104 protein-coding genes, 1 tRNA gene and 2 pseudogenes (1 of these 107 only partly in view) are annotated in these 113,238 nt (G+C 62.1%); 59 read left to right on the forward strand and 48 right to left on the reverse strand.

Annotation, left to right across the window (positions count from 1 at the left end; genetic code table 11):
* Positions 1 to 552: 552 nt before the first annotated feature.
* A complete protein-coding gene (locus tag Q1A71_RS11490) occupies positions 553 to 1,218 on the forward strand; it encodes an IS3 family transposase (protein WP_299675775.1) in 666 nt (221 codons plus the stop codon).
* 69 nt (positions 1,219 to 1,287) lie between these two features.
* Here the strand turns inward: Q1A71_RS11490 and Q1A71_RS11495 are convergent, their stop codons facing one another.
* Both Q1A71_RS11495 and Q1A71_RS11500 read right to left on the reverse strand, forming a co-directional pair.
* Positions 1,288 to 2,184, reverse strand: coding sequence for a DNA-binding response regulator (locus tag Q1A71_RS11495; RefSeq protein ID WP_299675778.1), 897 nt, complete (start codon positions 2,182 to 2,184; stop codon positions 1,288 to 1,290).
* Positions 2,171 to 5,515: an ATP-binding protein gene (locus Q1A71_RS11500; protein WP_299675781.1), complete on the reverse strand. Its 3,345-nt coding sequence runs from the start codon at positions 5,513 to 5,515 to the stop codon at positions 2,171 to 2,173. Before Q1A71_RS11500 ends, Q1A71_RS11495 begins: the two co-directional genes overlap by 14 nt.
* A gap of 220 nt (positions 5,516 to 5,735) precedes the next feature.
* Here Q1A71_RS11500 and urtA point away from each other — a divergent pair, with 220 nt between their 5' ends.
* From urtA to Q1A71_RS11535, 7 genes are all read left to right on the forward strand, one after another.
* On the forward strand, positions 5,736 to 7,007 hold the full coding sequence (gene urtA / locus Q1A71_RS11505; RefSeq protein ID WP_299675784.1) for an urea ABC transporter substrate-binding protein: 1,272 nt from the start codon (positions 5,736 to 5,738) through the stop codon (positions 7,005 to 7,007).
* A 72-nt stretch (positions 7,008 to 7,079) separates the two neighbouring features.
* Complete coding sequence (gene urtB, locus Q1A71_RS11510; RefSeq protein ID WP_299675787.1) at positions 7,080 to 8,006, forward strand: urea ABC transporter permease subunit UrtB; 927 nt, start codon at positions 7,080 to 7,082, stop codon at positions 8,004 to 8,006.
* 12 nt (positions 8,007 to 8,018) lie between these two features.
* Entirely contained in the window at positions 8,019 to 9,143 is a 1,125-nt protein-coding gene (urtC, locus tag Q1A71_RS11515; protein WP_299675790.1) for an urea ABC transporter permease subunit UrtC, read from the forward strand.
* Between the two features lie 5 nt (positions 9,144 to 9,148).
* Positions 9,149 to 9,889: an urea ABC transporter ATP-binding protein UrtD gene (gene urtD, locus Q1A71_RS11520; RefSeq protein ID WP_299675793.1), complete on the forward strand. Its 741-nt coding sequence runs from the start codon at positions 9,149 to 9,151 to the stop codon at positions 9,887 to 9,889.
* A 14-nt stretch (positions 9,890 to 9,903) separates the two neighbouring features.
* Entirely contained in the window at positions 9,904 to 10,593 is a 690-nt protein-coding gene (urtE, locus tag Q1A71_RS11525) for an urea ABC transporter ATP-binding subunit UrtE (protein WP_299675796.1), read from the forward strand.
* 21 nt (positions 10,594 to 10,614) lie between these two features.
* On the forward strand, positions 10,615 to 11,844 hold the full coding sequence (gene fmdA, locus Q1A71_RS11530) for a formamidase (RefSeq protein ID WP_299675799.1): 1,230 nt from the start codon (positions 10,615 to 10,617) through the stop codon (positions 11,842 to 11,844).
* A 55-nt stretch (positions 11,845 to 11,899) separates the two neighbouring features.
* Positions 11,900 to 12,229, forward strand: coding sequence for a zinc ribbon domain-containing protein (locus Q1A71_RS11535; RefSeq protein ID WP_299675802.1), 330 nt, complete (start codon positions 11,900 to 11,902; stop codon positions 12,227 to 12,229).
* A 331-nt stretch (positions 12,230 to 12,560) separates the two neighbouring features.
* On the opposite strand, the gene Q1A71_RS11540 is transcribed toward Q1A71_RS11535, so the two are convergent.
* Positions 12,561 to 13,604, reverse strand: coding sequence for a substrate-binding domain-containing protein (locus tag Q1A71_RS11540; protein WP_299675805.1), 1,044 nt, complete (start codon positions 13,602 to 13,604; stop codon positions 12,561 to 12,563).
* 105 nt (positions 13,605 to 13,709) lie between these two features.
* On the opposite strand from Q1A71_RS11540, the gene Q1A71_RS11545 reads away from it, so the two are divergent.
* The 5 genes from Q1A71_RS11545 to Q1A71_RS11565 are packed head-to-tail and all read left to right on the forward strand — an operon-like array spanning position 13,710 to position 19,661.
* Positions 13,710 to 15,239: a tripartite tricarboxylate transporter permease gene (locus Q1A71_RS11545; RefSeq protein ID WP_299675808.1), complete on the forward strand. Its 1,530-nt coding sequence runs from the start codon at positions 13,710 to 13,712 to the stop codon at positions 15,237 to 15,239.
* Positions 15,236 to 15,700: a tripartite tricarboxylate transporter TctB family protein gene (locus Q1A71_RS11550; RefSeq protein ID WP_299675811.1), complete on the forward strand. Its 465-nt coding sequence runs from the start codon at positions 15,236 to 15,238 to the stop codon at positions 15,698 to 15,700. The genes Q1A71_RS11545 and Q1A71_RS11550 overlap by 4 nt, the downstream gene beginning before the upstream one ends.
* Positions 15,701 to 15,738: 38 nt before the next feature.
* The gene (locus Q1A71_RS11555) at positions 15,739 to 16,707 is read left to right on the forward strand and encodes a tripartite tricarboxylate transporter substrate binding protein (protein WP_299675814.1); all 969 of its coding nucleotides are present in this window, start codon (positions 15,739 to 15,741) and stop codon (positions 16,705 to 16,707) included.
* A 60-nt stretch (positions 16,708 to 16,767) separates the two neighbouring features.
* Complete coding sequence (locus Q1A71_RS11560; RefSeq protein ID WP_299675817.1) at positions 16,768 to 18,171, forward strand: aldehyde dehydrogenase family protein; 1,404 nt, start codon at positions 16,768 to 16,770, stop codon at positions 18,169 to 18,171.
* On the forward strand, positions 18,168 to 19,661 hold the full coding sequence (locus tag Q1A71_RS11565) for an AMP-binding protein (RefSeq protein WP_299675820.1): 1,494 nt from the start codon (positions 18,168 to 18,170) through the stop codon (positions 19,659 to 19,661). Before Q1A71_RS11560 ends, Q1A71_RS11565 begins: the two co-directional genes overlap by 4 nt.
* Positions 19,662 to 19,712: 51 nt before the next feature.
* On the opposite strand, the gene Q1A71_RS11570 is transcribed toward Q1A71_RS11565, so the two are convergent.
* Together Q1A71_RS11570 and Q1A71_RS11575 are read right to left on the reverse strand one after the other, a co-directional pair.
* The gene (locus tag Q1A71_RS11570) at positions 19,713 to 20,810 is read right to left on the reverse strand and encodes a transporter substrate-binding domain-containing protein (protein ID WP_299675823.1); all 1,098 of its coding nucleotides are present in this window, start codon (positions 20,808 to 20,810) and stop codon (positions 19,713 to 19,715) included.
* 1 nt (position 20,811) lies between these two features.
* Positions 20,812 to 22,383, reverse strand: a complete 1,572-nt coding sequence (locus Q1A71_RS11575) for a hypothetical protein (protein WP_299675826.1) — start codon at positions 22,381 to 22,383, stop codon at positions 20,812 to 20,814.
* A gap of 679 nt (positions 22,384 to 23,062) precedes the next feature.
* On the opposite strand from Q1A71_RS11575, the gene Q1A71_RS11580 reads away from it, so the two are divergent.
* Complete coding sequence (locus Q1A71_RS11580) at positions 23,063 to 23,821, forward strand: phosphoribosylaminoimidazolesuccinocarboxamide synthase (RefSeq protein WP_299675829.1); 759 nt, start codon at positions 23,063 to 23,065, stop codon at positions 23,819 to 23,821.
* Here Q1A71_RS11580 and Q1A71_RS11585 read toward each other — a convergent pair.
* The 5 genes from Q1A71_RS11585 to Q1A71_RS11605 form a co-directional block, all read right to left on the reverse strand.
* A complete protein-coding gene (locus tag Q1A71_RS11585; protein ID WP_299675832.1) occupies positions 23,818 to 24,033 on the reverse strand; it encodes a hypothetical protein in 216 nt (71 codons plus the stop codon). The genes Q1A71_RS11580 and Q1A71_RS11585 overlap by 4 nt on opposite strands.
* 71 nt (positions 24,034 to 24,104) lie before the next feature.
* On the reverse strand, positions 24,105 to 24,728 hold the full coding sequence (locus Q1A71_RS11590) for a hypothetical protein (RefSeq protein ID WP_299675835.1): 624 nt from the start codon (positions 24,726 to 24,728) through the stop codon (positions 24,105 to 24,107).
* Complete coding sequence (locus Q1A71_RS11595) at positions 24,725 to 25,303, reverse strand: hypothetical protein (RefSeq protein ID WP_299675838.1); 579 nt, start codon at positions 25,301 to 25,303, stop codon at positions 24,725 to 24,727. The genes Q1A71_RS11590 and Q1A71_RS11595 overlap by 4 nt, the downstream gene beginning before the upstream one ends.
* 51 nt (positions 25,304 to 25,354) lie before the next feature.
* On the reverse strand, positions 25,355 to 26,260 hold the full coding sequence (locus tag Q1A71_RS11600; protein ID WP_299675841.1) for a hypothetical protein: 906 nt from the start codon (positions 26,258 to 26,260) through the stop codon (positions 25,355 to 25,357).
* A gap of 235 nt (positions 26,261 to 26,495) precedes the next feature.
* Positions 26,496 to 26,582: transfer RNA gene (locus Q1A71_RS11605), tRNA-Lys, on the reverse strand.
* Positions 26,583 to 26,924: 342 nt separating this feature from the next.
* Here Q1A71_RS11605 and Q1A71_RS11610 point away from each other — a divergent pair.
* A complete protein-coding gene (locus tag Q1A71_RS11610; protein ID WP_299675844.1) occupies positions 26,925 to 27,101 on the forward strand; it encodes a hypothetical protein in 177 nt (58 codons plus the stop codon).
* Between the two features lie 615 nt (positions 27,102 to 27,716).
* Here the strand turns inward: Q1A71_RS11610 and Q1A71_RS11615 are convergent.
* The 7 genes from Q1A71_RS11615 to Q1A71_RS11645 form a co-directional block, all read right to left on the reverse strand.
* The gene (locus tag Q1A71_RS11615) at positions 27,717 to 28,508 is read right to left on the reverse strand and encodes a hypothetical protein (RefSeq protein WP_299675847.1); all 792 of its coding nucleotides are present in this window, start codon (positions 28,506 to 28,508) and stop codon (positions 27,717 to 27,719) included.
* Positions 28,508 to 29,890 carry an HlyD family type I secretion periplasmic adaptor subunit gene (locus Q1A71_RS11620; RefSeq protein ID WP_299675850.1) on the reverse strand — a complete coding sequence of 461 codons (1,383 nt, stop codon included), beginning with the start codon at positions 29,888 to 29,890 and terminating at the stop codon, positions 28,508 to 28,510. The genes Q1A71_RS11615 and Q1A71_RS11620 overlap by 1 nt, the downstream gene beginning before the upstream one ends.
* Entirely contained in the window at positions 29,883 to 32,075 is a 2,193-nt protein-coding gene (locus Q1A71_RS11625; protein WP_299675852.1) for a peptidase domain-containing ABC transporter, read from the reverse strand. Before Q1A71_RS11625 ends, Q1A71_RS11620 begins: the two co-directional genes overlap by 8 nt.
* A 187-nt stretch (positions 32,076 to 32,262) precedes the next feature.
* On the reverse strand, positions 32,263 to 33,417 hold the full coding sequence (locus tag Q1A71_RS11630; RefSeq protein WP_299675855.1) for an ABC transporter permease: 1,155 nt from the start codon (positions 33,415 to 33,417) through the stop codon (positions 32,263 to 32,265).
* On the reverse strand, positions 33,414 to 34,442 hold the full coding sequence (locus Q1A71_RS11635; RefSeq protein WP_299675858.1) for an ABC transporter permease: 1,029 nt from the start codon (positions 34,440 to 34,442) through the stop codon (positions 33,414 to 33,416). The genes Q1A71_RS11630 and Q1A71_RS11635 overlap by 4 nt, the downstream gene beginning before the upstream one ends.
* On the reverse strand, positions 34,439 to 36,358 hold the full coding sequence (locus tag Q1A71_RS11640; protein ID WP_299675861.1) for an ABC transporter substrate-binding protein: 1,920 nt from the start codon (positions 36,356 to 36,358) through the stop codon (positions 34,439 to 34,441). Before Q1A71_RS11640 ends, Q1A71_RS11635 begins: the two co-directional genes overlap by 4 nt.
* On the reverse strand, positions 36,351 to 38,123 hold the full coding sequence (locus tag Q1A71_RS11645) for an ABC transporter ATP-binding protein (RefSeq protein WP_299675864.1): 1,773 nt from the start codon (positions 38,121 to 38,123) through the stop codon (positions 36,351 to 36,353). The genes Q1A71_RS11640 and Q1A71_RS11645 overlap by 8 nt, the downstream gene beginning before the upstream one ends.
* A 171-nt stretch (positions 38,124 to 38,294) precedes the next feature.
* Here Q1A71_RS11645 and Q1A71_RS11650 point away from each other — a divergent pair, with 171 nt between their 5' ends.
* Together Q1A71_RS11650 and Q1A71_RS11655 are read left to right on the forward strand one after the other, a co-directional pair.
* Entirely contained in the window at positions 38,295 to 38,780 is a 486-nt protein-coding gene (locus Q1A71_RS11650; RefSeq protein ID WP_299675867.1) for a class I SAM-dependent methyltransferase, read from the forward strand.
* A gap of 66 nt (positions 38,781 to 38,846) precedes the next feature.
* Positions 38,847 to 40,937: a 3-hydroxyacyl-CoA dehydrogenase NAD-binding domain-containing protein gene (locus tag Q1A71_RS11655; protein WP_299675869.1), complete on the forward strand. Its 2,091-nt coding sequence runs from the start codon at positions 38,847 to 38,849 to the stop codon at positions 40,935 to 40,937.
* Here the strand turns inward: Q1A71_RS11655 and rpe are convergent.
* Complete coding sequence (gene rpe / locus Q1A71_RS11660) at positions 40,928 to 41,617, reverse strand: ribulose-phosphate 3-epimerase (protein ID WP_299675872.1); 690 nt, start codon at positions 41,615 to 41,617, stop codon at positions 40,928 to 40,930. The two genes, Q1A71_RS11655 and rpe, sit on opposite strands and share 10 nt — an antisense overlap.
* A gap of 153 nt (positions 41,618 to 41,770) precedes the next feature.
* Between rpe and Q1A71_RS11665 the strand changes: the two genes are divergently transcribed.
* The 4 genes from Q1A71_RS11665 to Q1A71_RS11680 all read left to right on the forward strand — a co-directional run bounded on the left by Q1A71_RS11665 (position 41,771) and on the right by Q1A71_RS11680 (position 44,980).
* Positions 41,771 to 42,790, forward strand: a complete 1,020-nt coding sequence (locus Q1A71_RS11665; RefSeq protein ID WP_299675875.1) for an ABC transporter substrate-binding protein — start codon at positions 41,771 to 41,773, stop codon at positions 42,788 to 42,790.
* A gap of 6 nt (positions 42,791 to 42,796) precedes the next feature.
* Positions 42,797 to 43,564, forward strand: coding sequence for an ABC transporter ATP-binding protein (locus tag Q1A71_RS11670; protein ID WP_299675878.1), 768 nt, complete (start codon positions 42,797 to 42,799; stop codon positions 43,562 to 43,564).
* Positions 43,542 to 44,351 (forward strand): ABC transporter permease, encoded by an 810-nt coding sequence (locus Q1A71_RS11675; protein ID WP_299675880.1) that lies wholly within the window; start codon positions 43,542 to 43,544, stop codon positions 44,349 to 44,351. The genes Q1A71_RS11670 and Q1A71_RS11675 overlap by 23 nt, the downstream gene beginning before the upstream one ends.
* A gap of 92 nt (positions 44,352 to 44,443) precedes the next feature.
* Complete coding sequence (locus Q1A71_RS11680) at positions 44,444 to 44,980, forward strand: peroxiredoxin-like family protein (RefSeq protein WP_299675882.1); 537 nt, start codon at positions 44,444 to 44,446, stop codon at positions 44,978 to 44,980.
* Between the two features lie 78 nt (positions 44,981 to 45,058).
* Here the strand turns inward: Q1A71_RS11680 and Q1A71_RS11685 are convergent, their stop codons facing one another.
* Complete coding sequence (locus Q1A71_RS11685) at positions 45,059 to 46,753, reverse strand: AMP-binding protein (protein WP_299675884.1); 1,695 nt, start codon at positions 46,751 to 46,753, stop codon at positions 45,059 to 45,061.
* An 8-nt stretch (positions 46,754 to 46,761) separates the two neighbouring features.
* Complete coding sequence (locus Q1A71_RS11690) at positions 46,762 to 47,634, reverse strand: MurR/RpiR family transcriptional regulator (protein ID WP_299677002.1); 873 nt, start codon at positions 47,632 to 47,634, stop codon at positions 46,762 to 46,764.
* 135 nt (positions 47,635 to 47,769) lie between these two features.
* Here Q1A71_RS11690 and Q1A71_RS11695 point away from each other — a divergent pair, with 135 nt between their 5' ends.
* Genes Q1A71_RS11695 through Q1A71_RS11725 form a run of 7 tightly spaced genes read left to right on the forward strand, consistent with a single transcriptional unit; the run spans position 47,770 to position 55,435 of the window.
* On the forward strand, positions 47,770 to 48,519 hold the full coding sequence (locus Q1A71_RS11695) for an N-formylglutamate amidohydrolase (protein WP_299675887.1): 750 nt from the start codon (positions 47,770 to 47,772) through the stop codon (positions 48,517 to 48,519).
* Positions 48,516 to 49,094: a TRAP transporter small permease subunit gene (locus Q1A71_RS11700; RefSeq protein WP_299675890.1), complete on the forward strand. Its 579-nt coding sequence runs from the start codon at positions 48,516 to 48,518 to the stop codon at positions 49,092 to 49,094. The genes Q1A71_RS11695 and Q1A71_RS11700 overlap by 4 nt, the downstream gene beginning before the upstream one ends.
* A complete protein-coding gene (locus Q1A71_RS11705; RefSeq protein WP_299675893.1) occupies positions 49,084 to 50,406 on the forward strand; it encodes a TRAP transporter large permease subunit in 1,323 nt (440 codons plus the stop codon). Before Q1A71_RS11700 ends, Q1A71_RS11705 begins: the two co-directional genes overlap by 11 nt.
* Positions 50,407 to 50,452: 46 nt before the next feature.
* Entirely contained in the window at positions 50,453 to 51,487 is a 1,035-nt protein-coding gene (locus tag Q1A71_RS11710; protein WP_299675896.1) for a TRAP transporter substrate-binding protein, read from the forward strand.
* A gap of 55 nt (positions 51,488 to 51,542) precedes the next feature.
* The gene (locus Q1A71_RS11715; protein WP_299675899.1) at positions 51,543 to 52,907 is read left to right on the forward strand and encodes a glutamine synthetase family protein; all 1,365 of its coding nucleotides are present in this window, start codon (positions 51,543 to 51,545) and stop codon (positions 52,905 to 52,907) included.
* A 4-nt stretch (positions 52,908 to 52,911) separates the two neighbouring features.
* Complete coding sequence (locus tag Q1A71_RS11720) at positions 52,912 to 54,285, forward strand: aldehyde dehydrogenase family protein (protein ID WP_299675902.1); 1,374 nt, start codon at positions 52,912 to 52,914, stop codon at positions 54,283 to 54,285.
* A 4-nt stretch (positions 54,286 to 54,289) separates the two neighbouring features.
* Positions 54,290 to 55,435 (forward strand): iron-containing alcohol dehydrogenase, encoded by a 1,146-nt coding sequence (locus Q1A71_RS11725; protein WP_299675905.1) that lies wholly within the window; start codon positions 54,290 to 54,292, stop codon positions 55,433 to 55,435.
* 3 nt (positions 55,436 to 55,438) lie between these two features.
* Here the strand turns inward: Q1A71_RS11725 and Q1A71_RS11730 are convergent, their stop codons facing one another.
* Entirely contained in the window at positions 55,439 to 56,188 is a 750-nt protein-coding gene (locus Q1A71_RS11730; RefSeq protein ID WP_299675908.1) for a sulfite exporter TauE/SafE family protein, read from the reverse strand.
* 558 nt (positions 56,189 to 56,746) lie between these two features.
* Here Q1A71_RS11730 and Q1A71_RS11735 point away from each other — a divergent pair.
* From Q1A71_RS11735 to Q1A71_RS11745, 3 genes are all read left to right on the forward strand, one after another.
* The gene (locus tag Q1A71_RS11735; RefSeq protein WP_299675911.1) at positions 56,747 to 58,135 is read left to right on the forward strand and encodes a cytochrome ubiquinol oxidase subunit I; all 1,389 of its coding nucleotides are present in this window, start codon (positions 56,747 to 56,749) and stop codon (positions 58,133 to 58,135) included.
* Between the two features lie 2 nt (positions 58,136 to 58,137).
* Positions 58,138 to 59,148, forward strand: coding sequence for a cytochrome d ubiquinol oxidase subunit II (locus tag Q1A71_RS11740; protein ID WP_299675913.1), 1,011 nt, complete (start codon positions 58,138 to 58,140; stop codon positions 59,146 to 59,148).
* Between the two features lie 85 nt (positions 59,149 to 59,233).
* On the forward strand, positions 59,234 to 60,265 hold the full coding sequence (locus Q1A71_RS11745) for an aldose epimerase family protein (RefSeq protein WP_299675915.1): 1,032 nt from the start codon (positions 59,234 to 59,236) through the stop codon (positions 60,263 to 60,265).
* Here Q1A71_RS11745 and Q1A71_RS11750 read toward each other — a convergent pair.
* Positions 60,257 to 60,940 (reverse strand): HAD-IA family hydrolase, encoded by a 684-nt coding sequence (locus tag Q1A71_RS11750; protein WP_299675917.1) that lies wholly within the window; start codon positions 60,938 to 60,940, stop codon positions 60,257 to 60,259. The two genes, Q1A71_RS11745 and Q1A71_RS11750, sit on opposite strands and share 9 nt — an antisense overlap.
* A 196-nt stretch (positions 60,941 to 61,136) precedes the next feature.
* Positions 61,137 to 62,213: a DUF2793 domain-containing protein gene (locus Q1A71_RS11755; RefSeq protein ID WP_299675919.1), complete on the reverse strand. Its 1,077-nt coding sequence runs from the start codon at positions 62,211 to 62,213 to the stop codon at positions 61,137 to 61,139.
* Positions 62,214 to 62,466: 253 nt separating this feature from the next.
* Here Q1A71_RS11755 and Q1A71_RS11760 point away from each other — a divergent pair, with 253 nt between their 5' ends.
* The gene (locus Q1A71_RS11760) at positions 62,467 to 62,970 is read left to right on the forward strand and encodes a FecR domain-containing protein (protein WP_299675923.1); all 504 of its coding nucleotides are present in this window, start codon (positions 62,467 to 62,469) and stop codon (positions 62,968 to 62,970) included.
* 38 nt (positions 62,971 to 63,008) lie between these two features.
* Positions 63,009 to 64,796, forward strand: coding sequence for an adenylate/guanylate cyclase domain-containing protein (locus tag Q1A71_RS11765; RefSeq protein WP_299675926.1), 1,788 nt, complete (start codon positions 63,009 to 63,011; stop codon positions 64,794 to 64,796).
* Here the strand turns inward: Q1A71_RS11765 and Q1A71_RS11770 are convergent.
* The 4 genes from Q1A71_RS11770 to Q1A71_RS11785 form a co-directional block, all read right to left on the reverse strand.
* On the reverse strand, positions 64,786 to 65,565 hold the full coding sequence (locus tag Q1A71_RS11770) for an IclR family transcriptional regulator (protein ID WP_299675929.1): 780 nt from the start codon (positions 65,563 to 65,565) through the stop codon (positions 64,786 to 64,788). The genes Q1A71_RS11765 and Q1A71_RS11770 overlap by 11 nt on opposite strands.
* Positions 65,566 to 65,574: 9 nt before the next feature.
* The gene (locus Q1A71_RS11775) at positions 65,575 to 66,933 is read right to left on the reverse strand and encodes a TRAP transporter large permease (RefSeq protein ID WP_299675932.1); all 1,359 of its coding nucleotides are present in this window, start codon (positions 66,931 to 66,933) and stop codon (positions 65,575 to 65,577) included.
* Complete coding sequence (locus Q1A71_RS11780; RefSeq protein ID WP_299677005.1) at positions 66,933 to 67,583, reverse strand: TRAP transporter small permease subunit; 651 nt, start codon at positions 67,581 to 67,583, stop codon at positions 66,933 to 66,935. Before Q1A71_RS11780 ends, Q1A71_RS11775 begins: the two co-directional genes overlap by 1 nt.
* Positions 67,584 to 67,752: 169 nt before the next feature.
* A complete protein-coding gene (locus tag Q1A71_RS11785) occupies positions 67,753 to 68,982 on the reverse strand; it encodes a TRAP transporter substrate-binding protein (protein ID WP_299675935.1) in 1,230 nt (409 codons plus the stop codon).
* Positions 68,983 to 69,036: 54 nt separating this feature from the next.
* Here Q1A71_RS11785 and Q1A71_RS11790 point away from each other — a divergent pair, with 54 nt between their 5' ends.
* Together Q1A71_RS11790 and Q1A71_RS11795 are read left to right on the forward strand one after the other, a co-directional pair.
* Positions 69,037 to 70,683 carry a choline dehydrogenase gene (locus Q1A71_RS11790; protein WP_299677008.1) on the forward strand — a complete coding sequence of 549 codons (1,647 nt, stop codon included), beginning with the start codon at positions 69,037 to 69,039 and terminating at the stop codon, positions 70,681 to 70,683.
* 135 nt (positions 70,684 to 70,818) lie between these two features.
* Positions 70,819 to 72,933 (forward strand): esterase-like activity of phytase family protein, encoded by a 2,115-nt coding sequence (locus Q1A71_RS11795; protein ID WP_299677011.1) that lies wholly within the window; start codon positions 70,819 to 70,821, stop codon positions 72,931 to 72,933.
* 1,304 nt (positions 72,934 to 74,237) lie between these two features.
* Here the strand turns inward: Q1A71_RS11795 and Q1A71_RS23665 are convergent.
* Positions 74,238 to 74,456 carry a hypothetical protein gene (locus Q1A71_RS23665; protein ID WP_366140255.1) on the reverse strand — a complete coding sequence of 73 codons (219 nt, stop codon included), beginning with the start codon at positions 74,454 to 74,456 and terminating at the stop codon, positions 74,238 to 74,240.
* On the opposite strand from Q1A71_RS23665, the gene Q1A71_RS23670 reads away from it, so the two are divergent.
* Both Q1A71_RS23670 and Q1A71_RS23675 read left to right on the forward strand, forming a co-directional pair.
* Complete coding sequence (locus Q1A71_RS23670; RefSeq protein ID WP_366140257.1) at positions 74,404 to 74,745, forward strand: hypothetical protein; 342 nt, start codon at positions 74,404 to 74,406, stop codon at positions 74,743 to 74,745. The genes Q1A71_RS23665 and Q1A71_RS23670 overlap by 53 nt on opposite strands.
* A gap of 28 nt (positions 74,746 to 74,773) precedes the next feature.
* Positions 74,774 to 75,355, forward strand: a complete 582-nt coding sequence (locus Q1A71_RS23675; protein ID WP_366140243.1) for a phosphonate C-P lyase system protein PhnG — start codon at positions 74,774 to 74,776, stop codon at positions 75,353 to 75,355.
* Here the strand turns inward: Q1A71_RS23675 and Q1A71_RS11805 are convergent.
* Positions 75,330 to 75,644 (reverse strand): hypothetical protein, encoded by a 315-nt coding sequence (locus Q1A71_RS11805; protein WP_299675937.1) that lies wholly within the window; start codon positions 75,642 to 75,644, stop codon positions 75,330 to 75,332. The two genes, Q1A71_RS23675 and Q1A71_RS11805, sit on opposite strands and share 26 nt — an antisense overlap.
* On the opposite strand from Q1A71_RS11805, the gene Q1A71_RS11810 reads away from it, so the two are divergent.
* Positions 75,531 to 76,502: an IS110 family transposase gene (locus Q1A71_RS11810; protein WP_299677014.1), complete on the forward strand. Its 972-nt coding sequence runs from the start codon at positions 75,531 to 75,533 to the stop codon at positions 76,500 to 76,502. The two genes, Q1A71_RS11805 and Q1A71_RS11810, sit on opposite strands and share 114 nt — an antisense overlap.
* Before the next feature lie 285 nt (positions 76,503 to 76,787).
* Entirely contained in the window at positions 76,788 to 76,982 is a 195-nt protein-coding gene (locus Q1A71_RS11815; protein ID WP_299675941.1) for a hypothetical protein, read from the forward strand.
* Positions 76,983 to 77,589: 607 nt separating this feature from the next.
* On the opposite strand, the gene Q1A71_RS11820 is transcribed toward Q1A71_RS11815, so the two are convergent.
* On the reverse strand, positions 77,590 to 78,255 hold the full coding sequence (locus tag Q1A71_RS11820; protein ID WP_299675944.1) for a DUF1045 domain-containing protein: 666 nt from the start codon (positions 78,253 to 78,255) through the stop codon (positions 77,590 to 77,592).
* Positions 78,256 to 78,471: 216 nt separating this feature from the next.
* Here Q1A71_RS11820 and Q1A71_RS11825 point away from each other — a divergent pair.
* Positions 78,472 to 78,994 (forward strand): annotated as a pseudogene (locus Q1A71_RS11825) (alpha-D-ribose 1-methylphosphonate 5-triphosphate diphosphatase); the annotation flags it as partial.
* Between the two features lie 200 nt (positions 78,995 to 79,194).
* Positions 79,195 to 80,157 (forward strand): NADPH:quinone oxidoreductase family protein, encoded by a 963-nt coding sequence (locus tag Q1A71_RS11830; protein WP_299675947.1) that lies wholly within the window; start codon positions 79,195 to 79,197, stop codon positions 80,155 to 80,157.
* A gap of 229 nt (positions 80,158 to 80,386) precedes the next feature.
* Here Q1A71_RS11830 and Q1A71_RS11835 read toward each other — a convergent pair whose 3' ends face one another.
* Positions 80,387 to 81,343 carry a LysR family transcriptional regulator gene (locus tag Q1A71_RS11835; RefSeq protein WP_366140245.1) on the reverse strand — a complete coding sequence of 319 codons (957 nt, stop codon included), beginning with the start codon at positions 81,341 to 81,343 and terminating at the stop codon, positions 80,387 to 80,389.
* Between the two features lie 28 nt (positions 81,344 to 81,371).
* Here Q1A71_RS11835 and Q1A71_RS11840 point away from each other — a divergent pair, with 28 nt between their 5' ends.
* Positions 81,372 to 81,605, forward strand: coding sequence for a hypothetical protein (locus tag Q1A71_RS11840; RefSeq protein ID WP_299675953.1), 234 nt, complete (start codon positions 81,372 to 81,374; stop codon positions 81,603 to 81,605).
* Between the two features lie 128 nt (positions 81,606 to 81,733).
* On the opposite strand, the gene Q1A71_RS11845 is transcribed toward Q1A71_RS11840, so the two are convergent.
* Positions 81,734 to 82,711 (reverse strand): DMT family transporter, encoded by a 978-nt coding sequence (locus tag Q1A71_RS11845; protein WP_299675956.1) that lies wholly within the window; start codon positions 82,709 to 82,711, stop codon positions 81,734 to 81,736.
* 218 nt (positions 82,712 to 82,929) lie between these two features.
* On the opposite strand from Q1A71_RS11845, the gene Q1A71_RS11850 reads away from it, so the two are divergent.
* From Q1A71_RS11850 to Q1A71_RS11900, 11 genes are all read left to right on the forward strand, one after another.
* The gene (locus Q1A71_RS11850) at positions 82,930 to 83,868 is read left to right on the forward strand and encodes an ABC transporter ATP-binding protein (protein WP_299675959.1); all 939 of its coding nucleotides are present in this window, start codon (positions 82,930 to 82,932) and stop codon (positions 83,866 to 83,868) included.
* Positions 83,865 to 84,626 carry an ABC transporter permease gene (locus tag Q1A71_RS11855; protein WP_299675962.1) on the forward strand — a complete coding sequence of 254 codons (762 nt, stop codon included), beginning with the start codon at positions 83,865 to 83,867 and terminating at the stop codon, positions 84,624 to 84,626. The genes Q1A71_RS11850 and Q1A71_RS11855 overlap by 4 nt, the downstream gene beginning before the upstream one ends.
* Positions 84,627 to 84,694: 68 nt before the next feature.
* On the forward strand, positions 84,695 to 85,492 hold the full coding sequence (locus tag Q1A71_RS11860; RefSeq protein ID WP_299675965.1) for a S49 family peptidase: 798 nt from the start codon (positions 84,695 to 84,697) through the stop codon (positions 85,490 to 85,492).
* 5 nt (positions 85,493 to 85,497) lie between these two features.
* On the forward strand, positions 85,498 to 85,668 hold the full coding sequence (locus tag Q1A71_RS11865; RefSeq protein WP_299675968.1) for a hypothetical protein: 171 nt from the start codon (positions 85,498 to 85,500) through the stop codon (positions 85,666 to 85,668).
* The gene (locus Q1A71_RS11870; RefSeq protein ID WP_299675971.1) at positions 85,665 to 86,615 is read left to right on the forward strand and encodes a calcium/sodium antiporter; all 951 of its coding nucleotides are present in this window, start codon (positions 85,665 to 85,667) and stop codon (positions 86,613 to 86,615) included. Before Q1A71_RS11865 ends, Q1A71_RS11870 begins: the two co-directional genes overlap by 4 nt.
* Positions 86,616 to 86,636: 21 nt before the next feature.
* A complete protein-coding gene (locus tag Q1A71_RS11875; RefSeq protein WP_299675974.1) occupies positions 86,637 to 87,416 on the forward strand; it encodes an SDR family oxidoreductase in 780 nt (259 codons plus the stop codon).
* Positions 87,417 to 87,705: 289 nt separating this feature from the next.
* On the forward strand, positions 87,706 to 89,583 hold the full coding sequence (uvrC, locus tag Q1A71_RS11880) for an excinuclease ABC subunit UvrC (protein WP_299675977.1): 1,878 nt from the start codon (positions 87,706 to 87,708) through the stop codon (positions 89,581 to 89,583).
* A 125-nt stretch (positions 89,584 to 89,708) separates the two neighbouring features.
* A complete protein-coding gene (pgsA, locus tag Q1A71_RS11885; protein ID WP_299675980.1) occupies positions 89,709 to 90,383 on the forward strand; it encodes a CDP-diacylglycerol--glycerol-3-phosphate 3-phosphatidyltransferase in 675 nt (224 codons plus the stop codon).
* Positions 90,380 to 90,625: a molybdopterin converting factor subunit 1 gene (gene moaD / locus Q1A71_RS11890; protein ID WP_299675982.1), complete on the forward strand. Its 246-nt coding sequence runs from the start codon at positions 90,380 to 90,382 to the stop codon at positions 90,623 to 90,625. The genes pgsA and moaD overlap by 4 nt, the downstream gene beginning before the upstream one ends.
* Positions 90,625 to 91,068 (forward strand): molybdenum cofactor biosynthesis protein MoaE, encoded by a 444-nt coding sequence (locus tag Q1A71_RS11895; RefSeq protein WP_299675985.1) that lies wholly within the window; start codon positions 90,625 to 90,627, stop codon positions 91,066 to 91,068. The genes moaD and Q1A71_RS11895 overlap by 1 nt, the downstream gene beginning before the upstream one ends.
* A gap of 83 nt (positions 91,069 to 91,151) precedes the next feature.
* Positions 91,152 to 91,598: a universal stress protein gene (locus Q1A71_RS11900; protein ID WP_299675988.1), complete on the forward strand. Its 447-nt coding sequence runs from the start codon at positions 91,152 to 91,154 to the stop codon at positions 91,596 to 91,598.
* A gap of 16 nt (positions 91,599 to 91,614) precedes the next feature.
* Here the strand turns inward: Q1A71_RS11900 and Q1A71_RS11905 are convergent, their stop codons facing one another.
* The 3 genes from Q1A71_RS11905 to ubiA are packed head-to-tail and all read right to left on the reverse strand — an operon-like array spanning position 91,615 to position 94,861.
* Positions 91,615 to 91,941 carry a hypothetical protein gene (locus Q1A71_RS11905; protein ID WP_299675991.1) on the reverse strand — a complete coding sequence of 109 codons (327 nt, stop codon included), beginning with the start codon at positions 91,939 to 91,941 and terminating at the stop codon, positions 91,615 to 91,617.
* Positions 91,934 to 93,838: an OmpA family protein gene (locus tag Q1A71_RS11910; RefSeq protein ID WP_299675994.1), complete on the reverse strand. Its 1,905-nt coding sequence runs from the start codon at positions 93,836 to 93,838 to the stop codon at positions 91,934 to 91,936. Before Q1A71_RS11910 ends, Q1A71_RS11905 begins: the two co-directional genes overlap by 8 nt.
* A 60-nt stretch (positions 93,839 to 93,898) precedes the next feature.
* The gene (ubiA, locus tag Q1A71_RS11915; protein WP_299675997.1) at positions 93,899 to 94,861 is read right to left on the reverse strand and encodes a 4-hydroxybenzoate octaprenyltransferase; all 963 of its coding nucleotides are present in this window, start codon (positions 94,859 to 94,861) and stop codon (positions 93,899 to 93,901) included.
* Positions 94,862 to 94,885: 24 nt separating this feature from the next.
* On the opposite strand from ubiA, the gene Q1A71_RS11920 reads away from it, so the two are divergent.
* The 4 genes from Q1A71_RS11920 to Q1A71_RS11935 all read left to right on the forward strand — a co-directional run bounded on the left by Q1A71_RS11920 (position 94,886) and on the right by Q1A71_RS11935 (position 98,421).
* Positions 94,886 to 95,605, forward strand: a complete 720-nt coding sequence (locus Q1A71_RS11920; RefSeq protein ID WP_299676000.1) for a 16S rRNA (uracil(1498)-N(3))-methyltransferase — start codon at positions 94,886 to 94,888, stop codon at positions 95,603 to 95,605.
* Complete coding sequence (locus tag Q1A71_RS11925) at positions 95,602 to 96,459, forward strand: GNAT family N-acetyltransferase (protein ID WP_299676003.1); 858 nt, start codon at positions 95,602 to 95,604, stop codon at positions 96,457 to 96,459. The genes Q1A71_RS11920 and Q1A71_RS11925 overlap by 4 nt, the downstream gene beginning before the upstream one ends.
* Entirely contained in the window at positions 96,456 to 96,983 is a 528-nt protein-coding gene (locus tag Q1A71_RS11930; RefSeq protein ID WP_299676006.1) for a hypothetical protein, read from the forward strand. The genes Q1A71_RS11925 and Q1A71_RS11930 overlap by 4 nt, the downstream gene beginning before the upstream one ends.
* 67 nt (positions 96,984 to 97,050) lie before the next feature.
* Entirely contained in the window at positions 97,051 to 98,421 is a 1,371-nt protein-coding gene (locus Q1A71_RS11935) for a glutamate--cysteine ligase (protein WP_299676009.1), read from the forward strand.
* Positions 98,422 to 98,699: 278 nt separating this feature from the next.
* On the opposite strand, the pseudogene Q1A71_RS11940 reads toward Q1A71_RS11935, so the two are convergent.
* The 9 genes and pseudogenes from Q1A71_RS11940 to Q1A71_RS11980 form a co-directional block, all read right to left on the reverse strand.
* Positions 98,700 to 99,325: pseudogene (locus Q1A71_RS11940) on the reverse strand (DNA-3-methyladenine glycosylase I).
* A gap of 99 nt (positions 99,326 to 99,424) precedes the next feature.
* Positions 99,425 to 100,699 (reverse strand): PQQ-dependent sugar dehydrogenase, encoded by a 1,275-nt coding sequence (locus Q1A71_RS11945; RefSeq protein ID WP_299676012.1) that lies wholly within the window; start codon positions 100,697 to 100,699, stop codon positions 99,425 to 99,427.
* 159 nt (positions 100,700 to 100,858) lie between these two features.
* Complete coding sequence (locus Q1A71_RS11950; RefSeq protein WP_299676015.1) at positions 100,859 to 102,262, reverse strand: hypothetical protein; 1,404 nt, start codon at positions 102,260 to 102,262, stop codon at positions 100,859 to 100,861.
* Positions 102,263 to 102,566: 304 nt separating this feature from the next.
* Positions 102,567 to 103,226, reverse strand: a complete 660-nt coding sequence (locus tag Q1A71_RS11955; protein ID WP_299676018.1) for a DUF2461 domain-containing protein — start codon at positions 103,224 to 103,226, stop codon at positions 102,567 to 102,569.
* A 10-nt stretch (positions 103,227 to 103,236) separates the two neighbouring features.
* Complete coding sequence (locus tag Q1A71_RS11960) at positions 103,237 to 103,581, reverse strand: TfoX/Sxy family protein (protein ID WP_299676021.1); 345 nt, start codon at positions 103,579 to 103,581, stop codon at positions 103,237 to 103,239.
* Entirely contained in the window at positions 103,581 to 103,979 is a 399-nt protein-coding gene (locus tag Q1A71_RS11965; protein WP_299676024.1) for an MAPEG family protein, read from the reverse strand. Before Q1A71_RS11965 ends, Q1A71_RS11960 begins: the two co-directional genes overlap by 1 nt.
* A 22-nt stretch (positions 103,980 to 104,001) precedes the next feature.
* Complete coding sequence (locus Q1A71_RS11970) at positions 104,002 to 104,388, reverse strand: VOC family protein (RefSeq protein ID WP_299676027.1); 387 nt, start codon at positions 104,386 to 104,388, stop codon at positions 104,002 to 104,004.
* A 79-nt stretch (positions 104,389 to 104,467) separates the two neighbouring features.
* A complete protein-coding gene (locus Q1A71_RS11975) occupies positions 104,468 to 105,703 on the reverse strand; it encodes a DUF6596 domain-containing protein (protein WP_299676030.1) in 1,236 nt (411 codons plus the stop codon).
* The gene (locus tag Q1A71_RS11980) at positions 105,700 to 106,074 is read right to left on the reverse strand and encodes a YciI family protein (protein ID WP_299676033.1); all 375 of its coding nucleotides are present in this window, start codon (positions 106,072 to 106,074) and stop codon (positions 105,700 to 105,702) included. Before Q1A71_RS11980 ends, Q1A71_RS11975 begins: the two co-directional genes overlap by 4 nt.
* Before the next feature lie 184 nt (positions 106,075 to 106,258).
* On the opposite strand from Q1A71_RS11980, the gene pqqA reads away from it, so the two are divergent.
* Both pqqA and pqqB read left to right on the forward strand, forming a co-directional pair.
* Positions 106,259 to 106,366 (forward strand): pyrroloquinoline quinone precursor peptide PqqA, encoded by a 108-nt coding sequence (gene pqqA, locus Q1A71_RS11985; protein WP_299676036.1) that lies wholly within the window; start codon positions 106,259 to 106,261, stop codon positions 106,364 to 106,366.
* Positions 106,367 to 106,381: 15 nt separating this feature from the next.
* Positions 106,382 to 107,269 (forward strand): pyrroloquinoline quinone biosynthesis protein PqqB, encoded by an 888-nt coding sequence (gene pqqB, locus Q1A71_RS11990; RefSeq protein ID WP_299676039.1) that lies wholly within the window; start codon positions 106,382 to 106,384, stop codon positions 107,267 to 107,269.
* A gap of 100 nt (positions 107,270 to 107,369) precedes the next feature.
* Here pqqB and Q1A71_RS11995 read toward each other — a convergent pair whose 3' ends face one another.
* From Q1A71_RS11995 to Q1A71_RS12010, 4 genes are all read right to left on the reverse strand, one after another.
* Positions 107,370 to 109,568, reverse strand: coding sequence for a PAS-domain containing protein (locus tag Q1A71_RS11995; protein WP_299676044.1), 2,199 nt, complete (start codon positions 109,566 to 109,568; stop codon positions 107,370 to 107,372).
* 3 nt (positions 109,569 to 109,571) lie between these two features.
* On the reverse strand, positions 109,572 to 110,747 hold the full coding sequence (locus tag Q1A71_RS12000) for an FIST N-terminal domain-containing protein (RefSeq protein ID WP_299676047.1): 1,176 nt from the start codon (positions 110,745 to 110,747) through the stop codon (positions 109,572 to 109,574).
* Between the two features lie 36 nt (positions 110,748 to 110,783).
* Positions 110,784 to 111,479: a response regulator transcription factor gene (locus Q1A71_RS12005; RefSeq protein WP_299676050.1), complete on the reverse strand. Its 696-nt coding sequence runs from the start codon at positions 111,477 to 111,479 to the stop codon at positions 110,784 to 110,786.
* 106 nt (positions 111,480 to 111,585) lie between these two features.
* Positions 111,586 to 113,238, reverse strand: partial view of a PQQ-dependent methanol/ethanol family dehydrogenase gene (locus Q1A71_RS12010; protein WP_299676053.1) — the 3' portion only. It continues 114 nt past the right edge of the window; only the last 1,653 of its 1,767 coding nucleotides appear in the window; its start codon lies beyond the right edge, outside the window; its stop codon occupies positions 111,586 to 111,588.

Raw genomic sequence — 113,238 nt, forward strand, 5'->3', positions numbered from 1 at the left:
CGGACACACGTCTGCTTCTGACCAATGCGCAATCAACTCAGAAATGTCTTGCTATGCAGGGGCTATCCACACAGGACAGCGGGCGATGACGTGGGTTCTGCTTGTCGGAGCGTCGGGATCAGTATTACAACTGGCGGAAGCGCTTCGGCGGAATGGGACGCGCGCAGTTGTCGGAGATGAAGAGCCTGGAGAAAGAGAACGATAAGCCATTGGAACGTCATTGGTCCGAGAGACAATGGCGAATTCTGAAGAAGATTGTCGCAGAGCTCGAACTGGACAAGCTCATCCTCAAGGAAAGTCTGAACCATCTAAAGCCCAGGGCCTGACCACCGAGGAGCTCCGTCAGGCAGTCATTCATACACGCCAGAAGCTCGCAACGTCTGAGCGGCGGACGTGCCGGGTGATTGGCCTGGCGCGGAGCTCCCTGCAATACCGACCGGTGCCAAGAGACGACGGTGAGCTGCGGTTGGCAATCATTCGGCTTGCAAAGCAGTACGGGCGATATGGCTATCGCAAGGGTCGTCCTGGTTGCGCCATTGGTTCCAGCAACCAATGGACGACGAGTTGCTCCACGTCGAAGGCTGGCGAGTCAATCACAAGAAGGTCGAGCGGCTCTGGCGAGAGGAAGGAATGCAGCTTCCGCAGCGTCACAAGAAACGCAAGCGGCTCTATCACAAGGACAGTTCGATCATACGCTTGAGGCCTACGCATCCGAACCATGTCTGGGCCATCGACTTCGTATACGACAAGCTCAGCAACGGGCGGAGCTACAAGATGCTGACCGTTCTGGACGAATATACCCGGCAGGCCTTGGCCGTGAGGGTTCGCACCAAGATGGGCGCAGACGACGTTCTGGAAGCGATCTATCCGCTCCTGCTGAAGCACGGATCACCAGAATACATCCGGTCAGACAACGGGCCTGAGTTCGTCGCCGAAGCTATGCAGGACTGGCTTCGACGCGTCGGCATCAAGCCGATCCGCATCTATCCAGGATCACCCTGGGAGAACGGATACAACGAGCGTTTTAATGGGACGCTACGCCGGGAGGTTCTGAATGCCGAGTGGTTCACGACAACGAAGCAGGCCCAGATCGTCATCAATCACTGGCTCAGACAATACAACCACACCCGACCGCATCAGGCGCTCAACATGCGCCCACCAGTTCCAGAAACCCTACTAGAGAAAGCCCAGATCAGTGGCCCAGCAACAGGGGGCTAGACACGTCTGAGGCCGCGGGATTTGATTGTCGATGCCTGCATCGCAGCCTGTGTTGATGGCCGCCAAAGGCTATGGTGAATTCAAGACCCGGTCGGCCATAACTGCGGCCGAGGTGCGATTGTCGATGCCCATCTTCTGGAAAACTTGTTCAAGATGCTTGTTCACCGTCCGAGCGCTCAATCCCAGAATGGCGCTGATGTCTCTGTTCGTTTTGCCGAGCGTTAGCCAAAACAGGACCTCGGCCTCGCGCGGTGTCAGACTGAACTTGGCGGCCAGAACATCCTCGTTCCGATCTGCTTTTCTGCGCATCAGCTTGACGAGGATTTCGGGCACCGGCGTCATGCCCATGAATTGGAACGTTACATCGCCTGCATCGAACGGCGGAACCGCCGAGACAGGACTGGTGCTGCAGGAGGCGATCCAATTCTTCCACTCCGGACCCCGTGTTTGAAGGTCAAACGTCCCCAGGACATCCGTGGCACCTTTCGAACCCCATGCCAGTCTACCGTCCGGATCGAAGGCCAGAACCGATCGCCCGGAGGTGTCGAGCGCCCGTCGTGCGCTCTGCAACAGACGGGAATTGGCGATATGAGTGCTGAGCCTCGCGATCAACTCCTCGACGATCACCGGCTTGGTAATGTAGTCGACACCCCCGGAATTCAGGCCCTGCAGAATGTGCTCCTTCTCCGTCAGACCCGTCATGAAGATGATCGGCGTCATCACCGCTTTTGGCCCGGACTTAAGTTTGCGGCAGGTTTCGAAGCCGTCGATACCCGGCATCACGGCATCCATCAGGATGACATCGGGCTCCACCCGATAGGTCAGGTCGATGGCCGCTTGACCGTCTGTCGCTATCAGAACGGTGATGCCGCTCTGCTCCAGTGCCATGGAGACCATCCCGAGTGCTTCGGGGTTGTCGTCGACAACGAGTGCGATGCAGTTCGGCCCCAGCTCACTCAACGGCATCGCCCACGGACTCCAGCAGATGGACAATGCCACCCATATCGAAATGCTCCATATGTTTGTCCAGCTTTCTCAACAATTTGGGGTCGCACGCTTTTTCGGCACGCAATTGGTCGAGCTGATCACGGACACCCGCTGCATGTCCAAGGACCGCGCTTTTGATCAAGCGGGTTCGGTCCTCGCTTGAGAGTGTCTGGCAAGGCGCAGGCTCCGTGCCGGGCTCGGTTTTGGGGACTAAGGTGATCTTCAAAAGTTCTGCGACTTGCATCAGAAGCTCATCCAGATTGAACGGCTTGGCGAGAAATCCATCGTGCAATGCGACTTTGGGTCGGCTTACGCCTTCTTCATCCGCATGTCCGGAAATCACTATAATGGGCATATACGGCGCATTGCCCTCACGAATGCCTTCGGCAAATGACCAGCCATCCCGCTCCGGCATGTCGATGTCGAGCAGAAGAATGTCCGGGTGCGCCTCTTCGAGCATTTGCTCGGCGATCGCGACCGATGGCGCCAGAAGCACCACAAACCCTAGCTTTGACAAAAACTGTTCGACAAGTGAGAGGTGATTGGCGTCGTCATCCACGATGAGAATGGTCTTGCGCGGTCCGGTGTAGCCCGAGAAAGCAGGGAGCGGTACACCATCGCCCAGATCCTCGGCCTCGAAAACGCCCGGGGAAATCGACGGTAGCATCAGTTTGACGGAGAACGTACTGCCGACGCCGGGCGTGCTTGTGACATCGATTTCGCCGCCCAAAATCTCAACCAAAAGCTTTGTGATGGTGAGCCCCAGGCCGGATCCCTCCCGCCCGGATTGCCCGGCGCGCTCGAACGGACGCCAGATGCGGGGAATGTTTTCCGGCGCAATGCCGACACCGGTATCGATGACCGTGATCAGGGCCACCTCGTTCCTGTAGGTCAGATTCAGCGTGACCTGGCCTGCCTCGGTGTATCGAAGCGCGTTCGATAGAAGGTTGATGATGATCTGGCGCAAACGCTTTTCATCCGTGCCTACAAGAGTGGGCAACCTTCCGTGGATCGCCCAGTCGAATCTGATGTTCTTGTCTGCAGCTTCGGCTTCGAAGATTGCCGCTACTTGGTGCAACAGGGCGCGCAGATTGACGCGGTCACGCGTGATCTCCAACCGGCCTGCCTCGATCCGTGCAATATCGAGCAGGCCGTCAATCAACCCGGCGAGGTGCTCCGATGACCTTCGGATACTCGTGATCGACGTGCGCCAACCCGCGAGATCGGGATCCTTTTCTAGCAGTTGCGCGAAACCATAGATGGCGTTGAGCGGTGTCCGCAATTCATGACTGAGACCGGACATATATCGTGTCTTGGCGAGGTTGGCGGCCTCCGCCTTTTCCTTGGCTTGCTGCAGCGCCCGGTCCGTACGTTCGTGCGCGCGGATTTCCTTGAGCAGAAGGTCGGTTTGGCGCTCCGCTTCGGCGAAAGCGTTGCGCTGGCTTTCACCCACCAGAATGAACATCCAGACCGAAATGCCGATGACGATCAGGATCATGCAGAAGATGATGGTCAAAACCGCGTCGAATGTCTCGGCGCCCGCAAAGCCTCGAATGAAGAGCAACAGGATGCCAAAGCTCAGGGAAATGATGCTGGTCGTGACCAAAAACCGCGAGAGCCGTGACATGAGAGCCTTGGCTACAGCTGCGGGCAGACGGGCGTGAAGCGCCTCGCTGACCGTTTTGTCGAGGCGCCCGTGTGGCTTGCAATGATCATGGCACGAGGCATCAAGGCTGCAACAGAGCGAGCAGATGCGTCCGAAATGGAAGGGGCAATGGCTCGTGTCCTCTGCATCGAAACGGTACTCGCAGACCGAGCAGGTCTGCAGGCCTTCGACCGGCTGCGTTTCGCTGTCTTCGCGCGCGAGGTAATAGCGCCCGCCGGTCGCCCAAGCGAGGATCGGCGCCAATGTGAAGGCCGTGAGCAGCGCAACGAAAGACGAGAACGCCTGCACCAGAGGGCCAAAAAAACCCGCATAGGCGATCAGCGAGACCGCGCAGGCCACCACCATCGCGCCGATCCCGACAGGGTTCACATCGTAAAGATGCGAGCGGCGGAATTCGATCCCTTTGGGGCTAAGGCCGAGCGGTTTGTTTACCACCAAGTCGGCCACAAGTGCACCAATCCACGCAACGGCGACATGCGAATACAGGCTCAGTACATGTTCGAGACCCGTGAAAACCCCAAGCTCCATCAGCATCAGTGCGATCGCGACGTTGAAGACCAGCCAGACCACGCGCCCGGGATGGCTCTTGGTCAAACGCGAGAAGAAGTTGGACCAGGCAATCGACCCGGCGTAAGCATTGGTCACATTGATTTTCATCTGGGACAGGATGACGAAGACGGCCGTTAAGCCGAGCACAAGGGCGGGCGAGGCCAGCACTTGCTCAAATGCTGTGTGATACATGCGCGTGGGATCGGTGGCTTCACTCGGGCTCACATTTTCCCGGATGGCAAGCGTTACCAGATAGGACCCCGCGAGCATTTTTAGCATGCCAAGCACCGACCAGCCCGGGCCTGCACATATGAGAGCGAGCCACCACTTACGCGCATCTTTCGCTGTGCGCGGTTCGGGCAGGAACCGCAGAAAATCAACCTGCTCGCCGATTTGTGCAACTAGGGAAAATACGACGCCCGACGCCGCACCCAGCATCAGGATCCTCGACGCGTCCGGCACGTCGGGATTACCTTCGAAGCCGATCCACATGTCGATGTCATAGCCCGCGACAGCCAACAGAATGAACGGGAGCGCGTGCAGCAAAACCCACAAAGGCTGGGTCCAGGCTTGGAAGGTTGAAATCTTGGAAAAGCCGTGCAGAACCAGAGGTATAACAACGAGGGAGCTGACGACGTAGCCCAAGAACAATGGGATTCCCAGCGTGAACTTCAGCGCCAATGCAAGAATTGCGGCTTCCAGCGCGAAGAATATGAAAGTGAACGAGGCGTAGATCAGCGATGTGATGGTGGAGCCCAGATAACCGAAGCCTGCGCCGCGGGTCATCAGGTCGATATCGAGGCCATACTTGGCGGCGTAATAGGAGATCGGGAAGCCGGTCAGAAACAGGATGGCGCCCACCAGCATGATTGCGGTGATCGCGGTGTCGAACCCATACGTCAGCGTGATCGTGGCGCCGATGGCCTCGAGCGCGAGGAAGGAGATCGACCCGATGGCAGTGTTGGCAACGCGGCCGTAGCTCCAGCGGCGCGCGCGCCGCGCGGTATAGCGCAGCGCAAAGTCCTCCATCGTCTCGTTGGCGACCCAACGATTGTAGGTGCGCTTTTCGCGCGTGGCCTTAAGGCGTGCCACCATATCACTTCCATGCAGAAAGGAGATGCTCTGCCCCACGTCAGCCATCGCAAAAGGTGGTCAGGCTCCCCCAGCCCCTAGTCTATGAAACAACAGTATGTGCACAAAACGCGCATCCCTATACGTCATTTAACGTATACTGCGCTGCAGCATTGCCCGCGATCATTCCAACAGCGGGTGATCTGGAATCGCCCATTTCTTGAGCATCTGACAAGGGGGCGACATGTCTGACGAGATTTCTGATAACAAAACCAATGGGGTAAGCCGCAGGGCCGTGCTGGCCGGGGGCACGGCGCTGACGGCCTCGCTATTCATGCCGAAGGGGTTGCGCGCAGCAGACTTCCCAACGGCTGAGGTGAACACCACGGGCCTCGCGGTCACCGACGATACGGTCACAATCGGCATCCTGCATTCGATCACCGGTACCATGGCGATTTCTGAGACAGGTTCGGTGCAGGCGGAGAAGCTGGCGATTTCGCAGATCAATGCGCAGGGCGGTATTCTGGGCCGCAAAATCGAGTATATTCAGGAGGATGGTGCCTCCGACTGGCCGACTTTTGCCGAGAAAGCGCGCAAGCTGCTGTTGAACGACAAAGTGGCTTCAGTCATGGGCTGCTGGACCTCGGCTTCCCGGAAGGCGGTTCTGCCGGTCTTCGAGCAGCACAACGGGTTCCTCTACTATCCGACGTTCTATGAAGGCCTCGAAGAGAGCCCGAACGTCATCTACACTGGCCAGGAGGCCACGCAGCAGATCATCGCGGGCCTCGACTGGGTCAACCAGAGCAAGGGCGCGAAAACTTTCTATCTGCTCGGGTCCGACTATATCTGGCCGCGCACCTCGAACAAGATTGCGCGCAAGCACATCGAGAACTTCATGGACGGCTGCAAGGTCGTGGGCGAGGAGTATTACCCGCTCGGCCACACCCAGTTCAATTCAGTCATCAACAAGATCCGCCTGCGCAAGCCGGATGTGATCTATGCCATCGTTGTGGGCGGCTCAAACGTGGCCTTCTACAAGCAACTCAAGGCCGCTGGCATCGACATGACCCAGGAAAAGCCGCTCCTACTGACCATCTCGGTGACCGAGGACGAAATCCGCGGCATCGGTGGTGAGAACATCGACGGCGCCTATGCCTGCATGAAGTACTTCCAGAGTCTGGAGAACGAGAACAACCTCGCCTTCGTGGCCGCGTTCAAAGAGATGTGGGGCGACGACATGGTGATTGGCGACGTCACACAGGCCGCTTATCTAGGGCCATGGCTGTGGAAGGCCGCCGTCGAGAAAGCGGGCAGCTTTGATGTCGACAAGGTGCGCGAGGCGAGCCCCGGTGTCGAGCTGACCACGGCGCCCGAAGGCTATGTGAAGGTGCACGAGAACCACCACCTCTGGTCCAAGACTCGCGTGGGTCGCGCGCAGGCGGATGGCCAGTACGAAGTTGTCTTCGAGACTGCCGACCTGGTGGAGCCTGATCCTTTCCCCGAAGGCTACCAGTAAGGCCGGTTCTGCGGCCCGGGGTGCCAGACCCGGGCCGCCCCTACTTTCCCAAAAGACCTCCGGAGGCATGAGATGTTTGCCGATTATTCAATGGCTGAGCTTGGCGCGATTTTCGCCATGCAGGGTTTTGCAGGGCTGATCCTGTTTTCTGTTTTTGTGCTCATGGCTCTGGGTCTGGCGATCATCTTTGGCCAGATGGGTGTGATTAACATGGCGCATGGGGAGTTCATGATCCTCGGTGCCTATGTGACCTATCTGATGTCGAACCTCTTCGCCGACTTCATGCCCGCGCTGTTCAGCATGTATTTCTTCGTGGCGATGATCCTGGCGTTCATCGCCTCGGGACTGCTGGGCTTGTTTGTCGAATGGGCGATGATCCGGCACCTCTATAAACGCCCGTTGGATACGCTGCTCGCGACCTGGGGGCTGAGCCTCATTCTGCAGCAGACCTATCGCAGCGTCTTTGGGGCGCGTGAGGTGGGGGTAAGCATCCCGGACTGGATGATGGGATCGCTGCCTCTCACGGATCTTATCGAAGTCCCAATCAACGGCATTTTCGTCATGGTGCTCGCAGTAGGCATCTCGCTGGCGGTCTACATCATGATGTTCCGTTCCCGCTGGGGAAAGCAGGTGCGCGCGATCAACCAGAACCGCGTGATGGCGGGTGCTGTCGGCATCAACACCGAATGGACCGACCGGCTGACCTTTGGCATCGGCTGTGGTGTGGCAGGTGTCGCAGGCTCGGCCTTTACGATGATCGGCTCCACCGGGCCGACCGCCGGGCAGCTTTACATCGTGGACACCTTCCTCGTGGTCGTCTTCGGCGGCGCAGGCTCGCTGCTGGGCACCATCGCCAGCGCGTTTTCGATCAGCCAGGCGCAGTCGATCATGGAATTCTTCCTCTCCGGCTCCATGGCCAAGGTGCTGACCCTGCTGGTGGTCGTGGGCATCCTGATGATCCGCCCGCAGGGTCTCTTCTCCCTCAAGCTGCGCAAGTAAGGACCCAGCCAGATGCAATCCTCCGCCTTTCTCAGCCGCAAAGAGATGATCGGCTTTGCCTTGCTCGCAGCGCTTATCTTCATCGTCTTTCCGATGATGCTGGACAGTTTCCGCCTGAACCTCTTTGGCAAGTACCTGACTTACGCATTTGTCGCCGTGGGTCTCGCGCTCTGCTGGGGCGCGGGCGGCATCCTGAGCCTCGGGCAGGGCGTATTCTTTGGCCTGGGCGGCTACTGCATGGCGATGTTCCTGAAACTCGAAGCCTCGACACCCGAGAACACATCGATCCAATCCACCCCCGGCATCCCGGACTTCATGGATTGGAACCAGCTGACCGAACTACCCTGGTGGTGGCAGCCGTTCTACTCACTGCCGCTGGCCTTGTTCGCGGTGGTAGCCGTACCTGTGGTCTTCGCCTTCATCATCGGGGTGGCCATGTTCACCCGGCGCGTCGGCGGCGTCTATTTTGCGATCATCACCCAAGCCTTTGCGGCCATCCTGACGATCCTGATCATCGGCCAGCAAGGTTACACCGGCGGGGTGAACGGCATCACCGATCTGCGCACACTGCTGGGCTGGGATATTCGCACCGATGAGGCCAAGACCACGCTTTACTTCGTGAACGGTGTGTTGCTCTTTGCGGTGCTGTTCGCGGCGCAATATGTGCGCAAATCGAAGCTGGGGCGACTTCTGATCGCGATGCGCGATCAGGAGGACCGGGTGCGGTTCTCAGGCTACAACGTGGCGAACTTCAAGATTTTCATCTTTTGTCTGGGGGCCGCCTTTGCGGGCATCGGCGGGGCCATGTTCACCCTGCAGGTGGGCTTCATGTCACCCACGCTTGTGGGCATCGTGCCCTCGATTGAGATGGTCATCTTCTGCGCCGTGGGCGGGCGGCTGTCGATACTTGGTGCTGTCTATGGCGCGCTGCTGGTCAACTGGGCCAAAACCACCTTCTCCGAAAGCTTCCCCGAGTTGTGGCTGTTTGGCCTGGGCGGCTTGTTCATCGCGGTTGTCATGCTCTTTCCCAACGGCTTGGCTGGCGTCTGGTCTGAAAAGATCGAACCCCGGCTGCTCGCCCTTCTGGGCAAGGCGCCCGCTGACAAATCTGCGCCCGACGGCGCTCCGGCGGAGTAAGCGACATGCAAGAGCGTTTCATCCTGAAAGTGGAAGACCTCACTGTCTCTTTCGACGGGTTCAAGGCGGTCGACGCGCTGAGCTTTTATGTGGAGCCGAACGAATGCCGCGTGATCATCGGACCCAATGGGGCTGGCAAGACCACCGTGCTTGATCTGATCTGCGGTCGCACCAAGGCCACCGCAGGGTCGGTCAGATTCCACGACCAAGAGCTTCTGACCATGCGCGAAGACCAGATCGTGAATGCCGGTGTGGGCCGCAAGTTTCAGACGCCATCCGTCTACGAAGACCTGACTGTCTTTGAAAACCTGGAGCTGAGCTATCCCAAGGGCCACAGCGTTTTTGGCGCGCTGGTCTTCAAACGCGATGCGGATGTGCGTGCCCGGATCAAGGAGATCGCCGAGACCATCTTCCTCGAAGGTCAGCTGGACGAGAAAGCCGCCTTTCTCAGCCACGGGCAGAAGCAGTGGCTGGAGATCGGGATGCTGCTCATTCAGGACCCGGAACTTTTGATGCTGGACGAACCCGTGGCCGGCATGTCGGTCGCCGAGCGCAAGAAAACCGCCGAGCTGCTCAACCGCATCATCCAAGACCGCTCCGTCATCGTGATCGAGCATGACATGGGGTTCGTCGCCGATATCGCGACCCGCGTGACCGTGCTGCACCAGGGCAAAACGCTCTCCGAAGGTTCGATGGAGCGGGTGCAGAACGACCCCAAGGTTGTCGAGGTTTACTTGGGCCATTGATGGAAGGACCAAAAATGCTGAACGTGAAATCCCTCCGCGCGGCTTATGGCCAAAGTGAGGTTCTGCATGGGCTGAACCTCGACGTGGCCCCCGGCGAGATCGTGGCGATCATGGGTCGCAACGGCATGGGTAAGACCACGCTGATGAAGACGCTCATGGGAATCGTGCCTGAACGGGGCGGCGATGTCTCCGTAGGGGATCAACCGATCACTGGGCTGAAATCGCACCAGCGCGTGGCGCGCGGCATCGCCTATGTGCCGCAGGGGCGCATGATCTTCTCCGCCATGACGGTGCAGGAAAACGTGGAAACCGGGTTGACCGTGACCGGCCAGTCCAACGTGCCCGAAGATATCTACGAGTTGTTCCCGGTGCTCCTGGAGATGAAGAACCGCCGGGGCGGCAACCTCTCGGGCGGTCAACAACAGCAGCTGGCCATTGCCCGCGCGCTGGCCTCGAATCCAAAGGTGCTGCTGCTGGACGAGCCGACCGAAGGCATTCAGCCGTCGATCATCCGCGAGATGGCCCGCACGCTGCGCCGCATCCGCGACGAAAAGGGCCTCAGCATCGTCGTCTCCGAACAGGTGCTGAGCTTCGCGCTCGATGTCGCTGACCGGGTGATGGTCATCGAAAACGGGACCTTCGTGCACGACAGCCCGCGCGCCGGCATCGACGAGGCCACGGTTTCGAAATTCCTATCCGTATGAACACCAAAGCAGGAGGTAGACATGGCTGACACATTGATTTCCGTAGAGCTCAGCGAAAGCCCGCACACCAATGAGAATGTGCACAATCGCTGGCACCCGGACATCCCGATCAATGTCTGGGTCGAGCCGGGCGACGATTTCAAGATTGAGACCTATGACTGGACCGGCGGGCAGATCAAGAATGACGACGACGCATCCGACGTGCGCGATGTGGAGCTGGAGCAGGTGCACTATCTCTCCGGCCCAATCGGAGTGAAAGGTGCTGAGCCGGGCGATCTACTGGTGGTCGATATCCTCGACATCGGCGCCAAGGAGGAGATGCTCTGGGGTTTCAACGGCTTCTTTTCAAAGCAGAACGGCGGCGGCTTTCTGACCGAGCATTTCCCGGGGGCGCAGAAGTCGATCTGGGACATCGACGGCATGTTCACCAAATCGCGCCACGTGCCCGGCGTGAAATACGCAGGGCTGATCCATCCCGGGCTGATCGGCTGTCTGCCCGACCGCAAGATGCTGGATATGTGGAACAGCCGCGAGACGGCACTCTTCAACACGGACCCCGACCGCACACCGCCGCTGGCAGCCCTGCCGAATACGCAAAGCGCCCATATGGGTGCGATGAAGGGCGAGGCGCGGGATGCGGCTGCCGCTGAAGCTGCGCGCACCGTGCCGCCGCGCGAGCATGGCGGGAACTGCGATATCAAAGACCTCAGCCGCGGCTCCAAGATCTACTTCCCGGTCTATGTGGATGGTGCCGGGCTTTCGATGGGTGATCTGCATTTCAGCCAGGGCGATGGAGAGATCACTTTCTGCGGGGCCATTGAGATGGCGGGCTGGCTGCACCTGAAGGTCTCGCTGATCAAGGATGGCATGTCGAAATACGGCGTCAAGAACCCGATCTTCAAACCGTCGCCGATCACGCCCGCCTATAACGACTATCTGATCTTCGAAGGTATCTCGGTGGATGAAGAGGGCGAGCAGCACTACCTCGATGTGCATATCGCCTACCGGCAGGCGTGTCTGAACGCCATCGAGTATCTGAAGAAGTTTGGCTACTCCGGCGCACAGGCCTATGCGATCCTCGGCACGGCGCCGGTGCAGGGGCATATCTCGGGCGTGGTGGACATTCCGAACGCCTGTGCCACGCTCTGGCTGCCCAATGACATTTTTGAGTGGGACATGATGCCCAATGCCGACGGGCCGATAAAATACCTCGACGGCAGCGTCGACGTGCCTCTCGCACCTGATCTCTGAGCCTTTCGGTCGGTGCTGTCTGGGCGGTGCCGACACCCTCTAGTGGAAGACCCCCATGCCCATCTATGAATACCAATGCACCGACTGCGGCGTCTTTGAAGACACAGCCCCTATGTCGGCCTTTGCCGATCCCTGCGACTGCCCGGCCTGCGGGCAATCTGCCCCGCGTGTGATGTTTTCCGTGCCGCATATCTCGGGCATGGCCTCGGCCACCCGCCGCGCACATGAAACCAACGAACGCTCTGCTGACAGCCCCAAGCGCAGCGCGCATGCGCCGGGTTGCGGATGCTGTGGCGGCGGTAAAAAGGCGTCCAACAAGACGCTCCATCGCGCTGACGGCTCCAAGAGCTTCCCGACCAAACGGCCCTGGATGATTTCGCACTAGAGCTAACGGCATGGTCGATACGGCCTCAACCCTGACCGCAGGACATCGCCCGATGAACTGAAACTCACCTGTGCCAAACCTTCTGAAGTGCAAGTGGTTTGGTGGCCCCGAGCAGTTGGAGTCGTGCCGCGCCCCCATGCCCGGCGACGCGCCGCGTGCTGGATTGCCGCTGCTTCAGCCAGGCCTTTTCACCAAACGACGTGATATCTGACTTGGTCTAAACAGGCCCGAGCGATGGTCTTTTGCGCGGAGATCGGAGTGGTGGCAAACCGTATTTGGCCAGCACTCTATGGGTTCAAAGGACTTGCGTCTGGCAGACGACGCGATTTCGTCAAGGCGTCCGCATAGAGCTTGCGCGCGGCCGATCGCTGGACTGTCTTTGGATGAGCTCGGGAGCGCAATGTAGGCTGGTTTGCGGAGCGCTGTCTGGCGCGATGATCATCGAAACCAGAGCGCGCGCAGTCTCGGCGCCAATGCGGCGTGCTGGGAGGCGAACGGTGGTGAGTGGAGGCTCGATGTCCGATGATCCCTTGAAGTCTCCAATACCGACAACTGTTATATCAGAAGGCACCCGTATTCCGCATGCGACCGCCCCGTAAAGGGCGCCACTGGCAAGAATATCGTTTCCACAAATGAGCGCGGTCGGCCTATCGCGTTGTGACAGCAGTGCCATCATGTCCCGCTTTGAATCTGAGATGCTATAGACCGTGGTGAACATCCAGGCGGGCGGGACAGCCACGCCGGCGTTTCCCAACGTCCGCAGTACGATCTCGCGCCTCGCGAACGCTCGATCATTTCCTGCAGTCGGGGGAAACATACAGGCCACGTGCCGATGGCCCAGCGACAGCACGTGTTCCGCGATCATACGGCCTGCCAGTTCATTGTCCGCGCCTATGGACGGGTAACAGGTGGTGTCGTCGTAGTTCCACATCAGCACGCAGGGAATCTCTTGGCTGTCGAGGAGCTGGAAAACCGCATCGTCATGTTCGAGGCCCGTTAGGACGACCCCGTCGACGCGATGCTCTAGGAATTTGCGCAGGATCGCGTATTCGCGTTGCAGGTCATAACCGTGCGAAGCCAGCAGGATGGTGAAGCCGTGCTCAGAGACGGCTTCAGAGAACGCTTGCACCACTTCCGCAAAGATCGTGTGGTCGAGCGTGGGCACCAGAACGCCAATGGTGCCCGAGCGAATGCCGTGGATGGTCTGGGCCGCGCGATTGCGAATATATCCGGTGCGCCGAACCGCGGCGTCGATCCTCTTGCGAGTCGCAGGTGTGACCAAATTGGGATGATTGAAGGCGCGTGAAACGGTGGACGCCGAGACTTTGGCCGCTTTTGCAACGGCAACAATGTCCGCTTTTTTACTTTTCTTCACAACCGGTTAATCTCCAAATTCGGGTATTTCATGAAAACATTTGCAAAACTATTTTCATGGCTTAGCGTTTAGGGTCAAGCCTGAGTTTGGGAGGAGGAAGGCGCGGTGGACTTTCTGTTCTACATGGGTGACGTGTTCATGCCCATGAATTTCGCGTTGCTGCTTTTGGGCACTGTCGGGGGGCTGATCCTTGGCGCAACTCCGGGCCTTTCGCCGACCATGGCAGTCGCTCTGTTGATCCCTTTCACCTTCCAGTTGGAGCCGCAGCAGGGGCTGATTCTGTTGGGCGCGGCCTATACCTCTACCGTGGCTGGTGGTGCCGTCAGTGCCATTCTGCTGAAGATACCCGGCGCGCCGGCCAATATTGCGACAACGCTGGACGGGCACACCATGGCGACCAAGGGCGAGGGGGCCAAGGCGTTGCAGTTGTCTTTCCTGGCCTCCGCCGTGGGCGGTCTTTTCGGGGTGTTTCTGCTGATCTTCCTGACACCGGTTCTTGCGCAATGGGCGCTGGCTTTCGGACCCTCCCACCTCTTCTGGCTGGCCATTCTGGGCGTGACCGTCATTGGCACGTTGGACTCAAGTTCGGTGGTCAAGGGGTTGTTGTCGGGTTGTATCGGTTTGTGGCTGGCCACGATTGGGTTCGACGACATCATGGGGGCGCAGCGTTTCATCTTTCATCCGGCGGTCAGCGGCGGGATCAACGTGATCCCCGCCCTCATCGGGCTGTTCGCGATCCCTCAGATCATCACCATGCTGACCAAGGGCCGGAGCCGTTCGGATGCAGAAGTGATCAAGGTCCGGCGCCATCCGATCCGGCTGGCCTTTGTCGAGGTGTTTCGCCGAAAGACTGCATTGGCGATCGGGACGATCACCGGCTCGGTCATTGGACTGATCCCGGGGGTAGGCGGGCAAATCGCCGGGCTGGTGGCCTATGATCAGTCCAAGAAGTTCAGCAAGGAGGGCGAGAAGTTTGGCACGGGTCACAGTGAGGGCGTGATCGCTGCCGAAAGTGCCAACAACGCGATGGTTGGCCCTTCGCTGGTACCGCTGCTCACGCTGTCGATACCGGGTTCGCCGACGGCGGCAGTGCTGTTAGGGGGATTGCTGATTCACGGGATCTTTCCGGGGCCGGACCTGTTCATGAATTACCCAGAGGTCGCCTGGACTTTCATCGACAGTATGTTGATCGGACAGATCTTGATGTGTGTCTTCGGGCTCTACATCGCGGGGTTTGCCGCCAGTGTCGCGCGTGTACCGCACGGGGTGATGGCGGCCGTAGTGCTGGGATTGGCGGTTTTCGGCAGCTATTCGGTGCAGAATTCCATGGGTGACGTCTACGTGATGGCGACGTTGGGTGTCGCCATGTACTTTCTGGAACGCTTTGGTTTTTCGGCGGCGCCTCTCGTGCTGGGGCTCATCCTCGGCCCGATTGCCGAAGCAAACTTCATTCAGGGCGCCATGATCGCCAATGCCACGGTTGGCCTGGGCAGCTATTTCTTCACCGGTTGGCTGAATTGGCTGCTGATCCTCATCGTGGTGGCTTCGGTCAGCTATTCCGTTTGGATGGAGATTGCGCACCGTCGTTATACGACCAAGGAGGATGCGGTCGCAAAGGAGGAGGCACTGTCATGACCGATCTGCCGCGCAGCCAGCATATCATTGCGTCCGGTTTGATCGCCGCTGTCGGCCTGACCGTCGCGGCCATCAGCTTCACACAGGAGCCGGCGGATGCCTTCGTCTTTCCGCGCCTGATCTCCAGCGTCTTTGCCGTGCTGGCGATCTGGACCTTCGGGAAGGCGGTCCTCGGGCGCAGCAAGGTCGGCAACGGGCTCAGCGCCCAGGCCATGCGCAACCTTTTGCCAGGGCTGATGGTGATGGGCATCTATGTCTACTGGGCGGCAAAGGCGCTTGGGTTCTACACCTCAACCACCATCGCCTTTTTTGTACTGTTGTCGCTCTATGACCCGGCACCGCATGGGCGCCTTGGCACATGGCTTAAGCGGGCGGCGATCACGGCCGGCTTCATGGCTGTGATCTACGGGCTCTTTGCGCTTTTGCTGAATGTGTTCACGCCAAAAGAAATCTTATTCTGAACCGCAATGGCGGCAGATGTAACCTTAGGGAGAAGACTATGAAGAACTGGATTGCAGGAGCCGCAGTGGCCATGGCGGCGCTGACCGGCAGTGCCTATGCCGAGGAACTTGGCGACTACCCGGAGCGCCCGCTGATGTTGATGGTCAGCTACGGTGCGGGCGGCGCGACCGATTTTCAGGCGCGCATCGTGACCATGACCGCGGGGAACGAAGACGCGCTGGGTATGCCGATGGCTATCGTCAACAAACCTGGCGCCGGTGGCCGTGTCGGCTGGAACTGGTTTGCCACGCAGGCCGAACCGGACGGCTACACGCTGGGCGCGTATAACATCCCTCACTTCATTGCCCAGTCGATTGAAGGTGGCGTTGAGTATTCCGCAGACAGTTTCGAGCCCATTGCCAACTGGGGTGCTGATCCAGCGGTGTTTGTCGTCGGCGCGGAGAGCCCTTTCAACTCCATGGATGACGTCATCGCTTTCGCGAAGGAAAACCCTGGCGGGCTGACGTTTTCGGGTGCTGGTCTGTTCGTCGGCCACCACATCGCCGCGTTGCAACTGGAGCAGGCTGCCGGTGTGAAAATGGCTTACATCCCCAATAACGCAGGTGGTGCCGGTGCGATGCGGGCTGTGATCGCCGGTGAAGTCATGGGTGGGGTGAACAATCTGTCTGACGCCTTTCGGGCTCAGGAAGCTGGAAATGTGAAGGTTTTGGGTGTCTTTGATCTGGATCGCAATGATTTCTTGCCTGACGTGCCGACGCTGAAAGAGCAGGGGTACAACATCGACAATGCAAGCGTGAACTTCCGCGGTGTCATGGTGCCCAAGGGAACGCCGCAGCCGATCATTGATCATCTGGCAGCAACCGTACCTACGATGTTCGAGAACGGCCGCGTGCAGAGCCGGATGAAGGCCGGTGGCTCCCCGATGCACATCATGACGCGTGACGAGGTTCTTGAGATGTGGGCCGCGCGCCAGGAAACACTCGAGAAACTGTTGGCTGGTCTTTGAGCCACCATCGCCTGCGGCGCCGCATTAGACGGCGCTGCCCTTTGCCAAAGGACGACACTCATGACTGCTGCTGATCCTCTTGCTCAGGTTGATGCCATCGTGGCGCGCGCGCGCGCGGCGCAGATCCACCTGGAGACGACGGGGTCGCAGCAGGTCTATAACCGGGCCGCCCAGGCGGCAGCTTGGGCGATCATGGAGCCCGCACACAACCGGCATTTGGCCGAGTTGGCGGTTGAGACCACCGGCCTCGGCAATGTTGAGGATAAGATCACCAAGAACCATCGCAAGACGCTGGGTTTGATGCGCGACATTCGCTGTGCCAAGACCTACGGTATTGTCCGCGACGATCCAGCTGTGGGCATCACCGAGATTGCGCGCCCAATGGGCGTGATTGGCGCGGTGGTACCGTCGACCAACCCCGGTGCCACGCCTGCGAACAACATCATCAACGCCCTGAAGTGCGGTAACGCCATCGTGGTGTCCCCTTCGCCCAAGGGAGTGCCCACCTGCGCGGCGCTGCTCGGCTATGTGCATGCGGAGTTTGACAAGATTGGTCTCGACCGGAACCTTGTTCAAATGATCCCCGGGCGCGGCTCCAAGGAAACGACGCAGCGTCTTCTCGAGATCAGCGATCTGATCGTCGTGACGGGAAGCCAGAACAACGTCAGACGCGCCTACACCTCTGGTACGCCCGCGCTGGCAGTCGGGGCTGGCAACGTCACGGTGATCGTGGATGAAACTGCGGACCTGGCGGCCGCAGCGGAGAAGATCAAGGCCTCCAAGACGTTCGACAATGCCACCTCCTGTTCGTCCGAAAACGCGGTTGTGGTGGTGGATGCGATCTACGACGCGTTCGTCGCGGAGATGGGTCGAACCGGCGGTGCGCTGATCCGGGATGAAAAGAAGGTGACCAGCAAGCTCTGGATTGATGGGCATCTGAATCCGCAGGCGATTGCCCAGGACGCAGATGCGCTGATTGCAGCGCTGGACCTGACCGGTGAGGTGCCGGCCGGGACCACCTATCTGGCGGTGGAGACTGGCGGTATTGGCCCTGATCACCCGCTTTCGGGTGAAAAGCTGAGCCGCGTGCTCGCGCTCTACCGTGCCCGAGATTTTGACGACGCCGTCGATATCACGCGAAGGATACAGGGCTATCAAGGGGCCGGACACTCGGTGGGTCTGCACTCGGCAGAGCAGGACCGCTCGCTGGTCCTGGCCCGGACCATTCCAACCAGTCGGGTCATTGTAAACCAGGCGCATACCTTCGCCACCGGCGGCTCTTTCACCAATGGGATGCCGTTCTCGCTCTCCATGGGGTGCGGATCCTGGGGCGGCAATTCGATCGACACCAACCTGCATTGGCGGCATTTTTTCCAGACAACCAAGATCGTGCGGGAGATCCCTGCCGATGAGCCCTCTATGGATGACATTTTCGCCGGCTACTGGCGCGAGATCGGAAGATGATCTTCGACCAGAAGACCCCACCCAAGGGAACCATACGCGATTGGTTGGACGCGCGGGCGTCACAAGATGATGTTGCGGTGATGTTCCCCGAGACAGGTGAGGTATTGACCTGGCGCGCACTGCGGGATCAGGCGCGCGAGATGGCGAGCGGATTGGCAGCACTCGGTATCGAAAAGGGCGAGAGCGTGGCCATCGTGCATCCCAACGGGAAGGACGGGGTGTTGGCGGTCTACGCCACGCTGTACGGTGGGTTTCGCGCCACGATGATCAATCTCGCGGCTGGGTCGGATGCCATCGGCTATGCGCTCGAGCATAGCGCCGCAAGATTTGCGTTCGTGCATCAAAGCCAGCTGGGACATGTGGTACAGGTTGCGCCTGCGAGGTTGCAGATCCTCATCCCGGACCATCTGAGGGGTGCCCAGCCCCTGCCCGAAGTGGAGCCCGCAGATCATGCGCTGCTGATGTATACCTCGGGCACGACCGGACGTCCCAAGGGTGTGGTTCACACGCACGCAAGCTTGTTGGCCGGCGGCTGGACGACTGCGATTGCACACCGGCTTTCACCGCAGGACCGCGGATTTTGCGTGTTGCCGATCTATCATATCAATGGTCTCTGTGTGACGATGATGGGCGCCTTGGTGTCGGGTAGCTCGCTGGCGATGACAGAACGGTTTTCGGCCTCGCGCTTCTGGGCGCAGGCAGAGGCAGCCCGGATCACCTGGTTCTCGGTTGTCCCCACAATCATCAGTCACCTCTTGCATAGCGAAGCCGATCCCGCACCGGCCCTGAAGGCCTGTCTCAGGTTTGGTCGATCCGCCTCGTCTGCGCTGGCGGTAGAGACGCAAACGGCCTTCGAGGACCGGTTCGGAGTTCCGATCATCGAAACCATGGGCCTGACGGAAACCGCCGCTCAGATCCTTTCGAACCCGCTGCCACCGGGTGTCCGCAAGATCGGATCTCCGGGGGTCGGATTCGGCAATGAGATCCGCATTCTGACATCCGATCTGCGCCCGGCGCCACCGCTTCAAGAAGGAGAGATCGCAGTGCGCGGCCCGAACGTCATGCTGGAGTACCTGCGCAACCCCGAGGCAACGAGGCAGAGCTTTGCGGGGGACTGGCTTCGCACGGGCGATCTGGGTCATATCGATGCGGACGGCTATGTCTTTGTGACGGGCCGACTGAAGGAACTGATCATCAAAGGCGGCGAGAACATCGCTCCGCGCGAAATAGACGAGGTACTCTATTCCCAACCCGACATTGTTGAGGCTGCAGCCTTCGCACGCCCGTGCGAGACATACGGTGAAACGGTCGAGGCGGCCATCGCTGTGAGACCGGGATCTCGATTGTCAGAAGAAGCACTGATTGCGCTGTGCCGCCAACGACTTGGGGCGTTCAAATCTCCTGAGTGCATCCACTTCATGAAAGAGCTCCCGAAGGGGCCATCGGGTAAGATTCAACGTCTCAAGCTTGCGGAACTCCTGCATGCCTGACGTCGAGTTGTTCCGGCGCGCTTGTCTGGCATGTAGTGGAGAAAGACGGGTTTAATGTGCTCCCGCCACAACGCTCCAAAAAAACAGATCAAGGGAACGAGATATCTTGGTCCGGTCGAAGTTGTCGGCGAAACTGCGCACGAGGATCGAGTTGTGGCCCTTGTTGATCTCGATCGACAACTGGCGCAGGAAGGCCAGTGCCAAGCGATCAGTGTGGTCCATTACATCAGAGATGTGAACGAAGATCCCGTAGCGTTCTTCTGAAAAGACCTGCGGGTTGATCCTGACGTCGCAGTCCGGCATCTCCTCGGCGATCACAGCATCCAATGCACGCGCGACGATTTCGAGATCTCCGACGGAATAGTAGACTTCATTTTGACAAAGCGCCCGTGCCAGCGCCCTGTGGTTTGCATACTCTCGCACAGCCACGGCGCTTGAGATTTCATCCGTGGTTCGACCAGACGCCGTGTATGAGGCGAGCCGCACAGGATCGATTCCAAAGTTCTGTGCTGCACTTGCGCATCGATCCAGACTGTTGGCGTCGTCTTGCGACAGTGTCACTTTCTCTGGGTCGGGGTGAGCCCGTACGACACGGGAGAAGGTCTCGCCAAATCCAAACTCCTCCGCAATAAGCTGCACTGCGCGGCGGGCTGTAGTGCCTTCGACTATTCCCACGACCGGGCCGATACAAGGCCAGTGTCCTGCCCACTGCCGCAGGTTCGACTGCGCGACCCCAACACCAGAGAGAAAGACGGGTGATGATACCATGACAGTCGGTGCACGCAGCCTCGACTGGTCGATTGTGGCCGGATCACAAAGAACGTCGATATCTCCGGACTGCAGAGCCGTGAACCGGTTTTTTGCTTCCAGCTCCTCAAAGCGTACGGTGAAATGCCTCGTTTTCTGCATCTCAGCGATCACCTCGGTGCAGATGTTCACGATGTATCCAGTAAAGACCTTGCCGGGCACATCTGACGGTGCGTCTTCAGTGTCTCTGCCCTCGCTACGCGGCACAGTCAGATAGGAAAACGGCGGCGCGTCGGCCCTGACCCCGATTGTTAGATCTGCCGCGCTGGTTGGGTCAGGCTGAAAACAAAGCAGTCCGGCAAGGGCCAAAGCGTAGACGGCTGAGGGGCGAAATAGGCACATATCAGCCTCCGTTCTGCTGGCCGCGAAATGGTGTGGTAACCGCGGAAAACACCAGTTTCACCGAGTTTTTCTCGGCGATCTCGGCGGCTCCGGCGTAGAGGGTCAGAAAGACGGCGAAGGGCAGGGTGATCATGATCGCCATGTCCCCCAAGGTCACTCCGGATCCCGGGGGCGCCATTCCGAAGAGGCTTGCCGCAAGTGTGGCGACCATCCACAGAAAGATCGACGCAATCAAGGCCGCGCCTGCCGTCACATACCAGCGCATCTGATTGTGCTGATCTGCCAAGAAGAGTATCGCGCAGGCTGCGACGAACGACATGAAGAGGACGCGCGGCAGTTGCCCGATTTCGGCGCTCAAGAACCGACCGCTGGCCTCGATCATCGCGTTGAAGTCACCGCTCATCCCATGGCGCATGACGCCCTCCGCTCCCAGGCACGTTACGATGCCGTAAAGCAGTGTGGCGCACGAAGCTGGAATGATCGCGAGCGTTGCATAGTCCCAAAACGGGATCTGCCCGGGTTCTCTGGGAGGCCAGGCGCCCTGATCGACCTTCAGATGCCGAAACAGAATGGTCAGAAAAGCGAGCAGGATCAGGGCGGGGATCAATGGGATCATCATTTCGGCCGAGATATTGCGCGCAATCTCCGCTCGGTCGACGAGGCCCGGATCGATACTCATCAGGGCCATGCGCTCCACGATCAGATAGCTGAAAACCGCGCCAAAAACACTTGCCAGTGAAATGTCATGCAAAGACTGTGCGGTCTTGTCTTCCGTTATGCGCTCAATAATCGCGGCACTTGGCGTGCCTTCGAGCGCTTCGGGTATTTTGCGTGACCGAATGGCGTAAAGAGCGAACAGGCACTGCATGGAGCTTGTCAGTTCCATCGCTTCTTCGTGCAGTTCGTTGATCGCCTTCTCGTCCATCGAAAGCTCGCGGATTGTAGCTCGAATGCGGTTATAACGACTGCTCATATGCTCGATACGCGCCAGCGGTGTGTCATCAGTGAAGAGCTGACGAAAGGCGCTGCGTTGTGGTCCGATGATCGGTCCTTGTAACAGATCAATGCAGCGCAGAGCGCCCTCAATACTCTGCACCGTGCCATCCATGATCGGATCGTGCTTGTTCTCCCTCTGTTTCTGCAGAAAGGCCTGAAGCAGCGGTGTCTGGCCTGTGGCGCTGTATTTCGTGTAGTTCAGTTCCTCGAGTGATTGCAGCACGCGATAGATGTTGCGCGGCACCCCGGCAAAGAAGTAGGCGATGCCACGCAGCTTGCGTTCGACGACCTGGAATGTCGGGGAAGTGGCGCCAACCGTGATGGCCATAGCGAGCCAGAACGGCAGGCTCTTTGGATCACTCAGGGGCGTCGCGTCGCCAGTCTGGTCTCCCGGATTGACGATCGAGCGCGCGAGATGGCTTGTGCCACCCGAGACCGCATCGGTTTGCGTTCCACTCGCCAGAAAGACGGACACCATCTCTGGAGAGATGAGTATGACCACGTAAAGGAGCGCGAACATCAACATGTATATCGCGCGTCCACGCCAATTCTCCGCATCGGTTGTGAGCGCAGTCATGCGCACGTTTTCCAACTCTTTTCGCGAAGGTTGATTGTTTGATTTCAGGTTGTCGACGGCGTCTGCTGTTGAATACTGGGTATACGCTTCAAACAGCAAAATGATACCGCCCAGGCCAATGGCCCAGATTGCATAACTATCCACGATTATGGGTCTCCGTCTAATCCAACCGCGATACCCGCGGCGCAAACATCAAAAGGCTACTACCAGTCGCAATTCTGATATTTGGGATTGCAGGATGTGTTTGCGGATGCTGTCGCCGCGTTCGTGATCAAGAATAATGCCGCTGCAGCAAAGAGAACAAAGCTGATACTACGCATGGGTTTTGGGCCCCCAATAAAGTCAAAAAGATTTAATCAATGAAAACAAATTAGCATCAAATCACGATTCGCGCAACTTTATGGCGAAGTGTGATCCGTCAATGGTGCTCTGTGGTCCTTTGTTGGGGCGGGAGCGAAGCCAGCAATCTCGCAGCAGCTGCGCCAAACCGGAGGTCATGAGCCTTGCCTCCACCGGAAAATCTGCGGTTTTGCGAAACACTGCAGATGATCGCAAAGCAAATGCGCTGCATCTTGCCGCTGCCGGAGAGTTCAGCCGTGTTGAACTTGCCGTGCTGGTGGCTTGCCCACTAAGGCTGGCCAGGAGTTATCTCGACCATCAGACCCGGGAAGGATCGTTTATGGACGATGAGCAGATGACGCATGAGGACATTCGTGTTTTCAAAATGACAGCAGATGGCCCCATCGTTGAAACGTCGGATGGCGTCATCAAATACCCCAGCCTTGAGATGCGGACTTTGCCCGGCAAGGCCGCTCTCGCGACGGCCATATCGGTTCATCTGCATGAGTTTCTGCGTCAGAACGGTGTGAACACCCACTTTGCGGACCGTAAAGGGACACACGCCCAACTGGTGTTTGAAACGGTACAGCTCCCGTTTGACCTGCTGCTGCGCAACACAGCGCGCGGGGATTTGGTGTCGGACTTCGGTCTGGCGGAGGGACACCGGCTGATCCCACCTCTCGTAGAGTTCTTCGTGCGTCCTGATAGCCGCAACAAGACCCCCACGCGCGTGTCCGAAAGCCATCTCCTCGCCTTTGATCTTATCGATCCTGAAGACATCGGCGTCGTTGTGGATATGGCCCTACGGATCAACGACCTGCTCACTGGCGCCTTCTTCGGCATCGGCGTCCGGCTTGATGATGTCCGCATGGAGTTCGGCGCGCATTTCGTCGAGGGTGGCCCGGTGCCGGTGATTATGCTGGTCTCCGAGCTCAGCCCGGATGTGATGTGCCTGCAGGATCAGCATAGCGGTGATCCGCTTGATCACCGCCTGGCTTTCGCGGGCGCGGGCGATGGCCTGCGCGGCTACACAGAAATCATGCGCCGCTTCGATCTCGATTCCGCAAGCGCAGTGCTGGCCCGCCAGGACGCGGTCTAGCCCCAGAGGGCCTTGAGCAGCGCATCGAGGCCCAGTGCGGCGCCGATAGCAACCACCAACCAAGGCGCGGCATCCTGTTTTTCGCGTCTTTGAGGAATGCCCGGATGCCCGCGCCACTCCAGACCCGCATAGATCGTCCCCAAAATCATGATGATCAGCACCAGGATCATGTCCAGTTCCGGTCCGGTCAGCCAGATGTTGACGACCCACATGATGCTCAGAAGGGTCCCTATGACGAGTCTGGGGAGAGGACGTAAGATCCACCGAACGAAACGGTCAAACATCACGCCTGCATCCCCTGCTCGTAGTTGATCAACAGCAGCATCTTGACCAGAAACCCCTGTCGCTGTTTGTGGAAGGCGCCCAGGAACTTTCTGAGCGTTCGCAGGGCCTCGCGCCCAAAGTCACGGACCAGAGGCAGCAGCGGAATGTGATCCACATCAATCATAGATCCCATTCCGATCAACTGGTACATCATCCCGCTGGTGCGATCGTTGTTCGACCACCACTTCAGCGTCGGCACCCGATCCTGGCACAGAGATCCGATCAGCGCCGCGGTATCCTTGCAGATCTCATAGCTGAAATCCGTCAGATAATACTCGCTATCTGGGTGCAGATAGAGGTCACAGTGGTTGATGATGAAGTGCTCCAGCTCATCCGCATTGAATCGCTCAGGCGTGCGGACAAACCCATCGGTGGCCAGAAAATGCATCAGCTTGCCGGCACGCTCCGGCATCTGCACCACCGAGGCCTCTAATAGCGCCTCTGCCCCCTCAGACGTCAGCGTCCACTGGGTGTAGCCGTCCCAGTCAAAGTCGATCAGGGAATACTCGGGCGCATTGCTAGATGTGCCTTTCGGCTGCGCTGTTGGACGGGCGCTATGCGGTCGTTTCGCATCCGACGTCAAACCTGCGCCTCCGCCTTATAGCTGACAAGCAGCAAGAGCTTGGTCAGAAACCCACGCCTCTGCTTGCGGAAGGCGCCGAGGAACTTTCTGCGAGTTCGAAGTGCCTCGCGCCCAAAGTCACAGACCAGAGGCAGAAGCGGAATGTGGTCCCCATCGATCACCGAATTCATTCCGATCGACTGGTACATCGTGCCGCTGTTCCAGTCCTGGTTCAGCGACCACTTCAGCTTCGGCACTCGATCCTGGCAGAGAGACCCGATCAGCGCCGCGGTATCCTTGCAGATCTCATAGCTGAAATCCGTCAGGTAATACTCTTGATCCTTCGGGTGCAGATAGAGGTCGCAGTGGTTGATGATGAACCTCTCCAGGTTGTCCAATTCATCCGCATCGAAGCGCTCCCGTGTGCGGATGAACCCCTCGGTGCCTAGAAAATGCATCAGCTTGCCTGCACGCTCCGGCATCTGCGCCACCCAGGTTTCCAATAGCGCTTCCGCCGCTTCAGGGCTCAGGGCCCATTGATGATAGGGATCCCAATCGAAATCGATCAGATAGTATTCAGGGGCTTCAACGCTCATAACCTGCGCTCTCCCGACATTGCTTTGAGCCCCGCGCCCATACGACTTCCGCTAAAGCCCCAACAGCCCGCCCAGCCGGCCGCTGGAGGACGTCCGGGTCTCCACCGGCGTCGAGAGACCGGTCGGGGCGACCAGCGAGCCGCTGCGCAACGGGCTACGTGACCCTGACCACACCTCGGCGGGCGGTGCTTCGCGGTTGAAGAGGTTCCCGACCGAAGAGGTGAGTGAATTCCAACCCGACGACACCGCCGAGGCCGCATCCGATGTGCGTTGCCCGACATAGGAATTCGCCACATAATCCGCCGCCTGCGTCGCCGTGCGGCCGACAAACCGCGCGCCGGTGTCCACACCGCGCAGCGTCGCCCCGATCACCGGTTCCGCCCGGGCGACCTGGCGGTTGACCCAGCGGTCTACGGGGGTGTCTTCATAGGCGGTCCCTGCCGCCACAGCCGCGCCGGCACCAACCGCAAAGGCACCGGGCCCTGTCCAGGTCGTTGCAGTTCCGGCGGCAAGCCCTGAGCCACCAGCGACCACCACATTGTCAGCGCGCTGCGCAGCGGCGGTGACGCCTGCGGTCCAGCGTTCATGCCAGGGGGCCGAGGCGGGCGTGTTCGTGCCGGCCACAACGCCATGCACCAGCGGGTCTGCCACCACCAGAGCCCGACCGCCCCAGCGCAAGGCCTGGTTGCCCATCGCCGACCAGTTCGGCCCGTGGTTCACGACAATTGAGCCTGCATTGGGTCCGGAGGTCGCGGGCGTCATTGGACGCCCATTTGCATCAACGAAACTGAACCCCTGCTGGGTTGCAGGAGGCTGCACCACCGTCGTATTGCCAAGCCTTGGACGGCCCAGCTCAAAGGTCACCGAATTCACCCCGAACGGCTGCCCAGTCCGCACCATCGTTGCGCCATTCTGCAACGAGCTTGCATAGTTGCGCAGCTGTGGAGTCATTTGCACTCTGGCCACCGCCTTCCGCTCTCCGAGGTCGATGTATCCAGTGCGATCTGGTGTTGTTGTGTAGCTATCCGGAAAAAATCCGGTCGCCCCAGTTGCACCACGGGGCAGGCTGTTGCTGTAGGCGGTGGTGAACTTGCGCTGTTCAAATGGTCGGTCAAGCCCCCTGTTCTGGAACTGTGTTCCAAACTGGTTATTGCGCACCACTGTTGGGGTTGCGCGGTTTTGCGCGTAGTTCTGCAGACCGGCGAGACTTGAACTCACGCCCACGTAAGAGGCCAAGTGGCCCGCCATATTCGCCGCATTCACCGTTGGCCCCGGCTGCCCGGTCATTTCATAAGACAGCTCCAACCCGGCCTGGCTCGCCGCCTGACGGCGCTGCCGATCGGCGGCATAGCGCGCAGCGTAACTCTCGGACGGGGCCGCCCGTGAGGGATAGCTCGCGCGGCTGCGCTTCAGTGTGGTCTGCGAGGGCGATGTGAACCGCGAGGCATTGGCCCGCGTCACCGCCGGGCTGGCCGTGCGCGTGGTGCCGGTGCCGGAGGGGCTCATCGCCGAGGTATAGCGCGAGACATTCGCGCGGGTGACGGGCGTCTCACGGGTCGTTGCCGCGGGGGTCCCGCTGCTGTCGGGCCGTCTCTGAAGCGAGGAGGTGTAGCGCGATGCCGTGGCCCGGGTTACGGGGCTCGAGGCGGCGCTGCTCGACGGTGTGCTCGAACCGCTGTCACCCGACGGTGTCCGCGCGGTCTGCGCAAAGGTCGTCGGGCGCGACACCGGGCGGCTTGGGCTGTTGTCATTGTCGCGACCCGATGAGCTTGGGATTTTGCGCGTTGACGAGGTATAGCGCGACGCGGTCGAGCGGGTCAGGCTCGCCGGTGTGGCGCGGCTGGACTCGTCCCCGCCCGACGAATACGAGCGCGTCGTGGTTGAGGGCGATGAATAGGACCGCGCCGTGCTCGAGGGTGTGCTGCTGCGGCTCGTGGCGGTCGAGGACGGGCTGCTGCTGATCGAGGGTGTCGTCACGCGCGAGGATGTGTAGCGCGACACGGTGGACCGCGATACGCTGCTCGGGCTCGAATAAGAGGTGCGCGTTGTGGTGGAAGAGGGGCTGGTGCTCATCGACGAGGTGTACCGCGAAGCCTCGGCGCGCGACAGGCTGCCGGTGCTGGCCGTGGTCGTCGAGGACGGCGTTGTCGCCATCGACGAGGTATAACGGGAGGCCTGGGCCCGCGACATGCTTCCCGATGACGAAGACGGGGAGGAGCTTGACCGCGACCCGCTGCCACAAAAGGCATCGAAACCGGACGCCGGGTTGCGCAGCGCCCGCGCACTGCCCACGGTGACTTCCGCCAGATCACGCCCCAGGTCGGCGGCAATCGCCGCCCGCAACTCGGGCGATATCGATCCGCCCCGCAGGACCCGCTCGCCAAATTTCACATGGATCGGAAGCATTGTCGCGTTAAGCGCCGTCATCGTCACATCCCTCACTATGCATCAAAATGTCCGCGGTCTGGTTAGCACCCTCATCTTCAACCGAGGGTCGCTTTTTGAAGATCGCGCCCACGCGAGCGAAACCTTGCCTGTTAAGCAGTTTTTCCGCCCGATCTCCGCTCAAACCGGTGGAGACCGAAAGGCAAATCTCGCGCACATCGCAGGTCATCGCCCAGACCTCGAAGGCGCAGACCAGCTTGCGCGCAAGCCTGAGGCTGCGCGCGGCGGGGTAGACGTAAAACAGGTCGTCATTGGCGACGCGCGCCTCGGAAAAGAAGTAGGGGCTGACATAGCCAAAAAGCGCGCCCTGTAGCTGGCCGCCGCGCTTGTGCAGGAAAATCCGATGGGTCGCGGGCGCGCCCAGATACATCTCGATATGCGCCCGCATCACCTCTTCGGAAAAGGGGATATCGCGATAGATCGTCTCGCCATGCATGGCCCGGCAGAGCGCGAGCAGCGGGTCGATATCGCCCGGTTCCGCGAGCCCCAATCCATCGCTGAACCCCCGCGCGCCCAGTTCCAGCTCACCGCCCAAGCCGACCACCGGGCCCTCGCCCAGCTCCGCCGCCAGTGCGGCCCGCGTCTGCTCCGACAGGGCCTCGGTCGGCACCACCAGATCGCCCGGCTGCGCCGCCGCGATATAGGCATCCTCGGCGTGAGCGGGCCCGTTTTGGCCCAGCAGGTTGGCCTCCCGCGCGGCAATCGCATCCTGCATCCCGGAGCCGCCGCGCGTGATCAGATTGGGCCGCACGCGCCGCATCAGTTCGGCTCCCTCAGGCTCTCATCCAGCGCGCGGTGGAACGGGTCGGTCAGATACGACAGCACCGTGCGATCCCCGATCCGGATTTCGGCCGTGGTGGTGATCCCGGGCACCAGCCGGAACCCCTCGGGCAGGTTGCGCAGCTGGTTCTCGGTGATCGCTACCCGCACCCGGTAATAGACCTCGGTACGTCCGTTCATCTCGCGCTGAAACGCATCGGGGCTGATCGAGGTCAGCTCGCCGCGCAGCGTGCCGTGACGCTGGAACGGGAAGGGGTCGAGCTTGGCGCGCACCGCCTGGCCCAGATGCACCCAGCCGATGTCCTCCGCGCTCAGCTCCAGCTCGATGTCGAGCCCCTCATCGGTGGGCACCAGCGTGAAGAGCACCTCCGCCGTCTCCACCACCGAGCCCACGGATTTCTGCGTTACATCCATGATCACCCCGTCCGTCTCGGCGTAAAACGCGTCGAACTCGGCCACCCGGTTGGCCTTGCGGATCTCGAATTGCAGCTGCTCCAGCTCGTTCTTCACCTCCAGCCGCCGGTCCTCGACCTCCGTCGCGCGTGATGACAGGTATTGCAGCCGCTCGTTCTCCACCACGCGCTGCTGGCGGCGATAGCCTTCCGCCTCTTCGATCTTCTCGCGCTGCTGCGCCTTCAGCTTCTCGACCTCGGTCTCCGCCTCCTGCTGGGTGATCTGCGAGCCTGCGTTGCGCGCCACCAGCCGCGCGGCGGTCTCCAGCTTGGTCTCTGCAAGGGTCAGTGCCGCGACGATCTGCGCCTCCTGCGCCGCCGCGACCGCCGCCTGCGAGTCGAGTGTCTTCAGCCGCGCTGCAAACCCCTCGAGCGCCGCCGCCTTCTCCAGCTCACGCGTTTGAAACAGCGCCGCCTGCTGCGCTACCGCATCGCGCCCCGCTACCTCGGGCGCAAACCTTTCTCCCGCACTTTCCGCCTCCAGCCGGGCCAGCTCCGCGCTCAGCAAAGCCGCGCGGGCCTGCAACTGCCCCTGATCCGCCTCCGTCAGCGTGGGGTCGAGCGAGGCGATGATATCGCCCTTCTGCACCACGTCGCCCGCCCGCACGTCCAGCGTCCGGATCACCGACGGGCGATAGGGCTGCTTCACGATGGTGCGCGACTGGCTCACCAGCTTGCCGCGCGCGCTCACCGTCCGGTCGATCTCGGCCCACCAGGCCCAGAGCAGCGCGGCGGCAATCACCGCCAGGATCGTATAGAGCGCCACCCGCGCCGCCCCCGGCACCCGGCGCAGCTCCACCTCCACCGCATCCGGTTGAAAGTCCAGCGCGCGGCGGTCCACAGCCGCGCGCGGGCGGCCCTCCTGCCGGACCAGCTCCGCCGTCCGTCGATATCCGAACCGGTCAGCCATCGACCACCCCCACCGCGTTGCGCATCTGGATGTCGCACATGCGCTGGAAGGTGGGCGAGAACTCCGGCCCATCCGCGTCCAGCAGCGCCGCGCGCGGCGCAAAGGCCTCGATCCGCCCCTTGTTCATCACCATGATCCGCCCCGCCATATGCAGCGTCGACAGCCGATGCGCGATGATCAACATGGTGCGCCCATCGGCGATCTGGCCGAGGTTCTCCTGGATGATCGTCTCCGACTCCACGTCGAGCGCCGAGGTCGCCTCGTCAAAGATCAAGAGCCGCGGGTCCCGCAGCAGCGCCCGCGCAATCGCCAGCCGCTGGCGCTGCCCGCCCGACAGGTTCGTGGCGTTCTCCTCCAGCAGCGTGTCATAGCCCGTGGGCATCTCCTCGATAAATCCCGCCGCGCCCGCCAGCCGGGCCGCGCGTTTCACATCCTCCAGCGAGGCCGAGGCCTGCGTCAGCGCGATGTTCTCGCGCACGGTGCCGCGAAACAGGAAATTCTCCTGCAGCACGATCCCCACCGACTGCCGCAGATGCGCCAGATCAATCTCGCGGATATCCGTGCCATTGAGCACGATGCGCCCGTCATTCGGCGCGTAAAGCCCCTGCACCAGCCGCGCCAGCGTCGACTTGCCCGAGCCGCTCTCGCCCACGATCCCGATCACCTCGCCCTCGCGGATGTGAAACGACACATCCGTGAGCGCCGGGCGCTCGGCGCCGTCATAGAAGAAGCGCACCTCCTCGAATGTAATCTCGCCGGTGATCCGCGGTGTGGCCGCCTGCGACTGGCTGCCCGTCTCCGGCTTGGCGTTCATGATCGTGCCCAGCATCTTCACCGCCAGCCGTGCGCGCTGGTACTCGTGGATCATCCGCACGATCTTGATCAGCGGCTGGCTGACATAGCCCGACAGCATGTTGAAGGCGATCAGCTTGCCCACGGTCAGCTCGCCCTGAAACACCATATGTGCGCCCAGAAACAGCACCGCGACGGCCATCAGCTGCTCCAGCGTCTCCACCGTGCTCTCGGCAATGGTGCCGAGCTTGTTCACCCGGAAATGCGTGCGCACCGACTGGGCCGAGCTGGTGTCCCAGACCCGGTTGCGCCGCGGCTCCAGCGCCAGGCTCTTGATGGTGGAAATCCCGTGGATGCTCTCGACGAGCAGCGATTGTCGCTCGCCCTCCGCCGCATAGAGCCGCGTCAGCGCGCTATAAAGCGGGCGCAGCATACCCGCGATCACCAGCGCGATCAGGATCGAGAAGCCCAGCACCACCAGCCCCAGTTGCCAGGAATAGAGAAACAGAAGCGGCAGAAACACCAAAAGCGCCGTGGAATCGAGCAGTGTTTCCAACACGTTCCCGGTCAGGAACTGGCGGATCTCGTCGGTCTGCTGCATGTGTTTCGTCAGCACTCCGGCCGTCGCCCGGTGAAAGAACGACAGCGGCAGCCGAACCAGATGCCCGAAGGTACGCGTGGCCGTGCGCATGTCGATCTTCGAGGTGGCAAAGGCCAGTAGATAGTCCCGCAGGAAGTTGAAAATCCCCTGAAACAGCAGGATGATCACCACCGCCACCGCCAGCACGTTCAGCGTCTGGAAGCTCTCGTGCACCAGCACCTTGTCCACCGTGATCTGAAAGAACAGCGGCACCGCCAGCGCGGTCACATGGATCATCAGGGCAATCACGATGATCTCGGTGAAAATCCTCTTCTGCCGTGCCGCCTCGCGCACGAACCAGCCCAGATTGAACGCCCCGCTGCCCTCCGGATCGTCCCGCGCGGGCCGAAAGAGATAGACAGTCCCGTTCCAGCCCGCCTTCAGATCCTCCAGCAGAACAGGCTCGTGCAGATACTGGTTGGTCGCCGCGTCCTTGCGCACCACCAGCAGCATTTCCTGCCCCGTTTCCGGGTCCACCTCAAAGCCCGACGCGAGGAAGGTTTCGCCCGATTTCAGGACCAGAAGTGCCGGGTAGGCATGCCCCAGCCCGCGCAGCTTCTGCCAGCTCAACCGCTTCGCCGCGACATCCAGCTTGAGGTCCTGCGCGATCCGCAGAAACCGCATCTCGCTCAGCGCCGCCTCCGAAATCGAGTAGTCATGGACCAGCCGCTGCCGGTCGATCTGCACCCCATGATACCGCGCAATCTCAACAAGATGATCCAGCGCGCGCAGGTCAATCCCAGAAGCTGCCATGGTCCCCCAAAACTGGAGATTGCCACTCGAATAGGTGGTCCGCGGCAGTGTAATGCTCCGTTGGGAGCGGGCAACTGACGCTCAGGCCGATCTGCCAAAATACGCCGATTGTCGCCATGCGTTGTCTGGAAGGAGCCATTAGCCGCCTATCAGGCAGAGGATGTCCGCTGAGACGGCGCGCTGATGGTCAACTTTTGTAAGGGTCCAACGAAGCTCGCAGCCCGTCGCCCAGGAAATTGAAAGCCAGCACCACGAAGATGATTGGCAGCATCGGGATCGCTGTCCACGGATAGATCTCAATGCTGGCGAGGTTTTGCGCATCGTTTAGCATCACGCCCCAACTGACGGCGGGCGCGCGCAAGCCGAGGCCCAAAAAGCTCAGCGCGGTCTCGCCGAGAATCATCGCCGGTATTGACAGCGTTGCCGAGGCGATCAGATGCGACATGAAATTGGGCAAGAGGTGCCTTCGGATCACCCGACCCGGTTTCGCTCCCATCATCTCCGCTGCACGCACGTATTCTTCCTCTCTCAACGAGAGGAATTTACTTCGGACCGCCCGCGCCAGCCCCGGCCAGTCGAGGATGCCGAGGATGATCGAGATGATGAAGAAAACTGCGACCGGCCCCCAGTTCGACGGGACGGCGGCGGAGAGCGCCAGCCAGAGCGGGAGCTCGGGCAGAGAACGCAGGATCTCGATCACGCGGTTGATCAGCCAGTCGGTCTTACCGCCGAAATAGCCTGCGATGGAGCCGAAGAAGATGCCGAGCGCGAAGGAGACGGTGATGCCGATGAGCCCTACGGTCAGGGAGAGCTGCGCGCCGTAGAGGATGCGACTGAAAACGTCTCGCCCCAAACGGTCCGAGCCCCAAAGAAACACGGTGGCACCCTCTGGTGCGCAGAAAAGATGTGTGTTTGAGGGAATGAGCCCGAAGAGATTGTAAGTGTCGCCGTCGCAAAAAAACTGCAGTGGCATGGGCCGCGTGGTGTCGGTCTCGTAGGTCCAGCGATAGTTCACCAGATCAGCTGTTGCCGTGGTCGGATAGACGAAGGGTCCGATGAACTCCCCCTCGTGCCAGAGGTTGATCGACTGCGGCGGGCTGTAGAGATACTCTGCGCTGCGCTCGTTCGGTGTGTAAGGTGCGATGAAGCCCGCGAAAGGCAGCATCAGATAGCTCAGCAACAGAAAGATGCCCGAGATCAGGCCCAGCTTGTGCCGTTTGAACTTGCGCCAGACGAGCACCCAGTTGGGAGCGTCCATCTCTGAACGTTCGAGGGCCGAGAGGTCCTGATCGTCTGACCAAGGCGCCTCGTCAACATAGCGACCGTCGGGCAGTTTCTTCATCCGCCGCGCGCTCCGTAGCGGATGCGCGGGTCAAGCAAGACCAGAAGCAGATCGGAGATCATGGTGCCGATGAGGGTGAGCAAGGCCACGAACATCAGCACAAAACCGGCGAGAAACTGGTCCTGGCTCTTGAGGGCCGTGAGAAGTGAGGGACCGATGGTTTGCAAGCCCAACACGACCGACACGAGCACCGAGCCTGAGACCATCGCAGGCAGCAGGTTGCCAATGTCCGCGACGAAGGGGTTGAAGGCCATGCGCAACGGGTATTTGGCGAGCAGCTTGGACGGGCCGAGGCCCTTTGCCTTGGCGGTCTCGACATAGGGCTTGCTAAGCTCATCGAGCATGTTCGCGCGCAGGCGCTGCATCATCGCCGCGGCACCGGATGTGCCGATCACGAAGGTCGGTACGATCAGATGGACAAGAATGGATTTCACCTTCTCCCATGACATCGGCTCACCCTCGTATTCCGGCGCCATCAGGCCGCCAATCGGCAGATCGAAATACTTGTTGCCATAGTAGAAGAGTATCAGGGCCAGCAGGAAGTTGGGTGTGGCAAGACCCAGATACCCCACAAAAGCGGCGGTGTAGTCGACCCAAGTCTCTGATTTGGCAGCTGCAATCACACCAAGCGGCAAGGCCACCATGTAAACGAACAGCACGGCGGCCAGGTTCACCAGCACCGTGAGCCAGAGCGCATCGCCGACGACTTCGCTGACGGGGCGATCAAACTCGAAGGACCATCCAAAGTTGCCCTGGATCAGCCCGTACCAGCCCTGTGGACCTGGAGCCATTCCGACCCAGATCAGGTATTGCTCCCAGACAGGTCGGTCCAGCGCGTATTCGGTGCGCAGAAACTCCGCTTTTGCGACCCCTTCGGCCTGACCGGTGGCGCGCAGCTCGGCGATCTGGTTGCTGAGGTAGTCTCCTGGCGGCAGGTTGATGATCACGAAGATCAGGATCGAGACCACCCAGAGGGTCAACAGCATCGTGATGAACCGATAGATGGCGTAGCGGACGAACATCATTGGGTAAGCTGCTGGAACGGATCTTCGTAGTAGAATTCATCAATCCGGTGAATGCCGAAATGCGCGCCCGGGTCCCAGGCCCATTTCGCCTCTTCGGGCACATTGCGCAGCCGGTTTGAGACCACGATAGGCTGCGGTGCCTCAGAGAGAATGCCGATGCCGAACTGGTGTTCGGCGTGGATCTCAAGCATCTCGCGCCAGATGGCGGAGCGCGCTTCGGTATCCTCGGTGTGATCCCAATCCCAGCTCAGCTGCATCAGGCGCTTGGCTGCGGGCATGTCGGGTGCCTCTCCCACGTCTCCGCCGGTCTGGTAGTGCTGGCCCCATTTGGGCCAGGCGAAGAACTCCTGATGCGTCGGAGCAAGATACTCAGGCGGGGTGTAGGGCTGCGGCAGCCCGTTGTCCCAGCCGAACCAGACCGCCGACATGCTGAGGCCGGAATAGACGCGGTTGCGCAGGATGTCGCGATCAAGCGGGCGCATGATCAGCTTGATCCCGATCTCGCGCCAGGTGTCGGTGACGATGGCCAGAGCATTCTCCACCTCTTGCCGCTCGCCTGCGGTTTCGATCACAAACTCCATGGGCCGCCCGTCGGGCAGCTTGCGGACCCCGGAGGGCGTACGTTCGGTGAGCCCCATCTCGTCCAGCAGAGCATTGGCTTTCGCGGGGTAATAGATCGACCAGCGGAACAGGTTCGCCGGGTCGAATAACGGGCTTTGCGCCAGCGCAGTCATGCCACCCTCTTTTGCAAGCCCGAAATAGAGCGCGCGATTGATCATGCGACGGTCGATACCCAAGGACAAAGCGCGACGGAAGCGGACATCCCGGATCACCTCCCGCCAGACTGGATCGGCGAAATTGAGATTGGGGTAGATGGTGATCTGACTGGCGGCACCATTGGCCCAAAGCAGAGTGCGATAGCCTGCGCCGTCCGTCTCGCCCTTCTTCAGGATCGAGATATCCGGGAAGTCGAGCCCGCGCGCCTGCAGGTCGACCTCTCCGGCATTGGCCTTCGCGGCAATGAGCCCGCCGCCCACGACGGTCATCTCGACCACATCAATGTAGGGCAGCTGCACGCCGCGTTTGTCGATACGATGATAATAGGGGTTGCGGACAAAGACATGCCGACTTGACTTCGTACCGGAGGCGTTCATCCAGGGCTGGAGGGTGGGCAGATCCGGATTGTCGAACTTGTACATGTTGTCGCGATCGTTGTGCAGCGCGGCCCAGGTGCGCACGCGGGCTTTTTTAATCTCGCGGCGCAGCGCCGTCTTGTCAGTGAAGTCGGCATGAAACTGCTTGAGATAATGCGCAGGGCGATAGATGAAATACGGGCTGGCCTGCGCAAGCAGCTGCAAAAACTGAGGGTTTGGCCGGGGCCACTCAATCACGACGGTGGTCTCATCCGGGAAACTGACGTCGGCCAGAACACCGTCCACAATCATGCTTTGCGGCGGTCCTGCCGGGCTTAGTTCGCGGTTCAGCGCAACGTGCTCCCAGTAGTAGCGGAAATCTTCGGAGGTAAACGGATGTCCATCGGACCAGCGGTGACCCTTGCGCAGATGTAAGGTGAACTTGCGGCCGTCCTCCACCTCGATGTCGCGCAGAATATCCGGATAAAGCTCATAATCGTGATCATAGCCGACGAGCCGGGCATAGCCGTAGACCACCATCTGGCGGACGTCCTTCGAGCGCGAGACAAGTGTGCGCAACGCTCCACCCTGTTCACCGTAGGTTCGGCCTTTGGCCTCCAGATCGACCACCAGGGGCTCGGACGGCAGGCGCTCGACCACGGGGGGCAAGATGCCGCTTCGCACTTCGCTTTTCCAGAAACTGCTCTCAGACGGCGCTGGCACATCTGCTGGCGCAGCGACAGCGAAGCAAAGGGCGCACAGCAGGGCAAAACATCTAAACATGACAACGTACCTTATGGCCGGGTTCCAGTTCGGTCAAAGCAGGCGCCGCAACCCCTTCAAATCGGAAGGCCTCCGGCCAGCTAGACGGTGTGCCCGCGCCCTTAGCAACGAGTTTCAGATCAATCGGCCGGTTCACATCCGGTTCCGGCTGAGCCGCAATCAGGGCCCGCGTGTAGGGGTGGCGCGGGTTGTAGAACAACGTATCGGGCGGGGCCTGTTCGACGATCACCCCCTGACGCATCACCGCGACTTCGTCGGCGATGCGGGCGACGACGGCCAGATCATGGCTGATGAAAAGATAACTCAGCCCCATCCGGTCTCGTATGTCCTCCAGCAGACAGAGGATCTGCTCCTGCACCGAGACATCGAGCGCTGAGGTGGGCTCGTCGCAGACGAGCAGAACCGGATCTAGCGTCAGCGCCCGCGCGATCGAGAGACGTTGGCGCTGTCCACCGGAGAAGGCATGTGGGTAACGGGTGAGCATAGATGCATCAAGGCCAACCCAGCGCAGCATTTCGGCGGCCTTTTCGCGGCGCTCGACCTTGGTACCGAGCTTGTGGATTTCCATCGGTTCGGTCAGTGTCTGACCGATCCGCATGCGCGGCGAGAGCGACGAGTAGGGGTCCTGAAAGACCATTTGAGCCTGGCGTTGGAAACACACACGCTCGTCGGTGGACATATCGTGAATTTTTGTGACATCCGCGTTGGAGCTGGGTCGGAAGAGGACCTCTCCGCCCTCGTCCGGCAATTCAGCGCCGAGCGCGATGCGCGCGCAGGTCGTCTTGCCTGACCCGCTTTCACCGACGACGGCCAGCGTCTTGCCGCGTTCAAGTGAGAGATTGACTTCGTGGCACGCGGTCACGGTCACCGGCTTGCTCCAGCCGCCCGCACGCATGGTGTAGGTCTTGGAGACGTCGCGCAGATCGAGGATAAGGTCGCTGCCGCGGTCGGCGCGCGCGGGTGCTGCCACCTCCGGGATCATGGGCGCGGCTGCAAAAAGCTTCTTTGTGTAGCCATGCGCCGGGCCGCCCAGGACGGCAGGTGCAGGTCCACGCTCCATCACCCGGCCTTTGTTCATCACAACCACCTGCTCAGCCATATTCGCCACCACACCCAAGTCGTGGGTGACGAGGATCACCGCCATGCCGGTCTCTTTCTGCAGATCCTTGATCAGCCCAAGCACCTGCGCCTGTGTGGTCACGTCGAGGGCCGTGGTCGGCTCGTCAGCGATCAGAAGTTCGGGCTTGGCCACCATAGCCATCGCGATCATCGCCCGTTGCCGCATCCCGCCGGACATCTCGAAAGGATAGGCTTTCCAGACCCGCCCCGGATCTGGAAAACCGACCCGTTCGAAGGTCTCCAGCACGCGCGCCTTGGCCTTGGCCCTGGGCAGGTCGCGGTGCAGTCGCAAGACCTCCGAGACTTGATCGCCAAGCCGATGCAGAGGCGAAAGGGACCGCATCGGCTCCTGGAAGATCATCGAAATCTGGTTGCCGCGGATCTGGCGCATCATGCGCCGCGTCTCTGCCAGCAGGTTGCAGCTTCTGCCACCACCTGAGAAAGTGATCACACCGCTGTGGATCTTGGCGCTAGAGGGCAGGATGCGGAGCACGGACCGGCAAGTGATGGTTTTGCCGGAGCCGCTCTCGCCGACAAGCGCCAGGGTTTCTCCAGGCATCACCTGGAAGGAGACGTCACTCACAATCGGCGGCGCCGATCCGAAGCCGATGCTTAGATCGCGCACATCAAGCAGCGGCGTTACCACGTGTCTGCCTCGTCCCTATTCCGCATGCGTTCTTACGAACTGCCTTCCTTGGGCCAGTCAACGCCATTTCGCCGCTCGCGTCCAGCGCACAGATGTGTGAGTGGCTTTCTACTGGTGCTTCGACCCAAAAAGGCGCATCTGAGTGTGAAAGATTTGTAAAAGGATCCAGTGATGAGCCGCCTCGATCTCTTCATCGACCGCATGGTGTCGCAGCGGGCCTGTCTGGAGTATGCGGCAAGAGAAGTGGGCGATATGCCCGGACCAGTTTTCGAGCTGGGCCTGGGCAACGGGCGCACCTACCACCACTTGTGCAGCCTCCTGCCGCCGCGCGACATTTACGTCTTTGAGCGTGCCGTGGCCTCGCATCCCGACAGCACACCGCCGAAGGATCGCGTCATCCTGGGAGATGTGTTCGAGACACTGCCGCAGGCGCTGGAGCGGTTCGGCCCCACCGCACGTCTGGTCCACGCTGATCTGGGCGGGCACAACGCTGCGAAGAACGACATCTTCGCCCGCAGGATTTCACCGGTGATTGCGCCGTTTCTCGCGCCCGGCGGTGTGATGGTGTCGAGTGACCGTATGTATTTCGATGACTTCGAAGAGCTTCCTTTGCCCGACAGCGCAGTCCCCGGACGATGTTTTGTCTATCGGCGCTGAGGGGTTGCGCTTGCCAGGCATCTGCGAAACCCTGTTCTCTGCGGTCAGCCGGGTGGGGAGTTTTCAATGACGGATGTAGTGGCCTATGAGACCCATGGCGCAGTAGCGGTGCTGCGTCTGCAGAACCCACCGGTCAATGCGCTGAGCCACGCGGTGAGGCAGGGCCTGATGGCTGGTATGGACCGGGCCGAGGCAGATCCGGCGGTGCGGGCAGTGTTGATTGTCGGGAATGGTCGGACCTTCATTGCTGGTGCGGATATCAAGGAATTTGGCAAACCACCCTTGAAGCCGCATTTACCCGATGTCTGCAACCGGATCGAAGCCTCGCCGCTTTTGGTCGTGGCCTCGATGCACGGCGTCAGCCTTGGAGGCGGGCTGGAGGTTGCGCTTTCCGCTCATTATCGCGTTGCGCAGCCGGAAGCGCGCCTTGGGCTGCCGGAGGTGCATCTGGGCCTGATCCCCGGCGCGGGTGGGACCCAGCGGCTGCCACGGTTAACGGGAGCGGACGCCGCAATCGAGGTGATCACCAGTGGCCGCCAAGTCGACGCGCAGGAGGCTGCAGATCTCCATATTCTTGATCGGGTCGCGCCGGGGGACCCGCAAGCGGTCGGCCTTGCCTATGCGCAGGAGCTGCTCGAAAGCGGTGCGCCGCGCCGTGCGGTGAGTGAACTGCCCGCGCCCGCGCCGATTGATTGGGATGCCACGCACGCTCGCGTGTTGAAGAAGGGCCAAGGCCAGCTCTCTCCTGCGCAGGCGGTTCGTGCGGTGCAGGCCTCCGCCGACTTGCCCTTCGCGGAAGGGCTGGCCGAAGAGCGGCGGATATTCCGTGACCTGATGGCGACCGATCAACGGCAGGGCATGATCCATGCGTTCTTCTCTGAACGTGCGGTGAGCAACCTGTCTGAGTTGAAGGGCGTGGCCCCCCGCGCGTTGAAGACGATAGGCGTGATCGGTGGCGGCACCATGGGCGCAGGGATAGCGACATCGGCCCTTCTGGCGGGCTTGCAGGTCGTGCTGGTTGAACGTGATCAACCAGCCGCTGACGCCGCACATACACGGATTGCCGCAAATCTGAAAGGGGCACTGAAACGAAGCAAGATCTCGCAGGAGCGGCATGACAAGCTGGTTGAGCACATGTTGCAAGTGGTGACGGACTACGCGACCCTCGCACCTGCCGATTTGGTGATCGAAGCGGTTTTCGAAGACATGACCGTAAAGACGGCGGTTTTTGCCGAACTGGATGCCGTCTGCAAACCCGGTGCGGTGCTGGCCACCAACACCTCTTACCTCGACATCAACGAGATCGCCGCAAGGACGGCGCGACCCTCGGACGTGATTGGCCTGCACTTCTTCTCGCCTGCCCATGTGATGAAGCTGTTGGAAGTGGTCGTTCCGGACCAGACCGCGCCCGATGTGGTGGCGACCGGTTTTGCGCTCGGAAAGCGTATGGGCAAGGTCTCCGTACGCTCCGGTGTGTGTGACGGTTTCATTGGCAACCGCATCATGCGCGCTTATCGAACAGCGGCGGATCACATGGTGCTGGATGGGGCCACGCCGTTCGAGATCGACACGGCGGTGACCGAGTTCGGGTTTGCTATGGGACCCTTCGCGGTCTCCGATCTTGCGGGTCTCGACATCGCCTGGGCGATGCGCAAGCGCATGGCACCCACGCGCGACCCGCGCGAACGTGTTGGTCGCTACGCAGACAAGCTGTGCCAGGCGGGGCACTTCGGGCGTAAGACAGGGAAGGGGTTCTACGTTTATCAGGACACTGCGCCGGTGCCCAATCCCGATGTGATGGAGCTGGTTGCCGCCGAACGGGTGGAGCGCGGCATTTCCCCGCGCAGCTTCTCAACCGACGAGATCCGGCGTCGCTATATGGCTGCGATGGTCAATGAGGCAGCGAAAATCGTCGGTGAAGGCATCGCCCTGCGGCCTCTGGATGTGGATATGGTGCTGCTCTTCGGCTACGGTTTCCCGCGCTATCGCGGCGGGCCGCTGAAATGGGCGGACCTGCAAGGCATCGAGACGGTGCTTGCAGATATAAGGACCTATGCCAAGGAGGATGACTTCTTCTGGCAACCCGCGCCGCTTTTGCAGCAGCTGGTAGCCGAGGGACGCTGTTTTGACGATCTGAACAAAGCCGCTCAGACGTAAGTGCCAGCAGCGGCCTCCCGGATGGCTCGGATGTTCTCGCCGTAGGGAGCGGGATTGCGGACCGAGCCGCCCCGGAAGACGGCGGAGCCTGCAACCAGCACATCGGCACCCGCGTTGGCGACCATCGGCGCGGTGACCGGATCGACACCGCCGTCTATCTCGATATGAACGGGCCGGTCGCCAATCATCTCGCGCAAGCTGCGGATTTTGGCTGTCATGTCGATGAACTTCTGTCCGCCGAAGCCCGGATTCACCGTCATCACGCAAACCAGATCTACATTATCGAGCAATTCTGACACCGCGCTGGCGGGCGTACCGGGGTTTAATGCCACACCGGCCTTTGCCCCCGCACCGCGAATGGCCTGCAACGTCCGGTGGATGTGCGGGCCAGCCTCCACATGCGCGGTGATCAAGTCGGCCCCCGCCTTGGCGAACGCTTCGATGTAGGGATCGACCGGCGCGATCATCAGATGCACGTCCATGACGCCCTTGATATGAGGCCGGATTGCGGCACAAGTGGCCGGACCAAAGGTGATATTGGGCACGAAATGGCCATCCATCACATCCACATGCACCCAATCGGCCCCCTGCGCCTCGATCGCCGCACACTCCGCCCCAAAATTGGCGAAATCAGCGGCCAGGATTGATGGCGCGATCTTGATGGAACGGTCGAAGGACATGGGCGATCCCCTGCTCTGAACGATGTCCTTTGCGCTATACCGGCCCGCGCCGGGCCGAGGCAAGGGTGCATCGCCGCTTGCGGACGCGGGCCCTTGCGGTAAGCTCCGCACAACGCCCTTCAGGGGGCTTTCGGGAGAGAGGGAGAAAGAAACATGACGGAGTTTACTCGCCGGCAGGCTTTGGGCACTTTGAGTGCGGCGACCACGGTCGGGCTGGCCGCCCCGGCCTATGCCGCGGGGCGCAAGATCACCGTTGGCGCGCTGCGCTTCACCAGTCATTCGGGAAGCTTCATCGCCTTTGAGCGTGGGTACTTTGCCGAGGCCGGGCTGGAGGTGGAATTGAAGTTCTTCCAGGCCGCACAGCCCATGGCCGTCGCGATTGCCAGCGGCGATGTTGACTATGCAGTGACCGCCGTCTCGGGCGGTTTGGTGTCGTTGGCCGACAAAGGTGCGATCAAAGTGATCGGTGGCGCATTGTCGGAAGAGCCGGGGATTGACGGGCAGAAAATCCTCGCCAGCGATGCGGCGTTTCAGGCGGGGCTGACCTCGCCCGCAGCGCTCGACGGCAAGCGCTTTGGCATGTCCACGGCAGGCTCGTCGTTCCATTACATGGGCTCCAAGGTGGCGGCGGCGGAGGGGGCCTCGCTCTCCTTCAAGCCGCTGCAGAAGGTGGGCGCCATCATCGGTGCGCTGAAGTCCGGGCAGATCGACGCGTGGTCGATCGTGCCGCATATCGCCAAGCCGCTTGCGGCATCGGGTGCCGTGCACATCATTGGGGATATTGCGGATTACTTGCCCGACTATCAGGTGACGACCGTCTTTACCTCTGCCGGTAACGCGGCCAACGAACGCGAAATGACAGGGGACTATCTGGCTGCCTACGCGCGCGGCGTCGCTGACTACAACGCCACCATGATCGCGCAGGAAAGCGGGCAGGAGGGCGTCGACGCTATGGTCGATCTCATTCACAAATATGTCTACACCGACCGCCCGCGCGAGAAGGCGGCGCCGTCGATTGTCAATGGCACGATGCGCCTGAACGAAGGGGCGGCGTTGAACGTCGCGTCGGTGCGGGACCAGTTGCAGTGGTTCCAATCCGAAGGGCTGGTGGATGCGGGCATCACGCTCGATACTCTGCTCGATACGTCTTACGTCGAGACGGTTGGCAGCTGACGCAAGGTGGAGCTGCGCCTCTCCAAGGTTGGTCACAGCTACGCGGGCCGCGAGGTTCTGCGCGGCATTGATCTGGAGGTGCCCCAAGGGCAGATCGTCTGCATTGTCGGGCCGTCCGGCTGTGGCAAGTCCACCCTGCTGCGGATGATGGGCGGGCTGGAAGTGCCTGCGCAGGGAGATGTCTTGCAGGTCGGGTACCCTCCGGAGGGCTGCCTCAACCCCTTGACGTTCATCTTTCAGGACTTTGCGCTGCTGCCGTGGCGGAGCGTGGCGGGCAATGTCTCGCTGGTGCTGGAGGACCATCCCATCGGCCGCGCGGAGCGGCGCGAGATGGTTGCGGATGTCTTGGCGCGCACACGACTGACCGAGTTCGCTGATGCGTTGCCACGGCAGCTTTCCGGTGGAATGAAACAGCGGGTTGCCATTGCACGGGCGCTTGTGGTTCGCCCGGCGGTCATGCTGATGGATGAACCGCTCTCGGCGCTGGACAGTCAGACCCGCGAATTGTTGATGGACGATCTGGTCAACCTGTGGATAAGGCAGCCTTTTACAGCAGTTTATGTGACCCACAATCTGGCAGAGGCGGTTCGGCTTGGTCATCGCATTTTTGTCCTATCGCGGCGCCCCGGAGAGTTGCGAGAGGTCATTCAGCTGGACAAACCTCTGGCGGAGCGGGGCTACGGCGATGCCGAACTGGAGGTGCAGCAGAAACACTTGTGGGATCTGATGCGGGCAGAAGCGGCGGCGGCGGATGCGGAGCTTGTTGGTGGATAAATTGGCACAGAAAGTTGCATTTAGAGGGGGTGGATTTACCTTTCAAAGCCGCAGATGGGTTGGCTTTCTGGTCTTTGTTGTGCTGCTTTTGCTGGCGGAATGGGGCACGCGTAGCGGCGTCATCTCGCCATTGACGCTCCCAAGACCGACGGATGTTTTTCAAACATTTGTAGAACTTTACAGCTCAGGGCTCTTGTTTCAGCACCTGATCCCGTCGCTGCTACGGCTGTTGGTCGGGGCTGCACTGGGTGCATCCCTTGGAATTGCTGTGGGGCTTTTGATCGGATTGTTCTCTTTTGTGCGGGCCGGTTTGCTGCCTTTGGTGGCGGCCATCTTCCCAATCCCGAAAATTGCACTCTTGCCGCTCTTTGTGATCTGGTTCGGCATTGATGAGGGCAGCAAATATGCATTGATTGCCTTTGGCACCTTCACACCAACGGTTGTGGCCACCTTCGCCGCTGTGGACAACGTGGACCGCACGCTGATCCGCATGGGCCAGAGCTTTGGCCTCAGCTGGGTGAGCATTGTGCGCAAGATCGTGCTGCCGGGGGCGATGCCGGGCATTCTGGCGGGGCTTCGGATCAGCCTGGCGATTGCAATCATCCTGCTTGTGGCGGCGGAAATGCTGGGCGCGGAGTTCGGGATCGGAGCTTATATTCTGGAGGCCGGGTCGCTTTATGATCTGGAGCGGCTTTTTGCAGGTGTGGTGATCCTGTCGGTGCTGGGCGTTCTGGTGAGTGCAGTGATCGGGGCTGTTGAGCGCCGTTTGCTGGATTGGCGGACGTGAGACCGCGCACAAGGAAACGTGATCAGGCCAAACTGGCACGTGGGATCTGTTCGTGAGACGAAGCACTGTATTGCCACTGAAGGAGACTTGACATGCTGATGCCCCGCCAGAAGACCCCTGACCTGACTCTGCCGTTGCTCGGGGGCGGGACCTTCGATCTGTCCAAGGATGGATCCGAGCGCGGCACCGTCGTGTGTTTTTATCGGGGGCTGCACTGCCCGCTGTGTGCAACCTATCTGGCGGAGTTGGAGAAGCAGACCCCGAAATTTGCTGAGCGCGGCGTCAAGACCATTGCGGTCAGTAGCGACGGGGAAGAGCGGACGCAGGCCATGGCCGAGAAGATTTCAGCCAAAGAATTGCGCTTTGGTCATGATCTGTCGCTGGCCAAGGCGAAGGAGTGGGGGCTTTACATCTCGACGTCACGGGGTAAGACCTCGATCGGGATCGAGGAGCCAGCGCTCTTCTCGGAACCTGGGCTCTTCATGGTCACCCCCCAACAGACGCTGTATTATGGATCGGTCCAGACGATGCCATTTGTCCGTCCGCATTTCTCTGAACTGGTCGGAGCGCTCGATTTCGCAATCAACAACGACTACCCCGCACGCGGCGAATACGCAGGCGCTGTTTAAAGGCGCGGCTGCGCCGCACTCCATGTCCCGGGCCTTTCCTTTCAGGAGTCGCCCGGTGTTGGCGTGTAGTTGCTGGCCTCAACTCTCTTCGGCGAGGTCGGCGATCATCTCGTCGCGCATGATAAATTTCTGAGGTTTCCCCGTGACGGTCATTGGCAGTTCGGATTTCAGGCGGATGTGTTTCGGGACCTTGTAGTGGGCGATGTTGTCCTTGCAGAACTGCCAGATGTCTTCGGGTGATGTGGTCCTGTTGTCGTGCAGGACGACCCAGGCACAGACCACCTCGCCCAGGGTATCATCCGGGATGCCGAAAACCTGCGCCTGTGCAATGTCGGGGTGGGTATACAGGAATTCTTCAATTTCGCGCGGGTAGATGTTTTCGCCGCCGCGCAGGATCATGTCTTTGACCCTACCAGTGATGGTGCAATAGCCCTCTGGGTCCAGAGTGGCGAGGTCGCCGGTGTGCATCCAACCGTCCGCGTCGATGCTTTCGGCGGTTTTGGTTTCTTCGCCCCAATAGCCTTTCATCACGGAGTAGCCGCGGGTGAGCAACTCGCCTTGTGTGCCGATAGGAACCGTTTCGCCATCGACATTGACGATGCGGACTTCGACATGCGGATGGATCCGGCCCACGGATGACACGCGCTGATCCAGCGGGTCATCCACGTTGCTCTGGAAAGAGACAGGCGAGGTTTCCGTCATTCCATAGGCGATGGTCACACCGGTCATGTGCATCTGCGACTGCACCTGTTTCATGACTTCTCGCGGGCAGGGCGCGCCCGCCATGATCCCGGTGCGCAGGGTGCTGAGGTCGAAGGAGCTAAAATCGGGCTGCGCGAGTTGCGTCACAAACATCGTGGGCACGCCATAGAGCGCCGTGCAGCCTTCCTCGGCCACCGCTTGCAGCGTCTCGCGGGGGTCAAACCCTTCGCCCGGGATGACCATGGTGGCCCCTTTGGTTATGCAGCCGAGCGTGCCCATGACCATGCCGAAGCAGTGATAGAAGGGCACGGGGATGCAGAGCTTGTCTGTCTGCGTCAATTGAAGCGTTCGGGTGACGAAATGCGCGTTGTTGACGATGTTGTGGTGGGTGAGGCTCGCGCCTTTGGGGCTGCCGGTGGTGCCGGAGGTGAACTGGATGTTGATAATGTCTTGCGGATCGAGCGTGTCTGTGAGCGCGTCGAGACCCACTGTTACAGCCGTTCCGGACGTGCAGAGCGCGTCAAAGCTGATCATGCCCGTCGGGACCTCGTGACCCATCACGATCACATGCCGCAGGTGTGGCAGGCGAGCGGACTGTAGCGGGCCTGTTGTGTCCTCAAGTTCGGGTGCCAGTGTCTGCAGCATCTCCGCATAGTGGCTGGTCTTGAAGAAGTGCGCGGTGACCAATGCTGTGCAGTTGACCGCGTTGAGTGCGAATTCCAATTCGGACAGCCTGTAAGCGGGATTGATGCAGACCAGCACCGCACCGATGCGAGCCGTGGCGAATTGGGTCAGCAGCCATTCCGCCCGGTTGGGCGACCAGATGCCCACGCGGTCGCCTTTGCCAATGTTCAGGCTCAGCAGGCCGGCGGCCAGGCGGTCTACCTCTCGTGCGAAGTCAGCGTAGGTCCAACGGATATCCTGCGCGCGAAAAATGGCGGCGGGGTGGTTGGGCAGTCGGGCGGCAGTTTGCGCCAGGAGGTCAGGAAGGGTGATGTTCAGTAACGGCTCGGACGTGTCGCCGATCACATGGGAGAGACCGTCGCATGGGGTTCTGTCGTGATCGGCCATCGTTATCCTCAGGTGAATTTGCGGAATAGTTTGGTCTGGTCGAACATATCCTCAAGCGTCTGCATGCGGTCGCGCGTGTCCGGCCAGGACAGGTCTTGCACTGCGGCGATCAAGGTTTCGACCAACAGCAGCGTGGTTGCTGCCGAATCCCAGGCGGATGGCACGACGATACGGCTGGAAAAGCAGATGTCCGCGAGGTTGTGAATGGGCGAGCGCCACTGGTCGGTGAAGAGGATAATCCGTGCGCCACGGCTGCGTGCGATCTCGGCCAATTTCAGCGTATTGCTCTCGTAGCGGCGGACATCGAAGATGACGAAGGTGTCGCCTTCGGCTACGTCGAGCAAATAGTGAGGCCATGCGTTGGACGTAGACTGAATGTGGACCACCTCGGGCCGGATCATCTGCATGTGCAGAAAGAGGTATTCAGCCATGGTGTGGGTGATGCGCCCTCCGACGATGTGCAGCCGCGAGCCGGTATCGGCCAGTTGCGCGCATGCGGCATCGAAGTCGCCTGTATCGATCTGGCCCAGCGACTGGCGAATATTGCCGATCACGGCCTCGGTGAAGCGGTTGAGCATATGCTCCTCAGGCGCACCTTCGGCCCAGGTGTCATATTTGGCAATGGGGCCGGACAGCTGGGCCTTAAGTTCGTCGCGCAAGTCCGCCTGAAACTCCGGATACCCTTTGAAGCCGAGCTTCTGCACCATACGCGCGACCGTTGGGGTGGACACATCTGCATCCTGTGCCAACGCGGCGATGGGTCCCAAGCCGGAGGCGGGATAGTTGTCGAGGATCGCGTCAGCCAATTGTCGCTCGGCCCTGGTCAGCGTGTCGAGCTGGGCCTGAATGCGATCTGCGATGGTGAGTGTGGCCTCGTCCACGTCATATGCCTTCATTTTGATAGGTTTTATTACAGCATGATCCTGCCTGAATGTATTGTTTCATTATTTTGTTGACAGAATCCCGATCGGGCAAGCAATTTATTCGCAACCGGGGGCGGAATGTCAGATCACACAATGGAAACAGCAACAGATGACGTGGTGCAGGTTCTGCATCCGCACGGAGCATCCGGCATCGTGCTTGTCTGCGAGCATGCCAGTCACCATGTGCCCGCTGCGCTGCAGGATTTGGGATTGCCGGAAGACATGCGCAAAGGGCATGCCGCGTGGGATCCGGGCGCGTTGGGGGTGGCGGAAGGGCTGTCGCAGCGGCTAGATGCGCCGTTGGTTGCCAGCAGGGTGTCGCGCCTGGTCTATGACTGCAATCGCCCGCCCGAAGCGCCGTCGGCCATTTTGGAGTGCAGCGAAGGGCGTGAGATTCCGGGCAATATCGGGCTGGAGCATCGTGTACGTGCGGATCGTGTGGCGCGCTACTACCTCCCGTTCGAGGCGCGCGTGCGGGCGGTTTTGGATACCGCGCCAGCGCAGGTCTTGGTGACCGTACACAGCTTCACACCGGTTTTCATGGGCCAGCGGCGTGATGTCGAGATCGGGATACTGCACGATGTGGACACGCGCCTTGCGGATGCAATGCTGGCCCGAAGCCTCCAACACACGGCTTTGCATGTGCAAAGGAATGCGCCCTATGGCCCACAGGACGGGGTGATGCACACGCTGCAGCAGCACGGGGTATCGCGCGGTATTCCCAATGTCATGATCGAGGTGCGCAACGATCTGATTGCGACATTTGCAGCCCAGGCTGCGATGGCCCAGATGCTCGCAGATTGGATCAGTCAAAGTCTCAGCGCTGTGGAGATGGCCGCATGAAGCGGGTCGCAGGCGTCTACGTGCGCTGGGTCGATGCGGTGAACTACCGGATCGGGCGCGTGATGATGTATGGCATCTTCGTGATGATGGCGATCCTGCTGTGGTCGTCGATCTCCAAGACCTTCTTTTTGCCGACGCTCTGGACGCTGGAGATGGCGCAGTTCGCGATGGTTGCCTACTACATCACCGGCGGGCCTTACGCGATGCAGCTGGGCGCCAATGTGCGGATGGATCTGTTCTATCACGACTGGTCGGTGCGAAAGAAAGCCTGGTTCGACGCGTTCACCGTGCTGCTGCTGATCTTCTATCTTGGCGTGCTGCTCTATGGCGCCCTGGGGTCTACTGCCTATTCGCTGGGGTACTGGGGGCAGGAGCCGCTGGCCTATTTCGCGGGGCTTATGGTGGGCACGGAAGAGGTCGGGCGGCTGGAGCGCTCCAGCACCGCGTGGCGGCCTTACATTTGGCCGATCAAAGCGGTGATGATCCTTGGGTTCTTCCTGATGCTGTTGCAGGCGATTTCCGAGCTGATCAAAGACATTGCGACGATCCGGGAGGTCGATCTCAATGTCGTATGAACTGATCGCCATCCTGATGTTCGCCTCGATGATGCTGATGCTGATGACGGGGCAGCGGGTCTTTGGCGCCATCGGTGGGGTGGCGGCGCTTGCAGCGATCCTACTGTGGGATCCGGGCGGGTCGAACATCCCCTTTTCGGCGGCGATGAAGCTGATGAAGTGGTACCCGCTGCTGACGCTGCCGATGTTCATTTTCATGGGCTACGTCCTGTCGGAATCGAAGATCGCCGATGATCTCTACCGGATGTTCCACGTCTGGATGGGTCCGGTGTCGGGTGGATTGGCGATTGGCACCATCGGGCTGATGGTGCTGGTTTCGGCGATGAACGGGCTGAGCGTAGCGGGCATGGCCATCGGGGCGACCATCGCGCTGCCCGAACTGCTGCGAAGGGGCTATGACAAGCGGATGGTGACGGGGGTCATTCAGGCGGGGTCGAGCTTGGGGATACTCGTGCCGCCCTCGGTGGTGCTGGTGCTCTACGCGATGATCGCGCGGCAGCCGGTTGGGCAGCTGTGGCTGGCTGGTGTGGTGCCGGGCCTGATGATGGCAGCGGCCTTCATTCTCTATATCTACCTGCGCTGCAAGGCGAACCCCGCGCTCGGGCCCGCCTTGCCACCAGAAGAACGCACCGTGCCCATGGCGGAAAAGCTGCGGCTGCTGCGGGCGGGGCTGCTTCCTATCGTGATCTTCATGGCGATGATGGTGCCGTTTGTGAACGGCTGGACCAGCCTTGTGGAAAGCTCAGCCATCGGGGCGCTCACAGCCTTCATGGCGGCGGTGCTGAAGGGGCGCATGAATAAGGAGGTGTTCGAGACCTCCGTGCGCCAGACCCTCGCGATCTCCTGCATGTTCATGTGGATCATTCTCGCCGCCCTCGGTTTTGGGGCGGTGTTCGACGGGTTGGGTGCGGTTAAAGCCATCGATCAGCTCTTTACGAACCAGTTGGACCTCAACCCGTGGATGATCCTGATCCTGATGCAGCTGTCATTTTTGCTGATGGGCACGTTCCTCGATGACACCGCGATGCTGGTCATCGTGGCGCCCTTGTATGTGCCCTTGGTGGCAGCGCTTGGGTTCGATCTGATCTGGTACGGTGTGCTTTATACGATCACCACACAGATCGCCTATATGACGCCGCCCTTTGGTTATAATCTCTTCCTGATGCGCGCGATGGCGCCGCCCGAGATTACGCTCAAGGACATCTACGGGTCGATCCTGCCGTTTGTGATTGTGATGATCGGGTGCCTCGCGCTGATCATGACCTTCCCGCAGATCGCCCTTTGGCTGCCGGAATACGTTTACAGAAAATAACCAAGACCCCGCCGACGGGGCGTTCAACGCAACAAGGAGTAAGACCATGACAACAAGACGCAAGTTTCTCACCACCGCGGCGGCGGGTGCTGCGGCCGTGCCGCTGGCCGCCCCGGCGCTGGCGCAATCCACGATCCGCTGGCGGATGCAGACCTATGCGGGTCCGGCGCTGGCCGAACATGTGATCAAACCCGCCATCGACAGCTTCAACAAGATCGCCGGCGACCGGATGCAGATCGAGTTGTTCTTCGCCGATCAGCTGGTGCCCACGGGCGAGCTCTTCCGCGCCATGCAGAACGGCACAATCGACGCGGTACAGTCAGATGACGACAGCATGGCCTCGCCCACCGAAGTGACGGTGTTTGGCGGCTATTTCCCTTTTGCCTCGCGCTACTCGCTCGATGTGCCGGTGCTCTTCAACCAATACGGTTTGAACGAGATCTGGGACGAGGAGTATTCCGCCGTGGGAGTGAAGCACCTCAGCGCGGGCGCCTGGGACCCGTGCCACTTCGCCACCAAGGACCCGATCCGCAGCCTTGCAGATCTGGAAGGCAAGCGGGTCTTCACCTTCCCCACAGCGGGCCGCTTCCTGACGCAGTTCGGCGTGGTCCCGGTGACCCTGCCATGGGAGGATATCGAGGTGGCGGTGCAGACCGGCGAGCTGGACGGCATCGCCTGGTCCGGTATCACCGAAGACTACACCGTCGGCTGGGCGGATGTGACCAACTACTTCCTGACCAACAACATTTCCGGCGCCTGGGCGGGGTCATTCTTTGCCAATATGGAAAGCTACAACGCGCTGCCCGATGACCTCAAAGAGCTGCTCAAGGTCTGCATGGACCAGTCGCACTACTATCGCCAGTGGTGGTACTGGGGTGGTGAGGCCAATCTGCGCGTGAACGGCACCAAGATGGAGCTGACCTCGATCCCGGATGCGGAATGGCAGCAGGTCGAGGATGCAGCGCTCAAGTTCTGGGACGAGATCGCGGCGGAAAGCGAGACCAAGGCGAAGGTCGTCGAGATCTTCAAGCAATACAACGCCGATATGGTCAAGGCTGGACGGCCCTACCGCTACGGCTAACCATTCCCGGGGGCGACCCGGGTCGCCCCCGACCCTTACGAAAATGGACAATCAAATGGCTGGCACACTGAGCTTTGAGCAGTTGAAATCGCAGGTGGCGGAGGGCGTGATCGACACGGTTCTGGTCTGCCTTGTGGACATGCAGGGCCGGTTGATGGGCAAACGTTTCCACGCGGCGAATTTCGTTGAGCACTCCCATGCGGAGACCCATTGCTGCAACTACCTGCTGGCCACGGATCTGGAAATGGCGACGCCCGATGGTTATGCCAGCACCTCGTGGCAGGCGGGTTACGGCGACTATGTGATGCGCCCCGATCTCAGCACGATCCGCCCGATGCCGTGGCTGGAGGGCACCGCGATGGTGCTCTGCGATATCCTCGATCACCAGACGCATGAACCGGTGCCGCACGACTCGCGTGCAGTGCTGAAACGTCAGGTCGCGCGGCTGGCCGAGATGGGCTTCGACGCGATGATGGCGACGGAGCTGGAGTTCTTCCTCTTCGAGAAATCCTACGACGCCATCCGCGCCTCGGGCTTCCGCGATCTGGCTCCGATCAGTGGCTATAATGAAGACTACCACATCCTGCAGACCACCAAGGAAGAGGGGATCATGCGACCGCTGCGCAATCACCTCTATGCCGCTGGTGTACCGGTCGAAAACACCAAGGGGGAGGCCGAGACGGGGCAGGAGGAGCTCAACATCCGCTATGCGGCAGCGCTCGACTGCGCCGATCACCACAGCATCGCCAAACATGCCGTCAAGGAGATCGCCTGGCAGCAGGGGCACGCAGCGAGTTTTCTGCCGAAATGGGCCGCGGATAAGGTGGGCAGTTCGTCCCATGTGCATCAGTCGTTGTGGCAGGGTGAAACGCCTGCTTTCTATGACGCAGACGATAGCCTGGGCATGTCGCAGCTGATGAAACACTATATGGCGGGTCTGATTGCCTATGCGCCGGACTATACGTTTTTCCTCGCGCCTTATGTGAATAGCTACAAGCGCTTCGCAAAGGGGACCTTCGCGCCCACGAAAACCGTGTGGTCTGTGGACAACCGCACCGCTGGCTTCCGGCTCTGCGGCGATGGCACGAAAGGCGTGCGCGTCGAATGCCGGATCGGCGGGTCGGACCTGAACCCCTATCTCGCGCAAGCAGCCATGCTGGCCGCAGGCATCAAGGGGATCGAGGACAAGCTGGAACTGCCCTCGCCCACCAAGGGCGATGTCTATGAGGACGCGCAGGCCGCGGATATCCCGCGGACCCTGCGTGCGGCGACGGAGACGTTGCGCGGCTCCGGCATGCTGCGTGCGGCGATGGGCGATGACGTGGTCGACCACTACACCCGCTGTGCCGAATGGGAGCAGGAAGAGTTTGACCGTGCCGTGACCGACTGGGAAATCGCCCGTGGATTCGAGAGGGCCTGAGCCGATGACCATCACCTGTATCTCCCCAATCGACGGGTCGATCTACGCAACACGGCCGGTCTTGACCGAGTTCGAAGCCGCCGAGGCGGTGGCCAAGGGCAAGGCAGCGCAGGCAGCCTGGGCGGAACGGCCTTTGCAGGACCGGGTCGATCTGGTGCTGCGGGGCGTCGCCAATGTGGGCGCGATGAACGACGAGATCGTTCCAGAGCTGGCCTGGCAGATGGGGCGACCCATCCGCTATGGCGGCGAATTCGGCGGCTTTGACGAACGCGCGCAGCATATGGCGCGCATTGCGGGGGACGCGCTGGCGCCCATTGCGCTGGAAGACAGCGGAGCCTTTCGCCGTATGATCAAGCGGGTGCCGCATGGGCTGGTCCTGGTGGTCGCCCCTTGGAATTATCCCTACATGACGGCGATCAATACGGTGGCCCCGGCTCTGATCGCAGGCAACGCGGTGATGCTGAAACACGCCAGCCAGACGCCACTGGTCGGCGAGCGCATGGCGCAGGCGTTTCATGCGGCGGGTGTGCCTGAGGAGGTGTTTCAGAACGTCTTTCTCGACCACAGGACAACGTCCGCTCTGATCGCGGACCGCGCCTTTGGGTTTGTGAACTTCACAGGGTCGGTCAGCGGTGGGCGCGCGATGGAAGCCGCGGCGTCGGGCACCTTCACGGGCCTCGGGCTCGAGTTGGGCGGCAAGGACCCCGGCTATGTCATGGAAGATGCGGATGTCGAGGCGGCGGCAGAGACGCTGATCGACGGTGCGATGTTCAACTCGGGCCAGTGCTGTTGCGGGATCGAACGGATCTACGTGGCCGACGCGCTGTTTGAGCAGTTTGTGGATAAGGCGGTCTCCATCGTTGAAACCTACAAGCTCGGCAACCCGCTGGAGCAGGAGACGACGCTTGGGCCGATGGCGCAGGTGCGCTTTGCCGATGAGGTGCGGGCGCAGACCGCAGAGGCTGTAGCAGCGGGCGGCAAGGCGCTGATCGACAAGCGCCTTTTCCCCCACGACGGTGGCGCGTATTTGATGCCTCAGATCCTGGTGGATGTGGATCATTCCATGCGGCTGATGCTTGAGGAGAGCTTTGGCCCGGTTGTGGGTATCATGCCGGTCAAGGACGATGCCGAGGCGGTCCGGCTGATGAACGACAGCGCCTATGGGCTGACCGCCTCGCTTTGGACACCTGACATTGCCCGCGCCGAGGCAATTGGCCATGCCATCGAGACAGGCACCGTTTTCATGAACCGGGCCGACTATCTGGATCCGGGCTTGTGCTGGACCGGCTGCAAGGATACCGGACGAGGCGGAGGGCTGTCAGTGATCGGATATCACAATCTGACGCGCCCGAAATCTTATCATTTCAAGAAGGCCTGAGCCGATGACACTCACTGCCAACTGGTCCTATCCCACCGCGATCCGTTTCGGGGCGGGGCGGATTTCGGAGATCGCCGAGGTCTGTGCGGCGACAGGCATCACCAGGCCATTGCTTGTCACCGACAAGGGGCTGGCGGAACTGCCCATCACCCAGAATGTGCTGGAGCTGCTAACGGCCGCAGGTCTGGGCCGGGCAATGTTCTCGGATGTGGACCCGAACCCGACTGAGAAGAACGCCGCGGCCGGTGTCGCCGTGTACCGCGAAGGCGGTCATGATGGCGTCGTGGCGTTTGGGGGTGGCTCCGGGCTAGATCTGGGTAAGGTCATCGCCTTCATGGCCGGGCAGACACGCCCGCTATGGGACTTCGAAGATGTCGGCGATTGGTGGACACGCGCCGATGCTGACGCGATTGCTCCCATCGTCGCGGTGCCGACCACAGCCGGGACGGGGTCGGAAGTGGGGCGCGCCAGCGTGATCACCAATTCGGAAACCCATGAGAAGAAGATCATCTTCCACCCCAAGATCTTGCCCAGCGTCGTGATCTGCGATCCAGAGCTGACAGTCGGCATGCCGCCTGCCATCACTGCAGGCACCGGCATGGACGCCTTTGCCCATTGTTTGGAGGCCTATTGTTCGCCGCACTACCACCCGATGTCTCAAGGCATCGCGCTGGAGGGGATGAAGCTGGTCAAGGATAATCTGCTGCTTGCCTACGAAGACGGGACCAATCTTGAGGCACGGGCCCACATGATGTCGGCGGCAGCCATGGGTGCGACGGCCTTTCAGAAGGGGTTGGGTGCGATCCACGCGCTGTCGCATCCCATCGGCGCTGTGCACCACACGCACCACGGAACAACCAACGCGGTGGTGATGCAGCCGGTGCTGATGTTCAATCGCCCCAAAGTGCGCAAACACCTTGCGCGCGCGGCGAACTATCTCAGCATTTCAGGCGGGTTCGACGGGTTCTACGCCTTCGTCGGTGAGCTGAACGCGAAGTTGAAGATCCCTAAAACTTTGACGGACCTGGGCGTGAAAAACCCCAATATCGAGGCGCTGGTGACATCTGCTTTGCAGGATCCAAGCGTCGGAGGGAACCCAGTGAAGATGACCGTGAAGAACACAACAGAATTGCTGGAGGCCTGTTTCTAGCCTTCAGCCGTACCAGATTGCCCTGCGGATCAGGTTCAAACCCATCAGCACGAAGATGACGAGGATCGCTGTGCGGAACCCGTCACCGGTGAGGCGGTTGCGGAAGACCTCGCCCAGGCTGAACCCGATCAGCGTCGGAAGCAGCATTGCCGCGGAGAGCCCAGCAAGCGGCCCGGTCATAAAGCCCAGCTGGATATAGGCCACGCACAGCGGCAGGCTGCCCACGAAGATCAAAAACCCGCTCGCGCGCACAAATTCTTCTTTGTCGACTTGTTTGGTTGCCAGATACATCGCCAGCGGCGCACCCCAGCCTGCGGTCATTCCGCCGACCACACCGGCGAAGAGCGCGAATCCGACTTGTGCTGCGTTGTCGTACCGCGCCGGGAGCGGCGGGACGACCCCCCGCCAGGAAACGGCGACAAAAAGCAGGATGACCAGCCCGAGGAAGGCCAACAGCGCCCGGTCACCGGTGTTTTGCGTGGCAAATACGGTCAACGCCACACCTGCCAGCAAAACAAACGCAAAAAGCGCGTAGCGACGTGCTGTGCGCCTGAGGTAACCCGCCCGAAACAGCTGCCATGCGTTGGAGCCGATCATCGGAAAAAGCACCAGCGCGATCGCCGTGCGGGGGTCGAGAAACAGGGTCATCAGCGCGATCGCTGCCGTGGGCATCCCGATCCCGGCCAAACCCTTGACTGCCCCGGCAAAGAAAAACGCGGCGCCGGCGATGATGAGGGTCGTGGTGTGGTCCAAGGGCTGGGTCCTGCGGTGGTCCTGCCGATATGCGCAGGCCGCTGGAAGGTCCGCCGAAACTGCTCGGGTGTCAATTCAGCTGGGTTTCTTGCGCGGACGCAGCTTGAACAAGGCCCTGCTGCAGTCTGTCGCAGGGCCGTTCGGTGAAGACAGATTTGAGCACGCCGCGTGAATTGATCCGACCCAGGGAGCGCTTGGCACGTTTACCATGAGGCTCCATAATATAACTAAAGAGCGTAGGATCGCTTGCGGCGAATGACCTGCCTCAGTATGGGTAAGTTACTGTTATATTGTTTGTTTTCGAATGGCGCTGCTGGTCCATGCAGCGAGGTTGCCGCGCACGAGCGCAACAGCGGCTGTCCTATTGTTAACCAGCTCAGCGCCTGACCCAGCGGCTATTTTCAGTCGATTTTGCAAACTCCAGGCGTACCATGCCCCGTCTTGCAAGTCGGTGGTGTCCGCGCGTTTCGTCGCACAGTTCCTGACGTTCAGGCTCTGAAAACTATCTCTCTTGTAGCAAGCCTAGAGTGCTTGCTGAATTTGCATGAGGGTAAACCTTTGGACACGCTGATCTTATCTCGCATCCAGTTTGGTGCGAACATATCGTTTCATATCCTGTTCCCGACGATCACCATCGCGTTGGGCTGGGTCCTGCTGTTTTTCAAACTGCGCTTTAACGCGACAGGAGAGCAGAAGTGGATGGACGCCTACATGTTCTGGGTGAAGATCTTCGCGCTGTCCTTTGCGATGGGAGTGGTTTCCGGAATCACCATGTCGTTCCAATTCGGAACCAATTGGCCGGGGTTCATGGAAACCGTAGGTAATGTTGCAGGCCCGTTGCTGGCTTACGAAGTCATGACCGCCTTTTTCCTTGAAGCTGTCTTCCTGGGGATCATGCTGTTTGGGGCCTCTCGGGTGAAGCCTTGGGTGCACACGCTGGCAACCTTTCTTGTCGCTTTCGGAACCACCATGTCGACCTTCTGGATCATTGTGCTGAATTCGTGGATGCACACACCGCAAGGTTACGAATTGCGCGACGGTGTCGTCTTTGCGACTGACTGGCTGGCGATCATCTTCAACCCTTCGATGCCCTATCGTCTGGTCCATATGCTGTTGGCGTCCGGACTGACCGTGGCGTTCTTGATTGCAGGTATCTCCGCACTGCGCTTGCTGTGGGGTGACCGTGCGGAAAGCGTGAAAACAACACTGCGGTTCGGTATCATCACAGGTGCGGCACTAATTCCGTTACAGATCTTGGCTGGCGACTTTCACGGCTTGAATACGCTGGAACATCAGCCTGCAAAGGTTGCGGCGATGGAAGGCAATTGGGAGACGGGCCCGAACGTGCCATTGTTGCTGTTTGCCGTTCCCGATGAAGAGGCGCGGGAGAACAATTTCGAGGTCGGTATTCCGAACGGGGCTTCCTTGATCCTGACACACGAATTGGATGGTGTCGTGCCTGGGTTGAATGACTTTGTGGCTGAAGACGGGACGGAACTGCACCCACCGGTCGCGCCCGTGTTCTACAGCTTTCGAATCATGGTCGGTACAGGAATGGCGATGCTTGCCCTGTCTTGGGCAGGTCTGTATCTGCTGCGCCGCTATGGGGCTGGTGACATGCCGACGCTTCCGCTCTACGGATTTGCCGCAATGAGTTTCAGCGGATGGATAGCGACCCTGGCGGGCTGGTATACGACCGAGATTGGACGCCAGCCGTGGCTGGTCCAGGGCGTGTTGTCGACCAAGGACGCCGTCAGCGATGTGCCCGCAGGCATGGTCCTTGGTACTCTGCTTGGCTACCTTGCGATCTACGCAGCACTGACCTTCGCCTATATCGCAGTCATTACCTATCTCGCCCGCAAGGCCTCTCGAGGCGAACCGCTGTCGTCGCGCCGCTACCCGCGCAGCGGTGAGGCAGAGGTGGCCGTCATGCACCCGGGAGAATAGACATGGAACTCTTTGGCGATCCGGCCATTTGGCTGCCGTGGACGTTTGCCGCCCTCATGGGGTTATCAATCCTGATCTACGTGATCCTTGACGGGTTTGACCTCGGGGTTGGCCTGCTGATGCCATTGGCCGAAGAGACTGAAAAAGACAGGCTTGTGGCGTCGATCGGTCCCTTCTGGGATGCCAACGAAACCTGGCTCGTGCTGGCCATCGGTTTGCTTCTGGTAGCGTTTCCGCCTGCACACGGGATCATTCTGACGGCGCTCTACTTCCCGGTCTTTGTGATGCTGGTCGGTTTGATCCTTAGGGGCGTGTCTTTCGAGTTCCGAGCAAAGGCACCGATCACTCAAAAGCCTCGCTGGAATGCCGCATTCTTTGTCGGATCGTTGATGGCCTCGATGAGCCAAGGTTTCATGCTGGGCATGTATGTCATGGGTTTGACCTGGACGGTCAGTCATATTGCCTTTGCCTTGTTGACGGCGGTCTTCCTGACCGTCGGCTACAGCTTCATCGGTGCGGCATGGCTGATCGCCAAGACGGACGGCATCCTTCAAAGACGTGCGGTCGGCTGGGCCAGGGGGGGCATCTGGGGGCTGATACTTGGGATTGGAGCGATCTCTCTGGCAACGCCCTTCGTCAGCCCACGGATTTTCGACAAGTGGTTCAGTCTGCCTGAGTTTCTTTACCTGTCACCAATGCCGATCCTGTCCTTGGCGCTGGTTGCATATCTGTGGTGGCAAATTCGGCATCTGCCGCGGGCTGATGATCGTATGGCGTGGGGGCCTTTCGCCGCCGCCATGGCGCTTTTTGCACTGGCGTTTGCCGGCATGGCATATTCCTTTTATCCCTATGTCGTGCCCGAGCAGATCACCATCTATGATGCCGCAGCAGCTCCGGAAAGCCTGTTCATTATCCTCCTCGGAACGCTGTTCGTGCTCCCGGCCATTCTGGGATATACGGTTTTGTCCTATTATATTTTCCGCGGGAAGGCGACGGAACTGCGCTATGATTGACCGTTTGACCCGATCCTTCTTTGCCTTCGGTCCAACCGCTGTGGCATGGTCCGCAAAAGGCGGGATCTGATCGGGCGAGTATCTCATGCAGACCGAAATCATCGGCTCCCACGATGGGCATGACGTCGAAGCTCTCAATCTTGTCAACGGCAGGTTGGAGGCGCATTTCATGACATATGGTGCGCGCTTGACAGCGCTATGGGTGCCCGACGCGCATGGTGAACAGGCCGACGTCGTGCTCGGGTTCGATGATCTCCAGAGCTACGTCGAAGACAAAACCTATATGGGTGCCATATGCGGCCAATACGCCAACCGTATTGCCGGCGGTCGTTGCCTCATCGACGATCAGAAGGTGCAATTGGATCGGAATGAGGGTCGCAATCACCTTCACGGCGGCTCGGTCGGCCTCGATCGGAAAGTCTGGCAGATTGCGTCGTTGAAGATGCAAAGTGTCCAATTCTCCACGATCACGGAAGATGGCGAGATGGGGTTCCCAGGGCGGTCCAGGATCTTCGTGCGCTACACTCTGACGGACAGCGGTGCGCTTGAAATCGAGATGACTGGGGATACCGACAAACCGACGCTGATGAACTTGGCCAATCACGCTTATTTCAATCTGTCGGGTCAGGGTTCAGGCGATGTGTTGGATCATCGTTTGCAAATCGCGGCCCAGGCCTACACGCCGGTCGACGGCGACGGACTTGCGACCGGTGAAGTTCGCGATGTCACGGGCACGCGGTTCGATTTCCGCGAGGCGCGGCCCATTCGGCAGGTTGACGCAGCCGTGGACCTGCAGAGAGATGATGCGGAATATGACCACAACTGGTGTCTTGAGAGATCAGAGGCCGCTGTCACGCTGTTGGATCCCAGATCAGGCCGCCGAATGCAGATCAGCACGACCAAACCGGGTTTGCAGGTTTATACAGGTGGGCATCTGGGCGAGCGAATGATCGGAAAGACGGGTCGGCGCCTTTGCCGATTTGCTGGTGTGGCGCTGGAAACGCAGGCCTTCCCCTGCTCGCCCAACTTCGCGCATTTCCCGAATACTGTTCTGCGTCCGGGTGAACCTTACCGGCACAAGACCCGGTTGCAGTTCGGGGCCGATCCCTTACGCTAGTTCGGTCCCGGATGTCGGTGGATCGAGAAAGAGAGCGGGCGCACGCCAATCGGCGAACCGTCGGGCACAGCCCTCTACAGGAAGTTCCTCGTTGAGGTAACCTCCGGCATAAAGCCAGAAGTCGACATGTGCCGCTTTTGCAGTTCGATAGTCGACAGCGCTGTCGCCGACGAAAACGGTCTCGGTTCGGTTCGATCCCAAGGCCCTTATCGCGCGCTGAAGCGACGATGGATCCGGCTTTTTCGGTTGGTTGGCCGTCGCGCCAATGATCACACTGAAAAACCGAGACAGCCCCAATTCCTCGCATATGTGCCGGGCGGGTGCGTGCGGCTTATTGGTGCAGATGGCAAGTTTCTTGCCAGCTTGGGTCAGCCTTTCGAGCTGATCCAGCACCCCGTCGTAAGTGCGTGTGAGTGCGACACCATTTGCATTATAGATCTGCAAAAAAGCTTCGAGCGTCGCGCGATGCAGATCGGGACTACTGCCGCCGGTTGCAGTCAATCCGCGTTCCACCAGCTTCTCGACCCCATTGCCAACAAATGTGATCACGGTGCTCAGATCCAGCGGCCCCCGCCCGATCTCTTGCAGCGCTGCATTCAAAGCGGCCTGAAGGTCAGGAGCGCTGTGGATCAGGGTCCCGTCCAGATCAAAGATAAATGTGGTCTTCGCCGCCATGCTCTGCCCTTTGCGTGAACCAGACCCGCTGGGCCGCGACTCCATCCAAAGCGCCGATGCCTCAAATTTGTATCGGGCGCAAGCGGGGTCGTCGCGCGGGCATGAGAATAGCGGGCGCCTAAATGGCGGCGGCGTTGGGCATCCTTGGGACAAGCCCCAGATGGCCGCCTGCCTCCGCAGCTTCTACCGAGATCGGCTACCCGACCTTGAACCCCCAGAAGCTTGTCTGATCCGCCATGAAGTATCCATCGGACCCACGCAACCGACCTTGCAACTCGACAGTGTCTCCAGCTGAAAGCTGCGCCATGGTCTGAGTCTGTAAGACGGTTTGCTCTGACACATGCGGTCCCGTGATTTCACAAAGCGATCCGCTGATGACATCAGCACCGTTGCGCAGAAGGCGCGCGCTCATCTGGACCTCATCCGTTGTGTTCTGCTTGAAGGTGAGCGCGGCCCCAAAGAGGTAGCTGCCCGCAACCGGTGCGACGAACTGGTTGGCACCGGCATCCAGCACGTTCTGGTCATTGAATTCGGCCTCATTGATGGCAATCGTCGTCCAAACATCGGCGGCGGTATAGTTGTCGAAGTTGGTTGCGCCCTTGAACCGTGGCAGGTTTGGCTGTTCGACAATACCGGTCGCCGCGTTGACGATCATCCCGTCGCGAAAGTCTGTCCCGTTGGGCGATGTTGCAAGACGGATATTGTCGCTGCCGAAAAGGCCAAAGAGCGCGCGGGTGCCGAAATCCTGCTGAAAGACAAATCCCGCGTCATCCGCGGCGGTCTCCTTGTTGAGAGTGGAGATGATATCACCATCGCCACCGTCGGCCTGATACAGGGCTGTCCATAGGGCGCCGTTGAGCTTGGCGGAGAACGGCGCGGTGGGAACGGTCACCATGCCAAGCCCAAAAGTCGAAATCTCTTGAAGCTCGTCGCTGTCGAGGTCGATCCATTCGGAGCCGTCAAAAACCACCAAGGCGTCGCGGCCTGTCACATAGGCACGCCAGCCCGATTTAGGCTCGAAGTACTGCCAGAGGCCGTTTTCAAAAAGCGTCAACTGCCCGTCGTGCCCGGCCCAATCGCCCGTCGCTGCGTCTCCGACGATGTGGCGATCTCCCTCCGCCGGATCAGCGGGCGCGGTGGGCTGATCGTCCGTCAGCACGGCCAGCTGGGTCAGGACATCGAGAATGCGCAGCGCCTCGTTGTGGGTGACGTGCTTTTGCGCTTGGTTGGGCTGAATGAACGGCAAAGACAGGCAGCTTGAGGTATCGGCCATTGGATTTCCCATGAGAAGGTACGTTGGCCGCCAACTTGTGCGAAACACCTTGCGTCGGGCTTAAACGACCGTGCGCAGCGGTAAGTACCGCAAGTATCGGATGCTCGGCAGGGTGTCACCTCCCGCGCTCCTCTCTTTAGTCCGGGCGAATTTGGTGTTACGCAAGACCGGCTCGAAACTGATTTGTCGTGGCTTCGGCATGTGCCGACCAAAACAAATTCTGCCCACGTATCTGGTATGAAAGGTTATAAAAATGAGCATCTTACGAGTTTTCTGCACGCTTTTGGCTGTTATCATTACCGGTGCTGGGACGGGTGAGGCGCAGGTACCGCCAAACTGCACGGTAGAGACCGCGTCTGATCCGGATCGGCAGATTCTGGCCTGTGACTTCGGTGTGGTCCTCGAAATGGAAGCTGCGGCGCAGATGGGGTTTGTCGATGAATCGCAGGTGGTGGATCTGCAAAGCGGCGCTGTTTTGATCGAAGCCGAGACAGGCGAAGCCCGTCCTCAGATCAGGACACCGCATGCGATTGCGGCGGTCCGGGGCACGATTTACGTGGTCGATGTGACATTGGATACAACGTCAGTTTTCGTGATCGAAGGTGAGGTCGCGGTCTCACCCGCAAGCGGTGGTGGCGAGGGCGTTCTTCTTGGTTCCGGCGAAGGCGTGGATGTCGGATCGTCTGGCGAGATACCCGAGGCCAGTGCGTGGCCTACTGATCGCGCCCGCGCTTTGCTTGCCCGTTTCGGACGATGAAGCCATCGGCCCGAGCGCCTCTGATCGCAGGCGTTCTCATGACTATCGCAGCGGGTATTTGGGCAACTGCTGTATCCGGGCCGCATATGGCTGCGCGCGGCAGTGCGGTGGACGGCTTTGAGGCGGTGCTGCTGGATGCGCGCCTGGCGTTGATTGGGCCCGTCGCTCCGGTCCCGGAGATCGCCATCGTTGTATTTGACAATGCGACCCTGTCCGTTCCGGCGTATGCTGCGGCATCAAACCGGGCACTGATTGCCGAAACGATTGAAGCATTGACCCGGGCTCAACCCAAAGTGATTGGGCTGGATGTGGTGCTGGCCGATCCGGGCGATGCCGACATCGACGCGCGGTTGGCCACAGCTTTGTCGCAGGTTCCGACCGTGATAGCCGCAGCCGGCAGCTTTGCTGACGAGGGTCGGATCTCAGACGTGGCCCGCCCTGAGACGGTTCTCAGGCCACAACCTGCATTCGCCGACGTCGCCGATGTCGCTCTGGTCAATGTCTCCACAGATCCGACGGGTACCCCCCGATACATCCCGACGGTCTTCGCAACGGACAACGGCGTCGAGCCGTCGTTTGCCTTGAGCGTTGCTTCAAACGCGCTCGAGATCGCACCGAATGTCGGGGCAGGCAGCCTTGATCTGGGGGGCGATCCCATCCCTCTCGATATCGGCCTGAATATGCCACTGCGCCTGATTGGGCCAGAGGGCAGCATCCCGACCTACTCCGCCAAAGATGTGCTCGACGGTGCTGTGTTGGAGGAGCTGGCGGGCAAGGTCATCATCCTTGGCTTCACAGCGACAGCCTTCGGCGACCGATTTACGGGCCCATACGATGATAGCGTTCCGGGTGTAGAGATCATGGCTGGTGCTGTTTCCCAGATGCTGGGCGGCGAAACGCTGCGCCGTGATCTTGCCACGCGCAGGGTCGATGCCGGCGTGACCATCGGTTTGGCAGTCCTCGCGAGCGCAATCGTTTTGATCTTCCCTCTGTCAACCGGTCTTCCCTTGGCACTGGGCTTGCTGCTCTGCTGGGGGATCGTGGTTTTGTGGGTATTTTCGACGGGCATTTGGTTGAGTGCGGCCGTTCCATTTGTTGGGACAGTTGTGCCGATTGCTGCGGCTGCAGGACTACGATATTTTATCGAAAAGCGCAGGGCGGCACGCGGTGCCAAGTCCCTCGAAGCGCTCAAACAGTTTCAGTCGCCACTTCTTGCAGAGATGATCGCGGAAGACCCTACGTTTCTGCAGCAGCCGACAGAACGGACCTTGTCCGTCTTCTTCATCGACCTCAGCAGTTTTACGCTTTTGTCCGAGCGATTGGGGCCCGCCGGAACTCAGGATCTCTTGAAGAGCTTTCATCAGGTCACGGCGCAGGCGGTTGAGGCCCAAGGCGGGGTTGTGCTCAATTACATGGGTGACGGCGCACTCGCTGTTTTCGGCATGCTGGAGGACGATCAGAACAGCGCGGATGGGGCGTTGAGGACATCCTTCGCGCTCATCAACGATCTCGGTGCCTTGGGGCAGGGGGAATTCACCGTTGGGTGTCGGATCGGATTGCACTACGGCGACGTCGTCCTGTCGCGCCTTGGCGGAGATCGCCACCAACAGGTTTCGGTCGCCGGTGACAGCGTCAATCTGGCCAGCCGGTTGCTGGAGATCGCCAAGGCCGAAGGCGCGGTCATCGCCGCCACCGATGTCTTCCTCGACAGGACGAACGCGCCTGCCCCTCGACCCGCCGATCATATCAAGCCGGTTCAGGTGCGGGGACGAGAAGACGGCGCCAACGTTCATTTCTGGCGCGCTCAAGCGGCGGTCAGCTGTTGATCAACTCACCCAATTCGGCGGCGGCTGATCGCAGATCGTCGATGTGTTTGCTGAGCGATGTGATGTCATGGCGCTGCAGCGGCGTATGCACAGAGAGGGTCGAGACCAACCGCTTGCGGTCATCGAGGATCGGGACGGCAATCGCCACCATGTCCTCCATGAATTCCTGATTGTCCATCGAATAGCCACGTTTGCGCGTGGTTTCGATCTCGGCCTTGAGCGCATTTTTGTCTGTGATCGTACCCGGTGCGTGGCTTTCGAGTGTCGCGGCAGACAAATATCGGTCGAAATAGGCAGGCCTCAGGGAGGACAGGTACATCTTTCCGCTTGCAGTGCAGTAAAAGGGCACTTGGGTCCCTACCGGTAGCTGGATGCGCAGCGGCCAATGGGTCTCGACCCTGTCGAGATAGGTCATGCCATCCCGGTCCGGGGTAGCAATGTTGCAGGTCTCGCCAATCTTCTCGGCCACGCTGCGGAGGATGGCCAGGCGCACCGTCCGAATGCGCTGCGATGAAGCGGTGTGTAGTGACAACTGGCGCAATCGAGGGCCGGGCCCGTAGGACCGGCCGTCGATGTCTCTTTGCAAAAAGCCTTCGGCTTCTGCCGTGTTGAAGAGCCGATGCAGCGTGGGCTTCGGCAGATTGAGCGTGTCTTTCAGTGCTGTCGGCGTGACGGGCACTCCGGCTTTGGCAACTTCCTCAAGCAGGACCAGCAACCGCAAGTTGGTTGGGATCTGGCCCTGCTGCTGGTTTGCTAAATCGTCCGGCATGATCTCTCGTTATCTGTTCGGCAGAAGTGCCAGCGCCAAGTCGGGGACCAGAGCCACTAGGAACCAGACCGCCAGCAGCGACGCAAGATACATCGTGGAGTACCGCAGAAGGCGGAAATAGGGAACACCCGTCACCCCGGACGCAACGTAAAGGTTGAGACCGTACGGCGGTGTGATGAACCCGATGGATGCACCGACAAGGAAGATCACCGAGAAGTGGATCGGATCGACACCGACCGACGCCGCAATGGGCGCAAGGATCGGCGCGAGGATAATCGTCACTGGCAGCGACTCAAGCACCATACCCGAGACGAACACGATCACCATAGCCGTGGCCAGAACAGCGTAGTAGCCGCCCATGGAGATCACGAAGTCTCCAATCACCTGCTGTGCCCCCAAGAGCGACAGGATCTGCTGCATCACCACCGAAATGGCGATGAGCGGTGCCAGGATGCCGGTGATTTGCGCGGAGCGGACCACGATGCTGGGGATCTCCGGGATTGTGAACCCGTCAACCAGCAGCATCTCGCCCCAGCCCTTGTCCTGCCACTCCTTGTCATCCTTGATGTGGAACAGATGGCTCAACGCCCAGCTCAAGAGCCCTGCGATCACACAGAAGCCCACAGTCACACCTGCCGCCTCGGTGGGGGAGAACTTGCCGGTGTAGATGCCCCAGAGCACCAGGCCAATGGCGAAGAAACCCAGCCAAGCTCCGAGGCCCGTTTTCAGGACCCGCGCGATCTGCAGCGGGATCAGGAAGCCCCAGCCGTTGGCGCGGCAGATGACCCAGCAGGCAAACTGCATGCCAAAGACCATCAGCGCGCCCGGAATGATCCCGGCCACGAAGAGATCCGAAATCGGCAGGTTCATCAGGAAGCCATAGACAATGAAGATGATCGACGGGGGGATGATAATGCCGACGGTACCACCCGCAGCGGCGGTGGCCGCGGAGAAGCGCTCATCGTAACCGCCCTTGACCATCTCCGGGTGCAGCATTGAGCCGATGGTGGCCGTGGTGGCTGAGTTCGATCCGGAAATCGCGGCAAAGAGCCCGCAAGCCCCCAAGGACGCCATCGCCAACCCGCCACGTAGCCAACCCAAGCAGGCATAGGCGAAGTTCGACAATCGTCGGGCGATGCCTGATTTGTTGATCAGGTCCCCCGTCAGGATGAACAGCGGCATGGCCAGCAATGCAAAACCCTTGTTGAAGACGTTCATGAGTTCCGAGCCCATGTTGTCGAGCGTGAGCCCAAGCACGAAGGAGCAGCCGATCACCCAGTAAGCAATGACCAGCAGCACCGGCACCCCTAGCATGAACAAGAAGGTTACCCCGAGAGAGATAAGTGTGATGAGTGTCCCGTCGGCCATTACGTATCTCCCCCGATGACGGCTTGCTCGATGAGCGGCTCGCCGTTGCGGTACTTGCGCAGGTCTTCAAAGAGGTTCTCAAACGCGCGCCCGGCCATGAGAATGGCGGCAATAGGCGCGGTGATCAGGAACCACCACTGCATTGTGTTGTCGGTGCCCAGAACAATCTGAAAGTTTGCCGCGGAATTCGCTGTCAGCCGGCAGGTCGTCACGAACAGGATCAGGGCAAAACCGAACCACAGCAGAAAATCCAGGAAGAGACAGCTCATTTGCCCGGTCGGCGGCATCTTCGTGCGGAATTCTGAAAAGCTCAGATGCGTGCGCAGCCGGATATTGTAGGAGGCACCAAACCACGCCATCACCATGAACAGGAACGGCGGGATCGTTGTCGACCATGGCTGCTGGTTGTTGAACACAAACCGGTCAACCACGCCCCAGAAGATGATGAACGCAATGGCGAGATAGGAGTAGACCATGATCGTACGCTCCAAATGCCGGTCAATGAACGGCACAGCGCGGTAGATCGCTGATACGATATAGCCGCCCAAAGCGACGACGATGACGCCAAGATACCACTTGGCGTCCGAGCGCAGAGCGTTGGTAATCTCGAAGCTGTCGCCCGAGGCAATAGCCGAGATAATCGTGCCCATTTCAGAAAGTGTCGACAAACCCTGTCCCTCCCAAAGGTTTGGTCCGCCGGTCGGTTACACCGATCTCAAATGCATAGTGGCTTTGGTCTCCTCCGACCCGAACACCAACGCTGCGGACGAGTGAGCCGGCCCTCGCGAGGGCCGGCTTGTCGATATGAAAGCGGACGGCTTAGGCTTTCCACCAACGACGCGGCTCGACGTTCTCGGCCAGCGTGTGCGGGTTGTTGCGCACTTCGTTGTAGATGTCCTGGTAGGTGTCAATGCCACCGGCCCAGCCATTGATCCGCTCGCGCCATTGCTCCCAGAGCTGCGGCTGGAACTCGGGCGAGCACATCTCTTCGGCTTTCTTGCGCTCGGCGTCCGAAAGCATCGCCATGCGGACGTTGTTTTCCGCAAAAATCGTGCCCGGAAGCTGCGGATCGGTTGCACCGACGGTGTTCACCAGAGCGGCTTCGTTGGCCGCCTGAACGTGCACCTGCGCCAGGTAGGCCGACTCCATGACCGCGTCCTGAAGCTCGCCGCCGAGGCCGTCAAAGACGGAGGCCGACATCGCCGTATGCTCGGTGCCGCAGAAGAAGCGCAGATCGACCGACTGGCTGACGACGGGCGACATGTTGGCATAGGCCACGGCCGAGGCCCATGTTTCCGCACCGTCGATCAGACCTTGCTTCAGGCCGTCGAGGGTCTCTTCCCAGGCGATCGGGACCGGGTTCAGTTGCAGCGCGTTCATCGCGATGCGGCCAAGCTGCGTGCCCGTGACGCGGTTCTTGGAGCCGAAGAGTTCTTCTATGCTTGTTACGGTCGGCTTGTCTTCCCAGGCCAGGCCCAGCTGGATGCCGCGCAGTTCGGCGTGGCTGAACAGGAACTTCAGACCGTGGCGCTTCTCGAAGGGCTCACGGAGGATGCGCTGCGATTCCGGGCTGTACATGAAGTAGTACTGGTCCGCACGGGTCCGGAACATGTAGGCGTAGTCGAGAACGTTCAAGTAAGGCGCGCCACCAGCCGAGTTCTGGGTCGAGGCTGCGTACATGTCGACGATGCCTTGCTGCGTTTTCTCAACGCAGGAGAGCTGGTTGCAGATCTGGTTGTTGCCGATGAACTCGACGCGAATCTCACCGTCTGTACGGCTTTCAAGGTCCCGCGCGAACTCCAGAACACCGGCGCGTTCGATCAGAAGGTTTTGCGGGTTAAAGCCTGCCGCGCCCATCTTGAGGGTGAACTTCGGCTCTTTCGCAAAGCGCTTTTCATACGAAGATTCAGCAGCTTGCGCCAGGTTCGACAGGCTCATCGCCCCGCCGAATGTCCCCGCGGCCAGCAGCGTGGAGCTGAGACCATAGCGGCCTGCAACGCGGAAAAGATCCCGCCGCGACAGGTGCTTGATATTGTTCTGAACTTTCATGACTTCCTCCCTGAATGTCATTTATTGAGACTTATAGTCCCAAAAAACACTAGTATGATTGTTTCTTTTTGCATAGAGTTTTTTTCACGCTGTCATTGGGAGGTTGAAGTGGAAGCTGATTTTATCGTCGTCGGTGCCGGGTCTGCCGGGTGTGTGCTGGCCAATCGGCTGAGCGCAGACCCAAAAAACAAGGTCATCCTGCTTGAAGCGGGCGGGAAAGACTGGAACCCGTGGATCCACATTCCCGTGGGATACTTCAAAACGATCCACAACCCGTCCGTTGACTGGTGCTACAAAACCGAGCCTGATCCGGGACTGAATGGGCGCTCCATCGAATGGCCGCGTGGCAAGGTTTTGGGTGGTTCTTCCTCCCTGAACGGCCTCCTCTATGTCCGCGGTCAACCTCAAGACTATGACCGTTGGCGGCAAATGGGCAATAGCGGATGGGGCTGGGACGACGTTTTACCTTTGTTTAAGCGCGCCGAGAATAATGAGCGTGGGGCAGATGAGTATCACGGTGACCAAGGGCCGCTCTCTGTTTCGAACATGCGCATCCAGCGGCCTATCACAGATGCGTGGGTCGCGGCGGCGCAGGCGGCGGGCTATAAATTCAACCCCGATTACAACGGTGCCGATCAGGAAGGCGTGGGTTTCTTTCAACTCACCGCGCGCAACGGGCGCCGCTGCAGCTCGGCGGTGGCCTATCTCAATCCGGTGAAGACACGACCGAACCTTAAGATCATCACCCATGCGCAGGTCGACAAGATCGAGATCACCGAAGGCCATGCGACGGGGGTGAGCTACCACGACCGTGGCGGCAATGTGCAAACCGTCACCGCACGCCGCGAGATCGTGCTGTGTGGCGGTGCGATCAATTCTCCCCAGCTTTTGATGCTGTCGGGGGTCGGCGAGGGCGAACACCTTGCTGAACATGGCATCGAAGTCAAAAAAGACCTCAAGGGCGTGGGCAAGAACATGCAGGACCACCTGCAGGCGCGCCTCGTCTACAAGTGTAATGAGCCCACCTTGAACGACGAGGTATCGACTCTCTTTGGCCAGGCCAAGATCGGGCTCAAATATCTGATGTTCCGCGCGGGGCCGATGACGATGGCCGCAAGCCTGGCCACGGGGTTCCTCAAGACCCGTGAGGATATTGAAACCCCGGACATTCAGTTCCACGTCCAGCCGCTTTCCGCAGAGAACCCGGGCAAGGGAGCCGACAAGTTCTCCGCCTTCACCATGTCGGTATGCCAGCTGCGCCCGGAGAGCAAGGGCGAGATCAGGTTGAAGTCGGCCAAGCCACGCGAGTATCCGAAGATCATCCCGAATTATCTCTCAACCGAAACCGACTGCCGCACGGTGGTCGCCGGGGTGAACATTGCTCGCAAGATCGCGCGCCACGCGCCGCTGACCTCCAAGATCTCTGAAGAGTTCCGCCCGCATTCCAGTCTCGATATGGACGACTACGAGGCTACGCTGGATTGGGCGCGCAACAACACGGCCTCGATCTACCACCCCACCGGAACCTGCAAGATGGGTTCCGACGCGGATGCGGTGGTCGACGCCGAGTTGAAGGTGCACGGCATCCAGGGACTGCGGGTGGCAGATTGCTCCATCATGCCGGAGATCGTATCAGGCAACACCAATGCGCCCGCAATCATGATTGGCGAGAAGGCCTCCGACCTGATGCTCGCCTCCTGAGAGTTCATAAAACCGATACAAAACCGTCACACGCCCGTGTCTTGAGCCTGCGTCTGTGCGCGCATCTCAAGACCACGGAGCTTTTCAATGACCAAACCCCTGCTTCTGACCAGCACGCTTCTGGCCGGCTTTGCGATGACGCCTGTTCACGCCGAAATGAACTTCAACCGCATTGCCTCCTTCCCTGTGACGGCGAATTTCGACGGTGCAGCGCCCGACGAGACCTCGGCCGAGATCATCGACGTGACCGAAGATGGCATGACGCTGGTTTACACCGACAGCCCCGCCGGGGTGATCGGCGTGGTCGACATCACCAACCCCGCCGCACCCGCGCCCAGGGGCACGCTGGCCGTCGAGGGAGAACCGACGGCGGTGTCGATCATCGGCAATACCGCCTTTGTCGGTGTGAACACCTCCGAGAGCTATACCGCTCCTTCCGGTTTCGTTAAGGCGGTCGATTTGGCCGATATGAGCATCACGGCCACCTGCGATCTGGGTGGCCAACCCGACAGCACCGCGCGGGCCAAGGATGGATCGTTCATTGCGATCGCCATCGAGAATGAGCGGGATGAAGACCTGGGCGATGGCCGCGTGCCGCAGATGCCCGCGGGTGATCTGGTGATGATCGACGTGGCGGATGGCACGCTGGACTGCGACAGCTTGCGGCGCGCCAGTCTGACCGGTCTTGCCGAAGTGGCTGGCGAGGATCCGGAACCCGAGTTTGTCGACATCAACGGTCTGGGCGAGGTCGTCGTAACCCTGCAGGAGAACAACCACATCGCGGTCGTGTCGAAAGATGGCCTCATTCTATCCCATTTCTCGGCTGGCGCGGTCGATCTGGAGGGCATCGACACCAAGGATGACCGCGCGGCGCTCACTTTCGACCAGAGCCAGCCCGGGCGGCTGCGTGAGCCCGACGGCGTGCAGTGGATTGACGACAGCCACTTTGCCATCGCCAACGAAGGCGACATGGACGGCGGCTCCCGTGGGATGACCGTATTCCACAAGGACGGCACGCTGGTCTGGGAAAGCGGCGTGACGCTGGAGCACGCGATTGTGCAGATCGGCCACTACCCGGACAAGCGGTCCGACAGCAAAGGGGTTGAGCCGGAAGGCATGGAGTTCGGCGCCTTCGACGGCACACCGTATGTCTTCGTGATGGCCGAACGCGCCTCTGTCGTGGCGGTCTACGACGTGACCGATCCGACTGCGCCGGTGCTGAAACAACTGCTGCCTTCCGGCATCTCCCCCGAAGGTGCCGTGGCGATCCCCGAACGCGGGCTTTTGGCGACAGCGAACGAATTCGATGGGTTTGAAGACGGTGCGGCGCGCGCGCATGTGATGCTGTATCAATACGCGGATGGACCCGCGTCTTACCCGCATCTGACGTCGGAAGCGATGGATACGCTGACCGGTTGGGGCGCGCTCTCGGGTATGGTGGCGGATGCGGATGGCATGATTTATGCGGTCTCTGACAGCTTCTACGGCTACCAACCGCGCATCTTCAAGATAGATCCCGGCCGCCACCCCGCACGGATCATTGAGGCGATTGACGTGACCCGCAACGGCATGCCCGCCCAGAAGATCGACATGGAGGGCATTGCTCTCGATGGCGAAGGTGGCTTCTGGATCGCCTCGGAAGGTCGCACAGATCGGGTCATCCCCCATGCGCTCTATCATCTTGGACCTGACGGCCAGATCAAAGACGAAATCGGCCTGCCGCCGGAGCTCCTCTCCGTCGAAACGCGCTTTGGCTTCGAGGGCATCACCAAGGTCGGCGACACCCTGTGGATGCCGGTCCAGCGTGAGTGGAAAGACGACCCCAAGGATCATGTGAAACTCGTCGCATACAACCTCGAAACGGAGGAGTGGAGCGCCGTGCTCTATCCCAAGGCCGCGCCGGAGAAAGGCTGGGTCGGTCTCAGTGATATGACCGCCTACGGTGATCACGTCTATATCGTGGAGCGTGACAACCAGCATGGGCCGGAGGCGGTCACAAAGAGGATCTACTCAGTTCCGCTGTCTCAGATGACCCCCGCGCCCCTCGGCTCGGAGTTGCCGGTGGTCACGAAGACGCTGGTCCGTGACCTGATCCCGGATCTGACGTCGACCGGTGGCTATGTGCTCGACAAGGTCGAGGGTCTGGCCATTATGGCGGATGGGACGGCCTGGGTCTCAACCGACAATGATGGTGTCGATGATCACTCCGGTGAGACCATGTTCTTCAGCATAGGCCCGATCGGAAAATAATACCGCTTAATCCCAAGGCATTGGTGGCGTCTCACGGATTTAATGTGCGGCGCCGTCAATCTTTGAATGACAGATCTGTAATCGGCCCGGTATTCTGCAGCCACAGAATCGCATGGGTCGGGGGATGTCATGAAGCACGAGACCATTTCTGAAACGAAGGTGGCCCACAGTATTCTCGGTCTGGACGACAACGACATAACGTCGTTTGTGCGCCGGTGCATGAAAGACAGATCGCTGAGTAAGTTGGTTTCGAGTTTGAACGACGAATTGTTGTTCGGGACAACGTCGGAGCGAGACGACGCCAAAAGAGCGCTGAACCGTCTGGGCTTTCTCTAAACCTGTCGCTTAGGAGGCCGATCCGGTTCTTTCGACGGTGCGCGGACAGACTTGCTGAGGTTTGCGGCCGCAGTTTGCAGAGCTTTCTAACTTTAACGGTCCAAGTTGTCATAAGGCAGGTCCGACCAACGCGCTTACAGCCAGCAACTGAGCGATTGTCAAAGTCTCCAAATCTTCAATCAGTTCAACCGGTACAGCGGACAAATGTGGTGCGCAGTACACTGCACAGCACTTCGGACTTTCGCTGATCCGTCGCGATCATGTTGAACACGTTTCCAGCTACGCGGATGAATGCGCGATTTTGGATCGACGGGCCAAGGTTAGACGTCCCGTCGGCCTCAAGACCAGGTGCTTAGGGACCAACGACGAGTTTCCGGTGGCGGCCAGAGGATGCAGAGATCGCTCTTGCAGGCCAGCCTGGTCCATCGCTCGACCTGATGAATGTTCAAGCGCCGATGTGCACCATCAGCCGTTGGCTTTGCTTTGGTTTCCTTCCGCCGGACGAGCAAAATCTTGAGGCGATCCTGAAGATCTCTGTTCGGCTAGCGCTCATCTTGGAGGTCCGTCCGGTGCCAGCTGGATCGGCGACCATTGCGCATCAGACCCGAGACCAAGCTTCACCCCTGCGTTCAGGTGGCCTCGCTGTTCGCGTTTGACGCGTCTCTGCCTCTGGCGTCTGCCGGGTGCTGGACGGCCCCGAAAATTGGGACAGGCCGCGACTGTGGACTGATCGGCCAACCGCACCGACCCCAGATCCATAGTGTCTTGCAGCGTGAGCGGAGCATGCTTCATCGAAAAATCGCAGCTCCGAGGGTCGGTTTCACTAGCTCGTGCAGAAGAAGGCGAGAGCACCACGACGGTCTGGGCATTATTGCTTTGGATGTGCGTTCACAGCCCCTAACTGCGATCAAAGAAACTGTGTCGACTGAAAAGCGAAGTAAGTCAGTCCGGCGTATCGAGTGTGAGCGTCACCCTATCACCGACGAACCAGGTGCGTCCCTACTCAACGGAAGTCCCGTCGAGGTCTGCATTGACCCCAACGGATCGCAGGATCGGCTCGCCCTCTTCCATCCGCAGCAATCCCGCCTGCGTCGCCGCGGTCCGCTTGCCGATGGGTAATCTGTGGGGGAGCCCATGACGAAGACGCCCGCGCCACGACGCGCGATGATCCAGCCCTGTGAGCCCATAGGCGACAGCGCGTTCCGGACCGTGTGGCGGTTCACACCGAAACGTTATGACAGGGCGGCTTCGGTGGGCAGCTTGTCTCCGGTTGTGGAGACCCCATCGGCAATCTCTGTACTCGGCGTGATGCTGATGGCGCGCCAGACCGGCGTCTTTTTGTCTGCTGGCTCGGCACGGCGCGAGATACATACGGGTCTTGGGACTGTATCGGGCGGTGTTCTTGAATTTATTTGTATAGTTATCAATATCGTGGACGATCACTCGATCAGGAATTCTGTGCCAGCTTACGGGTGAACGCGCCCGCGGGCCGTCTGCCAGCACTTTGGGGCGCTGTGATTTTTGCACTGGAACACCGCAGGCTGCGCGGCCCCAAGAGCAGGCCAGGCCGGTCCAAGGTGGTTCCGGCGCGGCAGGGGCGCCGTTCTGTCTGGGCGAATTGAAGGTCACCCGCCATGCCACACAGCTCGCACGCGGTGTGGTCGGCCATAGTTCCGGCCGGAAATGCGACACGCTGAAGTCCGGGGCGGCTGCGCAGATCGGTGCGCTGATGCAGACTGACGCGACCGCGGATGCGCGCCGAGCTATTCTGCTGCCGCTGGCTAAGGACACCAAGGTAGGGACAGGAAAGAAGAGCGCCAAATCGCCCGCCAGCGGCAACGTCTCAAATCTTTCGTCGAATAACGACCGACGCACTCGGCCAAGATCACCTGCAGATTTGAGGTTGTGCCGTGTCGTCCGTGCAGGCCTGACGCGATGGACATATGGCGTCCCACGCTGGAAAGCTGTGGCTCTGCGCCCGCCATGGTGGTTTGCGCAAAACGCGTTTCCAAGTTCGAGTGGCGGACGCTGGAGCGCAACGACCGGACACTGTTGCATCATTATGCGCGCGGCCCGTCAAACCTGATGGAGTGGATGGCTCCTGCTCCAACCGGCGTCGCAATGCGCCATAGTGCAGTTGTCATGACTGCCATGAGAGGAGCCACCCAATGCAGCTCACGGCAATTAGCATAGATCTCGCCAAGAACAACTTTCAGGTCTAGGGCATCGTTGAAAATGGCGATGTTGTTTTCAATCGCGCGATAAGGCGGGCGCAGTTTTTGGCTTTCTTTGAAGACCTTCGGGCTTCCTTGGTGGGAATGGAAGCTTGCAGTTCGAGCCACTACTGGGCGCGCCAATTGAGCGCTCTCGGGCATGACGTCCGTTTGTTCCCGACCAATTATGTGAAGCTTAACGTCAAGCGCGGCAAATCTGATGCCGCCGATGTCGAAGCGATCTGCGAAGCCGTGACACGCCCGACCATGCGGTTTGTTCCAATCAAAACGGAAGAGCAACAAAGCGTCCTGTTCCTTCATCGCGCGCGTGACCTCATCGTTCGCCAGCGCACTCAGATCAGCAACATGTTGCGCGGTCTGCTCGCCGAGTTTGGAATTGTGATTGCCCAAGGCATTGGCAGCGCCGTGAAATTTGCAAAGGATGTGCTGGACAACGACTGCCCAGACATTCCCGAAGTTGCAGCCGATGTGTTGATAAATTTGAGCAACCAACTCGTGGCTCTGCACTTGCGGATCTGTCGGTACGAAATGCGTATGCGCCTTCAGGCGAGACAGGACCCGCGGGTAATGTTGCTTCGGACGATACCAGGTGTCGGTCCGGTGACAGCTTCAGCCATAGCGGCAACAATCGGTGATGCGCGCCGGTTCAAGAACGGTCGCGAGTTCGCTGCATGGCTTGGTCTGACGCCGCTCAACCGATCCAGCGGTGGTAAAGAGAGGTTGGGCAGGATCTCGAAGATGGGTGATCGATATCGTCGACGCCTCTTGCTCACAGGAATGACAGCTCGGCTGCGACAGATGACCGAGAATCCAGATCGTGTCGACGCATGGGCCATCGGACTGCTTGAGCGCAAGCCGACCCGGCTTGCGGCCGTGGCGATGGCCAACAAAACCGCATGGATCGTATGGGCCGTCTTGACGAGGAACAAATACGACCGCCCGCACTACGCCAGAAGCAAAGGAAAAGAATACCGATACAGCAAGACCACAACGAGTTGATGGCGCACAGTCAACCCGCCAACCATGACACCCCGTCGAATCTCCGGGACACAAAGCTGTCCGAGAAGCTGTATGGGACTTGGTCTGCGGAAACCATAAGGGCCAGCGGCCACATGCGCCGTGCAAGCAGGCCCCTCTCGGCAGATTTGCTATGCAAATCGCCTGCCGGGCAATGGGAACACATGTCTGCTTCTGACCAGTGCCAACTCATTCAAATACGTCTTGCTATGCAGGAGCAATCCGCGCAAGGCTGTCGTGGAGGGCGGCAATGAGGAAGATCTCTTGGTGACCCGGGATGTCCGGCACTCAAGCGAAATCCGCAGCGGCGCAATCAACCGGCGGCAACAGGGCGAGACTGCCAAGGACTGTATCTCCAATCGCGTCGCTGCCTTTTTCGGCGAGATGCAACACCCGGTACAGATCGCGCGGGCTTTCGCGCATGCCAAATTGGCGTACTGGGCCATCCAACTGCGCCCCTGAACCGGGCTCTCATGCTGTAGCTTATCAGAGTCGCCCGGACGGGTGGAACGGCGATCCAGGGGATGTTCCACGAAGCAGAGGCGCGCCGAGAGGTCCGAGGCCGCAGTGTCGGCGGCCCGAGTCCTGCGCCGAAGGTGGTGTGATGCCAGGGCGTCTCATCGCTGTGGTTGGCCTCCCAGGCGTGGGCAAGGATACGGTGATTGACGCGCTGTGTCGCGCGCGGCCCACTGTGTACCGCGGGAAGCGGGTCATCACACGTCCCAGCGCAGGGCGGGTGCGTTCCTTCTGTCCTGGGGCGCGCATGACCTGCCCTATGGCGTTCCGCGCAGCGTTCTGGGCGTGCTCGACCGCGGACAGGACGCGCTGGCCAATCTGTCGCGGCGCGTTCTGCAAGAGGCGCAGCAAAGCGTACCGGCGCTTGACATGATCTGGCTGATGGCGGCGCCGGAGGTGCCCGCCCGGCGTCTGGCCGACCGCGGCGTGAAACCACCGCAGATATCGCAAAACGCTTGGCGCGCGGCGCCGCTGACCCGCCTGAGGGCTTCACCCTTACTCAGGTGCGCAATGATCGCCCGCTGGAGGATGCGGTCGCGGAGATCGAAGCGCTTTACTTTCCGGAAAGGGTATAACGGTGGAGTTCCTCGAACATATCCCCGTCGCGCTCGCCTACCAGCGTCAGGCTGTCGATCGGAAAGGGCCGCGGCGGAATGTCTCCGAAATGCGTGTTGGCGTCGGCCAGAACCTTGCCGATCATCTCGGATGGGAGCGGGCCGCTGAGCGTCATGTGGAACTTGAACGCCTCCATCACGTAAGGGTAGCCCCAGCGCGCGAGGTTCTCCTTCTGCATCGGCGTAAGACGCGACTGATGGCGTTTGGCGAGGTCGGCCTCGGTCGGTGGTGCGCGGAAAGCATCGAGTTCCTTCACCACGGTCGCGGCAAGGTGCGCCAGATCGCGTGCGTCGCCCGTGGGCGTCAGAGCAATGAAGGAGCCGATCCGCGACAGTGTCAGACCGTCGAGCGCTACGGGCGCAATCCGGGCGCTGAGCGCGCTCAGCGCCTCTTGCAGGTCTGCAACACCGGTGCCCTCGGCCAGCCGGAACGGCGGCTTGATCGTGCCATGAAAGCCATATCTGCGCGGCCGTTTCGTCACCGCATCGTCGGGGCTCCCCACGGGTGTCCCGGTCGCGATGTCCCAGCCCAGCCAAGCCGCGCCGGCGTCTGCAAAGGGGCCCGCGCGCGGTGTGAAATAGACCCCGTACCGCGTATGGCTCATGCCCAACCCTTTCTCGTTACGCATAGATTTTCATGTTAGGTTAGCACGCCCATGACATCCCGAACCATCTTCGCCAATGCCAAAGTTATTCTGCAGGACGAGTTGATCACTGGCATGGTGACAATATCCGATGGCCTGATCACGCGCATCGACACGGGGCCGACATCCGCCGCCGACACCATCGACTTCGAGATCCATGCGCTGTGCCTGACCCAACTGCGTGCGCGGCTTGGCGACCGGCATGAACGGGCGACTGTCGCGGGGGCACAGCGGTATGGCGCGACGCTGGCAAGCCATGACGATGCAACCATCGGCCAGGCACAGGCCTCGGCGGCCCACGGGGCGAGCGTGGCCGAGTGTCCAACCACATTGGAGGCCGCAACTGCCTGTCGTGACAGGGAAATCTGGATCATCATGGGGGCTCCGAACCTGGTGTGGGGCGGCTCGCCCTCCGGCAATGTGGCGGCGCGCGATCTGGCGCAGTAGCGCCTTCTCGACATCCTGTCATCGGACTATGTGCCCGCGGCGCTGATGAAAGGTGCTGTCCAGCTGGGCACGCTCTGGGAGGATATGGCGCGGTGGGCTCGCCACGGTCACGGCGAACTCCGCAGCAGGCAGCCACTTGGTCGACCGGGGACGCATCGAGACGGGCCTGCGGGCTGATCTCGTCCGGTTTCGTGTTGTGAAAGACACGCCGATTCTGCGCGGGGTCTGGTCACACGGGGCGCGTGGGAGCTAGCACCCTCGTCAGAACACCGGAGCCTCCCCTCCGAGATGTCCCTCCCGGCGGGAACCGCCGGGCAGCGCCCGCCCCCCTTCGATGGGGGGAAGGGCGCTTGGCCCCTTCCGGCCAGGCGTTCCGGCGAAGCTGCGCATTCCACTTGCACATCTGCGTCCGCTCTGGCCTGATCCGCGCGAGCAACCAGCAAGAGGCAGATCATGCGCGCAATGCAAGTCACAGACCTCGGCCAGCCGCTGAGCCTGCGGGAGGTGGCGAGGCCGGACCCCGGTCCTGGCCAGGTTCAGGTCAAGGTCCATACCTGCGGGCTGAACTTCGGGGATTTGCTTGTGATCAAAGGGACTTACCAGGAGAAACCGCCCCTCCCGGCGACCATCGGCATGGAGCTGTGCGGGACCATCACGGCACTGGGCGACGGGGTCACCGGCTTTGCCGAAGGGCAGCGGGTGGCGGCCTATTGCGGCTTCGGGGCGCTGGCGGACTATGCCGCGATCCCGGCGAATGTCTGTGTGCCGATCCCGGATGCGATGAGCGCCGAGGATGCCGCGGCGTTCCTCATCACCTATGGCACCAGCCATGTGGCGCTGGATTACAAGGCGCATCTGCAACCGGGCGAGCGGCTCCTGGTGCTGGGCGCCTCGGGTGGCGTGGGGCTGACGGCGGTGGAACTGGGCAAGCTCATGGGCGCGGAGGTGATTGCCGTGGCGCGCGGGGCCGAGAAGCTCGCAGTCGCGCAGTCGATGGGCGCCGATCATCTGATCGACTCCCAAACGGGCGATATTCGAAGCCTTGTCAAAGAGTTGGGCGGTGCGGACGTGGTCTATGACCCGATTGGCGGGGCGCAGTTCGAGGCCGCGCTGCGGGCCTGTAATCCGGAGGCGCGGCTCATCCCGCTGGGCTTTGCCAGTGGGACGGTGCCACAGATCCCGGCGAATTATCTGCTGGTCAAGAACCTCACGGTGATCGGGCTCTACTGGGGCGGCTACACGCGGGTGAACCCCAAGGTGCTGACCGACAGTTTCGACGTGCTGACGGCGTGGTACGTGCAGGGCAAGATCAAACCGCACGTCAGCCATGTGCTGCCGCTGGAGGCGGCCAACGAGGCGCTGGATCTGCTGCGCACCCGCCAGGCCACCGGCAAGGTGGTGGTGAAGATCAGTTAACGCGCCGTCCGCGCAACGGCTGCGGAGCGCTGGCGCCGAATCGCCGCGAAAGGCCAGGTTAACGCGGCAGATCAGGGTGTTTTCGACATCTGTATCGCGTCGGTATCACGTCGGTATTTTGTCGGTGTCCCGCACCGACAGGGCCGGGTTAAGGCAGCGCGCGGTCGGCTTTGCGAACAGACTGTGACGGCATCGTACGATGCTTGGGCGCGGGGAGCCGGGGGTGGGGTCAGTCCGTCATCGAGGCGCGCAACCGGTCGCGCAGCCAGACGTGCCGGGGCGATTGCGCTTCGCGGCGATGCCAGACCATGTCATAGCTCACCTTGGGCAGGGACAGGGGCGGCACCGAATGGGCAAAGCCCTCGAAGGCGGTGTCCTTCAGCCGGGACGGCAGGGTCGCCACATAGGCCGTCCCCTGCATCAATTTGGCCAGCGCATAGGAGTTCGCGGCGGAGAGCCTGATCGTGCGCGACAGGCCCAGGCTTTCGAGCGCGCGGTCGACGATGCTCATCTGGTTCTTGCCGAAATCGAGCGTGGCGTGTCCCAACGCGCTGTAGGCGGTCGCCGTCATCGGTGCGGGCGTCTGGTCCCGGTCGAAGAAGCAGCAGAGCACATCCTCGTAGAGCCGCATGACGCCGAGCTCCAGCGGGTAGCGGCCAACGCCTGCGGTGATCGCCAGATCGGCCTTGCCGCTGGCGAGATAGTCGAGCGCGTTCGACGCCCCGCCCAGTTCGATGAACCTGAGCCGGACGTTGGGCGCCTCCTCGCTGATGCGCTGTTTGAGCGCCGTGAGGCTGAGCAGAAGCTCGGTCACATTGGTGGCAATGGTGAATTGGCCGGTGTCCCGCCGGGGGTCATACTGCCCGGCCAGCGCCAGCCCTTCCAGTTCGGCGAGGATGCCCGCGATCTTGGGCGCCAGCGCCGTGGCGGCAGGCGACGAGATGATGTTGCGCCCGTCTTTGACAAAGAGCGGATCGCCGATGCAGTCGCGCAGGCGGTTGAGGCTGTGGCTGACCGCGGATTGGCTCGTGCCCAGATGGCGCGCGGCCTCCGACACCGACTGAAATTCATACACGGCCATAAAAATCTTCAGAAGGCGGCCGTCCAGCGCTAATGTATTAACTTCTTTCATAGGTTCTTGTATTTTTTCGCATTGATCGTCCCAAACTGCCCGGTATCTTGGCATGAAACAGTTACTAAAATGAGGATGTCGCATGAACGATGCGGGCAAAAAGACGGGAGAGAGGAGTCGTGTCGCATTGCAGGTGATCGAGGGCGGAGGCACGCCCGACGGTCCGGAGGTGGTCCTGCCGGAGGGCGTCGACTGGGTGCCCGGCGTGCTGGAAGACCTGGGAAATGCGGTCGAAGGGGCCGGGTTCGGGGAGGCGGCCAGAGAGATCCACGTCACACGGCTGCGCGTGGCCGCTCTCATTGCGATGCGGATGTAGGAGCTGCCACCGGCGCGGCGACGGGGTGCGGGCGTGGCCGTGGGCCGCGGGCGAGACGGCGCGCGCTGAGCCCGCGGGGGGTCAGCGCGCCCAGCGCCCTGGCGTGACGGGCTGTGCTGCCGGAGGGGTCAGCGGCGCATCACGGGGGTGCGGGCGATGATGCGGGCCTTTTGGCGTTCGCGCAGGAAGACGAAGAGGCCCGAGCCCAGGATCAGCGCGATGCCCGCCCAGACCTCCCAGACCGGCAGCTCCGCGAAGATCAGCCAGCCCCAGAAGACGGCGAGCGGCAGGCCCACGTATTCGAAGGGGGCGATGGTGGCGGCATCGGCCATGCGGTAGGCCTGGCTGAGGCAGTAGCCGATGATGGCGGCGTTGAGGCCGAGGCCGATCATCACCCACCAATCCCCGTCCGCAGGCCAGACCCAGGCGCGGAAGAGAAACTGGATCGAGGGATTCTCGACGCCTTCGGCAAAGCGCCCGTCGCCTGCGACCACGTAGAAGCCCAGCGAGACCACGATGAAGGTGGCCTGGATATAGACGGCAAGGGCCGAGGCCTTGCTTTCGACCCCCAGCTTGCGGGTCATCAGCTGGTTGAGCGCGTAGGTCAGCGCAGACAGCACGGGCAGCAGCAGCACGAGACGCGAGGCGTCGAGGGTGTCGGCATCGGCCCAGGGGCGCTGCATGATCACCACGCCGCCGAAACCGACCACCACCGCCGTCATGCGCATGACGCCGACTTTCTCGCCCAGGATCGGGATGCTGAGCACGGTGATGAAAAGGGGTGCCGCGAAGAAGAGCGCGGTGGCATCGGCCAGCGGGATGGCGGCGAGGGCGATGAAATAGGTCATGTTCGCGACGACGATCAGCAGGCCGCGGATGGTGTGCAGCACGGGGCGGCGGGTTATCAGGATCTGCCAGCCGCCTTCCACCTGCACCAGCATCAGCGAGAAGAGGATGCCGATGCCGGAGCGCAGAAACACGATCTCGTGCAGCGGGTAGCCGCCCGAGAGCTGTTTGATCAGCATGTCGTTGATCGAAATCGCCACGATGCCCGCGATGACGAAGGCGATGCCGAGACCGGCGCGATTCTGCGGGAGGGTGGACATGGCTCCCGTGGTATCAGCCCGGGGCGGGCTGTCGAGCCCGGAAGCGACATGGCCGGCGGTCGTGTCCTGCCCGCGTGCAGCAGGATCCCTATTCAGAGGGCCAGGCGGGCCGATATGCGGTGTGGCGCACAAAGGTCCGCGTTGTCTGTGCGGAGGCGCGCTGTTATCTTGGTGGGCCGCGGCCTAGGGTGCGCCGCGACGGGCAGGGGGGCTTAGGGATGGCGGCCATTCTCGACATCAAGGATTTGCGCAAGGCCTATGCGGATGGGTTCGAGGCGCTCAAGGGCGTGGATTTACAGATCGAGCAGGGGGAGATCCTTGCGCTGCTCGGGCCCAATGGGGCGGGCAAGACGACGCTGATTTCCACCGTCTGCGGGATCACGCGGGCGACCTCGGGGCAGGTGCTGGTCGGCGGGCATGACATCATCACCGACTTCCGCGCGGCGCGCAGCATGATCGGGCTTGTGCCGCAGGAGATCAACCTGGAGCCTTTCGAGAAGGTGCTCAACACGGTGCGGTTTTCGCGCGGGCTGTTCGGTAAGGCGCGGGATGACGCGGCGATCGAGCGGATCCTGCGGCAGCTGTCGCTGTGGGACAAGAAGGACAATCAGATCCGCGCGCTCTCGGGCGGCATGAAACGGCGGGTGCTGATCGCCAAGGCGCTGGCCCACGAGCCGCGGCTGCTGTTCCTCGATGAGCCGACTGCCGGGGTCGATGTGGAGCTGCGCAAGGACATGTGGGAGATCGTCGAGGGGTTGAAGGCGGATGGCGTGACCATTGTGCTGACGACCCACTACATCGAGGAGGCGGAGGCGATTGCCGACCGGGTGGGGGTGATCGCCAAGGGGGAGCTGCTGTTGGTCGAGGAGAAGGCGAGCCTGATGGCGCGGATGGGGCAGAAGCAGCTGGATGTGCAGCTGTCGGAGCCCTTGGACGCGGTGCCGGAGGCGCTGGCCAAGTACGATCTGACGCTCTGCGATCAGGGGTGCACGCTGACCTATGCCTATGACACGCGGGCGGAGCGGACGGGGATCACCAAGCTCTTGGGCGATGTCTCGGCCGCAGGGCTGGTGCTGCGCGATGTGGTGACGCGGCAGAGCAGCCTGGAGGATATCTTCGTGGGGCTGGTGCATGAGGATGCGGAGGACGGGCGATGAACTGGACGGCGATCAAGGCGATCTATCTCTTTGAGATGGCGCGGTTTTTCCGGACGTTGGCGCAGAGCTTCATCTCGCCTGTGCTGTCCACCTCTCTCTATTTCGTGGTGTTTGGCGCGGCCATCGGCAGCCGCATCGACGAGATCGAAGGCGTCAGCTATGGCGCCTTCATCGTGCCGGGGCTGATCATGCTGTCGGTGATCACGCAGGCGATTTCCAACGCCTCCTTCGGGATCTATTTCCCCAAGTTCATCGGCACGATCTACGAGCTGCTCTCGGCCCCGGTGAACTTTCTGGAGATCGTGGCAGGGTATGTGGGGGCCGCGGCGACCAAGGCGCTGTTCATCGGGGTGATCATCCTGATCACGGCGTTTTTCTTCGTGGACGTGACGATCCAGCACCCGCTGGCCATGGTGGCGTTTCTGCTGCTCACCTGTCTGAGCTTTGCGCTGCTGGGGTTCATCATCGGCATCTGGGCGGGCAGTTTCGAGCAGTTGCAGCTGGTGCCGCTGCTGATTGTCACGCCGCTCGTCTTCCTCGGCGGCGCTTTCTATTCGATCTCGATGCTGCCGCCGGTCTGGCAGACGATTTCCTACTTCAACCCGGTGGTCTATCTGATTTCGGGCTTCCGATGGTCGTTCTTCGGCGCGGCGGATGTGCCGATTGCCGTATCCCTCCTGGCGATTGGCGGGTTCACGGTCGCTTGCCTCGCTGTCATCGGCTGGATCTTCAAAACCGGCTGGCGCATTCGGCAATAAGGCCGCATCAAAAAACCTTATGGCTCTCCTCCTTGTTTGCAGGGGGTCGCCATTCTACATGGGGTCACATGAAACGCTGGATCCCCTTCATGAAATCCGACCCGACGGTCGCTGTCATCCGCCTCTCGGGGATGATTGCCGCCTCCGGACGGGCCGCGCTGAATGACGCAAACCTTGCGCCTGTCATCGAAAAAGCCTTTGCCCGCGGCAAGCCAGCGGCGGTGGCGCTGGAGGTGAATTCGCCCGGGGGCAGCCCGGTGCAATCCTCACTGATCGGCGCCCGCATTCGACGCCTGGCGGAGGAAAAAGAGATCCCCGTGATCGCCTTTGTCGAGGATGTGGCGGCCTCCGGCGGGTATTGGCTGGCCGCGGCAGCGGATGAGATTTATGCCGACGACAGCTCGGTCGTGGGCTCCATCGGGGTGATTTCCGCGTCCTTCGGGGCGCATGAGTTCCTGGTGAAGCAGGGGATCGAGCGGCGCGTCTATACCGCCGGAAAATCCAAATCCATGCTCGACCCCTTCCGCCCGGAAAACCCCGAGGATGTGGCGCGGCTGAAGGAGATCCTCGAGGACATCCACACCAATTTCAAGACGCATGTGAGCGCGCGGCGGCACGGCAAGCTGCCCGAGGATCGCGACCTCTTTACCGGGGAAATCTGGCTCGCGCGCAAGGCCACCGAACTGGGGCTGATCGACGGTGTCGGGCATTTGAAACCGATGATGCAGGCGCGTTTTGGAGAGAAGGTGAAGTTCCGCCGCTACGGGGTGCGCAAACCCTTCCTTGCGCGGTTTGGCGCGCAGCTTGTAGGCGATGCCCTGCACGGGCTGGAAGAGCGCAGCGCATACGCGCAGTTCGGACTTTAGCCTTTATGATTTTCAAGATTGTCACCCTGTTCCTGGTCGTCATGGGCGTGCTCGCCATGTTCGGCAAGATGCACTGGCTCGGGGGCAAGCGGTTGGCAAACACGAAATGCCGCTCCTGCGGGCGCTACCGGATCGGGCGTGGCCCGTGCCCGTGCGGCAAGGATGATCGCGCATGATCCTGCCGTGGATTCTCTGCGGCTTTGGACTGGTCCTTCTGCTTCTGGCGGGGGATGCGCTGGTCAAGGGGGCGGTGAACATGTCGCTGCGCCTCGGGGTGCCGGCGCTGATCGTCAGCCTCACCATCGTGGCATTCGGCACCTCGGCGCCGGAGCTTTTGATTTCGGTGCAGGCGATCCTCGACGATGCGCCGGGGCTGGCGTTGGGCAACGTGGTGGGCTCGAACACCGCGAACATCTTGCTTGTGCTGGGGGTGCCCGCGCTGCTGGCGACCATGCACACGGCGGAATGCAACACGCGCAAGACCTACAACCAGATGATCTTTGCCAGCGTGCTGTTCATCGGGCTTGCCTTTCGCGGGGTCTTTGACTGGATCGCGGGAGCGGTGTTGCTGGCGGGGCTCGGCCTGATGCTGGCCGATGCGTTCCGCGACGCGCATCAGCACCGACAGGCCTGCAAGGGCGAGCCCGAAGATGAGCCCGAGGGCGCGGACCCGGACCTGCCCTGGTGGCGCATCATCATGTTCCTGCTGCTGGGGCTTGCAGGGCTGCCGCTGGGCGCCAGCCTGCTGGTGGAGAATGCGACGATCATCGCCAAGACCTATGGGGTCTCGGACACGGTGATCGGGCTGACGCTGGTGGCCATCGGCACCTCGCTGCCGGAGCTGGCCACGACGGTGATGGCGGCGCTGCGCCGTCAGGCGGATGTGGCCCTGGGCAATGTCATCGGCTCGAACATGTTCAACCTGCTGGCGATCATCGGGATTGCCAGTTTCGTGGGGCCGATTCCGGTGGATCGGGAATTCCTGACCTTCGATCTCTGGGTCATGCTCGGCGCCTCTGTTCTTTTGCTGCCCTTCGTCTATCTGTCGTGGAACATCACGCGGGTCTGGGGCGTGATCCTGAGCGGGCTCTATGTGGCCTATCTGGTGATCGTGCTGGCCTGACGGGCAGGGCAGGGAGATTTTATGCCGACAGCTCTTGTTACGGGTGCGGGCCACCGGATTGGCCGCGCCATGGCGCTCTATCTCGCCGGGCGCGGATATGATGTGGCGGTGCATTATGCGTCCTCGGCGGCGGGCGCGGAGGAGACGGTGGCAGGCGTCGAGGCGGCGGGGACGCGCGGCGTGGCGCTGCAGGCGGATCTGCTGGAGGATGCGGCGACCGAGGCGCTGTTCGATCAGGCGGTGGAGGCCTGTGGCGGGCCGGTGACCTGCCTGGTGAACAACGCGTCGATCTTTGAGTATGACACGGTGGCAAGTGCCACGCGGGAGAGCTGGGACCGGCATATGCAGAGCAATCTGCGCGCGCCCTTCCTTCTGACCCAGAAGATGGCGGCGCAAGATCTGGTGGCGGAGACGGATGCCGCGGGCGAGCCGCAGGCCACCGGGCTGATCGTGAACATGGTGGACCAGCGGGTGCGCAAGCTGACGCCGGAGTTCATGACCTACACGCTGGCGAAGATGGGGCTCTGGGCGCTGACACAGACGGCGGCGCAGGCGCTGGCCCCGGCGATCCGGGTGAATGCCATCGGTCCCGGCCCGACGCTGCAGGGCGGGCGGCAATCGGCGGAGCATTTCGCGAAACAGCGCGCGGCAACGGTGCTTGAGCGCGGCGCAAACCCCGGAGATATGACCGCGGCGCTGGGCTATTTCCTCGATGCGCCGGGCGTGACCGGGCAGCTGCTTTGCGTCGACGGCGGCCAGCATCTGGCCTGGCAGACGCCCGACGTTCTGGGGGTGGAGTAAGCCCGTCGCCAGACAAGTTTTGCACCGGATTAAGGAGTGTTACAAATTCGTTACCAAAATGTCTTTGTTTTCAAAACCTTGCGCTGTGCAGAAGAAAATATCATTTTGAAACAGGGGCTTGCGTAGGCGCCTATTTTTTAGGCAAACTGCTGAAATCCCCTCAGAGAAAGGGAAAATTCCGGATGGCAGGAAGTTATCGGCAGAGTTATCCACATGATTGGTGGACAGGTTCGCTCTTGCAGTTGCTTTCACTCCGGTGCAGCCACCGCTAAGAATCACACCTATGGTTATGTCCGATCCACCTGATACCACTCCCAAGGCGGCACTGCCCGGTCACGAGGTGATCCAGGGCTACCTCAAGACGCTGGACAGCTCGCCCGGCGTTTACCGGATGCTGGATGCGCAGGCCCGGGTGCTTTACGTCGGAAAAGCGCGGAACCTGCGGGCGCGCGTGAGCAATTATGCGCGGCCCGCTGGGCACAGCCCGCGGATTGCGCGGATGATCTCGATGACCGCGTCGATGATGTTCCTGACGACGCGGACGGAGACCGAGGCGCTGCTGCTGGAGCAGAACCTGATCAAGCAGCTGAAGCCCAAGTTCAACGTGCTCTTGCGCGACGACAAGAGCTTTCCGAATATCCTGGTGACGGCGGATCACGACTTTCCGCAGATCAAGAAGCATCGGGGGGCGAAGAAGGAGAAGGGGGCCTATTACGGACCCTTTGCCTCTGCGGGGGCGGTCAACCGGACGCTGAACCAGCTGCAGCGGGTGTTTTTGCTGCGGGATTGTTCCAACGCGATGTTCGACAGCCGGACGCGGCCCTGTCTGCAGTACCAGATCAAACGCTGCTCGGCGCCGTGTGTGGGCAAGATCAGCACGGAGGCGTATCGGCAGAGCGTGCGCGATGCGGAGACGTTCCTGACCGGCAAGACCACGGACATTCAGGCACGGCTGGCGGCCGAGATGGGCGCGGCCTCGGAGATGATGGAGTTTGAGCGCGCGGCGGCCTTGCGCGACCGGATCAAGGCTTTGACACAGGTGCAGACGGCGCAGGGCATCAACCCGCAGAGCGTGGCAGAGGCCGACATCATCGCGCTGCATATGGACAGCGGCCAGGCCTGTGTGCAGGTGTTCTTCATCCGCGCCAATCAGAACTGGGGCAACAAGGATTACTATCCGCGCGTGGGGCCGGATGTGGATGCGGCGGAGGTGCTGGAGGCCTTTGTCGGGCAGTTCTACGACACGCGCGAGCCGCCGCGGCAGCTGATCCTGTCGAATGAGATCGAGAATCCGGACCTGATGGCCGAGGCGCTTACGGGCAAGCTGGGGCGCAAGGTCGAGCTGCTGGTGCCCAAGCGGGGCGAGAAGGCGGAGTTGATCGATTCCGCGTTGCGCAATGCGCGCGAGAGCCTCGCGCGGAAGATGGCGGAGACGGCGACGCAAGCGAAGCTCATGCGGGGCGTGGCGGAGGCCTTTGACCTCAAGGCCCCGCCCGAGCGGATCGAAGTTTATGACAACAGCCACATTCAGGGGGCCTTTGCGGTGGGCGCGATGATCGTGGCGGGCCCCGAGGGATTTTTGAAAAACCAGTACCGCAAGTTCAACATTCGCGGAGACGAGCTGACGCCCGGGGATGACTTCGGGATGATGAAAGAGGTGCTGACCCGGCGCTTCAAGCGGCTGATCAAGGAGGACCCGGAGCGCAGCGAGGGGCATTGGCCGGACCTGCTGCTCATTGACGGCGGGGCCGGGCAGGTGAGTGCGGTGCGTGAGATCATGGAGGCGCATGGCGTGGGCGATATTCCGATGGTCGGTGTGGCGAAGGGGATCGACCGGGATGCGGGCAAGGAAGAGTTTTACCGGACCGGCAAGCAGCCCTTTGCGCTGCGCCACAATGATCCGGTGCTCTATTTCATTCAGCGGATGCGGGATGAGGCGCACAGGTTTGCCATCGGGACGCATCGGGCGAAGCGGGCGAAATCCGTGGGCGCCACGCCTTTGGACGATGTGCCGGGCGTGGGAGCCGCGCGCAAGCGGGCGCTGCTGGCGCATTTCGGCTCCGCCAAGGCGGTGGCGCGGGCGAACCTGAGCGATCTGAAGGCGGTCGAGGGCGTCTCGGGCGCGCTCGCGGAAAAAATCTATGATTTCTTTCACGAGCGCGGGTGATCCGAAGGCCGCGCTGGCGCGCGACATCATTTATGGATTGGGCGCGGGCGGGGATGCGCGCACCCGGAACGGCGAGCGGTCGGTTGTCGCTTTCGCCCGGTTTGGCCGCGTTGTAGGGTAAGGCCATGACGCTGACCCTGCCGAATATTCTGACCATTGTCAGGCTGGTGGCCGCGCCCATGGTGGCGGTGATGTTTCTCTATTTCACGCGGCCTTATGCGGATTGGTTTGCGCTGATCCTGTTTGTCTCGGCGGCGATCACCGACTGGTTCGACGGCTATCTGGCGCGGGCCTGGAAGCAGGAGACGAAGCTGGGTGCGATGCTCGACCCGATCGCCGACAAGGCGATGGTGGTCATTGCGCTGATGGTCATTGTCGGGTTCTCGGATGTCTATTGGACGCCTTGGCTGGTGCTGCCGGCGACCGTGATCCTCTTTCGGGAGGTCTTTGTCTCGGGGTTGCGGGAGTTTCTGGGGGACACGGCGGGCACGCTGAAGGTGACACCGCTGGCGAAGTGGAAGACCACGGCACAGATGGTGGCGATTGCGGTGCTGTTCTCGCGCGGGATTTTCGAGCATCATCTGGTGATGAACAGCTATGGCATGGACCCCGAACTCATCGCGCAGGTGATGGGCGGTGAGGTCGAGGATGTGAATGGCTTGCGCTTCTATTACCATGCGATGGTGTGGTCGGGGCGCGTGGGCCTGTGGATGCTGTGGATTGCGGCGGCGATGACGCTGGTGTCGGGCTACGACTATTTCCGCAAGGCCACGCCTTACTTGAAGGATGAGAGCGCATGAATGTGTTGTATTTTGCCTGGGTGCGCGAGCGGATCGGATTGCCGCGCGAGGAGGTGGAGAGTTCGGCCGAGACGGTCTCGGATCTGGTGGATGAGCTGGTGGCGCGGGAGGAGCGCTATGCCGCGGCCTTTGCGGACCGCTCGGCGCTGCGCGTGGCCATAGATCAGGAGTTGAGCGATTTCGATGCGCCGCTCAAGGGCGCGCGCGAAGTGGCCTTCTTCCCACCGATGACGGGCGGCTGATGCGCGTATCGGTGCAGGAGGCGCCCTTCGATCTGGGCGCGGAGACGGCGCGGTTTGCCGCGGGGCATCAGACCATGGGTGCGGTGGTGACCTTCACCGGCGTGGTGCGCGACAGCGATGCGGGCACGCTCCAGGTGATGGAGATCGAGCATTACCCCGGTATGACCGAGCGGGCGCTGACCGAGATCGCCGGGGAGGCGCAGCGGCGCTGGTCCCTGGGGGATGTGCTGGTGATCCACCGCCATGGCAGCCTGACGCCGGGCGAGATGATCATGATGGTCGCCACGGCGGCGCGGCACCGCAAGGATGCCTTTGAGGCGGCCGAGTTCCTGATGGATTACCTGAAGTCGCGCGCGCCCTTCTGGAAGCGCGAAGTGACGGACCAGGGCACCGATTGGGTGGCCGCTCGGGACGAGGACGAGGACGCGCTGAGCCGCTGGTGAGCGGTTTGACGTGCATCAAGGCGGGGTGTGATCACACCCGTTAGTCTCCTTTCGAACCTGAAAAACGAGAGGAGACACGAGCGATGTTCGAGAAAATCACGGTAGGATTTGACGGATCGGACCCGTCGGAGAACGCGCTGCGGATGGCCTGCGATCTGGCGGGCAAGTACGATGCGGAGGTGCATATCTCGCATACACCCAGGGCCGAGACGGTGACCTTTGCCCTGGGTGCGGTCGCGGGCTATCACGTGGCGACGACGATGCCCACGGCGGAGCAGGTTGCGGAAGCCGCGCAGAAGATCGTGGCCCAGGCCAAGGCGATTGCGGCCAACGCCGGGGTCAAGAACCCCATCGTGCATGTGGGCGATGGCGAGCCGGCGCAGGCCATGCTGGACTATGCGCGGGACATCGGATCGGATCTGATCGTCACCGGGCGGCGGGGGCTTGGCAACCTGTCCGGGCTGGTTCTGGGCAGCACATCCCAGCATGTGGCGCATACCGCGCGCTGTGCACATCTGACGGTGACCTGACGACGGGGCGTCAGCCCTAGCCGATGGCCTCGCGATTGACCCGCGCGCGGAGCTCTTCCGCTTCGTGCCGGGCATCGCGCAGACCGTCCATGGCGGCGCGCAGCTCGGCCTCGGTCTGGGCCAGCTGGTTGGTCAGTTCCGCCTCGCGCTGCTGCAGGTAGGTGATGGCCTGATCGCGGGTCTCCTCGGCCTCGTGCAGCTCTTGGCTCATCCGGTCGAGCTGGGCGACGTCATCCGCGGCCACGCGGCTGAAGCGATGCACCAGCCAATTTGCAAACCACCCCAAACAGAACGCCACAAACAGAATAATTGCTGTGGCAATGACAAACTCTGTCCTACTCATCCCCGGATCCTTCCGCACCATCAACACCGTCACCACGTTCTGTATCGCCGGATTCTGCGGCGCTTTCCAGTGTTGTTTCGCCTTCCGGTTGAGGTTGCGTCGAGGCAATCAGCCTGAATTCGATCCGCCGGTTGGCCTCGCGGCCGGCTTCGGTGTCGTTTTCGGCGATGGGCCGGGTCTCGCCGTAGCCTTTGGCGATGAAGGAGCCGGTGAGCACGCGGCGCGCGCGTAGCTCGTTCAGCACTGATTCTGCGCGCGCCTGGCTGAGGGCGAGGTTCATCTCCTCGCGGCCCTGGCTGTCGGTGTGGCCCTGCACCTCCAGCCGGAGATCGCCGCAGGCCTGCAGCACCTCGGCGATCATGTCCATGGTGCTGAGCGCGCTTTCGTCGATGGTGGCACTGCCGGGCTCGAAGGTGATCTTGGAGGCGGAGACGATCTGGCCCAGATCCGCCTCGCATTCCTGCGGGGTCGGCAGCGCGGCGATCGGGTCCAGCGCTTCGATATAGACCACGTCGATCTTGTAGGGGCTGTCCTGGCCGAGCTTGCTGGCCATGAACTGTGCCACCGAGGCGCGGGCATTCCGGTTGCCCGACTGGCCGCTGAGGGTCAGCGCGTCCGGGGTCACCGTGACGGATCCGTTGTGCAGGTAGGCCAGCGCCTGCAGGCCGGTCAGCACGCGGGTGGACCAGTCGGCCGGCAGGTCATCGACCACGCGCGCGGCGGTGTAGACTTTGTCCGAGCCGAACTTGGCGCGGGCGAAGCTGTCGGTGACCTCGCGCATCTTCTCATCGGCGAGGCGCCCGCGCAGCTGGACCTGGCCTTCGGGGCTGAGCGTGGCCACGAACTCGGCAGGGCCGGTGGCGGGATCGGGAGTTTCGGGCAGCACCGGGGTCAGGGCGAAAACCTCCGGCAGCGCTGTTTCCAGCTCGCCCGTGACGCGGTCGAAAAGGCGCTGGTCGGTGCCCTCGGCGGCCACGAGGGTCACATCGGCGTTGGAGAAGGTCACGCTGCCGGCGCCGAGGTCGGCGAGAGCCGCAATCGCGGTTTCCACCGCCTGACCCCAGTTGGGTGACGGCACGCCCATGCCGATGGTGCAGCGCGCCGTGCCGTCCAGACCGGCGGCGTAGGCGGCATCGAGGATGCGGGCTTCGGAGGTCTCGGTGTCAGCGGAGCAGGCGTCGAAGCGGGCGCCCGCGTCGTCGATCACGAAGCGCAGGGTGAAGGGCGTGATCACCGGGCGCGGCGCGGTGATGTTGAGCGTGAGCTGCAGCGCGGGGGGCGCTGCCCGCGTCAGGTCCTGCTCCAGCGCCGCTTTGGCCTCGGCGCTTTCGGTGATGGCGGTGACCTCCACGCGCCCGGCGGCGACGGAGACCTTCGCGCGGGGCAGATCGTCAATCGCGGTGATGGCGAAGGCCAGCGCATCCTCCCAGCCGCCGGGGGCGGGGTAGTCGGCGGTCTCCAGCAGGTCGGTGACGGGCAGGTCGCTCATAGCGCTGAAGCCCGCGACCATCTCGTCGCGGTCGGTGCTTTCGGGGATCAGCCCGATGATCGACACGCCGGAGGTGTTGCGCAGCACCTCCGCCGAGAAGCGCGGCGCGGTGATCGCCTGGGCGGCCTGCACCTCCATCTCGTCGATGATCCGCGCCGCATCGACCACGGAGCCTGCGACGCTGAGCGCGCGGAAGCGCAGCGCCTCGTTGGGCGCGGTGCCGGCGAGCAGCACGCGCAGCCCGTCGGCCTCGACCTCGGCCCAGGTCAGCGCGTTGGCGTCGAGCGCGTCGCGGACCCCGATTTCGGAGTTGTCCTCGACCAGCTGCACCGATGAGTTGGCCGCCACGAGGGCCGCCGCGGCGGCGGTCACGAAGGCGGCAACGGATAGGGTGGTGGCGCGCGGCATGGAACCCGGTGATCAGTTTCGTCTGGCTTTGGTGATACCCCCCCGCGCGGGGGGGTTCAATCACGCCAGCAGGGCCGCGCCAAAAAAGAGCAGCGGGATCGCGCCGGTATCCCGGTTAGCGCGAAAGAGGCGAAGCAGTTTCGCGTTATCGTCGATGTCGAGGCCGCGCAACTGCCAGGCCATGTGCCAGCCCATGGCCCAGGGGCCCGCAAGCGCCAGCACCATGGCGAGCACCGAGGCCTGCGGCAGCGCGGCGCCGATCACCGCGAGCCCCATGAGCCCGACGGTCGCCATGAGGAAGCGGCGCAGCCAGGCGCTGGTCTTGTCGCCGAAAAGCCGGGCGGTGGATTTGATCCCGATGAGCGCGTCGTCTTCGGTGTCCTGGTGGGCGTAGATCGTGTCGTAGAAGAGGGTCCAGGCGATGCCTGCCAGGTAGAGCAGCACGGCGGGCGCGTGCAGCGTGCCGGAATGTGCGGCCCAGGCCAGCAGCGCGCCCCAGTTGAAGGCGAGGCCGAGGAAGACCTGCGGCCACCAGGTGAACCTCTTTGCAAAGGGGTAGATGGCGACGGGCAGCAAGGCGAGCACGCCAAGCGCGATGGCGGCCACGTCGAAGGTCAGCAGGATGCAGAAGGCGAGCAGCGACTGGGCGCACATCCAGATCACGGCGCCGCGCACGGTGACCTGACCGGCGGGGATGGGACGGGAGCGGGTGCGCTCGACCGCGCCGTCGAAATCCCGGTCGGTGATGTCGTTCCAGGTGCAGCCCGCGCCGCGCATCAGCCAGGCGCCCGCCGCGCAGCCCACCGCGATCCAGAGATCGTGCCATGAGGCGCGCTGATCGTGCAGCATCGCCAACGCCAGCCCCCACCAGCAGGGCAGCAGCAGCAGCCAGGTGCCGATGGGCCGGTCCGCCCGGCTGAGCCGCAGGTAGGGGCGCATGGGCATAGGTGCGTAGCGGTCGACCCAGTTGCCTGTGACAGCATCGGCGACGGAGCTGTCTGGTGCAGGCTGCGGGTTTTGCATATGTCTTTCTCCATGGAGCGGACGGTGACGGCAAAGATCAGGCTTTATGTAGAACATGCCTTGGGCGCGGGGCAATCGGTTCCGGTGTCGCGGGCGCAGGCGCATTACCTTTTCGGAGTGATGCGGCTGGGTGTGGGGGCGCAGGTGCTGCTGTTTGACGGGCAGAGCGGCGAGTGGCTGGCCGAGGTGGCGGAGGCGGGCAAGCGCGGCGGGGTGCTGAGCGTGCTAAGCCGGACCCGGCCGCTGCAGATGCCGCCGGACCTGTGGCTGATGTTCGCGCCGATCAAGAAGGCGCGCACGGATTTCATCGTCGAGAAGGCGGTGGAGATGGGCGCGGCCCGGATCGTACCGGTGCAGACGCAATTCACGAACTCGGGGCGCATTCAGCGCGACCGGCTGCAGACCCATGCGATGGAGGCCGCCGAGCAATGCGGTGCGACCGTCGTGCCGGAGGTGGCCGAGATGCAGCGGCTGGACCGGGTGCTGGACGCCTGGGAGGGCGACCGTCAGATCCTGTTTTGCGACGAAGCACAGGTGGCCTCAAAGCCCACCTTACCTGCTGTTGACGGCCCTTGGGCCATTCTGATCGGGCCGGAGGGCGGCTTTGCGGACGGAGAGCGCGCCCGGTTGCAGCGGATGGCGCAGGCGCATGGCGTCTCATTGGGCCCGCGCATCCTGCGGGCGGAGACGGCGGCGGTGGCGGCGCTGACGCTGTGGCAGGTTGCCTTGGGAGATTGGGTGTGATCCGGGTGGCGGGACCCCAGGACGCCGCGGCGCTGGAGGCGTTTCTGCAGCCCCATGCGGCGACCTCGATGTTTCTGCGCGGCAATCTGGCGGCGCATGGGATCGGGGCCTCGGATCATGCCCATGCGACCACCTATTATCTGGGCGAGGTGGCCGGGCGGATCGCTGCAGTGGCGGGCTGTACGAACGGTGGGTTTCTGATGTGTCAGGCGCCGGGCGCGGGGCCGGAGTTCTGGGCGGATTGCGCGCGTGCGCTGCAGGGGCGGCGGCTGGTGGGGATCACGGGTGTGCCCGCGCAGGTCGATGCCTTTGCGGAGGCGCTGGGGTTTGGCGATGCGGCGTTCCGGATGAAAGATCTGGAGCCGCTTTATGCGCTGTCGCTGGCGGATTTGCCGGATGTCGGGACGCGGGACGTATCGTTGCGCCGTCCGAGGCCAGAGGAGGCGGGGGGGCTTGCGCCGTGGTTCGAGGCCTATCACCACGAGACCGGGATGGGCACGCTGGATGGGGTCGACGGGAGGATTGCGGCGCAGCAGTTCATCGAGAAGGCCGACAGCCGGGTCATGGAGATCGGCGGCGCGGTTTGCGCGATGTCGGCGCTAAATGCACGCACGGCGGATATGGTGCAGGTGGGGGGCGTTTACGTGCCGCCGGAGCATCGCGGGCGCGGCTACGGCGGGCGCATCGTGGCGCTGCATCTGGCGGAGGTGCGCGCGCAGGCTATTGGCGCGGCGATCCTCTTTGCCGCGACCGCTGTTGCGGCCCGGGCCTATGAAGCCATCGGGTTCCGCAGGATCGGCAGCTATCAGATTGCGTTGCTGAAAACACCCATGGTCGTGGGGGCGGAGGTATGACCTTCCTGCGGCCAGAGGCGAAGGCGCAGCTCATGCGCTGGCGCGAGGTGCTGGCAGGTGGCGCGATGATGCTGCTGGGGCTCTGGTGGTTGATCGGGCCCGGGCGTCTGCTGGTGCTGCCTGCGATGGCGCTGCTGCTGGCCGGGGCGGCCCTGTGTTGGGTGGGCGTGCAGCGCGCGCGGTTTCGCAGCGCGGGGCAGGGGCCGGGCGCGGTCAGCGTCGACGAAGGCCAGATCACCTATTTCGGGCCGCTGACGGGCGGGTCCGTGGCGCTGCGCGAGATGACGGAGCTGACGCTGGACAAGACGCTTTACCCCGCGCATTGGCGTCTGACGCAACCGGGGCAGCCGGAGCTGCTGATCCCGGTGAATGCGGAAGGCGCCGACGCTCTGTTCGACGCCTTTGCGACGCTCGCGGGCCTCAGGACGGAGCGGATGCTGCATGCGCTGCAAGGGCCCGACACCCACGCCATCGTGATCTGGCAACGCGCGGGCAGTGCTGCCGCCCCCCTTCGTCTGCATTGACACCTCGGACATTTCGGCTCATCCCTGACCTTCCAGACCACGCCACGACCGAACGGAGCCTCCCCATATGTCCATCCCTCAATCCGGCGGCGGGCCGATCACGTCCCATGACCAGTTGGCGCAATATCTGGCGGATGGCTGCAAGCCCAAGGAGCAGTGGCGGATCGGCACGGAGCACGAGAAGTTCGGCTATTGCAAGGACACGCTGAAGCCGCTGCCCTATGAGGGCGAGCGGTCGATCCGGGTGATGCTGGAAGGGCTGCGCGACGCGCACGGATGGGCGCCGGTGGAAGAGGGCGGCAAGCTCATTGGGCTGGAGAAGGACGGCGCGAATATCTCGCTGGAGCCCGGCGGGCAGCTGGAGCTCAGCGGCGCGCCGCTGGAGACGATCCACGAGACCTGTGACGAGGTGAACACCCATCTGCGCGAAGTGCAGGATGTGGCGGACCGCATCGGTGCGGGGTTCATCGGGCTGGGCGCGGCGCCGGTCTGGAGCCATGACGACATGGATCTGATGCCCAAGGGCCGCTACAAGCTGATGAACGACTATATGGGCCGCGTCGGCACCATGGGGCGCGTGATGATGCGGCGCACCTGCACGGTGCAGGTGAACCTGGATTTCGGCTCGGAAGCGGATATGGTGCAGAAGATGCGCGTGTCGCTGGCGCTGCAGCCGGTGGCCACAGCGCTTTTTGCCAACTCCCCGTTCTTCGAGGGGCGCCCGAACGGGCATAAGTCCTGGCGCAGCGTGGCCTGGCGCAATCTGGATGCGTCGCGGACGGGGATGTTGCCCTTTGTGTTCGAAGAGGGCTTTGGGTTCGAACGCTGGGTCGAATATGCGCTCGATGTGCCGATGTATTTTGTCTATCGCGACGGACAGTATGTGGATGCGCTGGGGATGTCGTTCCGCGATTTTCTGGAGGGCAAACTGCCGGCGCTGCCCGGTGAAATCCCGACGCTGAGCGACTGGGCGGATCATCTGACCACCATTTTCCCGGAAGCGCGGGCAAAGCGGTTCATCGAGATGCGCGGCGCCGATGGAGGACCTTGGCGCAGGCTGTGTGCGTTGCCCGCGTTCTGGGTCGGGCTGATGTACGATCAGACCGCGCTCGATGCGGCCTGGGATCTGGTGAAAGACTGGGACATGGGCACGCGCGATCTGATGCGGGTTGCGGCCTCGGTCGACGGGCTGCAGGCCGAGGTGCATGGCATCAGGCTGCATGACATCGCGCGCGAGGCGGTGGCGATCAGCGAAGCGGGGCTGAAGGCGCGGGCCAGGGCGGGCGCGGGGGGCATGGTGCCGGACGAGACCCATTTCCTCAATGCGCTGATGGAGAGCGTGGAGAGCGGCAAGGTGCCTGCCGATGAGCTTTTGGAGCAGTATCACGGGGCGTGGGGCGGTGATCTGAGCCGGATCTATGCGGAGTATTCCTATTAGGCCCTGGGCTTTGGTTCCTGCCTGAGATCTGCGGATTGAGGACATCCCACCAGGGGTGGTGACGCTCCGGTGTGCCGGAACTACGGCATGGGGTCGCGCGCGGCTGGCGACGGCGCGATATGCTGGCCTGTGAGGCGGGCGGAACACTTGGACCGTGCTGTATTGTTTGGCGGGGCGCACCCAGGCCCGGCGGAGGAAGCGCCCTCACCCCCGTCGAGGGGGATCGGGCGCTGCCCGGCGAGACGCCGGGGGCGCAGCCTTATGGGTCAGAACCGAGTTCAGACCCCGATGCGCTGGTGGCCCGGACGGACAAACCGGCGGCGCGCCTCGTCGGCGGCGGGTCGCAGAGCGCATCCTTCGGCGTGATCGTTGATCAGCCCCATGGCCTGCATGAAGGCAAACATGGTCGTCGGGCCGACAAAGCGCCAGCCGCGGCGCTTCAGCTCCTTGGAGAGGCGGACCGAGGCGGGGCTGGTGGACTGGGTCTGCGGGGTGCTGAGCTCCCCGGGTGGCGGCTCGAAACGCCAGACGAAGGCGGCGAGGCTGCCCTCGGCCTCGACCATCTCGACCGCACGCGCGGCGTTGTTGATCACCGCGTCGATCTTGCCGCGATGGCGAACGATGCCCGTGTCGCCGAGCAGGCGGTCGACCTCTTCCGGCCCATAGCGCGCCATCTTGTGAAACTCGAAGCCGTCGAATGCGGTGCGGAACGCGGGCCGCTTGTTGAGGATCGTGCGCCAGCTCAGCCCCGACTGGAAGGATTCCAGGCAGATCTTCTCGAAGAGCCGCGTGTCATCGGCGACGGGAAAGCCCCATTCCCGGTCGTGATAGTCGAGGAATTCCGGCGCCGTGCTGGCCAGCGGCAGCGCGGCTGGCCATCGGGCCCGGGGACGGTCTCCGTCATGACAGCCCGTGGGCTGGGGATGGCGCGCGCATGGGCTGTCGGGGCTCCTCTCCCGGTCTGGGGCCGCGCCACCCGGTGGGGGCGCGGCGGTGGAGACGCTCAGGGCGTGAGTTTGTGGATCATGCCCTCATCGACGGCGGTGTAAAGGCTGCCATCGGGGCCGAGGACAACGGCGCGGAAGCGCCCGGCCTCCATCTCCTCGGGCAGGGTCATCTCGACCACATCGACCACGGAGGTGCCGTCGTTGCTGAGCTCGAAAACGTCGAGGCGCTGGCCGATGGGTGTGCCGCCGAAGCCGATGCCCATGATGCCCACGACCAGGTGGCCCTCCCAGTCGCCCCAGGCCGCATCGTCGAGGAAGGCCGCCGAGGAGGTGCCCTGCGACCAGCCGTTGTTGTCCCAAATGGGCGGCATGGCATCGGGGTAGGTGGCGAAATCGGTCATCGGCATGAAGGCTGCACGTTCATAGCGGTTCATGCCGTCCATCTGGTTGGGGCTGTAGCCGCAGTAGTCATCCGGGCAGTCGCCGCGCCCGGCCATATTGGGGCGCGGATCCCACCCGGCGTTGCCGCCGTTGACCAGCACGGTGATCTCATCGGAGTGCCAGGGCCCATGCTCGGCGGTGATCGCGGCGCCGGTGTCCGGGTGAAAGGCAATGCCCTGCACGTTGCGGTGGCCGTTGGTGTAGGTGCGCGGGTCGAACCCGTCCGGTGGCGTATTCTCCGGGGACGCAGCACCATCGGTGTCGATGCGCAGCACCTTGCTGCCCATCAGGGTCGGGCTCTGCGGCACCTCCTCGTTGTGGTTGTCGCCGGTGGTCAGATAGAGATAGCCGTCGGCCGGATTGAAGCGGACGCGCCCGCCGTTGTGCGCACCGGGGCCGCCGAAGGGATGATCGGAGGCCGCCATCTTGTAGGGCACGTCATCGACGATATCGGTGCGGTCGGAGACGCTGGAGAAATCATCGCTGACCACGAGCCGCATCAGCCGGTTGGTGTGCGGATCCGACATGTTCGATGTGGAATAGACATAGATCCGCCGGGTGTCGGCGAAATCGGGATCGACCGCGACGCCCATCATGCCGGCCTGCCCCTCGCAGAAGAGATCATCGGCAGTGCTGGCGTAGCCGTCGCTGCCGCTCATGCCGAGCAGCGCGGTCACGTCACCGGACGGCAGGCGCACGGACAGGCCCTTGCATTTCTCGGTGAAGAACATGGTGCCGTCGTCGAGAAACGCCATGTCCCACGGGCTGTCGAGCCCGTCGAGCACCAGCGTGTGGGTGAGGCTGGTGGTGTTCTGCGCCAGCGCCGGGCCGGCACAGAGCGCGGCGCTCATAATCAGCGGGATCAGTCGGGGTTGCAGTGCATGTCTCATGGTGGTCCTCCCTCGCGGTCTGGTATGTGCTGCCCGACAGATCGCTCATGACGCTCCTCGAAACCCGGCAATCGAGCCTTCGCAGCCTAAGCGCGATATACAACCATATCAAGAATATCTGCAGGCAGGTCGCCTCGTGCGGCGCGTCAGCGAGACGGCTCAGTTGCTGCGCAGCCTGTCGCGGAGGCGTTCGAAGAGATAGGTGCCGCCGCGCCGTGTCTCCAGTTCGTCCTGGCCGGTGCTCCTCGCGGAGCCCGCAAACCACACTTCGATCAGACCGACGGGGCCGTTTTGCGCCCCGGTGAAATCGCGCGCTTCGATTTCCAGCGCCTCGGCCAGCGCTTGGGCGGCGGCGCGGTCTTCGGAGTTGTAATAGCGAATGTGAGCGGTCGAGACCGCGAAGCCCACGCGCTGAAGATTTGTAACGGCGAGCCCGGTGTCTTCGAGGCGCTCGAGGTTGGTTGCGAGCCGCCCGCGCGGGACGGCGTCCGGGGCATAGACGCGCAGATCGACGATGTCGAGGTCGGCGCCCGCAGCCCCGAGCTTGTCGGCCAAGCTCCATTTGACGCCGGGCAGACCGTCGGGTGGCGTCGGGATCAGCGCTCCGGCCTCGGTGCGGGCGATGACGCCGGGGGCGGGCTGCATCGGGCGCCAGGCGACCAGTGACAGCGTGCTTGCAGCTGGCGCATCGGGGGCGGGGTCGATCTGCGCGGCGACGAAAGGCGCCTCGGCCCGGATGGCCCTGCGGGCCTCAGCCGCCCGTGATGCTGGCGGGCGTTGGGTGACCTCGACAGCGGCGATACCGGCGTCGGTCTCGGGCGGGACGGTAGGCTCCGGCGCGATCTCCACGACCCCCAGGATGGCCGCGGGCGCGTCCGGGGTGTCTGGGCGCTCTGCGGGCGCCGGGTCAACCGCCGCGGTTTCCGTCGGCGCATCCGACGCGGGGAGAGCGGGTGCCTGCAGGGGGCGCGGTTCGATTTCCGATGTGGGCAAGGCTTCAGCGGTCTCGGCGGCGGGCGGGGTCACCTCGGGCGCCGGGGCCTCCGCCTCACCCGCGGGCGGGGCGGTGGCGGGGGTGGGCGCCGGTGTGGCCTCGAGGCGGGCGATCGCCTCTGTTGGGGCGGTGGTCTCCTGCGCCACGCTGTCTGCGGGTTGGCCTGCGCGCATGGCACCGAGGCCGAAGAGCGTGCCGATTCCGAGGGCGAAGCCGAACCCGAGGCTGGCACAGCAGGCCATGGCGATCAGCAGCGCGCGCTTCGGGTGTTGCGTGATCGTGGCGAGCAGGTCGGATCGGGTGTGGCTGGGCGCGACGGAAGGCACCGCGGCGGCGGCCGTCTCGGTGTCCTCCTGCTTGGGCGGTGTATGGAAGTTCAGGGGCGGCGCGGTTGGCGCCGGGCTGTCCGCCTCGGCCTCGCCGGTCTGGGCAAGCGCCTGTTCGCGTTTCGCCCGCGCGGCCATGAGCCGCTCTTCCCAATTCGGGAGCGTGGATGCCGCTGGCTTGCGGGGCGCGCCGGGCTTGCGGACCTGCGGCTTGCCCGACTGACCGCCGTTTTTCTCTGACATGTTCCAGGCCCCCCGGGCACATAGTTCATGAAAACGCAAACATCCCCGCGACACTGAAATGGATCGCCCCGCAGAAATCAAACCAAAAAAAGCTCCAGCGTTTTTAGGAGCTTGAGTGGCTCATTCCTACAACACTCGCGCAGGGGTTGAAAAGATGGCGCGTGCAGGCGTGGGCTGGATCGCGCGCGGCGGCGGCGGTGCGGGGCTGTGCCGGCATCCTGTTGACGTGCCTTTGTTGTCCAAGGACCCAAGGGGTATCGGTGCCCGCTGCTGCCCCGCGCCTCTCCCTGGCGTGCGGGGCGGCCTAGGCCACGCGGTCGAGAAGGTGAAAGAGCGGCAGAAATCCGGTCAGCGCCTCTGTCGTGCGCGGGATCAGATCGGGCCGGGTGACGGAGTGCGGATCGGGCAGATCGTGCCAGGCGGCAAGGCCCTTGCGGCGCAGCGCGTCGGCGTGCGGGTGGGTCTTGTCGATGCCCGACGGGACCCGCTTGAGCTCCGGCGGGTTTACTCTCATGCCGTTGGTCTCAAGCGTCTGGATCAGCGCCAGAAGCTCTGCCCCCATGGGCCCCGCCATCTGCGTGCGGAAGGCCGCGAGGCCCGGTTTGTCGTACTGGAAGACGCCGCAGCCGAGCGAGAGCGTCTCGGTGCCCAGCCCGAAAAACCACATGGGTCTGTTCGGCGTGGCAGGCTGGGGCGCGAAGGAGAGGTGCAGGTGGGCGTTATAGGGCGTTTTGTCCCTGGAAAACCGGATGTCGCGGTGGATCCGGTAGATCTTGGCCTCATGCGGCGTCCCGGTCAGCGCGTCGAGCGCGGTGCACATTGCGGCGGCAAACGCCCGGGCGGGGCGTTGGATCTCGGCCTCATAGACCGCCTTGTGGTCCTGAAACCAGTCGCGCCGGTTGTTGGCCTTGAGATCGGTGAGAAAGGCGAGGGCCGCCGGAGAGAAATGGTCAAACGCGGGCATGGCAGTCCTTTCAGGTTTTTGGCGGCAGGCTGGCGACATGCTGCAGGGCGCGGTCGAGCCAGTCCTGCAGGGCGGGATCTGGGCAGTCGTCATGAGCCACAAGAATATAGCCCCCCATCTTGCGCGCACCCTGCATCAGCGTGCGAACGGCGGGATTGCGCAGAGCCTCGGCCTCCTGCGCCTTGCCGATGCGAAACATGAAGCGGCGGGTGCCGGTTTTCTCCTGCCGTGCGCCGCTGAGCATATGGCCATTCAGCAGGAAGATGGTGCCGCCCATCATGCGTTTTTCGGTGATGCCCGCATGGCCGGCCAGAGCGCGGCGCATGCGGTCGGTCAGGGCCGCGTCCTGCGGCATCAGACCAGCCCCGCCGCAAGAAGCAGGATGGCGCCCGACAGCGTGAAGATGGTCAGCGTGGTCAGCAGGGTGCCGATGAGGCGCCCGAGGCCGTTGGGGTTGCGGCGCAGGCTGATGTAGTGAATGAGCCGCGCGCCGAGCAGCAGCGTGCCGCAGCCGATCACCAGCCAGGGCGGCGCGCCTGCGATCTCGGCCCCGGCGAGGGCGAGCAGGGCCAGTGGCACATACTCGGTGAAGTTGGCATGCGCGCGGATGCGGCGCAGCAGGTCGTCGTCCTCCCCCGCCAGCATCATGATGCCGGTCCTGGCCCGGCGCAGCCCCACGGCGATGGCCATCGGTACGCTCATCAGCGCCAGCAGGGCGATGAAGATCAGGGTGTAGGTTGGGGCGTGGTCCATCCTGTGCTCCTTTCTGGCGGTCTCAGGCCATCATGCTCTCATAGGTGATGAGCGCAAAGCGCGCGCCCTGCGGATCGGTCAGCGTGGCCATGCGGCCGACGCCGGGCACGTCCCCGGGCGGGGTGACGACAGTGGCCCCCCTGCTGCTGGCCTCGGTGACGCTGGCGTCCACGTCCGGCACGGTGAAGTAGATCGTCCAGCCGCCCTGCTCCGCCGGAACGGGTGAGAAACCGCCGATGGCCGTCTCTCCGATGGCGACGGCGGAATAGCTCGACCCGTCCTGCATCGGCATGTCGGTGATGCTCCAGCCGAGCACCTCGGCGTAGAAGGCCTTGGCGGCGGATTGGTCGGGCCCGGCGTGGTCGATCCAGCCGGCGTTTCCGGGGGTTGTCATGTCGAGAAGGCTCATGTCATTGCTCCTGTGTTGGGGCGTCCCGCGGGGTGGGGACAGACCAAGGACGCGCGCGGCCCACGGGATCCGACAGGGCTCAGTTGTTTTTCTGCAGGCCTGCGATTTTCTCGTCGAGCAGCATGCGCTCGGGCGCGGTCGGGCCGAGCTGGCGCGCCCGGTCATAGGCGGCGCGGGCCGCGCCCAATGCGCCGGTCTGCTCCAGGAACGCCGCCCGCATGGTGTGAAACCAGCGGTAGCCATCGAGGTCGGGGGCCAGCTCCTGCATCTCGGCCAGGGCGGCCTCCGGACCGCGGGTCTTTGCCTGGACGGCGATCAGGTTGAGCCGCACCACGGGCGAGGGCTGCAGCGCGTAGAGAGCGGCGTAATGCGCCTCGATGAGTGGCCAGTCGGTGGTCTCCGGCGAGGCCGCGCGGGCGTGCTCGGCGGCGATGGCGGCCTGAATGAGATAGGGGCCCTGATGGCCGATCCGGCGGGCCTTGTGAAAGAAGGCGCGGGCCTCCTCCATCTCGGCCCGGGACCACAGGTGGCGGTCCTGATCGTCGAAGGCCACCGGGCGGCCCTGCGCATCGACCCGGGCGCCGCGCCGGGCGTGCTGAAAGAGCAGGAGTGACAGCAGCGCTGCCTGCTCACCCATGCCCGGGAAGAGCTCGGCCAGCAGGCGCGCCAGCCGGATCGCCTCCTGGCAGAGCAGCGGGCGCATCTGGGTTTCGGTCTCGGAGGCGGACCAGCCTTCGGTGAACATCAGGTAGATCATCAGCGAGACCTCCCGCAGTCGTCGCGCGCGGTCTTGCGGGCTGGGGGTCTCGAAGGGCACCGGGTGCGCGGCGATGCGGCTCTTGGCGCGGGTGATGCGCCGCTCCATCGTCTTGGGTTTGACCAGAAAACCACGCGCGATCTCGGGCACGGCGAGCCCGGCCACCACCCGGAGGGCCAGCGCGATCTGGTCGCGCCGGGCCAGTGCGGGGTGGCAGCAGATGAAGAGCAGCCGCAGCACGTCGTCACGCAGCGCGTCGGGGTCGGGCAGGGGCGCCGCCTCTGCCTCCAGAATCACCTGGTTTTCGGACAGGAGGCGCGACTGGCGCTGGTGTTTGCGCAGCATGTCCAGCCCGCTGCGCCGCGCGGCGGTCAGCAGCCAGGCGAGAGGGTCGCGGGGTGTGCCGGTCTGCGGCCAGTGGGCCAGCGCCTTCACGCAGGCCTCGGCGAAGGCCTCCTCGGCCAGATCGACGGACCGGAAATAGCGGGTGAGGGCGGCCATCGCGCGCGGGCGCTGCTGGGCAAAGCGCGCCGCCAGCCAGTCGCAGGTGGCGCTCATCCGTCCGTGGAGATCGCCCCGCCGGCCCAGGCGATGGGGCGCACCTCGAGCCGGGCGATCGGCGATGAGATCATCCGGGCGTGCTCCAGCGCCTCGTCGAGATCGCGGAACGCGGCGGCGTAGAAACCCAGAAAGCTTTCCTTGGTCTCGGCAAAGGGGCCGTCGACCACCAGCGGGGGCTGATCGGAGGCGGGCGCGGGCGTCAGGGTCACGGCGGTGGACGGCGGCATGAGCTTGACGCTGACAAAGGCCCCCCGCTCAGCCAACCGCGTCTGCAGCGCCGTGTGACCGGCCAGGACCTCGGCCTGCCGGTCCTGCGGCAGTTGTTCGAACACCCCGGCCTCGCCGTAGATGTTGATTGCGTACATCATGGATCCTCTCCCTGGTTGGTGCTGATGCAAGGACGCGCGAGGCGCGGCATATCCGACACCGGCACCCGCGCCTCTCTCCGGTACCGCGCCCGGAGCCGGTGCCGGGCCTTACACCTAAAGTATGATAGGCGGTCTTGCGAACTGCGTCTAAGGTCACGTGAGAGTGACAGAGGAGGAGATCACTATGGCTTGGAGCAAACCCGTTGTCCGCGAGATCGAATGCGGCATGGAAATCAACATGTACGGCCCCGGTGAAGAGGATGAGCGTGGCGGCGAGCGCGACGTCATCTAACGGCTCAGCCGTTTTATGAATTTGATTGTTCTTGGGGCGGCCGCCGGTGGGGGGCTGCCCCAATGGAATTGCGGGTGCCGGAATTGTGCGGATGCGCGGGCAGGAACGATTGCGCCGATGACGCAGTCGTCCGTTGCCGTATCCGCCAATGGCACGGATTGGGCGGTGCTGAACGCCTCGCCCGATATCCGGTCGCAGCTGCAGCAGATCCCGGCGATGCGCCCGGGCGCGCTGCGCGGGACGCCGATTGCGTCGGTGGTCCTGACCAATGGCGATATCGACCACATCGCAGGGCTGTTGACCTTGCGCGAGAAGACCCCTTTCACCACCTATGCCACCGCGGCCGGGCTCGAGATCCTGGAGAGCAACTCGGTGTTCAACGTGCTGGACGCGGAGCTGGTCGCGCGGCGGCGGATCGAGCTGGAGGCCCCGTTTGAAGCCGCGCCGGGCCTGACAGTCACGGCCTTTTCCGTGCCGGGCAAGGTGGCGCTGTTTCTCGAAGGCGACCGGTTGAACCTCGAAGAGGTGGGCGAGCAGACGGTGGGGTTGATCCTTGAGACGGGATCGGCGCGGGCGGTCTATATTCCCGGCTGCGCCAAGGTGCCCGACTGGCTGCTGGAGCGGCTGGAGGGGGCGGATCTGCTGCTCTTCGACGGCACGGTCTGGAACAACGACGACATGCAGCGGACGGGCACCGGGCAGAAGACCGGGGCGCGCATGGGGCATCTGCCGCTGAACGGGCCGGAGGGCAGTCTGGCGCGTTTTCAGGATGTGACCGCGCGCAAGATCTTCATTCACATCAACAACACCAACCCGATCCTGCAACCGGACAGTGCCGAGCGGGCGGAGGTTCTGGCCCGTGGCTGGGAGATCGCCCACGACGGGATGGAGATCACGCTCTAGGGCGCCTGCTTTTTCTTCGAAGCAGACAGGATCGTGTTTTGCCGTGGAGCGGCAGGCGAAGGGGTGTGCGGCATCCGCAGGGGGCCACGATGGCCGGCGGTCAGGCTGTGCGCGGGACCGTCGTCAGAAACTCGGCCAGCACCGCGCGCGACAGCGGCTTATGCGCCAGATCGACCTGCAGCGTGGCGCAGGTGTCGATCAGCTCCTGCGAGCGGTTGGCGGAGATGATCGTCGTCGGCAGCGTCCCGTAGCGGTCGCGCAGCCGCGGCACCAGCTCCGTACCGCTGATCCCGTCGCCCAGCTGGTAATCCAGCAGGAAGCCATCCGGCACCACGCCCAGCTCCTCGTAGAGGCTGAGGGCCTCCTCTGCGCTGGAGCATTGCAACACGTCCGAGCCAAGCGCTTCGATGGTCATGGAGATCGAGTTGCGCAGAGCCGCGTCGTTCTCCACCAGCCCGATCAGCAGGCCTTGCGTGGAGCGCTCGGCCCGGGCGGGAGGGGCGCGGTCCGGCCCCCGCGTGGCGCGGCGCGCGGGCTTGAGCCCGACCGAAAAACAGCTGCCGCGCCCAAGCTCGGACCACAGGTCGAGCTCGTGGTCGAGCATCTTGCAGGCGCGGTCCACGATGGCGAGGCCGAGGCCCAGGCCGACCTGATCGCCCCGCTCCTTTTTGAGCTGCTGGAATTCCTGGAAGATCACCTTCTGGTCGCTGGCCGAGATGCCCGGGCCCTGGTCGCAGACCTCGACCCGGATGAGGCCGCCTTTCTGGCGCACACCCACAAGGATCTTGCGTCCGGTGGTGTAGCGGATGGCGTTGCTGATGATGTTCTGCAGAATGCGGTAGAGGTAGGATTGGTCGCTCTGCACCTTGAGCGAGGTGGTCACGAAGCGCAGGTCGAGCCCGCGCGCGGTCGCCAGCGGCGCGAACTCGTTGTAGAGCGTGGTGAAGACCCGGTTCAGATCCACCGTCGTCAGATCGTAGGTGGCGAGCCCGAGGTCGAGTTTCGAGATGTCGAGCAGCGCCGTGATGATCGATTCCGCGCTTTCCAGCGCCGAGGTGGTCTTGCGCACCAGCTCTCGGTCGGAGCCGCTGTGCACGCGGTCTTCCAGCACCGAGGTGTAGAGCTTTGCGGCCGACATCGGTTGCAGCAGGTCATGGGAGGCGGCGGCCACAAAGCGGGTCTTGGAGGCATTGGCGCGCTTGGCGTCCTCCAGCGCCTTTCCGAGCTCGATGGTCCGGTCGGAGACGCGTTTCTCTAAGGTCTCGTTGAGCTCGCGCAGGGCGCTGGAGGTCTGGCGTTCCTGCGTGATGTCGTTGAAACTGATCACGAAGCCGCGGTCGGGCATTTCCTGCATGAAGACGTCGAAGATGGCATCGTCATCGCGCAGCACCTCGAAGCTGAGCGCGTCGCGGCCTGCGCTCTTGCGTGCCCAGTCGCGCAGATCCGCTTTCTGCATCGCGCCGGTGTAGGTGAAGAGATCCTCCAGCCGGTCGAGCAGTTCATCGAAGTTGCCGCCGCGAAAGGTGGGGCCGATGCGGCGGCGCAGCAGGTCCTCCATGCGCCGGTTCCAGCCAACCAGACGGCGGTCTTGGTCGAAGATGCAGATGCCCTGTTTGATATGATCGAGCGTGGCGCGCAGCATCAGTGCCTGCTTGTGCACCAGCTTGTCGCGTTCCTGCCGCTCGAGCCGCATGATCTCGGTCACATCGGTCTGCAGGATCACGGTGCCGCGGGTGTCGGTGCGGTGTTCGCTCACCTGGATCCAGCGGTTGCCGGTGAGCCGGATGTTGAAGACCACGTGATCCTTGCGGTGCAGCTTGCGGCGCGTGTGGCGCCAGCGTTCGGGGCTTTCCTCGGCGCTCCAGTCGTGTTCGCTGCTGTTGCTGACCAATGTGACGTAGTCGTCGAAGGCAAGCCCGGTGCTGAGCTGGCCGCGCACATCGCTGAGCGCTTCGCAGAAGCGGCTGTTATAGAGCACCAGCCGGTCGCCCTGATCGAAGAGCGCGAAGCCTTCGTCGATGGTCTCGATGGCATCGGCGAGGTTGGCGCGGGCATCCTCCGCCTCCTGCCGCGCCAGGGCAAAGCGGGCGTTCGATTCATGCAAGAGATCCAGCGTGCGCTCCAGATCGACCGTGCGCTGGCGCACCTGCTCCTCCAGCATCGCGGCGCGTTCGAACTGCGCATAGGCGAGGCCGGTCTGGTCGGGGCTTTGCTCGACCTTGCGCATCAGCGCCTCGGCGATCTGCATCAGCTTTTCGTTCTGCCGTTCGAGGCTGTCGGCGGGGTTGACGAGATCCATGGCTCAGCGGTCGGGGTTGACCAGCATCACACCGGTCATGGTGTGGTTCACATGCAGGGGCCCGATCTGCTCGCCGTAGGTGGAAAAGCCCACCACCCGGTTGCGCGCCATGATCTCGGAGAGGTCGCGGGTGGCCTGGGTCTGTTCCGCCTCGATCCGGCGCAGCACGCAATCGCAGGCGAAGATGTCCACATCCTCGCGCCCCGCCTTGATCTTGGAGAGCTCCTGATCGAGGTGGCTGGCGATTTCCTGCGGCTCGGCCACGTTCAGCACCATGCCCTCGTCGATGGCGGCGAAGAACACCAGCTCGCCCGCTTCGTTCACGCGCTGGATCGCGCGGACGTGGTGGGTGTCGCCCAGACGCACCACCACCGGGTGGGCGGAGAAGGTGAACTCGTCAAGCTGGTCGGGGTCCTTGTTCACGATGCGGGCATATTCGCGGGCCGCGGGTTCGGCGTTGATCTCCTTGACGATGCGGCGCTCGGGGTCGGCCTTGGTGACGATCATGCGGCGCCCTGTCGGCTCCAGATGGTTGAGGCTGAAGACGCGGGTCTCGCAGTCGGTGCGCACGAAGGTCACCAGGGCCGCGCCGGAGCGGAGGTGCTCGCCATCGGCGAGCCAGGTTTCCTCGAACCGCGTGCCATCCCCGGAGGAGCCGCCGAAGACCGGCCAGGCGCCCATGGCAGGCGCGATGGTCGCGGCCAGCACATCCTCGCGCAGCGACAACCCATCGACCAGCAGGAAGCTGAAGCCGTTGGGCTTGTCACCGTGCTGATCGGCGAGCGCGGTGCGGGCCTGCACCAGCTGGTCGATGAGGCTCTGGGCCTCCAGCGCTTCGAGGTTGTCGATCCGCACGGTTTCGGTGGCGAAGTGCCGCGCGGGCAGGGCGATCACCACGGAGGTGTCGTCCTCGGTATAGCCCTGCCCGCCGATCTGTCCCGCCGTGGTGCAGCCGGTCACGCCGGTCTCGGGGAAAATCTCGACCGCGGTGGAGCAAATCCGTTGCAGATCGTGCCGGTTGGGGCTGAACACGAAGAGCTGCGCCCAAGCTTCATGGGCCAGCCGATCCTTCAGGTGTCGGGCGGGATTGGTTTCATCCGCCGCGATGTGGACGATCGTCAAAAGTCGTTTCGCAACCGCGTCGGACGCGGCAATGCTCTGCGCACCTTCCATTTTCATTGGGTCTTGCCTCCCCCCGCAAGGATAGGCGCAACCCTAGCTCTCAGGCAAGATGGAGTTGAACTGCGCCTTTTGCGAGACAAGCACGGCCTGCGTGCGGCTGTGCACGCCGAGCTTGCGCATGATCGCGGTCACATGCGCCTTGACGGTGGTTTCGGCAATCGAGAGGTCGAAGGCGATCTGCTTGTTCAGCTTGCCCTCGCAGATCAGCTGCAGGATACGGGACTGCTGCGCGGTGAGATCAGAGAGCCGGGAGACCGCATCGCTGACGGCATCGTCTTCGGGATCGTTGAAGCTGTCGGGCTTGTAAGTCTGGCCGTCGGCGATGGCGTTGATCGCCTCCTCCAGCTTGGCGCGCGGGCTGTGTTTGGGCACAAAGCCCGACGCCCCGGCGGCCAGCACCGAGGAGACCATGCGCGCGTCATCCATGGAGGAGACCACCAGAACGGGGGCGGCACCCGCGGCGCGGCTGATCTCGATCACCCCATCGACGCCCGCCACATCCGGCAGGTTCAGGTCGAGCGCCACGAGGCGCGGCTGCGGTTCTTCGGCCAGAAGCGCGAGTGCGCGTTCCATCGTGTCGGCGGTTTTCACGTTGATCCCCGGCATGACGCTGCGCAGCGTCAGTTCGAGCGCATCGCAAAAGAGCGGGTGATCGTCCACCACCAGAATCCAGCCTTGCGGCGTGGTCTGCGCCCAGTCGCGCGATGTCTTGAGAATATCCGTCGTCATACTGGTACCCTAACACCTTCTTCGCGTCCGGAAACTATCCAAAAGTCTCATGTAAAAAGGGCGCCCCGCGCGGGACGCCCTATGGTCAGTCGCGGTCATCCGCGCATCAGTTCGCGCTGGCCAGCTGTTCGGGCAGGCGGAAGGTCCAGAGCATGCCGCCCTGGTTGAGGTAGTTGACCTTCTTGGCCACTTCGCCCCCCCAGAGCGGAACAGCGCCACCCCAGCCGGAGATCACGGTCACGTACTGCTCGCCGTCCTGCTCCCAGGTGATCGGCTGGCCGACGATGCCGGAGCCGGTCTGGAAGGACCATAGTTCTTCGCCGGTCTCGTCGTCAAAGGCGATGAACTTGCCCTCCGGTGTGCCAGTGAAGACCAGCCCGCCCGCGGTCGCCATCACGCCACCCCAGAGCGGGGCGTCGTTCTTGAACTCCCACTTAAGCTCGCCGGTGTCCGGGTCGATCGCCTTCAGGGAGCCGATGTGGTCTTCGTAGTTGGGCTTGATGGTGAAGCCCGAGCCCAGATAGGCGGCACCCTTCTTGTAGGTGATCGGCTCGTTCCAGATGTCCATGCCCCATTCGTTCGAAGGCACATAGAAGTTGCCTGTGCGCTGCGAAAACGCCATCGGCATCCAGTTCTTGCCGCCGAGGAAGCCGGGGGAGGAGAAGACAACCTCGCCCTTCTTGCCATCGGCTGAGGCTGCCGGGTCGCCGGGGCGGTTGTCTTCGATAAAGATCGGGCGTCCGGTTTCGTCGATGCCGCTCGCCCAGCTGATGTCCTTGACGAAGGGCACGGCACTGACGAATTCGCCGTCTTCCCGGTTCAGCACGTAGAAGAAGCCGTTGCGGTCGGCGGTGGCCCAGCGTTTCTCGCCCGCGCGGTCGGTGTAGGCCACGACCTCGTTCACGCCGTCATAGTCCCAGCCTTCGCGCGGCGTGGTCTGGTAGTGCCACTTGATTTCACCCGTGGCCGGGTCGATTCCGATGCGGCTGGCGGCGTAGAGGTTGTCACCCATGCCATCGCCGGAGGGCGCGCCCGCGCCGCGCAGATGGCTGTTCCAGGGGGCCGGGTTGCCGGTGCCGAAGACCAGCGTATCGGTCTCGATGTCATAGGAGCCGCCGAGCCAGGTGGCCCCGCCGCCGGTCTTCCACATGTCACCCGGCCAGGTGGCATTGAGCGTGCCGGTCATGGTGCTTTCTTCGCCGTTCAGCGTGCCCATGTGGCCCTCGATCACGGGGCGGGTCCAGACCGTCTCACCCGTCATCGCGTCCCGCGCCTGCACTTCGCCGACGATGCCAAACTCACCGCCCGAGTTGCCGGTGATCACCAGCCCGTTCACGATCAGCGGGGCGGCGGTATAGCTGTAACCCGCCTTATAGTCGGCGATTTTCTTGCGCCAGACCACATCGCCGGTGTCCTTGTTCAGCGCCACGATGCGCGCATCGAGCGTGCCGAAGATGACCATGTCGCCATAGATCGCGGCGCCGCGGTTGACCACGTCGCAGCAGGGCAGGATGCCTTCGGGCAGACGCGCGTCGTACTGCCAGATCTCCTGGCCGGTCTTGACGTCGATGGCATACATCCGGCTGTAGGACCCGGTGATATACATCTTGCCGTCATGCACGAGCGGCTGGGTTTCCTGGCCGCGCTGCTTTTCACCGCCCAGGGAGAAGGCCCAGGCGGGCACGAGGTTCTTCACGTTGTCCTTGTTGAGGGTGTCCAGCGGCGAATAGCGCTGGAGGTGACGCCCCATGCCGTTGGT

This window comes from uncultured Roseobacter sp. (genome assembly GCF_947493125.1).
Classification (GTDB): Bacteria; Pseudomonadota; Alphaproteobacteria; order Rhodobacterales; family Rhodobacteraceae; genus Roseobacter.

Bases quoted from the DNA above. Each gene is read 5' to 3' on its own strand.
- Q1A71_RS23670 (WP_366140257.1), top strand. From the start codon at position 74,404: ATGACGAAGACGCCCGCGCCACGACGCGCGATGATCCAGCCCTGTGAG.
- Q1A71_RS11675 (WP_299675880.1), top strand. From the start codon at position 43,542: ATGCGGAGCTTGTTGGTGGATAAATTGGCACAGAAAGTTGCATTTAGA.
- Q1A71_RS12000 (WP_299676047.1), bottom strand. From the start codon at position 110,747: ATGAAAATGGAAGGTGCGCAGAGCATTGCCGCGTCCGACGCGGTTGCG.
- Q1A71_RS11495 (WP_299675778.1), bottom strand. From the start codon at position 2,184: ATGCCGTTGAGTGAGCTGGGGCCGAACTGCATCGCACTCGTTGTCGAC.
- urtB (WP_299675787.1), top strand. From the start codon at position 7,080: ATGTTTGCCGATTATTCAATGGCTGAGCTTGGCGCGATTTTCGCCATG.
- Q1A71_RS11705 (WP_299675893.1), top strand. From the start codon at position 49,084: ATGTCGTATGAACTGATCGCCATCCTGATGTTCGCCTCGATGATGCTG.
- Q1A71_RS11975 (WP_299676030.1), bottom strand. From the start codon at position 105,703: ATGAGCGCCACCTGCGACTGGCTGGCGGCGCGCTTTGCCCAGCAGCGC.
- Q1A71_RS11955 (WP_299676018.1), bottom strand. From the start codon at position 103,226: ATGCCCGCGTTTGACCATTTCTCTCCGGCGGCCCTCGCCTTTCTCACC.
- Q1A71_RS11635 (WP_299675858.1), bottom strand. From the start codon at position 34,442: ATGATGTTCGTCCGCTACGCCATCTATCGGTTCATCACGATGCTGTTG.
- Q1A71_RS11535 (WP_299675802.1), top strand. From the start codon at position 11,900: ATGCCCATCTATGAATACCAATGCACCGACTGCGGCGTCTTTGAAGAC.
- Q1A71_RS11640 (WP_299675861.1), bottom strand. From the start codon at position 36,358: ATGTTTAGATGTTTTGCCCTGCTGTGCGCCCTTTGCTTCGCTGTCGCT.
- Q1A71_RS11500 (WP_299675781.1), bottom strand. From the start codon at position 5,515: ATGGTGGCACGCCTTAAGGCCACGCGCGAAAAGCGCACCTACAATCGT.
- Q1A71_RS11680 (WP_299675882.1), top strand. From the start codon at position 44,444: ATGCTGATGCCCCGCCAGAAGACCCCTGACCTGACTCTGCCGTTGCTC.
- urtD (WP_299675793.1), top strand. From the start codon at position 9,149: ATGCAAGAGCGTTTCATCCTGAAAGTGGAAGACCTCACTGTCTCTTTC.
- Q1A71_RS11555 (WP_299675814.1), top strand. From the start codon at position 15,739: ATGAAGAACTGGATTGCAGGAGCCGCAGTGGCCATGGCGGCGCTGACC.
- Q1A71_RS11750 (WP_299675917.1), bottom strand. From the start codon at position 60,940: ATGGCGGCGAAGACCACATTTATCTTTGATCTGGACGGGACCCTGATC.
- Q1A71_RS11625 (WP_299675852.1), bottom strand. From the start codon at position 32,075: ATGGCAGCTTCTGGGATTGACCTGCGCGCGCTGGATCATCTTGTTGAG.
- Q1A71_RS11790 (WP_299677008.1), top strand. From the start codon at position 69,037: ATGATTGTTTCTTTTTGCATAGAGTTTTTTTCACGCTGTCATTGGGAG.
- Q1A71_RS11715 (WP_299675899.1), top strand. From the start codon at position 51,543: ATGGCTGGCACACTGAGCTTTGAGCAGTTGAAATCGCAGGTGGCGGAG.
- Q1A71_RS11740 (WP_299675913.1), top strand. From the start codon at position 58,138: ATGGAACTCTTTGGCGATCCGGCCATTTGGCTGCCGTGGACGTTTGCC.
- pgsA (WP_299675980.1), top strand. From the start codon at position 89,709: ATGACGCTGACCCTGCCGAATATTCTGACCATTGTCAGGCTGGTGGCC.
- Q1A71_RS11970 (WP_299676027.1), bottom strand. From the start codon at position 104,388: ATGAGCCTTCTCGACATGACAACCCCCGGAAACGCCGGCTGGATCGAC.
- Q1A71_RS11960 (WP_299676021.1), bottom strand. From the start codon at position 103,581: ATGCCGCAGGACGCGGCCCTGACCGACCGCATGCGCCGCGCTCTGGCC.
- Q1A71_RS11860 (WP_299675965.1), top strand. From the start codon at position 84,695: ATGAAACGCTGGATCCCCTTCATGAAATCCGACCCGACGGTCGCTGTC.
- Q1A71_RS11945 (WP_299676012.1), bottom strand. From the start codon at position 100,699: ATGAGACATGCACTGCAACCCCGACTGATCCCGCTGATTATGAGCGCC.
- Q1A71_RS11820 (WP_299675944.1), bottom strand. From the start codon at position 78,255: ATGAGCCATACGCGGTACGGGGTCTATTTCACACCGCGCGCGGGCCCC.
- Q1A71_RS11725 (WP_299675905.1), top strand. From the start codon at position 54,290: ATGACACTCACTGCCAACTGGTCCTATCCCACCGCGATCCGTTTCGGG.
- Q1A71_RS11775 (WP_299675932.1), bottom strand. From the start codon at position 66,933: ATGGCCGACGGGACACTCATCACACTTATCTCTCTCGGGGTAACCTTC.
- urtC (WP_299675790.1), top strand. From the start codon at position 8,019: ATGCAATCCTCCGCCTTTCTCAGCCGCAAAGAGATGATCGGCTTTGCC.
- Q1A71_RS11765 (WP_299675926.1), top strand. From the start codon at position 63,009: ATGACTATCGCAGCGGGTATTTGGGCAACTGCTGTATCCGGGCCGCAT.
- urtA (WP_299675784.1), top strand. From the start codon at position 5,736: ATGTCTGACGAGATTTCTGATAACAAAACCAATGGGGTAAGCCGCAGG.
- Q1A71_RS11950 (WP_299676015.1), bottom strand. From the start codon at position 102,262: ATGTCAGAGAAAAACGGCGGTCAGTCGGGCAAGCCGCAGGTCCGCAAG.
- Q1A71_RS11845 (WP_299675956.1), bottom strand. From the start codon at position 82,711: ATGTCCACCCTCCCGCAGAATCGCGCCGGTCTCGGCATCGCCTTCGTC.
- Q1A71_RS11835 (WP_366140245.1), bottom strand. From the start codon at position 81,343: ATGCCAAGATACCGGGCAGTTTGGGACGATCAATGCGAAAAAATACAA.
- Q1A71_RS11855 (WP_299675962.1), top strand. From the start codon at position 83,865: ATGAACTGGACGGCGATCAAGGCGATCTATCTCTTTGAGATGGCGCGG.
- rpe (WP_299675872.1), bottom strand. From the start codon at position 41,617: ATGTCCTTCGACCGTTCCATCAAGATCGCGCCATCAATCCTGGCCGCT.
- Q1A71_RS11755 (WP_299675919.1), bottom strand. From the start codon at position 62,213: ATGGCCGATACCTCAAGCTGCCTGTCTTTGCCGTTCATTCAGCCCAAC.
- Q1A71_RS11585 (WP_299675832.1), bottom strand. From the start codon at position 24,033: ATGTGGGTCGTCAACATCTGGCTGACCGGACCGGAACTGGACATGATC.
- Q1A71_RS11935 (WP_299676009.1), top strand. From the start codon at position 97,051: ATGTCCATCCCTCAATCCGGCGGCGGGCCGATCACGTCCCATGACCAG.
- Q1A71_RS11910 (WP_299675994.1), bottom strand. From the start codon at position 93,838: ATGCCGCGCGCCACCACCCTATCCGTTGCCGCCTTCGTGACCGCCGCC.
- Q1A71_RS11780 (WP_299677005.1), bottom strand. From the start codon at position 67,583: ATGGGCACGATTATCTCGGCTATTGCCTCGGGCGACAGCTTCGAGATT.
- moaD (WP_299675982.1), top strand. From the start codon at position 90,380: ATGAATGTGTTGTATTTTGCCTGGGTGCGCGAGCGGATCGGATTGCCG.
- urtE (WP_299675796.1), top strand. From the start codon at position 9,904: ATGCTGAACGTGAAATCCCTCCGCGCGGCTTATGGCCAAAGTGAGGTT.
- Q1A71_RS11685 (WP_299675884.1), bottom strand. From the start codon at position 46,753: ATGGCCGATCACGACAGAACCCCATGCGACGGTCTCTCCCATGTGATC.
- Q1A71_RS11650 (WP_299675867.1), top strand. From the start codon at position 38,295: ATGAGCCGCCTCGATCTCTTCATCGACCGCATGGTGTCGCAGCGGGCC.
- Q1A71_RS11575 (WP_299675826.1), bottom strand. From the start codon at position 22,383: ATGACTGCGCTCACAACCGATGCGGAGAATTGGCGTGGACGCGCGATA.
- Q1A71_RS11745 (WP_299675915.1), top strand. From the start codon at position 59,234: ATGCAGACCGAAATCATCGGCTCCCACGATGGGCATGACGTCGAAGCT.
- Q1A71_RS11570 (WP_299675823.1), bottom strand. From the start codon at position 20,810: ATGTGCCTATTTCGCCCCTCAGCCGTCTACGCTTTGGCCCTTGCCGGA.
- Q1A71_RS11615 (WP_299675847.1), bottom strand. From the start codon at position 28,508: ATGCGGCGCGTGCGGCCCAATCTGATCACGCGCGGCGGCTCCGGGATG.
- Q1A71_RS11795 (WP_299677011.1), top strand. From the start codon at position 70,819: ATGACGCCTGTTCACGCCGAAATGAACTTCAACCGCATTGCCTCCTTC.
- Q1A71_RS11695 (WP_299675887.1), top strand. From the start codon at position 47,770: ATGGAAACAGCAACAGATGACGTGGTGCAGGTTCTGCATCCGCACGGA.
- Q1A71_RS11840 (WP_299675953.1), top strand. From the start codon at position 81,372: ATGAACGATGCGGGCAAAAAGACGGGAGAGAGGAGTCGTGTCGCATTG.
- Q1A71_RS11665 (WP_299675875.1), top strand. From the start codon at position 41,771: ATGACGGAGTTTACTCGCCGGCAGGCTTTGGGCACTTTGAGTGCGGCG.
- Q1A71_RS11995 (WP_299676044.1), bottom strand. From the start codon at position 109,568: ATGGATCTCGTCAACCCCGCCGACAGCCTCGAACGGCAGAACGAAAAG.
- fmdA (WP_299675799.1), top strand. From the start codon at position 10,615: ATGGCTGACACATTGATTTCCGTAGAGCTCAGCGAAAGCCCGCACACC.
- Q1A71_RS11655 (WP_299675869.1), top strand. From the start codon at position 38,847: ATGACGGATGTAGTGGCCTATGAGACCCATGGCGCAGTAGCGGTGCTG.
- Q1A71_RS11895 (WP_299675985.1), top strand. From the start codon at position 90,625: ATGCGCGTATCGGTGCAGGAGGCGCCCTTCGATCTGGGCGCGGAGACG.
- Q1A71_RS11760 (WP_299675923.1), top strand. From the start codon at position 62,467: ATGAGCATCTTACGAGTTTTCTGCACGCTTTTGGCTGTTATCATTACC.
- Q1A71_RS11900 (WP_299675988.1), top strand. From the start codon at position 91,152: ATGTTCGAGAAAATCACGGTAGGATTTGACGGATCGGACCCGTCGGAG.
- pqqA (WP_299676036.1), top strand. From the start codon at position 106,259: ATGGCTTGGAGCAAACCCGTTGTCCGCGAGATCGAATGCGGCATGGAA.
- Q1A71_RS11720 (WP_299675902.1), top strand. From the start codon at position 52,912: ATGACCATCACCTGTATCTCCCCAATCGACGGGTCGATCTACGCAACA.
- Q1A71_RS11580 (WP_299675829.1), top strand. From the start codon at position 23,063: ATGGACGATGAGCAGATGACGCATGAGGACATTCGTGTTTTCAAAATG.
- Q1A71_RS11595 (WP_299675838.1), bottom strand. From the start codon at position 25,303: ATGAGCGTTGAAGCCCCTGAATACTATCTGATCGATTTCGATTGGGAT.
- Q1A71_RS11965 (WP_299676024.1), bottom strand. From the start codon at position 103,979: ATGGACCACGCCCCAACCTACACCCTGATCTTCATCGCCCTGCTGGCG.
- Q1A71_RS11785 (WP_299675935.1), bottom strand. From the start codon at position 68,982: ATGAAAGTTCAGAACAATATCAAGCACCTGTCGCGGCGGGATCTTTTC.
- Q1A71_RS11870 (WP_299675971.1), top strand. From the start codon at position 85,665: ATGATCCTGCCGTGGATTCTCTGCGGCTTTGGACTGGTCCTTCTGCTT.
- ubiA (WP_299675997.1), bottom strand. From the start codon at position 94,861: ATGCAAAACCCGCAGCCTGCACCAGACAGCTCCGTCGCCGATGCTGTC.
- Q1A71_RS11700 (WP_299675890.1), top strand. From the start codon at position 48,516: ATGAAGCGGGTCGCAGGCGTCTACGTGCGCTGGGTCGATGCGGTGAAC.
- Q1A71_RS11875 (WP_299675974.1), top strand. From the start codon at position 86,637: ATGCCGACAGCTCTTGTTACGGGTGCGGGCCACCGGATTGGCCGCGCC.
- Q1A71_RS11710 (WP_299675896.1), top strand. From the start codon at position 50,453: ATGACAACAAGACGCAAGTTTCTCACCACCGCGGCGGCGGGTGCTGCG.
- Q1A71_RS11850 (WP_299675959.1), top strand. From the start codon at position 82,930: ATGGCGGCCATTCTCGACATCAAGGATTTGCGCAAGGCCTATGCGGAT.
- Q1A71_RS11490 (WP_299675775.1), top strand. From the start codon at position 553: ATGGACGACGAGTTGCTCCACGTCGAAGGCTGGCGAGTCAATCACAAG.
- Q1A71_RS11770 (WP_299675929.1), bottom strand. From the start codon at position 65,565: ATGCCGGACGATTTAGCAAACCAGCAGCAGGGCCAGATCCCAACCAAC.
- Q1A71_RS11565 (WP_299675820.1), top strand. From the start codon at position 18,168: ATGATCTTCGACCAGAAGACCCCACCCAAGGGAACCATACGCGATTGG.
- Q1A71_RS11905 (WP_299675991.1), bottom strand. From the start codon at position 91,941: ATGAGTAGGACAGAGTTTGTCATTGCCACAGCAATTATTCTGTTTGTG.
- Q1A71_RS11930 (WP_299676006.1), top strand. From the start codon at position 96,456: ATGACCTTCCTGCGGCCAGAGGCGAAGGCGCAGCTCATGCGCTGGCGC.
- Q1A71_RS11630 (WP_299675855.1), bottom strand. From the start codon at position 33,417: ATGAAGAAACTGCCCGACGGTCGCTATGTTGACGAGGCGCCTTGGTCA.
- Q1A71_RS11560 (WP_299675817.1), top strand. From the start codon at position 16,768: ATGACTGCTGCTGATCCTCTTGCTCAGGTTGATGCCATCGTGGCGCGC.
- Q1A71_RS23665 (WP_366140255.1), bottom strand. From the start codon at position 74,456: ATGGGCTCACAGGGCTGGATCATCGCGCGTCGTGGCGCGGGCGTCTTC.
- Q1A71_RS11830 (WP_299675947.1), top strand. From the start codon at position 79,195: ATGCGCGCAATGCAAGTCACAGACCTCGGCCAGCCGCTGAGCCTGCGG.
- Q1A71_RS11865 (WP_299675968.1), top strand. From the start codon at position 85,498: ATGATTTTCAAGATTGTCACCCTGTTCCTGGTCGTCATGGGCGTGCTC.
- pqqB (WP_299676039.1), top strand. From the start codon at position 106,382: ATGAATTTGATTGTTCTTGGGGCGGCCGCCGGTGGGGGGCTGCCCCAA.
- uvrC (WP_299675977.1), top strand. From the start codon at position 87,706: ATGTCCGATCCACCTGATACCACTCCCAAGGCGGCACTGCCCGGTCAC.
- Q1A71_RS11550 (WP_299675811.1), top strand. From the start codon at position 15,236: ATGACCGATCTGCCGCGCAGCCAGCATATCATTGCGTCCGGTTTGATC.
- Q1A71_RS11980 (WP_299676033.1), bottom strand. From the start codon at position 106,074: ATGATGTACGCAATCAACATCTACGGCGAGGCCGGGGTGTTCGAACAA.
- Q1A71_RS12005 (WP_299676050.1), bottom strand. From the start codon at position 111,479: ATGACGACGGATATTCTCAAGACATCGCGCGACTGGGCGCAGACCACG.
- Q1A71_RS11805 (WP_299675937.1), bottom strand. From the start codon at position 75,644: ATGCCCGAGAGCGCTCAATTGGCGCGCCCAGTAGTGGCTCGAACTGCA.
- Q1A71_RS11620 (WP_299675850.1), bottom strand. From the start codon at position 29,890: ATGGCTGACCGGTTCGGATATCGACGGACGGCGGAGCTGGTCCGGCAG.